Source organism: Streptococcus sp. IsoGale022 (assembly GCF_031142805.1).
Lineage (GTDB): Bacteria > Bacillota > Bacilli > Lactobacillales > Streptococcaceae > Streptococcus > Streptococcus sanguinis_A.
Genome location: NZ_JAKZJI010000010.1, coordinates 1 through 94,723, shown reverse-complemented (window position 1 = coordinate 94,723; position 94,723 = coordinate 1). Strand labels below are relative to the sequence as shown.

Here is a 94,723-nt window from a genome sequence, read left to right as displayed (position 1 = left end):
ATCTCAATATCTCAGCGGTTTCTTTATTTTTCTTCTTGTTTGCGGATTTCTTTGATAATGGAGCCCATCTTGACCGACTCGTCGCTGAAATAGCGGTAAAGCCGGCCATCGCCGTCTCCCATGTAGCTGATAGGAGAAAAGCGGTCACTGCGGAAAGCATCATTCTCATCAATCAAGTCTTCATCAACCACTCGCCGGGTGACACGAGCAATGACATTGGTCAAGGCACCGCATTCGACCATATCCAGCACCTGACACTCAATGGATACAGGGCATTGGTCTACCAGCGGAGCATCCACCGTCTCGCCGATTGTGTAGCTGAGACCGGTCAGGGCAAACTTGTCCTTGCGGCTGTTGAAGCCAGCAATTTCAGACTCTTTGGTCAAATCCTTCTCAGGGACATTGACTGTGAATTGCTGGTGCTTAGTAATCTCTGTAATGGCATTTCCCTTGGTACGCATAGCAATAACCATCATACTGCCCAAGGAATAAACTGAGCTTGAAGTCGAGATATTATAGCCGTGCACATCGTCCTTATAGCCTAAAAAGAAGACTGGAAAGCCGAAGTAAAGTTTTCTTGTTTCAAAAGTACGTTTCATATATGTTCCTTTAATTTTAATTTTAAAATAGATTAGCTGGCTGGGTCATGCATCAACTGAAATGGCCCTTGTCGCCTATCAACTTCTCTGTCACGGGGTGATGAGCTTGGATAGGAAGCTCAAAGTCCTTTATCTCATCAATGATTTCCCCGTCTGCCATGACCAAAATCCGATGGCAGAGAGCGTAGCTCAGTTTGAAGTCGTGCGAGATGAAAAGATAGGTCAGCTGGTATTTCTCCCACAAATCATGTAGGAGGCGCAACAACCTTCCCTGAACAATGGGATCCAGTCCACTTAAAGCCTCATCAAAGATGAGAATATCTGGCTTTAAGAGCAGACCGCGAGCGATGCAAATCCGTTGAAGCTGGCCACCACTGAGCTGGCGCGCCGGCTGACTCAGAAAGCTTTTGTCCAGGCCGACATCTTCTAGAATGGCTTCTATCTCTTCTCTGGCGACATCCTTTGGCAGCGCCTCTGTCAAGACCTGCTCGACTGTAAAGTTCGGATTGACCGAATGAAGAGAGTCCTGAAAGACCAGCAAGATTCTCACGCCAGACTTTTTGACTGAGTAGGGCTGGCCATCCAGCAGGATCTCACCCTGGCTAGGTTTTTCTAGACCAATCAGCAATTTAGCCAGTGTGCTCTTGCCACTGCCGCTCTCGCCCATCAGACCGATAATTTCACCCTTCTGGACGGTGAAATCGCAGTCTTTGACAACTATTTTGCCATCGAATCTTTTAAAAACATGTCTACATTCCAGCATCTTGTCTCACCAACCGTTCGTATGGATTTCCTAAGATAAGGTCTTGGCTATAGGTCTGCGAAGGACTTTCGAGGAGCTTGGATACCGGTCCTTCCTCCATGATAGCCCCCTGATACATGACAAGCATCTTACCTCCCAGCTCCTGCGCCAAATGATAATCATGGGTCACTGTGATGAGAGTCTTTCCTTTAGCCAGCTGCTCCTTTAAGATGAGGATAATCTGCTCGCGATTGTGGATGTCAAGCGCCGAAGTAGGCTCATCCAAAATGATGATCTCTGGCTCTAAGCAAAGCAAGATAGCCAGCATGACCCGCTGCAGCATACCGCCGCTGAGCTCAAAAGGATATTTCTTCAAAAGCTCTTCCGGCTCTCCCAGTCTGACCTCTTTCATAGAGGTTACGGCCTTAGCCAGACAAGCGCTTTTTGAAATCTTGCTATGGCTGCGCAGAGTTTCCCAAAAATGGCTTTGAATGGTCTGAAAGGGATTGAACATAGCCATCGGATTTTGAGACATATAGGCTACTTGACTGCCTCGTAGCTGCTGCCAAGCTTTGAGAGAATTTCGCTCCAAAGCCATGGAACCATAGTGGACTTCTCCTTGCATACTCAAGGATGGAAGCAGCTGGCCAATCAATATCTTGGTCAATAGGGTTTTGCCAGACCCACTTTCCCCGATAATGACCAGAGACTGCCCTGCCTCCACTTCAAAGCTGATGTCCTGCAGAATGGTCTTTTGCTCGATTTGGGCTGTCAGTTTCTTTACTGTTATTTTTTCCATATCTGTTTCCAGCCTTTCTCTTCAAAGCATTCGGCAAATAGATTAAAGGCGACCACCGTCAGAAAGATAGCCAGTCCGGGCGCCAGCATCATCCAAGTTGCCGTTTGAAAATGGCTTCTAGCATCATGCAGCATCATACCCCACTCGGTAATGTTGGGTTGGACACCGATTCCCAGAAAGGAAAAGCCAGAAATCATGAGAATGATATTCCCAATATTCATGAGCACAATAATCAAAATAGGCTTGTAGATAAAGGGCAGGATATGAGTTTTGAGAATATGAATCTGGGAGAGTCCCATGGTCTGGGCAGAAATGACATAGGCTTCCTCCTTGGCACTCTTGACCAGATTGGCCGTCACCCGAGCATAGTAAACCCACTCTATGATGACAATGGCTAAAATCATATTGGTCATTCCCTGTCCCAATATCCCAACGGTAGCTAAAGAGAGCAGGAAGCTAGGAAAGGCGGAAATAACATTTGCAAACCATAAGAAGGTCGCTTCAGCCTTGCCTTGGTACCATCCAATCAGCAAACCGACTGTCACACCGATAACCACTTCCAGCAGACTGATGGTCAGGGATAAGAAAAGGGAGTAGCGGGCTCCGTGAAGCAGACGAGACAAGACGTCTCTGCCCAGCTGATCCGTTCCCAACAGATGAGCAGCATCAGGTGGCATCAGTTTATTTGAAATCTCTACATGCTGGGGATCAAAAGAAGATAGATAGGGTGCAAAGAGAGCGCAAATGAAGAGAGCCAGCAAAATGACACTTGAAAACATAAATCGTTTAGACATTGCTCCTCCTTTTTCTGACTCTAGGGTCGATCCAGAGCGGCAGCTGCTGGGTTAGAATATTATTTCCCAAGAATAATAGGCCAAATAAAAGCATACAGCACTGAATAATCGGCAGATCCACAGCCTGCAGAGCATCTACAAAGAGGGAGCCGACACCATTCCAGGAGAAGACTTCCTCAACAATCAAGGAGCCTGTCAGGAGATAGACCAAGGTCAGACTCAAACCTGTCGCAATGGCTGGCAGGGAATTTCTCAAGAGATGATTCTTGACTAGGAAGAACTTGCTGACCCCACGCAGGAGGGCGTTTTCGACATGGACACTGTTCATCTGCTCCAGCACAGCCTTGCGGATCAAAGCAGTATATTGGCCAATCAAAGACATACTAAGGGTCAGACTAGGAAGAATCAAGCTGCTAAGATCCTGCTTACCCGAAACTGGCAGCCATCTGAGCTGAACAGCAAAAACCACAATCAGCATGTAACCTAGCCAAAAGCTGGGCATGGAAACGCTGGAAAAGGATAGGAAGCGAACGACCTTATCAAAGAGAGAACCCTTGTAGACTGCACTAAAAATTCCCAAAGGAATAGACGTCAGCAAAATGAGGGCAAAGGAAGTCAAGCCCAGAGAAAGGGTTGACTGGAAACGCTCCAGCACCAAGGGCAGGACAGAAACCTTTAATAGATAAGACGTCCCAAAATCTCCACGAAGGGCCTTAATCAGCCAACTTAGATACTGCTGGGGCCAAGGTTGATTGAGTCCCAGATATTCTCTGGCTTTTTCCAAGGATTGAGGAGTCACTTGAATCTTAGATACCCGTAAATAATTTTCTGCTTGATCAGCTGAGGATAGCTTGGTCAAGAGAAAGGTCAATACTGATATCATCAAGAGAGCAGCTAAGAAAGAAACTATTGTTTTAAATAAATCTTTTTTCATAGTCCTTAAAAGAAAAGGGGCGGCTGCTAAGCTTTTCAACTCAGCAGCACTACTCCCTTTATATTAAAATCTGTAGTTATGAAGCCAGTTTTTATTTTTTCTCAATATAGCGCAGAGGGAAAGCATTTTCTTCTGGAGCAAAACGCATGCCATCAAGTTCTCCCTTGCGGTAGACGGAAACAACGGATTGATAAGTAATTGGGATATAGATAGCTTCATCATGGAGCATAGTGAGAACTTTCTTATAGCCTTCATCGACTTTTGCCTCATCTGGTTCGACCAGAGTCGCCTTGATAATGCTATTCATTTCTGACTTAGATGGCAGAGCTTCTAGGGAAACATTTTCTGGGTGACCATGGTCAGCTGGTGAAGTCAGGGCAGTCATCCAAGCATGCGGATCCCAAGGTGCTCCCCAAGAGAAGGTCAGCATCAAATCAAAGTCGCCAGTCTTAATATTTTCCCAGTAGTCATCTTCTTCCATAGCTTTGAGCTGAACATCGATTCCGATTTTCTTCCATTCGCCTTGGAAGTACTCAACCAAGTCCTTGTCTGTCGCCTTAGACGAGATATAAGGAACATTTAGGCTTAATTTCTTGCCGTCTTTTTCGCGGATACCGTCAGAGCCTTTCTTCCAGCCTGCTTGATCCAGCATCTTTTCAGCCAGCTCGATATCATATTCATAGGGAGTCAGGTTGGCGTCAGAGTGCGGTGTAGATTTAGAGAAGATGGTATCAGCTGGTGTTTCTGTTCCGCGGAAAATGTCTTTCGCGATAGACTTCTTATCAACCGCATGGTTCATCGCCTGACGGACAGTCTTGTCTTTGAAGATTTCTTGCTTGGCATTCAAGAGCATGAGGCGGCTGGACATTGGCTGAGATACATCTGTCGTGTACTTATCATCCTTGGCATACTTAGCAAAGTTATCCAGACCGATAACGCCATTTCCATAGATCAAGTCAACATTGCCAGACTCAAACTCAAGAGCACGGGTTTGCGGATCTGGAATAATCTTGACCGTTACTTCTTTCAGTTTAGGCTTTTCACCCCAGTAATTTTCATTCCGGGCAAAGGTGATGTACTCGTTTGGCTTCTTATCTTTGACAACCCATTGACCGGTTCCGATTGGCTTTTTGAGGTTATCCTTAGTCGTGTCATCTCCGTCAGGGAAGGCAGCGTCAGCTACAAAGCGGATCGGACGAATCATGGAGAGATCATAGAGGGTCGCACTGTAGGCTTGTTTGAGCTTGATCTCAAAGGTATGCTCATCAACAACTCGATAGCTTTCCAGCTGGTTGGTGAAGTCAAACCAAGTGTGGTTTTTCTTATTTTCCTCTGAAAAGACAGTATCGAAATTCCGTTTGACATTCTCTGCGTTAAAGTCAGAGTCGTCTGAGAATTTTGCCTTTCTCAGCTTGAAGGTATAGGTTCTACCATCTTCGCTGATATCCCAGCTTTCAGCCAAGGCTGGCTCGATTTTCCCGTTGTCACCGTAGCGGACCAGGCCTTCATAGACCATATCCTGAACGACAAATTGGTCTGGATTGTAGCGGTGAGGATTGACATCCCCAAAGTCTTCGCCCCAGACCATAGTGAGTTTGTCTTTCTCATTGACCTGTTGGGAAGAGTTTGAGTTTTGCTGGCAGGCTACCAAGAATAAAGGCAGCAAGAGGACAACTAATAAAAATAATTTTTTTCTCATTTTTATTGAATCACTTTCTTGTATTCATATTTTTTTATTGCAGTCCCAAGAGATAGGGGCTGCAATTTTTTTAGCTGTTGTTTTTTTGATGATTAACTCATGCGATTGTACTTGCTGTTCAGAGCGTCTCCGAACTTGGTAAAGAGGAGAATGGTCAGAATCAGCAAGATACAAGGGAAGATCACAATCCAAGGGGCTTCCTGAATGTAAATCCGGCCGTCATTAATCATGGCTCCCCACTCAGGCGAGGGTGCCTGAGCTCCCAATCCGACAAAACTGAGACCCGCAATTTCCATGATAATGGTGCTGATGTCAAAGCTCATGGTCGTCAGAATCTGAGGAAAAAGACTGGGGAAATAATAGTTTTTCAGGCTTGTCCAAAAACTATTGCCATACATTTTCGAGGACTGGATATAAGGTTCATTTTTCAGCTGCAAGGTCATGGAGCGCATCAGGTAGGCGTACTTGGTCCAGGCCGTCAGGCAGATAGCGATGAGGGTCTGCTGGAGACCGATGCCCAAGATACTGACGATGGCAATGACCAAAATGATAGATGGGAAAGATTGAAAAGCCGTGATTACCAGCAAGATGAGCTGGTCGAATTTCCCGCCGATGAAGGCGCTGGTCACTCCGATAAAGGAGCCCACCGCCGCAATCAGCATCAGAATCATCAGGGCTGGCAGGACTGTTTCCGCACCCCCGCTCACTGCACGCGCAAAGACAGACCGACCCAGAGCATCTGTCCCGAACCACTCACTGCTGCTCGGTCCTTGCAAGGCTTGACCCAGATTGACCTTGGTCAAACTTTCACCCAAGAGACGAGGAGCCAAGGAAGATAGGACCAAGGCCAGGACAATGAGGCCGCCCAAGACCAGAAGTTTTCGATTGATTTTCTTATCCATACGAACCCTCCTTGCTTGTTTTTAGTCTTTTCATGCGCGGCAGCAGTTTGGGATTTTCCTGAGCCAGTCGGACGCGAGGATTGAGCCAAACCATGAGTAGCTGAAAGACTAGATTTACAGTCAAGACTCCCGCTGTGATAAAGAGGACCGCCCCCTGAACAAGAGGATAATCCCGATTGGCGACGACTCCAATCAGCATCTTACCGATGCCCGGCCAGGAAAAGAGGTGCTCGATAATAGCCACGCCACCCAAGAGCGAACCCAGAGAGAGGCTGACTAGGGTCAGAAGAAAGGGCAGGACATTGTAAATCACATCATGCAGCAGGATATGCCTCTCTCGAATCCCCCGACCTCGCGCACCTTCGACTTCTGGCGAATGCAGTATTTCTATCAAAGCGGTCCGCAGCTGCGGGATATAACGAGTAGACATGATCATGGCCAGCGTCATGACTGGCAGGACTAGGCCCAGCTCATTAGCCGTCGCCTGAATGGGAAACCAGTGAAGCTGAACAGAAAAAATCAGAATCAGGATAATCCCCATAACAAAGCTAGGAATGGCATTCAGGAAGGCCAGACCTGCCATCAGGAAGCGATCAACCGGCTTTCCAGCATGGTAGGATGTGTAGAGAGCTGTCGGCAGGGAAATTCCCAGAGTCGCTAGCAAGGTATAGAAAGCTAGATAGACCGAGTTGGGAAAATAGAAAACCAGCTGCTTCCAGACTGAAGCTCCAGAATGATAGGTCACACCAAAGTCACCATGGACAATCCTGCCCAGCCAGGCCAGATATTGCTCCATAAAACTGCCATTCAGGCCCATTTCCGCCCGCTTGATTTCCAGCAGCTCCTTGGTATAAGGAATGCCCTGGGCGTTGAGAATGCTCTCAGCCGGATCACCCGGTGCTAGATAGACCAGCAAAAAGGAGATGAAACTGACGCAGAGAAGGATGAGGACGAATTGCAGAATTGTTTTGATAATAAATTTAATCATGCGCCTCCCTTTCAGATGTCTGGTAGCTTTCAGGATTCTTGCTGGCAACGGCCAACAGCACTTCGCCTTGGTGGACAACCAGGGTCGCTTTCTGGTAGAGGACCAGACCGTCTTCCTTGGCAGTCACCTTTTCTAAAATATTGCCATAAATATCACAGATTTCGCCGATGACCTGACCAGCCTGTACTGTTTGATTGGGACGGACAAAGCACATCCAGCAGCCTGACCTCTGACAGGTCAGATAATAACTATCGTCAAAAATCAGCGGTGCTTGCTGGTAATAGGGCATAGTCCCTTCAAAAAGATAGCGGGCGACTTGCTTGACCGACTGCTTCATAGCCAGCACATCCTCTGGCAGACAGGTACCGTTTTCCCCCTGCTCCAGTAGGATGCTGGGCAGTCCATAGTCTACTGAGGCGGCGTGGTAGAGATTGCCGCGGTCCTGAGATTGATAGATAATCGGTGTCCCAGAAGCCTGCAGCATCTGATAGGACTTTTCGATCACCTCTGGATTCGCCCGCAGGGAATAGTAACCATGAGGGGTCAGCAGTTCTTCCCGATTGCCACTATGCAGGTCAATGAGGAAGTCACTGACACTAAAGACCTGACTCTCAATCACAGACCGAATCTGATAGCTGAGGCTGGAAACTGGCTCTTGATCCTGAAAAATCCTGTTCAGATTGAGGCCGTCCTCAGGTACAAGCGTCGTCTCCCGAGCCCAGAAGCCACTGACATTGACTGCATGCAGGAGGAGGACAGAGCCCTGAAATTTAAAGTCCCATTCATGCGCCAAGTCCATCAGTGCCTTAACCCCGACATACTCACAGCCATGGACTGCCGCACTGATGGTCAGCAAGGGCTGGGAGGCCTTTCCTTTGAGCAGAGTGTACTGGATAGCCAGCTCATCTGTGATGGGCAGACTGCCTTGATAGCTGCTGCAAGGAGCCATAGAGTCTAGTTCTTGCTTAATCCTCATCTTTATCCTCCCTGTACTGACTGAGCAAGAGCTTGGTATAGTCACTCTTGGGAGCAGAGACGATCTCTCGCATGCTGCCCTTCTCCTGCACGATTCCGTCCTTGAGGACGACCAAATCTTCCGCAAAATTGCTGACCAGTGCGATGTCATGAGAGATGAAGAGAAAGGAGGTCTGCGAGCGCTCCTTGATATCTGCCAGCAGCTGCATGACTTCATACTGAACGGTCACATCCAGAGCACTGGTGATTTCATCGCAGATAAGCACATCAGGATTAATCAGCAGGGCACGGGCAATGGCTGCCCGCTGGCATTCTCCTCCGCTCAGTTGATACGGCAGCCGCTGGGCAAGCTCAGGTGTCAGACCGACCGAGGTCAGCAAGTCATGGATGGCCTGCTTTCTATCTGACGGTTGCTGATAGAGAGAGAAGTTTCGACAGACCTCTTCTAGGCTCTGCTGAATGCTGCGCTTGGGATGAAAGGTCGACTGGGGCTGCTGGGCAATGTATTGGACCCGAGCATAGTAGTCCCTGTCCTTGTAGGCAGAGACTGGCTTGCCCAGTAGAGTAAGCTCCCCTTGGTCTGGTTTTAAAAAGCGGCAGATAAGATTGGCAATGGTACTCTTGCCAGAGCCTGACTCTCCTACCAGCCCCATAGCTCGTCCCTTTTCTAAACGAATATCAATATCAAAGACACCAATTCTCCGACTGCCAATCTGACCGTACTCGTAGGTCAGCTGCTGACCGACCAATACTTGATTCATAGCTGCTCCCCTTCTCTAAACTCAGCCAGTTTTGGCACAGCCTTCAGCAATTTCTGGGTATAGGCCCGCTCAGGATAGCAGAGAACTTGATGGGCTGGACCGCTTTCGACAATCTGTCCTTCCTTCATGACAACTACTTTTTGCGCCAGATGCTCAGCTACGCTGATATCATGTGTGACAAAGAGAATGGCCATCTTTTCTTTCTCATGAAGCTGACTCAAGAGACGGAGCAGCTTCATTTTCGACAGGACATCCAGAGCGCTGGTCGGCTCATCAGCCAGAAGCAGTTTGGGCCTGCTGGCTAGAGCTAGCGCCACACCGACCAGCTGCATCATACCACCGCTGAGCTCGAAAGGATACTTATTGACGACTTTTTCAGGCAGCAGTCCCACCATCTCTAGACATTCCTCCAAGGGACGGAGATTTGCTGCTTGCTGGCCCTGATTTTTCACCAAGTCCTGATAATGCTTTTTGATCTTACGACGGTTATTGAAGCTGAGACTGGCATGCTGACTAATCCAGGCCACTTCTCGGCCTACAAAAGGCAGATAAATGCGATGGTTCTGGGGATGAATTTCCTGCCCCTCAAAGGTAATACTGCCCTCTGTCACTGTCAGCCCCCTAAGAGGGAGGCCCAGCAGCATCTTGAGCAGGGTAGACTTGCCACTGCCGCTCTCGCCCACAATCGAAAGGGTCTCCCCCTCTGCAAGAGAGAGGGAGACCCGATCGAGAATGACTTTATCTGCTGACTGCACCAGCAGATCTTTCATTTCCAGCATGTTTTATTCCTTTGATAGTTTGTTGCTGACATGGTAGTAGTCTGTTGGATGGGATTCCAAACCAGAGACGGACTTGTCCATTACCAGAGCGACCTTGAAGAAGCCGATAATGGTAAAGCCGTAGTCTTTGTCCATGATTTCTTGGATTTCCTTGCTGAGCTGATTACGCTTAGCTGGATCAGTTTCAGTCGCCAACTCTTCGATTTTCTTGTCTGCTTCTGGGTTGCTGTAGTGACCGATATTGGCTGTACCATTGGTCTTGACAGCACTGTTGAAGAAGGCATATGGGTCACCAATCGGAGCTGCTACCACCGCGTAAGGTGTGAAGGCATAGTCCTTTTCACTGGCAACGGCACTGACTTCAACTTTCTTAATAGTCGCTTCGATTCCGACTTCCTTGAGCTGTTGCTGGGTTGCTTCTACAGCCAGCGGCATTTCAGGCAGACGAGTGAAGGACAGCAGCTCAATGCTGACTTTTTGACCGTCTTTTTCACGGTAGCCATCGCCGTCAGTATCCTTGTAGCCAGCCTCATCCAAGAGTTTTTTAGCTTTTTCTACGTTAAATTCATGGACGCTCTTTTGTAGGGCAAAGGCGAAGCCAGTAGGGAAAGGTCCAACAGCTGGCACAGCTGAGCCTTTAAAGAGAGATTCTGAGTAGGTCTTCTTGTCAACCAAGGTATCTAAAGCCTGACGGAACTTATCATCTGCTACGTAAGGATTTTCAAAGTTATAGTAGTAAGCTAGGTAGCGGGAACCTTCTACTTCAGAAATTTTGTAGTTCTTATCGGAAGCATAAGTACTTAGATTTGCATAAGGCAGACCATAGACGGCATCAACTTCCTTAGACTTGAGGGCTGCAGAAATAGCTGTCGGATCAGAGAAGTATTTGATCTTCAGATTAGCAACTTTTGGCTTGCCATCCCAGTAGTCATCATAAGCCTTGAGCTCTGCTCCGCTCTCAGGAGTGTACTTGGTCACCATGTAAGGGCCAGTTCCGACAGGAGCCTTGTCAGATGCACTCTTGCCAGTCGTATCGACAATGGCGGAGTATGGCTCTGCCAAGAGATTCGCCATGATCGGCTGCACAGCCTTTGTCTTGATGGTCACAGTCTGACCCTCCGCAGAAATGCTGTCAATGCCCAAATCGGCTGCTGCCCGCTCACTCTTCTCAACCAGGCGTTCCAGAGAGGCTTTGACTTTTTCACCGGTCATTTTTTCACCGTTTTGGAAGACAACCTTATCCTTGAGGGTGATTTTCCACTCTAGATCTGATACAGCTTCGATTTTCTCAGCCAACCAAGGTTTTACTTCAAGTTTGTCGTCCATCTTAAAGAGGGTTTCTCCCACTCCGTAACGGACCGTGAACCAGCCATTGTATTCCGCTGCTGGGTCAATATTTTCTGGAAATTGGGTGTAACCGATAGTCACAGTCTTACTGTCACCATCGCCAGCAGGCTCGCTGGTTTTGCTAGGATTTACACAGGAGGCTAGGGCTAGGCCTGCCAAGGCTAAAACCATTATTTTTTTAAAATGCTTCATAAAGTATTCAAATTCCTTTTATATTTTGTAAACTAATTTAAGACGGTCTGTCCTAGTCAAATCTAAATACGCTTCTCTCTATCTAAGGTGGTTCAATGTCCTGAAGATGGGAGAGCAAACGAATGAAAAACAGATGCTTGCTCATTATTTGTCCTCCTTCTAGCTGGTATGTCTTAATCTTTTCCTTCCAGATAGCTTCGAGCATCTTCGACAAAGGCAGTTGGCAGAGCCAAGTCAGCCTGCAGCTCATCGCGATAAGCTCGGATGACTTCTGCCTCTCGGCCAGAGACAACCTTTTCTGTCCAGTCTGGGTCTAGGAGCAGAGCCTTGCCGAGGGCAAAGAGCGGAATCCCCGCATCCAATACTCGCTGAGCATCCTGCTTGGTCTCTATCTGACCGACACCAATGAGAGGCACTCTATCATTAATTTTTCTGATAATTTTTTCAATCACTGGCTCCGAGTCCTGAGAGTCTCTGATAGACGAACGCCAGACATCAGAGGTCGAAATATGCAGATAGTCCACCTGATGATAGATAAGCTGCTCCAGCAACTGCAGGGTATCATAAAGCTGGATACCTGGCTCCTCAACTTCTTCTGGAGAAAAGCGGTAGCCAATTAGGAAGGGGCGGTCAGCCTCTTCTTTGACCAGTTGCTTGGCTCTTTTCAGCAAGGTCTTTGGAAAGCGCAGGCGGTTGTTAAGGCTGCCGCCCCACTTGTCCTTACGGACATTTGAATGAGGAGAGACAAACTGCTGGATCAGGTAGGTATTGGCGCCATGAAGCTCGACTCCATCAAAGCCAGCCTGAATCGCCCGTCTGATAGCTGACAGAAAGTCCTCTATGACCTGCTCCACTTCAGCGTTCTTGAGCGCCCTTGGCTCTGCCAAATAATCGCGCGGAGCCTTGACAGCACTGGGAGCTACTGGCTGACCGTCAATCAAATCAGGCAGAACCATACGACCACCATGATAGAGCTGGATAATAGCCAGAGCCCCTTGATCCTTGATGGCCTTGGCCAAACGGCTAAGCCCCTCAATCTTATCGTCCTCGGCGCCGCTGAAGCTCTCCGCAAAGGACTTGCCCAGAGGATGGACATAGGTACTGCCAGTAATGACCATGCCAACCGACCTTGACCGGCGGGCAAAAAAGTCAATATCTGCTTGAGATACATAGCCACCGGGCTCACTAGCGCAGATGGTCATAGGCGCCAAGACAACGCGATTGCGCATGGTCTGCCCATTTTTAAAAGTAAATTTATCCTGAATCTGTGTATTCATCTGGTCACCTCTTTCCCAAGATAAATCATGTTGTTTGTTTTAAATAATAAATCCTTAGAGTAAGGTCGCCAGCCAAGTCTGGTCCCGCTCTTCCAAGAGCAGCACTCGCCCTTGCGGGACATCAATGTTCCAAAAAACTGCCTCTGAGTCAACCAAACGCTGGTAAATCAAGCGCAGCACTCCCAAATGAGCTACTAGAGCCATTGACTCATCAGCACTATCTAGCAGGCGGTCTGTTGCTGCCCAGACTCGGGTCTGAAAGTCGGCGAAAACTTCTGCCTCAGCTGGCGTGACTTCAAAAGGCGCTTCCAGCCAAGCCTGCCAGACTTCTGGAAAAGCCGCTTCAATCTCATCAGCTGTCAAACCTTCCCATTGTCCAAAGCCCCGCTCGTCAAAGTCGCCTATGGGCTGAACTTGCCTGTCTGGAAAAGCTAGCTGGGCTGTTTCCTGCGTCCGCTTGAGACAACTGGTGTAAATCACATCAACTGTGTGTTCCTGCATCAAAAGTCGCAGTTGCTTGGCATCCGCTTGGCCTTGCTCGTTGATAGAGACGTCATGGCTGCCGTAGAAACAGCGCCTACGGTTGTAGTCTGTCTGACCATGCCGCATCAGATACCATCTTTTCATCCTAGCACCACCAATCCTAAGAGATAGAGGAGCTGGGCAATTTCGACATAGGCCCCTAGCGTATCGCCTGTGTGGCCGTCAATTTTATTATAAACGAACCGGCGATAGCCAATTGCTCCCAGAACTACCAAGCCGTAAGCCAGAAGGCCTCTCCAGCTGAAAACCAGGAGTGATAAGAGCAAAGGCAAAAGCTGGGCAAGCAGGATATGACTAGTCTTGCTGCCACTGAAGAAATTCCCCGAGCCGCCGCCTTCTCTAGCATAGGCCATCCGGTAGAGCTGTAGGCTCAGACCGGCCTTGCCAATCATAGTCAGACTAGCCACGATAAACCAGCGAGGCTCTGGCAGATAAGAGTAGAGAACCAGCATCAGAGCATAGTAGAGAATGAGCGCCAGAACGCCATTGCTGCCAATCCGGCTGTCCTTCATAATCTCTAGCATCCGCTCCTTCTTACGAGAGGAGAAGAGCCCATCCGCCGTATCCGCCAAGGCATCTAAGTGAAAACCGCCCGTCAGCAGAACATCGAAAGCAAGGGTCAGAACCCAAGCGACCATCCCTGGCAGAACTAGACTCGTCAGGAAATAAAATCCACCTGAAATCAAACCCAGCAAGAGACCAAAGAGGGTCAGAAAGGGCAGACCTCGTCGCAGGTAGGAGATATCCACTGCCTTTGGAATCACAATCCGGCTAAAAAATTGGGTATAGATAATCAATGCCTTTATCATTTCAACTGCTGAGCGAGGCCGCAGATAACGAGATAAGCCTCACTCGCCTCCTTTGCAATCAGTTGGTTGATCTTGCCCTGCACATCACGAAAGAAGCGGCCTAGTCTGGTCTCTGGGACAATGCCCAGTCCAACCTCGTCCGTTACAATCCAGCACTCAGCATCTGTCTGACGGATTGCAGATAGGAGCTCTTGCCATTCTTCTTCCAAGAGCTGCAGCAGGAAAGACTGCTCCTGCCGACTTAGAAAGTGTTCCTCGGTCAGCTCCAGCTTGTCTGGAAAATGCTGAGCAATCAAATCAAAGAGACGATTGCTGGTCAGAAGGGTGGCACAATCCAGCAGGTAAACCAGATGCGACTGCTCTCGCAACCAATCGGCCAGCCCTGCATACTGTTCCTGAGTTGTCCAGGAAGCCGGCCGGCGTTCTTGGTGCAGCCGAATCCGCTCCTGCCATTCTGGATCTTCTCCTCGGGGAAGACCAGTCGCAATATAGCAAACTCGCTCTCGGTCAGCTAACTGATCCTCCGCAAATGCCGACTTGCCACTTCTGGCACCGCCTGTTACTAACACAATCTTAGCCATTTGCTTCTTCTTTCATTTCTTGAAATGCCCGCTCAAAGGCTTCCAAGGTCTGGTCTAGGTCCTCTCTAGTATGGGCACTGGACATAAAATTGGTTTCATACTGAGATGGTGCCAGATAAATGCCCTCTTCCAGCAAGAGACCGTGCAGTCTTGCAAATTGAGCATGGTCAGCCGCCTTAGAATCCTCAAAATTACGGACCGGCTTCTGACTGAAGAAGAAGCCAAACATGGTTCCCTTGGACACGACTTGCAGATTAATGCTGTACTTATCGGCTAGGCTTCGTAAGCCATCACAGAGGTAGTTCGTTTTCTCTTCAATCTCAGCAAAGAGCTCAGGTGTCAACTGTTTCAGGGTTTCGTAACCGGCCATCATGGCGACTGGATTGCCCGACAGGGTACCAGCCTGATAGATGCTGCCTAGGGGAGCTACCTGATCCATATAGACGGCCTTGCCGCCAAAGGCTGCAACTGGGAAGCCGCCACCGATAACCTTGCCTAAGCAGACCAGATCCGGCTCTGTCTGATAGAGGCCAACTGCCCCCTGATAATGAGCTCGGAAACCACTCATGACCTCATCCACGATGAAGAGAGATCCGTATTCCTGAGTGAGGGAGCGAATAGTACTGATAAAGTCCGCATCCGCTGGAATCAAGCCCATATTACCAGCAACTGCTTCTAAAATGACACAGGCGATGTCATCTCCGTACTTTTCAAAGCAAGTCTTGAGAGCTTCTATGTCATTGTATGGCAAGGCCAGAGTTTCCCCAGCTACCTGAGCAATGACTCCGGCAGAATCAGCAATCCCAAAGCTAGCCAAGCCTGAACCAGCCTGAACCAAAAAGGAATCACTGTGGCCGTGATAGCAGCCGATAAATTTGACGATTTTAGAGCGCTTGGTCACTCCACGTGCTACCCGAATGGCGCTCATGGTCGCTTCCGTTCCCGAATTGACCATCCGCATTCTTTCCATGAAAGGCAGACGCTCCTGCACCAGCTGGCCGAGAGCAATCTCTCTGGGACTCGGAGCACCAAAGCTGGTTCCCTCCCAAATAGCTTCCTCAACTGCCGGCAAAACATCCTTAGGAGCATGCCCCAAAATCATGGGTCCCCAAGACAGGACGTAGTCAATATAGCGGTTGCCATCGACATCATGCAAATAGGCTCCGCTGGCTTTTTCGATAAAAAGCGGATGGCCGCCCACAGCCTTAAAAGCCCGGACAGGACTATTGACCCCGCCTGGAAAGAGCTTTTGAGCCTCTGCGAAATATTGGTTGGAATGTTCTCTCTTCAAGTTCGTCCTCCTTATCTAGAAAACTGCTGATTTTCCGCAGTCTCTATCCTTCTCTCAGATAGCCGGCCGCATCTTTGGCAAAATAAGTGATAATCAAGTCTGCACCAGCCCTCTTCATACTGGTCAAGGTTTCCATGACAATGGATTTTTCATTGATCCAGCCCTGCTGAGCTGCTGCCTTAACCATAGCGTATTCTCCGCTGACATTATAGGTCACCAAAGGCAGCCGGGTTTCCTGGCGCAGCTCTCTGAGGATATCCAGAAAGGCCAGAGCCGGCTTAACCATGAGAAAGTCTGCTCCCTGCTCCTCATCGCTTTTGGCTTCTCTCAAAGCCTCCAAGCGATTGGCCGGATCCATCTGATAGGTCTTGCGGTCGCCAAAGGCCGGAGCACTCTCACCTGCATCTCGGAAAGGTCCATAAAAGCTAGAGGCAAACTTAATCGCATAGGACATAATCGGAATGTCTTCAAAGCCCGCCTCATCAAGTCCCTGACGAATAGCCGCCACAAAACCGTCCATGGCATTGGAAGGCGCAATGACATCTGCTCCAGCCCTGGCTTGGCTGACAGCGACTTCTGTCAGTCTAGTCAGAGACAGATCATTGTCCACTTCCTCCCCTCGCAAAATGCCGCAATGGCCGTGACTGGTAAACTCACAGAGACAGGTGTCTGCAATGACGACCGTCTCAGGGAAATGCTTCTTGATTAGATGGATAGCTTCCTGTACGATGCCATTTTCAGCTGAAGCCTGACTGCCTATTTCGTCCTTTTCTGACGGAATGCCAAAGACGATAAAAGCCCGAATGCCAAAGTCCACACATTCCTGAACTTCTGGCAGTAAATCCTCGAGTGAGAACTGATAAACTCCCGGCATAGAGGCAACTTCTTGCTTTTCAGTTAGTCCTTCCTTGATAAATAAGGGCTGGATAAAGTCATCCACAGACAGCTTGGTTTCTCGAACCAGCTGCCGCAGACCGCTGCTTCTTCTCAGCCTGCGATGTCTATAAAATTCCATGCTTCTTCTCTTCTTTCTTGATTATTTCCTTGACCATTTCCTCAACAGAAGGACTCTGGGGCTGGTAGTCTACCTCATAGCCGGACCCCTTGACTGCCTGAGCCGTTGTTTGGCCAATCACTGCAATCCGATGGCTGGACGCTAGATGGGGCTTAATAGCACAAAAACTCTGCCAAGCCGATGGACTGGCAAAGGTCCAAATCACATCCTCTTGGGACAGATAGTTCTCGAGCTGGTCTTGACAAGCAGGATTTGAGGTCGTTTCATACATAGGCCAAGCCCAGACCTCGTGACCTGCTTCTTTTAACTTCTCAGCCAGACTGGGATTGGATAGGCTGCTCTGAGGAAGCAAGATCTTCTGCGTCGGCAGAGCCAAATCCAGCCACTCCTGAATAAAGTCAAGACCATAGTGGCTGCTGGCCTGAAAATCACAGGCTCGGCCTAGCTTGTCCAGCGCCTGACTGGTCTGCGGCCCAATGGTCGCAATCTGGTAGTCCGCTTTCAGATAGGGACTGAAAGCCTCTACTGCGACAGCACTGGTAAAAAAGACCCAGTCGGCTTCTGACAGAATTGCTTGGACAGTTTCAGGCAAGGGCAGAGACTGACAGCGAATGAGAGGGACATGATGTGTCTCAAATCCAGCCCGTCTGATTCCTTCTAGCCAAGTAGAGTCTGGCGCCTGCTCTCTGGTAAAGATTATTTTTTTAACCATGGCATTCCTACCGCTCCCTTATCGGCTAACTGGCGCACAGCCTGCTCTGCCAATTGCTGGCCATCCTGCCCTTTAAGACTGACAAAGACACATTGACCGTCCTCCTTGGCCAGCATGGCCTCTAATTGGTAGTCCTGACCTTTTTTCTGGGCAAAAGCAGCGATAGGGAAAGTACAGTCTGCATTCATCTGAGCCAAAACTGCCCGTTCAACTGCCACTTCAGCTGCTGTCTTCTCATCCTGAACAGTTGCCAACAGTTGCCGCAATTCCTCATCCTCTTCCCGGCATTCCACCGCCAAAGCGCCCTGAGAAATAGCTGGCAGGCAAAGACTGGTCTCTAAAGGCTGAATGTGAAGTCGGCTTTGCTCCAGCCAGCCCAAGCGTTTAAGACCGGCCATAGCCAAGACAATCGCATCGTATTCACCTTCTTCCAGCTTCTTGATACGTGTATCAATGTTGCCCCGAAGTGGCTTGAAAGCCAAATCCGGTCTCTGAGCCTGCAGCTGAACCTGTCGGCGAATGCTGCTGGTTCCTATAAGAGCGCCCTCAGGAAGATTAGCTAGCGTCTGGCCAGCTTGACGGAAAATCAAGCAATCCCGGACATCTTCTCGCTGACTAATCGCACCGAGCGCACAGCCCTCAGCTAGCTTAGCCGGCATGTCCTTGAGACTGTGAACCGCCATATCGATCTCACCAGCTAAGAGAGCTCGTTCAATTTCCTTGACAAAGACTCCCTTGCCGCCAATTTCCTGGAGGCTGACATGGGTCAGACGATCTCCTTTTGTGGTATAGGGAATGAGGACAAAATCCCGCTCTGGATGGAGCACCTTGAGCTGGTCCACTAACTGTTGGGTCTGGGTCATGGCCAACTTACTCTTGCGGGTTCCTACCTTAATGACCTTCATCTTTTCCCCTTTCTCTGTGCAAACCAAATATCTTGGCAATCAAGGCAATGTCATAGTCTGAATGCTCTCCGACTGACAGCTCTTTGAGCTGCAAGATTGGCTCCTTCAAGACTTGGTTGATAATACTCTTCATGTGCTTAGAAATCTGCTTTTGCTCCCGCTCGGTCAAATCCGGAATCTTGCGATTAAGGCTTTCCATGGCCGAAGCTTGAGCTTCCAAAGCCTTATCCCTGATTTCCTGAATCAGAGGAATAATGCCCAACTGCTGACGCCAGTCAGCAAACTTGACCAGCTCCTCATCAATCTCCAAAGCAATCCGGCCGGCAATCTCCTGCCGCTCTGCTTTGTATTGCTCCAGTTGATTGGTCAGATTTTCGATATTATAGAGCTTGAGAGACGAGCCTGGATGGCAGGAACGAGGCAGACAGAGGTCAAACACGACCGCACCCTCCTTAAGCATGGAGGGAAAGATAATGTATTCTTCCGTTTTAACCGCTGAAAAGACCACATCCGCATCCGCCAGCACCGCTTCCAATTCATCCCAGCCATGGGCAGATACCCTAGCTTCTGTCAGAAATGCTTGGGCCTTGCTGACTGTCCGATTGAGCAGCATGACCGACTTGAAAGGCCGCTGTAAGGCATACTTAGTCACTAGCTGACCAATCTCTCCCAAGCCGATAATAGCTACCTTTTTAGTGCTGTAATCCAGCCCAAGTCGGTCCAATTCTTGGATAGCGGTCAGACCGATAGAAATGGGCCGGTCATTGATCCGATAAGAATCATGCATTCGCTTGGCAAAGGTCAGCGCCTGCTTGAAAGCCTGATTGAGGACAATTCCAGTCGTACCAGCATCTTGCGCCGTCAGGAAAGCCTGCTTGAGCTGACCCAAGACCTGACTTTCACCAATAATCTTTGACTCAAGTCCAATAGAGACCCGCAGCAGATGCCGCAGAGCCTCATCCCCCTCACGAAAGACTAAATACTCTTCCAGTTCCTTGACAGGGATTTGAAACCAGTCTGCCAAAAAATGCTTGGAATAGTAGCGGCCAGTGTGGAGCTGATCCACCACCAGATAGAGCTCGGTCCGATTGCAGGTGGACAGGATGATATTTTCCAAGATACTTTTTTCTCTTTTCAGGAGCTTTAGAGCTTTCAGCCCCTCCTGATCTGAAAAATGCGCTTTTTCCAAAATTGTCAGCGGCGTTTCCCGATGGGTCAAACCCACATATAATAGGTGCATGCTTCTTTCCTTCTTTTAAAGTTGGTCTAAAATTGCTTCTATCTTCTTGCGAATCTCCTTGGAACGGCTAGGCGAGAGGCCGTTGGTCGAGATCATGACAGATACGTCCTTCTTTCGCGCAATGGCTACATTGTAAAAGTCAGAGAAGGTCTTGTCGCCCGTATTGTTTACCAGCTGACTGGGTGCCGCCTCCTCCATAATCTGACGGTTGATTTCCTCCTGATCGGTACAGGCAAAGACTAGCTTCGCGCCTTTCAAATCGCCTGTCTGATAGGGTCTAGCTAGCCACTGGACCTCCGCCTGCGGAATGTCAGCATGCAGAGTCGGACTGACCACCGTCACAGCAGCCTGCTCAGCCAGCAGAGTCTTAATCTTCCGCGCTGCGACCTTGCCGCCTCCCACTACCACGACTTTCTTCTCTCTGATATTAATCATGACTGGATACATGCTAGCTTCTCCTATTTCTTTTCCCGAAAGATTTTCGCGCTGCGTTTGTAGACTGTATCCGGCTCCTCTAGACGGTCATTGACCAAGCGAGCCAGTACAAAAAAAGTAATCCGACAGACGGTTGATGTAGATTAAGCCTATCTCATTGACCGCTTCATCTGCCTCTATAACAGCTACCATACGGCGCTCCAGACGTCTGGTCATGGTGCGGGCCACATGTAGAAGACTGGCAATCCGATGGCCGCCCGGAATGATAAAGCGGTCGATTTTCGGAGGGATATGCATATACTCATCCATCCGCTCCTCCAGCCAGCTGACATTGGCTGGCTCTTGCTTGTAGGGGCGCAACTCCCTCGGTGTCGCCAAGTCGCTACCACAGTCAAAGAGATGCTGCTGGATTTCCTCGCATTCCAGACGCAGGTCGTCCAAGATAGGATAGTCGCGCATCTCAGATACGACATAGCCTAGATGAGAGCATAGCTCATCCATCGTTCCATAAGCTTCGACCCGAATATGGGTCTTGGATACTCGATCCCCACCGTAGAGCCGAGTAAACCCTTTGTCTCCGTATTTCGTATAAATTCTCATTTTTCTTCTCTATTGATGATTTGATAGATCTGCTCCATGTCCAAAGACTGGCGCAGGACGTCTGCCAATTTATCATACTCTCTGTCTTTAAAGTCTTTGATACTGATAAGCTGGTCCTCTAGCGGCTCTAAGCCCTTAGCCAGGCGAAGTTCATTCAGGTACTGGCGAGTCCATTCTAGATTGTCAAAGACCCCATGAAGGTAGGTTCCTTGCACCTGCCCGCCATAAGCCACTGCCCCATCTGGACGCTCAGTTTCCTCACCATTTTGCTCCTTAATGACGGAGAATGGCTCAAGACCATCTGCCAGCTGGGTTTCCCCCATGTGAATCTCGTAGCCCTCTAGCTCTTGCCCCTCATGCAGGGCTCTGACCTGAGTCGTCCGCTTGACCGGCTGAAGCACCGTCTCTGTCTCTAAAATCCCTAGACCGCTAATCTCTTCTAAGTCAGACTCTAGGTGCAGCGGGTCACTAATCTTCTGCCCCAGCAGCTGATAGCCGCCGCAGATACCAAAGATTCGCACGCCCTGCTCCAGACACTCGAGAATCTCGGCTTCGAGACCAGACTCTCGCAGATAGTTCATGTCTTCGATGGTATTTTTACTGCCCGGCAGAATCAAGAGATCCGGCCGACCAATCGCATCACCAGGCTGGACATAACGGACAGAAACATCCGGCTGGATTTCTAAACTATGAAAATCCGTAAAGTTGGACAGGCGCTTGAGGCTGACAACTGCGATATCCAGACTCTTTCTGCTATCAAAGCGCCGACTTTTCTGTACCAGGGCCACACTGTCTTCGCTGTCAATATCCAGCTGAGCATAAGGCACGACTCCGATAACCGGCACCTGAGTCAGCTCTTCAATCATGTCAATACCAGACTGCAGCAGGGCTACATCGCCGCGGAATTTATTGATAATAACCCCCTTGATCCGCTTGCGGTCCTCAGGCGGCATGAGCTCAATCGTTCCGTAGATAGAGGCAAAGACGCCTCCCTTATCAATATCCGCCACTAAAATCACTGGCGCATCAACCAGCTTGGCCATGCCCATATTGACAATGTCTCGGTCATTGAGATTGATTTCAGCTGGACTTCCTGCGCCCTCGATGACGATGATATCATTTTCAGTACCTAACTCCTCATAGACTTCCTTAATCTTAGGCAGGAGCTGCTGCTTGTATTCATGGTATTCGACAGCATCCATATCCCGCAGTACCCGACCTAGAAAAACAACCTGGGACTTGCGGTCAGAGGTGGGTTTGAGTAGGACTGGATTCATGCGGACATCCGGCTCCTTGCCAGCCGCTTCGGCCTGAACGACCTGAGCCCGGCCCATTTCATCTCCTTTTTTGGTGATAAAGGAATTGAGCGCCATATTCTGCGACTTAAAAGGCACCACTTCCATGCCATCCTGCTTGAAAATCCGGCAGAGACCTGCCGCAATAATGCTTTTCCCAGCATCTGAGGCAGTCCCCTGTACCATCAATGATTTGACCATGTTCCATTTCCTCCTAGCTGCTCAAAGAAAGCAGCTTCATTTTCTGCCAGTGGCGTCTGGATAGTCTGATGAAGCTTGACAATCCAAGGTACAGCCAAGCCTGCTTCTACTAGCAGATCTCCCTGCTGGAAGAAATCAAACTTGCTGCCCTCCGCAATCAAATGCCCTTTCTGCAGCAGGTAGGCATAGTCACAGCAGTCATACATCAGATCCATGTCATGGCTAGATACGATGATGTTGGTTCCAGCTTGGACTAGCTTTTTCATAGTCGCAGCCATCTGGTCCCGCCCTTTGGGATCCAGTCCAGCTGTTGGCTCATCAAGCAGCAAATACTTGGGCTGCAGGGCCAGCATGCCGGCAATAGCCACCCGCTTTTTCTGGCCGTAGCTCAGATACTGCAAGGGTCTGTCTTGCAGATGGGAAATGTCCATCATCTCTAGAGCCGTCGTTACTCTGCTTGCTATCTCGTTTTCTTCATAGCCTAAGTTTTCCAAGGCCATGCCAATATCGTCCTTCACAATGGTATAAAAGAGCTGCTGCTCTGGATTCTGAAAGACCATATTGACATGCTGCCGATACTGAAACAAAGCCTTCTTAAAGTCGCCTACAGGCTGACCATCATATAAAATGCTGCCCTTCTGAGGTTTGAGCAGGCGGGTGATGATTTTCATGATGGTAGACTTACCTGAGCCGTTAACTCCTAGAATGCCGGTAATCCGGCCCTCTTCGAAGTCCATAGAAATATCGTGCAGCGTTGGATTTTCGTCATACGCAAAAGAAATATTCTTCACTTGTAACATCTGAGTTTCCTATCTACTTTCCATTATAGTATAAAAACTGTCTTCTTGTAAATGCGCTTTCATTACTCACTATGCTCTGCATCAAATCTTAGCGTCAGCACCTCATTTAAATGCTGATTATCATCCAGCAGTTTGACAAAGAGAGTATTGGCTAATCTGCCCCAAGCCTGGTGTTGCTTCCTTTTATTGTAAAAGGAGAATTTCAAGTCCAAGGTATCCCGAATGGTCACAAACTCATAGAAGACCAGGAAAATAAAGCGATACATGAGGACGATTAAGTCTAGCAGTACCCGCGGTACGTGCATGGCTTTAAAAAGCCGCAGCATCTGAGCAAAAGGCACTGTCAGGACAAAGAAATAAGTCGAAACCAAGGATGAATAGATGCGCAAGAGGATAAAAATAGTCTGCTGAACAGAGGATTGGCTGATGCCCAGATAACCTTGACCTAAAGGAAAGGCCAGCAAGAGCTGTTCCTGACTATTCTGATAGGTCAAGACAAAGGTCAAGAGACTAATCAGGATAAAGATACTTGCGTGCAGATGCCACTTCAGATAGCGCAACCAAGGAAGCCGAGCCACATAGCAAGTCAAAGGCGCCACCAAGATAATGAGTCCTAGCTGCAGACTCCTGACACCAGAAAAGCTAACAGCTAACAAGAGCACATAAATGACAAATTTATAAGCAACCGGCAGATTTTTCAGCCGATTTTGATAGGCATATTTATCAATCGCAAACATGAGGAGACCCTCCTTTCTAGCTATGTTTCACGAAGCTTACAGCACAGAGCAACTCCGGTTCCAGACAACTTAATCGCTATCAAGAACCAGAGCTCGCTCTTACTGTTGAAGACTTTTATTTATGTTCAGAGCTTTCCTTTTGTTGGCCTTGTTTTTTCCCTTTGTGGTAGCCAATAACATAGAAGATGATCCCCGCTCCGATACTGCCTTGCAGGGTAAAGAGCAGACTTTCTACTTCTGGACCAGCTGGCTCAAAAATCGGTGAAAACCAAGGCTCGTAGTCCTTTTGGATAGAACTAATAGTTTTTTCAGCAGCGTCATCTGTTCCACTGTATTCCACACCCTTAGGGGCAAAGATAAAGGCAGCTAGAGTGACTGCTACTGCAGCCAAGATTAAGATGAGATTCTTGTGTTTTTTCATTTGAACAGACCTGCTCTTTCTTTGACATTTTCTGAGATTAAGTTATAGAGGACAACTGTCAGCAATCCTTCTACGATAGCAATCGGGATTTGAGTGGTCAAGAAGACACCCATGAACTTCAGTGCAGAACCAACAAAGCCACTGTTAGCATCTGGGAAGACCAAACCGAGCTGGATAGAAGTTGTCGCATAAGTCGCCAAGTCCGCAATCACAGCACAGATAAAGATAGATACCGGCGTAGACAGCTTGATGGATTTAGCAAACTTGTAGACGAAATAACCGACAAACGGACCAACCACTGCCATTGAGAATGCATTGGCACCCAGAGTAGTCAAGCCGCCGTGAGCCAAGAGGAGGGCTTGGAAGAGCAAGCAGATGGTACCCAAAACACTGATAACAGATGGACCAAACATAGCAGTTCCCAGACCAACCCCTGTCGGATGCGAGCTAGATCCTGTAACAGATGGAATCTTCAAAGAAGACAGGATAAAGATAAAGGCACCGGACAAGGCCAGCATGGTCTTGGAATTTGGATCCTCTGCAACGATTTTCTTGATGCGCATCAAGCCTACCACAAAGAAAGGCAGGAAAACGGCGAACCAGAAGATACACCAAAAGAGTGGAAGATAGCCTTCCATGATATGCATAGCTGACACAGACTGGGTACTCAGTACCGCTAAAATAGCCAGCAAGGCAACAAAAGTTACTTTTTTATTTTTCAATAGTTTCATGTTTTTTTCCTTTACTAAGAACCTAAGCTCAAAAGGATGAATGCCTATCCATGAACATGGGTTCTGATATTAAAAATCTTCTTTTTCACGAGGAAGGTAGTAAAATAAGGCAGCTTGGTTTCTGGTGTGATTCCTTCGAGCCCCAGCAGAGTCTGCTGCTTATCCGTCGAAGAATTACTAACCAAAAAAGTCTGCTGCAAGAGACCGAGCTTTTCTAGCAGGGGCAGGACGGTATCCAGGTGATTGGCCACTTTCATCAGCACAATCGAGTCATGCAGCTCAAGCGCCGCCTCAATCTTCTCGGCAGAAGCCGTAGCCGGCATGACCGCCAGAGACTCCTCATCCATAGTCAGGGGCTGACCTAGCTCAGAAGCCATGCTGCAGAAAGAGGTGATACCAGGGATGGTCTGACAGTCGATTTCCTTTTCCAGCAGGGCCAGCAGATAGCTATAAGTGCTGTAGACCATTGGGTCACCCAGTGTGATAAAGCCTACATTCTTGCCAGACTTGACATCCTCTGCGATTTCAGCAGAGATGGCCTGCCACTGGACTTCTTTGGTCGAATTGGAACGGACCATAGGGAAATGCCGCTGCTTGATTTCCAGATGCTCTTTCAGGTAGGGCTCTGCAATGCCTAATGCAAAGCTCTTGCTCCCCTTCTTAGCCTCTGGTGTATAGAGAATATCTAAGTCTTCCAAAAGCCGACTGGCCTTGATAGTGACTAGCTCGCTATCACCCGGTCCCACACCAATTCCGTAAAATTTTGCCATTCCTTCCTCCTATTCGATGATTTCTTCTAAATGCTGGATGTAGAGCTGCTGAACCTCGGGGTATTCGCCCAGACCAACCAGATGGGCTTTGACCTCATATCCCTGCTCCTTAAAGAAGTGATACCAAGACCCTTCCTCATCCGAGCTCATATCATTGGTCGCATGGTCGCCCGCTACCAGCATAAAAGGTGCCAGATGTACTTCCCGGACGTCCTCTTTCTTCAGTTCCTGCTCAATCAGCTCAACCGGAGGATAGCTTTCTACACATCCGATATAGACTGAGCTTCCCTTCATCATATGATCCAAGGCTGCATAAGCTGTAAAGGCATAATGCTGACTACCGTGGCCCATCAGAACTGTTGCTGCATCCTGATCTTCATGGCCATATCGTTCCAGCAGAATATCCTTGACAGCCTCATAGTCTTCCTGACTATTGAGCAGAGGCTTGGCAACGACTAGCTTTTTAAAAGCTGATTCAAACTCTTTGGCTTGGACGAGAATTTTTTCGTACTCGCTGCCCAAAATGACATGGAGAGGTTGGATATAGACCTCTTCAGTGCCCGCTTCTAAGAGCTGCTCCAAAACCTCTTTGACCGTAGGAATGTCAAGCCCTTCCTGCTTCTTAATCCGCCGTCTAACGACATTGGATGTAAAAGCTCGGTGTACCGGATAGTCTGGAAAATGTTCCTGAATAGCCTGCTCACAAGCCTCAATTGTTTTGCGTCTGGTCTCGGGATAGGTCGTTCCGAAACTGACTACTACTATAGCTTTACTCATGACCTTTATCCTTTCAGAGAATTTCCCGACATTTATCGATGATAGAAGCGATAGTCGCTTCGTCTGTCTCAACAATCTTGCTAAAGCCAGCTTCCTCTAAGACAGCCCTCGTGCTAGCACCCATGACAACGATAGGGACATCTGTCCAGTCAAATCCAGCTTCCTGATTAGCTGCTACAAAGTTCATGGCCGCAGCAGAGTTCGGGAGACAGACAACTTCAATCTCTGACCAATTGTCACTGCTAATCTGACTGTCAAAGGCCAGCCTATGGCTAGCAATAATCGGCAGAGAATAGAGTTCTGCCAGACTGGCTTTCTTATGCTCAGCTGTTAGAATATACCAGTTGCCGCCTTCTTTTTCAAGAGCAGCTGCAAAATCCGCATCCGACTGCTGAGGCGTCATCCGATCCAGCACAATCCCGCTCGCTTCGATAGACTTAGCCGTATGATGACCAATAGCCGCTAAGCGGATATGCGGCAGACTGCGCAAGTCTCTGCCTGCCTTGCGGAGGGCTTTCAAGAAGAGCGGCCAGCTCTGCATATCTGCAAAGAGAAGTCCTTCTACCTGCTCCAAGTCCGGCAGCTGCAAGTCTAACTCTTCAACCAAATCTCGAGCAGGGAAAGTGGTCAGCGCAGCTCCAGCATCCCTGAGCAAGCGAGGAAGTCTGCCAGTCTCTGACTGCTGGATGAGGATTTTCCGGCCGAAAAGCGGCAGATTCTCATGGAAATTTAGCTGCTGTCTATAGGCCACGACATCACCTACCACGATGACACTCGGTGCCTTAAAGTCCTCAGCTTCTGCTAGTTCTACTATGTTACCCAAGGTTCCGTCCACCGATCGCTGCTGAGGATGGGTTCCCCATTCAACGATGGCGGCTGGCTTGTCCTTGCCATAGCCTCTAGCCGTCAGCTCTTGGACGATGGAAGGCAGATTTTTCATGCCCATAAGAAAGACCAAGGTTCCTTTGAGCTCAGAAATTGCTTCCCAGTTGAGCATTTCTGTCTCATCCTTGAGATGGGCTGTAAAGACATGGAAGCTAGTCGCTACATCTCGATAAGTCATAGGAATGCCTGCATAGGTCAGACCAGCCACAGCAGAGGTGATGCCTGGCACCACTTCAAAGTCCACACCGGCTTCCACCAGCTTGACTCCTTCTTCTCCGCCTCGGCCAAAGATATAGGGATCGCCACTCTTAAGGCGGACTACCCGCTTGCCCTGACGGGCCTTTTCGATGAGAATCTTTTCAATCTCTTCCTGTCGGATGCAGGGCTGGCCTGGCTTTTTACCGACATCTATCTTTTCGCAGTCAGACTTTAGATGCTGAAAGAGCTCTTGATTGACCAAGCGGTCAAAGACCAAGACATCTGCTTCTTGAAGCCGTCTCTTGCCTTTGAGGGTCAACAACTCCGCATCACCTGGACCTGCTCCCAGTAATGTTACTAAACCGGACATTTTTTCTCCTTTTATTCACTATTTTGTCAGATAAGCTTCTAACTCTTCCAAGTTAGAAACCATCTGCGGATAGGCCACAATTGGCCGAGAGATGATAATGCAGTCCATCCCCAGCTCTTGGCAGCCATCAATCTTTTCACGAATACCACCGACTGTACCGCTCTCCTTGGAAATAAAGACATCTGCTCCTGAGCGCAGTAAGAGCTCTTTATTACACTCTTTGGAAAATGGAGCCTTGATCGCATCAATCTGATCCGCTACCAGTCCCAGACTTTCGCAGGCCAGAAGCACTTCTGAAGTCGGCAGAACGCGAACGACAATCCGCTGCTCTGGCAAGCCCTTGACAAAGAGTGGCAGAGTCTTGCTGCCTGTTCCCAGATAGACTGTCTTGTAGCCGCGCTTGGCAATCTCATCAATGGCTTCTTGGGTCGAGTGGACCACGATGGCTCCGCTCAAATCCAAGGTCGCCTGACGCTCAAAGCGCAGGTAAGATACACCGGCCATCTCTGCTGCCCGAATGGCTTCCTTGGAAACGATATCCGCAAAAGGATGGGTGGCATCGATGATTTCATCCACATCATTCTCTTTGATGAAGGCAACCATATCCTCGGCTGTCAGCCGGCCCTGAATGACCGGCTGGCCATATTTGGAAGCCAAGTGCCGGCCGTAGTCTGTGACAACAGAGCTGGTCACATCAATTTTCAAACGGTCAAGCACTTCTAAAATAGCGGTGCTGTCGGATGTCCCTCCCAGCAGTAATTTCATCATAAAGTATATCCTCGAGGTGTGATCATGCGTCCGTTTTTAACATAAGTTTCTTTGTTACCAACGATAACGATTGTCGTCATATCTACCAAAGTCTCATCTAGGTCTTTGATAGTCGTCAAGATGATTTCCTCATCCTTACGGCCAATGTCCTTACCGATACCGACAATAGTATCCTCTGACTTGTACTCAGACATGATAGAAAGTGCTTTTGCCAAATGGTCTGGACGTCCCTTACTCCGAGGGTTGTAGAGACAGACAACAAAGTCACCTTGAGCTGCGGCATGCAGACGCTTCTCAATCATTTCCCAAGGCGTCATCAAGTCACTCAGACTGATATGACAGAAGTCGTTCATGAGGGGAGCTCCCATAGCAGCAGCGGCACCCAGACTAGCTGTGATACCTGGAACCACCTTAACTTCTACATCACTGGCATCTCCCAGCAATTCTAAAATCAAGCCAGCCATTCCATAGACTCCGGCATCTCCACTGGAAACAACTCCGACATTTTTGCCAGTCTCTCTAGCCAAATCAATAGCCTTTTGACAACGGTCGATTTCCTGACGCATACCATTCGCTACGAGCTCCTTGTCCTTGACCAAATCAAGAATCAATCGCATATAAGTCGAGTAGCCGACGATAATTTCACAATCGGCTATAGCAGCCAATGCTTCTTGTGACATCAATTCTTCTTTACCTGGGCCTAATCCGATAACGTATAACATATATTTTTTCTCCTTTATGGGTATGATAAAATTTTATAAGGGCAGTTGGTTCATAGGACCATCTGCTTTTTCTTTTGATTTACTTTTTGGTTATTGCTTTTGCAAGCGCATAGGTACAGCCGTTCTTGGCAAAGCGCTCAGTCAGGACTTGACCCTGACTGGCCAGATCTGCGCTGGCCAAGGCGACACTGCCGACTCCGACTGTCTTTTTGACAAATTCTGACTGAGGATAGCGGTCTGCTACGACAGACAGCTCCTCCTTACTAAAGGTCTCAAAGGGACAGCCCAATTCCTCAGCCAAGGCCAGAATAGCTGCTTCATCCTTCTTGACATCAATGCTGACGATTTTGGAAATCTCACTGGCAGAAATTCCCTGCCGCTGACAAAATTCCTCAAAGCCTTCTCGGAAGACGGCTGGAGCCACATCCTTTCTCGCGCCAACTCCTAAGATATAGGATTGAGGATAGATGAGAGCCAGATTTTCTCTTTGAATGTCCTTTTCTTCTGTAGTCAGCAGAATCAGCGGTTCCGTTCCTTTGAGAACAGCCGCCAATTCTTCTTCACTCACAAGAGTTAGGCCACGAAGGTCAGTGACCCAATCCTTTTCCTGATAGAAATAGACTGTTCGGCCGCTGCCTAGATAGCTGTTGAAAGGTTTGATGAATTCTCTCAATTCCGGCCGCCAGCCATTGACTGATTGGGCCAGATTGTCCAAGGCTGTCACATTCTGCACATCTGTCGCTGTCGTGATAACAGGATTGGAGCCGAGCAATTCTGCGATGTCTAGCGTCACTTGATTGGCTCCGCCTAGATGTCCGCTCAGCAGGCTGATGACATTGGTCGCTTTCTCATCCATGACAACCACTGCTGGGTCAGTCGCCTTGTCTTTCAAGACTGGTGCAATAGCTCGCACAACTGCACCGATAGCCATGATACAAATGAGAACATCCACTTCCTGAAAGAGCTGACCAAGCGCCTCAATCACACGTCCTTCGATGGCAATGACCCTGTCATCTGCCAAGCGAGGCGTCGTATAGATAGGTATTTCCTTGCCCAGTTTCTCCCGCAGAGTCAGAGCCAAGTCCTTGCCGACCGCTGTCACTGTTGCGATTGCGTAGCGAGGTTGAGAATTACTTGGCATGGCTGCTCTTCCCCCGTCTAAACTCATGCTGGAAATCCGCATGGTAGAGCTTGGAATAGTAGAATTCCTGACCTAAAAAGTCACCGACCAAAATCAAAGCTGTCTTTCTAATCTTAGCTTCCTTGACCTTCTCAGCAATATTTGTCAAATCGCCAAAGACCTTCTTTTCATCCGGCCAAGTAGCCTTGTAAATGACAGCCACAGGCGTTTCCGGAGGATAGCCACCCTCGATCAGCTCGCTGACCACCTTTTCAATACCTTGAACCGACAGGAAGATGGCCATAGAGGTCCGATGCCGAGCATAACTTTTCAGGGATTCCCGATCTGGCACAGGCGTCCGGCCGGCCATCCGAGTGATGATGAGGCTTTGAGAAACCTCTGGCACGGTATACTCTGCCCCGATACTGGAAGCAGCTCCCAGAAAAGAGCTGACGCCCGGCGTACAGTCAAACTCTATATCCCGCTTCTTCATCTCTTCGATCTGCTCTCGAATGGAACCGTAGATGGAGAAATCTCCCGTCTGCAAGCGAACCACATCTTTACCAGCCTTGACTCCAGCCTCCATGACATCAATGATTTCCATCAAGTGCATGCTGGCGCTATCGTGAATCTCAGCCCCTTCTTTGCAGTAGTTCAGCAGGTCTGGATTGACCAAGGAGCCTGCGTAAATGACCACATCAGCCTCAGATAACTGCTTATAACCTTTGAGCGTAATCAGCTCCACATCACCTGGGCCAGCTCCAACAAAATGTACTTTGGACATCAATTAGCCTCTCTTTCTTTTTTCTTACAGGAAACGATAATAGTCGGATTCTGAGGCTTGAAGTAGTGCCCCTTGCCTATAGCTGTCCAGCGACTAGCCTGAACTGAGACAATCTCTAAATCCTCCCAGTCCATCTGCTCTGCTATTTGAGCCGCTTCTAGAGCATTCTCCAGCAGGATAAAGTTCAAGACCAGCCGACCACCTGGCTCCATGAGCTGAGCACACCAGTCAAAAATCTCCTGCATATTGCCCCCGGTTCCTCCGACAAAAATGGCATCAAAGCTGCCTTCCAGCTCAATCGGAGCCAGTCCTTGATGGAGACAGACATTGTGGCAGCCAAAGTGCTGGATATTCTCCTGCGTCAAGGCCACCGCGTCTTCATTGCGCTCCACTGCTACCACTTCCAGTTCTGGATAGGTTCGGGCTGCCTGAATCGTGACACTGCCAGTGCCAGAGCCGACATCCAGCATGCGCTTGGCCCGATGCAGCTCCAACTTATCCAAACTGATGGCTCTGACTTCTTCCTTAGTCATAGGGACTTTAGCCCTGATAAATTCCGAATCCCTCATCTAACACCACCACCACATTCATTTCATATTCTCTATCTTCCACCTCATTCGCAGGCAGAATGGTAATACGCTCGTCTTCATAACTCAGCTGCTCGCCGATGACTAGCACCTTATCTAAACCTCTTTTAACAGCCTCTTGAGCAATCTCGTAGGGGCCAACTTTCTGATCGGTCACCATAAAGACTTTTGACAGACTCATAATCAAGTCAAAGTTAGGCATCTTAGCATGACTGCTCGTCAGATAAGCGTCGTTCATAGGCAGGGCAATTCTGCTGGCCAGATACTGCATGGCGCTGATACCCGGTGAGATGACCACGCGCCCCTTGAACTTCTCTGATAGCCATTTGCCCAAGCCATAAATCAGCGGGTCGCCTGAGGCCAGATATAGAATTTCTTCATCCTCACCAAAGCTCGCCAGCAACTCCGCCAGCGCAGCTAATTTTTTAGGAGGGACCAGACCCTTATCCTTATAAGCCGGTGGCAAAATTTCTAAATGCCGCTCGCTGCCTAAAATGCGGTCAGCCTTTTCAAAATAGGCTTCCTGTCCCAGAAGACCATAGCTCGGATCTCCCGGACCAATTCCGATAACATAAATCATGTCCATTCCTCCTTTATCTGCTCTAAAGGCTGAGTTGATGCCAGATAGCCTTCCTCAGTCCCAAAGACGACCACTTCAATATTGACTTCTGGCTTACGATAGCGGAGCAGACGCTCACTTCTAGCCTTAATCTTATCCGCCAAGACCTGATAGACACCCTCATAAGAAAATTCTTTAATGGCTGTCCCAGCTGCCTCGGTCGTCAAGCACTTGTCAACCTTTTCCAACAGCTCCATGGGCGCCCCCATCAGGGCTAGATTAGCCACCAGCGTTTCCATACGGGCATCCGAGTCCTTACTGTGGGTAGAGAAAATCCCAGCCGCCACTTTGACAAACTTGCCCATGTGACCGATCATCAAAACCTTGGTAAATCCGATTCGCTGCACTTCTTTGAGGACATGGCCGACAAAGTTACTCATATTGACAATGCGCCCAGCTGGAATCCCCACAGTATTAGTAGCAAAATCTTCACCGTAATTCCCTGGCACCAAGACGACTGAGCGATGTCCTTGGTTATAGAGCATGGTTAACTCGATCGTTATGGACGCCTTCCAGCTATCCTCGGACATAGGATTGACAATCCCTGTCGTTCCCAAGATTGAAATGCCGCCGACAATGCCTAGTCTGGAGTTGTAGGTCAGTTTGGCCGTTTCTTCCCCACCAGGAACGGAAATGATAACCCGTGCTCCACAGTTGGGACCGATAATCTCACGGACATGCTGCTCAATCATCCGTCTAGGAGTCGGATTGATGGCTGCCATGCCGACATCGCAGGCCAGTCCTTTCTCGGTTACACGCCCGACGCCCTGACCACCGTCAATCTCGATTTCCGTCTGATCTGGCAGAAGGGTCACGGTCGAATAAATCAAGAGGCCATGCGTCGCATCCGCATCATCGCCGCCATCTTTTTCAATGGCCGCTGTCGCTTCTTCTGGTCCAAAGGAAGGATTGTGAACATCCATGGTCACTTCCACACCTGAAGCCGTATGCACAGTGACCTTTTCTTCTCTTTCCTGATTTAAAATCATGCTCAAGGCTGCAACAGTCGCTGCCGTCGCACAAGTACCAGTTGTAAAACCTTTTCTTAATTTCTTACCGTTGACATAAGCGTATTCATCCATCATCAGCCCTCTCCTTTCTCCGGAGCCTGCTTTTTATCTGAAACACTGTAACGCTCATAGTCTGTAGTGCCGAGCTTAAGCTGGTAGAGGATGGCATTGATGACCGCTGCTGCGATGGTACTGCCACCTTTTTGCCCCAGTGCCGCGATAGAAGGCACAGAACTTTCATGCAGTTTGAGCTTGGATTCTGCCGCTCCGACAAAGCCGACTGGAACTCCGACAACCGCATCCGGCTGCAAGCTTCCCTCTTCAACCATATCCAAAACCTTAAAGATAGAAGTTGGAGCATTCCCAAAGACAAAGAGCTTTGGACCGTCCACTTTGGCTGAATATTCCACAGCAGCCATGGAACGAGTAATTCCCTTTTCCTTAGCTTCCTTAAAGATTGCTGGCTCATTGACCAGACAGCGATAGGAAACACCTAGGTCATCCAGCAATTTTTTATTGAAACCGCCCAAGACCATGGTCGTATCCGTAAAAATCGTGCCCTTGTTTCGGAGGACGTAGAGGATTTTCTCAATCACCTGATTGGAAAACTTGATATTGTAGAGGTAGTCAAAGTCTGCACTGGTAAAGACCACCCGCTTGAGCACTGCCTCTTCAAAAGGATCTGAAAAATGAATATCTGGATGCTCTTGGTCAATAATTTCCTGAATCTTGCTGAAACTAGCTTCTTCAATCTTGTGCGCTGCTTTTAGATAGGACATCTAGTTCTTTCCTCCTTCTTTACTGGATGGTGTAGAGTAGCGGACATAGTCATCCGTCACCACTTCTCTCAGCTGGTAGATAATGGCATTGATAATGGCTACTACAATCGTGCTGCCACCTTTTCTGCCGAGATTGACAAGGGCCGGAAGACCTGACTGAAGCAGTTCCTCTTTGGATTCTTCAACATTGATAAAGCCGACCGGAACCCCAATCACAGCGTCCGCTTCTACCAGTCCCTGCTCTGCCAGCTCAATCAGATAAGACAAAGCCGTCGGAGCACCACCAAAGGCAAATACTTTAGGGCCTTCAATCTTGGCTGCTATCTCAACAGCCGCCATAGCTCTGGTAATCTGCTTTTTCTTAGCCAGCGCAACCACTTCTTCATCGCTAATCAAACAGCGGTAGCTCACACCTAGCTGGTCAAGAACCCGCTTATTAATCCCATTGAGAGAGATATTAGAGTCCAAGAGAATAGTCCCCTTAGCTCTGATTACTTCTTCTATTTTTTTAAGGACATCATGCTCAAAGCGCATGGTATAGAGATAATCGAAATCTCCCGTCGTATGGATAGCCCTCTTGATAATGGACTCTTCCATTTCCGAATGGAAGACGTAGTCAGGATCTTTTTCAGTAATCGTAGACTGAATAATCTGAAAGCTTTTTTCCTCGATAGAGGAAGGATTTTGGATATAGGTCATAGTATACTCCTAGAAATATGCTTGCTTTACTAAATAAAAAAGAGTGAACAAGATTAAACCTGTCATGGTGCTTGTATAAAGGAGAGAGATAGCTGTCTGAATATCATCCGCCTCAACCGCTCTGGCAGCCTCTCCAATGGTCGGCTTCTCAATCAGCTCTCCGTGATAGACGTGCGGTCCGCCCAGCTGAATGCCCAAAGCCCCAGCCACAACTGCCTCCGAAAAAGCACTATTGGGACTGGCATGCTGATAGCGATCCCGCCAGCCAATCCGCAGAGCCCCCTTGAAATCTAGCAGTAAAATCTGACTGCTGAGAATCAAGAAAAGCCAAGTCAAACGCGCAGGAATCAGATTGGCCAGGTCATCCATCTTGGCAGATATGAGACCGATTTTGCGGTATTTCTCCGTCTTATAACCCACCATAGAGTCCAAGGTGTTGATGGCCTTATAGGTCATGGCTAGGATTGGTCCGCCTAGAAAGAGGCAGAGCAGTGGACCGATAACCCCGTCACTGGTATTTTCAGCCACCGTCTCAATTGTCGCCTTGCTGATTTCCTCTGGTGCCAGCTGGGAAGTTTCACGGCCGACAATCATGCCAACTTGCTTTCTAGCTTCTTCCAAAGTACCAAACTTGAGCGTATGGTAAACCTTCTGGGCCTCGAAAGCCAGACTCTTAGTCGCCAGACTGGCATAGGCCAGATAGATCCAGACGATCCAGTAGAGGACGGGATGAACCAGACCAGCCAACCAAAGCAGCCCATAGCTAACTCCCAGCGCCAATCCAACTGTTGTCAACCAGAGGAAAAAGCCAAATAGATAGGGCGAAAACTGCCTTTTCTCCTGCAAGTGCATACATAAATAAATATAGGAACCTATCCACTTGACCGGATGAGGCCAGCTATAGGGGTCGCCAATCAGCCAGTCCAGTAAGACGGCTAAAAAAATTGCAATGAGTGTCATATCAATTCGCCTCTTTGATATAGTTCAGCCAGTTGGCCAACAGCTGCTCGTCCTGATAAAAATGAACATGCAGGTAGCTGGCAAAGGTTCGGCCCTTTTGATAACCGCCTGTCCAGGCAGCTACGACCTGACCGTCTCTGACCTTCTCGAGCTTGAGGACCGTATCTTCCTCCGTCTCAAAGACCGAATGGTGAAATTCATGTCCCCTGACAGCTGTACCTTTAGGACCAAAAAGACTGTCTATCTGCGTTTCTGCTTGACAGTAGCCAAAGCTTTTCAGACCGGGGGTCATCAGGCTCTTGCCCTTGAAAATGCCGACCATCTCATAGACCTGACCCTCTACTTCCAGCAACTCTCCCAGATACATGAGTCCGCCGCATTCTGCGTAGATTGGCCGGCCCTGCTCGTGCGCTTTCTTAACTGAAGCACGAAAGTCAGCATTTGCCATCAGCTCCTGAGCGTAGACTTCTGGAAAACCACCGCCAAAATAATAAGCATCTGCAGCTGGGAGTTCCTTATCTTTCAGAGGGCTGAAAGGCACTAGCTGGACATTGAGCTCTCTTAAAAAGTCTAGATTATCTTCGTAGTAAAAGTGGAAAGCATCATCCAAAGCATAAGCCAGAGTCAAGGGCTGATCATTGTGGATATGAAAAGGATTTGTCATCTGCTTATCGGGCAGTTCTGCCTTCTCCAGCAGCCTGTCTAGATTTATATGCTTGGCTGCTGCCGCTCCCAATTCCTCAAATCGACGGTCCAAATCATCCATTTCTACGTCAGGGATTAGACCCAGATGACGCGATGGCAGCTCTGCTGTTGCATTCTTAGGCAGATAACCCAGAACTTCAACATCCGTATACCGCTCTATGGCACCCTTGATGAGTTCATAGTGGTTCTGTGAAGCCACCCGATTGATAATGACCCCAGCAATATCCAAATCCGGATCAAAAGTCGCAAAGCCATGGACCATAGCCGCTGCCGAGGTAGATGTTGCCTTCCCATCGATAATCAAGACGACCGGAATGCCCAACTTCTTAGCAACAGAAGCAGAAGACGCACAGTCCTTGTCCGTTCCCAGACCATCAAAGAGCCCCATGACGCCTTCAACCACTGCCACATCTGCATCTCCATGCCATTTGTAGTAGGACCAAGCCAGACTCTGATCGTCCGGTATCATAAAGCTGTCCACATTCCGCGACGGTCGCTTGGTAATCCGACTATGGTAAGCCGTATCAATGTAATCTGGTCCAACCTTATAAGGCTGGACCTGATAGCCTCTGTCTGCCAGAGCTTTCAAAATCCCTAGGGTAACTGTTGTCTTTCCGACACCGCTGGAAACACCAGCCAGCATAAATTGCTTCATTACTTTACTCCAGATTTGCTGATAAAAAAGGTACTACAAAAAATAAAGAAGTTTTATTTCTTGTAGCACCGTTGCTCACATATATGTCGTCCAAACACGCCGTTGTGTTCGCTTTCAGTTCGTATATTAAATTTATTTTAATATAAACAAGAAAAGCTGTCAAGTTTTTCCTAGAGCACCTCTGAAAAAAGTCAAGATTCTAGAGCGTCCTTACTGAAAACTGAGCATTTTTTAAAATTCTGTTAAATTTAAAAAAACATCAGGAAAAGGAACATTCCTGATGTTTTATTTGAGCATCAACCTGCATCTTCCTCTACAAATTGACTATTATAGAGGTCCGCATAGAAGCCGTTCTGATCCATGAGTTCATCGTGGTTGCCCTGCTCGATGATATTTCCATCGCGCATGACCAAGATAAGATCCGCATTACGGATAGTGGACAGGCGGTGGGCAATGACAAAGGAAGTCCGTCCTTCCATGAGTTTGTCCATAGCCTTTTGAATCAGCTCCTCCGTCCGCGTATCGACTGATGAAGTTGCCTCATCCAAGATCAAGAGCGGCGCATCTTTCAGCAGAGCACGAGCAATTGTCAATAGCTGCTTTTGACCGACCGATAAGTTGACCGTGTCATCCAGCACTGTATCATAGCCCTGGGGCAGAGTCATGATAAAGTGATGAACACCGACCGCCTTCGCTGCAGCGATAACCGCTTCATCTGTCACATGCTCCTGATTATAAATCAAGTTCTCTCGGATAGTTCCCTCAAAGAGCCAGGTATCCTGCAAGACCATTGAAAAGGCATCGTGAACCTCGGAGCGTTTCATATCCTTAATATCTATACCATCAATGCTGATACGTCCTTTATCAATTTCATAGAACTTCATAAGGAGATTAACGATAGTCGTCTTCCCAGCCCCCGTCGGACCGACAATGGCAATCTTCTGTCCAGCCTTGGCCTGAGCTGAGAAATCATGGATGATGGTCTGGTCCGGCTTGTAGCCAAAGAAGACCTCTTCAAAGGCAACATCTCCCTTGACAGCAGTAAGCTGCTGCTCTTTATGCTGGTCGTCTTCCATATCAGGCTCAGCTAGAAATTCAAAGACACGAACCAGTGCTGCACCAGCCTGCTGCAAGACAGCGATACCTTGGGCAATCTGTGAAAGGGGCTGAGAGAAGGTACGCACATAAACCATAAAGGCAACAATAATTCCGATACTAATAGAGCCATTAATTGCCAGAGCAGCACCGACCAAAATAACCAGCACATAAGAAAAATTCCCCGTAAAGAACATGAGCGGCATCATCATGCTAGAGATAAATTGAGACTTCCAAATACTGTTATAGAGATTGTGATTGAGAACTGCAAAGCGCTCCTTAGACTTCTCAATGGCATTATAGCTGGTAACAACATTATGACCAGAGTACATCTCCTCCACATAACCGTTTACCGCAGCCAGATCGTTTTGCTGGGCGGTGAAATAGCCCTGAGACTTGCCCATGATGAGGCCGACAAAGACAAAGCCGACTACAGTAGCCAAGATGGTTACCAAGGCCAAGATCCAGTTCATGAAGAACATGGTCAAGACCACAGCCACCAAGAGCAAGCTGGCAGAGATAACATTCCCCAGACTCTGGTTGAGGGATTGGCCGACCGTATCTACGTCATTGGTCACGCGCGACAGAGTATCCCCCTGAGAATGACTATCGAAATAGCCCAGCGGCAGCTTGTTAATCTTCTCTGCAATAGCCGTCCGCAGCCGCTTAGAGAAATACTGAATAACCGTGCTGATGATAAAGGACTGACCGTAGTTGAGCAGGGCTCCAACTGCATAGAGCACGGTCAGCAGAAGGGCAATCTGAGACACAGCTTTTAAATCAATATTGGTAGCCAAACCTTCAGAGATGAGATTGGTAATTTCTTTTAATTTATTTGGCCCATAGACCGTAATAATGTTTGACAAGACAGCTCCCACAAATGCCAAAGCAAGAGGAAGCTGGAAGCCTTTGAGATAAGGCCGTATCTGGCTAAATAATGAAGGCTTCTTATTTTCCATTTTCTAATTCCTCCTTGGATAATTGTGAGTAGGCAATTTCTTGATAGACTTCGTTGCTGGCCAAAAGCTCTCTGTAAGTACCTTGACCAACCACCTTACCAGCATCCAAGACCAAGATTTGATCCGCATCCATGATAGTAGAAATCCGCTGCGCCACAATCAGCTTGGTCATATCCCGCGTCCGCTCAGCCAGTTCCTTGCGCAAAATGCGGTCTGTCTTATAGTCCAGCGCTGAGAAGGAGTCGTCAAAGATGAGGATTTCTGGCTTACGAGCCAAAGCTCTGGCAATGGCCAAACGCTGACGCTGGCCACCAGAGAAGTTGGTTCCGCTTTGAGCCACTTCAGCTTTCAGCCCCTTTTCCTTCTCTTGGACAAAGGGCTTAGCCTGTGCTAGGTCAAGAGCCTCCCACATTTTCTGCTCATCCAGCGGGCTTTCTTTGCTTTGACCCAAGTCCAGATTGCTTTCAATATCGCCAGAGAAAAGCACCGCCTTTTGCGGGATGTAGCCGACCTTATTATGCAGGTCTTCCAACTGGTAATCTTGAACATTGACACCATCTACCAGAATCTCACCTTCAGTCACATCATAGAAACGAGGAATGAGATTGACTAGCGTGGATTTCCCTGAGCCAGTTGAACCGATAAAGGCCACGGTATCACCAGCCTGCGCTGTAAAGCTGACATGCTCAATGACCGCTTCTGAATTCTTGGAATAGCGGAAGGACACATCTCGAAAGACCACTTCTCCCTTGCTATCCGCTACTGCCTTAGGATGTTCTGGACTGGTGATAGAAGAATGCAGGTCCAGTACTTCATTAATCCGGCCAGCCGATACAATGGTCCGAGGCAGAACGATGAAGAGGGCACCCATGAGCAAGAACCCAATCACAATCTGCATAGCATAGGACATAAAGACGACCATATCACTGAAGAGTGGGAGACGCTCCTGCAGTCCAGCCTCCTGAATCAAATAAGCACCAATCCAGTAAATAGCCAGTGTCAAGCCGCTGGAAATCCCCATCATAACTGGATTCATCATGGCCATCAGACGACCGATAAAAAGATTGAGCCGAGTTACTTCATCATTGGCCGCCGCAAACTTCTCATCCTGATAATCCTCAGCATTGTAAGCCCGGACCACGCGAATCCCAGTCAGACTCTCTCTAGTGACGCTGTTTAGCTTATCGACCAAGCGCTGCGCAACTGACTGCTTGGGAAAGGCCAATGTCACCAAAACTACTGTCAGCAGGATATTGACTATAACAGCAATAAGAACTGCTGTCAGCCAGTTCTCGGACTTACCGATAATCTTAGTCATAGCCCAAATCGCCATAATCGGTCCCCTGGTCACCACCTGCAGCCCCATGGTAATTAAGGTCTGTACCTGGGTAATATCATTCGTCGTCCGAGTCAACAGACTAGGAATCGAAAATTTCTTAATTTCCGTCTGCGAATAGTCTAGCACACGGTTGAAAATATCGCTCCGCAAACTCTGAGTAAAGCTAGCTGCTATACGAGCGGCAAAAAAGCCAACCACAATAGCTGACAGCAAGCTGGCAAAAGACAGGCCAATCATTTTCAGACCTGGCTCCCACAGATCCGCCAAACCAGTCCCCGGCGTTTGCAATAGCTCTGTAATCGTCGAAATATAGGTTGGAACTTCTAATTCCAAATATACTGTTAGGAAGGTGAAGAGCACACTGAGAACAATCATGCTCACTTCCCTTGCCGTCAGCCGTTTAAATAACTTAAACATCTTTGCCTCCATTTTCTAAACTTTCGATATTCTGATAAAACTTGGCCATGACTTGAGAAAAAATCAGCAGTTCCTGCTCAGAAACACCATTCAAAATAGAACGGTTCATTTCATCAAAAAAGTCACGGATTTTCTTCATCCTTTCCTGCGCCTGCGGAGTAAGACGGATATACTTGGCCCGCTTGTCTGTCTTGCTCATTTCCAGCTGGATAAAGCCATTCTTCTCCATCCTTTTCATTAAGTTAGAGGCCACCGATTTGGAAATACCCAACTCCTGCTCAATATCCTTGATAAGAGTGTCCTTCCCCTCTTCCGTACGACAGGCAACAATATGCAAGACCTGCCCCTGCGGGCCAGCCATGGACTCAATCCCTTGCTCCTTGGCAAGCTTTTCCGCTATGAGATGAATCTTTCGTCCAAAACGCTTCAATTCCAGTAAAGGCTTATCCATACCTGTATCCTTTGTAAAAATAGTTTTCGTGAGAACTATTTTAACACAAGAAAAAAGAAAGTCAAGAAAAAAGTTTCCATGAGAACTATTTTTTCAACAAGAAAAAAAGCGAAGAAAATTTCTTCACCCTTCCTTTCAAACTGACAAACAGCCTAAAAATTGATTGGTCCCGCATTAAAATTTTGAAGAAGAAGCGAGGAATAGAGCCCCTCCAATGATAAGGAGAATGCCTGCAATCCAGCCTATAAATGGAATGGGCGCGATGTTGCTGCTTCCGACGATAAGGAGGACGCCCGCTGCGACACTGAAACGCATTTGACCTTTGTAATAAGCCAAGGAAGTAATTCCCAAGCCCAGAGCTGCCAATTTAATCACCGCTCCCAGTAAATTCAGGCCAGAATCACCTAGTAGGGCTGAAAAAGGAACAAAAAAGATATTCGAGAGCAGCAAAATAGTCCCTCCAATCAAACCAACCAGACCGCTTATCAGTGCTAAAGTTTTTGTTTTCATTTACATCTTGCCTCCTTCAATATTATTCTGCTAATTATCTCTAATTTTAGACATTTTTTGCAATTTTGTCAAATTTTTCTAAATGATAATCCCTTCCAAATGATCCAATTCATGCTGGCAGATTTGGGCAGGCAGGCCTTTCAAGGTCATGGTCTGCTGCTGCCAATTTTTATCCAGATAATCAACTGTAATTTCCTGATAGCGTTGGGTAGGACGACTTCCAACCAAGGACAGACAGCCCTCTTCTGTCTGATAAGGCCCTGACTTAGAGCGCAGTACTGGGTTAAACATGACTACCGGCACCATACCATACAAAAAGATAATGACTCGCTTAGGCACACCAATCATATTGGCTGCGAGCCCCAAACAGTTTTCTCGATTAGCCTGCAGAGTATCTTGCAAGTCTTGAGCCAGATAAAGGGCTTCTCTACTAGCTTGCTCTGATGGTTGCTGTAGGAAGAAAATATCTTTGACAATTGCTTTTTCCATTATTTTTCCTCATAGAGAAGGGCCTGATAAATCAGACCCTATAAGCTTATTTTGCGTGGCGCTCACTAACTTCTTTAGCCAGTACAAAGTTGCCTAGCGTTGCGGAGCCATTTCCAGCTACAGCCGGTGTTACGATATAGTCACGAACATTGGGAACTGGCAAATAGCCATTCAGCAGAACTGTGAATTTCTCACGAACCCGATCCAGCATGTGCTGCTGAGCCATAACACCGCCACCAAAGACGATGACATCTGGACGGAAAGTCACTGTCGCCTGAATAGCCGCCTGAGCGATATAGTAAGCTTGAATATCCCAGACAGAACTATTGAGTTTAATATTTTCCCCACGAACTCCGGTCCGCGCCTCTAAGCTTGGTCCAGCCGCCAATCCTTCCAAACAGCCATTGTGGAAAGGACAAACGCCATTGAACTCTTTTTCCACATCCATAGGGTGCTTAGCTACATAATAGTGTCCCATCTCTGGGTGACCTGTCCCACCTACAAATTCGCCCCGCTGGATAGCACCGGCACCGATTCCTGTCCCAATCGTATAATAGACCAAATTTTCAATACGGCCGCCAGCATTGTTGCGGGCTACTACTTCACCATAAGCTGAGCTATTGACATCCGTCGTAAAGTAAATGGGCACATTGAGGGCCCGGCGCAAAGCTCCGACAATATCCACATTAGCCCAATGTGGCTTAGGAGTAGTCGTAATAAAGCCGTAAGTCTTTGAGTTGGGATCAATATCAATTGGCCCGAAAGATCCAACAGCCAGACCAGCTAGATTGTCGAAACGAGAAAAGAACTCAATCGTCTTGTCTAGCGTTTCAATAGGCGTGGTCGTTGGAAACTGTGTCTTTTCAACAACTTCAAACCGTTCATCGCCTACAGCACAGATAAACTTAGTGCCGCCCGCTTCCAAACTTCCATACAATTTTGTCATTATAAATCCTCTTTTAAAATTTGATTTCTACTCTATTCATTATAGCATATCTCTTGCAGACTTCTTGTTAAAAATAGTCTTTTTAAAGCTTTTTCAACAAGACTGTACTTATGACATAAAAAACGAACAAATCAATTTTTGTTCGTTTTCTAAATTCCATTAAGCTTTCACTTCAATAATTGCGTCGCCTTTAGCAAGAGCTCCTTCTGCTACTGGAGTCACAGAAGCGTAGTCAGCTGTGTTGGTAACGATGACCATAGTCGTATCATCCAGACCAGCGGCTGCAATTTTCTCAGCTTCAAATGTTCCCAGAACATCACCAGCTTTGACCTTGTCGCCTTGAGCAACTTTTTGTTCAAAACCTTCGCCGCCCATAGATACTGTATCAATTCCGACGTGAATCAGAATTTCAGCACCATTAGCTGTCTTCAAACCATAGGCATGGCCTGTCGCAAAAGCGATCGTCACTTCTGCATCAGCTGGGGCGTAAACAACACCCTCACTAGGTTTGATGGCAATTCCTTGCCCCATCGCTCCGCTAGAGAAAACAGGATCATCGACATCGCTCAAAGCTACTGCCTGACCAACAATTGGAGAAATAATCGTTTCGTCTTGGAGGGCAGCTGGCACATTACCAGTTGTTTCTTCTTCAACTAGTTTTTCAGTTACAGCTGTTTCAGTTACAGTTTCTTCGTCTTCAAAACCAAACATATAAGTCAATGCAAATCCAAGCGCAAATGATACAGCTACCATGAGGAGATATTGTAAGAGTTGTCCATTACCGATGTAAAGCATTGTACCAGGGATGATAGTGATACCATTACCAGTACCAGCAAGTCCAAGGAGAGATGCTAAGCCACCACCAATTGCACCAGCAATCAATGAAAGGAAGAATGGTTTGCGGTAACGTAAGTTAACCCCGAAGATAGCGGGCTCTGTAATACCGAGGAAAGCAGAAAGTGCAGCTGGGAAAGCAAGAGTTTTAAGTTTAGGATTTTTAGTTTTGACACCAACAGCAACGGTTGCAGCACCTTGAGCTGTCATAGCCGCAGTGATGATAGCATTGAATGGGTTAACGTGGTCCGCAGCAAGCAATTGCACTTCAAGCAAGTTGAAGATATGGTGAACACCTGATACGACAATCAATTGGTGAACTCCACCAATCACCAAACCACCTAAACCAAATGGTAAAGCAAGAATTGCTTTTGTTCCAAACAAAATGTAGTTTTCAACAACGTGGAATACTGGTCCGATGACGAAAAGTCCAAGGATAGACATTACCAAAAGTGTAACGAATGGTGTTACCAAGAGATCCAAGACATCTGGCACAACCTTGCGGAGAGCTTTTTCAAACTTAGCTCCAACAACCCCGATGATGAAAGCTGGAAGAACGGAACCTTGCAAACCAACAACTGGGATGAAACCAAAGAATTTCATAGCAGTCACTTCACCACCAGAAGCAACAGCCCAAGCGTTCGGAAGTGAGCCAGACACTAGCATCATACCAAGAACGATACCAACGGCTGGATTTCCACCGAATACACGGAAGGTTGACCAAACTACCAGACCTGGTAGGATAATGAAGGCAGTATCTGTTAAGATTTGAGTATAGGTAGTCACATCTTCTGGAAGTGTCATACCAAGGGCTGTCAAGAGTCCGCGGACACCCATGAAGAGACCTGTTGCTACGATAACTGGGATGATTGGCACAAATACATCACCAAATGTACGGATGGCGCGTTGGAACCAATTCCCTTGCTTAGCAGCTTCTGCTTTCATGTCATCTTTTGATGAAGTTGGCAATCCTAAGGCAACAACTTCGTCATAGATTTTATTAACTGTACCGGTACCAAAGATAATCTGGTATTGGCCTGAATTAAAGAAGGCACCCTGAACTTTTTCCAAATTTTCGACAGTATTTTTGTCGATTTTACCTTCATCTTTTACCATTACGCGCAAGCGAGTCGCACAGTGAGCCACACTGTTGACATTCTCACGTCCGCCAAGGGCTTCGATGACTTTTTTTGCAATTTCAGTATTATTCATTTGCAAAAATCTCCTTATAAATATTTTTAACTTTTTGAAAGCGATTTTATCACCTTTACGAATATTATTTTACCATGATTCAAAAATATGTCAAGCGTTTTGCAGAAAAAATATTTTTTTACTGTTAAATGTTGATTTTTCAGCAGAAAACGTTTACTATAGTAATAAGAAATAATATGATTCGGAGGACAAAAGATTGGCTTGGACGACTGAAAAACGCTACAAACGCTATGAAGACTGGACTCAGGAAGAGCTACAGCAGATCAAAGAAAACATCGCTAAATCTCCTTGGCGGGCTAACTACCATGTGGAGCCTCAGACAGGTCTGCTCAATGACCCCAATGGCTTTTCTTATTTTGACGGCAAGTGGGTGGTTTTCTACCAAAACTTTCCTTTCGGAGCAGCTCACGGTCTCAAGTGCTGGGTCCAGATGGAAAGCGATGACCTAGTTCACTTCACGGAAACTGGCCTTCGGGTACTGCCAGATACTCCTCTGGACAGCCACGGCGCCTACTCTGGCTCTGCCATGCAGTTTGACGACAAGCTCTTTCTCTTCTACACTGGCAATGTTCGTGATGAGAACTGGGTGCGTCACCCCTATCAGATTGGTGCCTTGTTAGATAAATCAGGTAAGCTGAAAAAAATTGACAAGGTCTTGATTGAACAGCCTGCTGAAGCGACCGACCACTTCCGTGATCCGCAGATTTTCAATTACAAAGGGCAATTCTATGCCATTGTCGGTGGGCAAAACCTAGACAAACAAGGCTATGTCAAGCTGTACAAGGCTGTTGATAACGACTATACCAACTGGGAAGTCGTCAGCAATTTGGACTTCGCCAATGACAAGACAGCCTATATGATGGAGTGCCCTAATCTAGTCTTTATCAATGACCAACCAGTCCTGCTCTATTGCCCTCAAGGTTTGTCTAAGGACGTACTGGATTATGGCAACATTTATCCAAATATGTATAAAATAGGTCAATCGTTTGACACAAGCAAAGCTGCTATGATTGATCCTAGCCCTATTCAAAATCTGGACTACGGTTTTGAGTGCTACGCGACCCAAGCCTTTAACGCACCTGACAGTCGTGCACTGGCTGTAAGCTGGCTAGGATTGCCTGATGTGGAATACCCATCTGACCGCTTCGACCATCAAGGAACCTTCTCCCTCGTAAAGGAATTGACCCTGAAAGACGGCAAGCTCTACCAGTACCCAGTGCCTGCTATCAAGAACTTGCGAGCAGAAGAACAGCCTTTCGCTGCTTTGGCAGAAAGCAAGAACAGCTACGAACTGGAACTGAATCTCGCTGCGGACACAGAGCACGAAATCGTCCTCTTTGCAGACAAGGATGGCAAGGGGTTACGCATCAATTTTGATCTTAAGAAAGGTCAAGTGACCGTTGACCGCAGTCAAGCGGGTGAGCCATTTGCTCTAGACTTTGGAACCAGCCGAAGCTGCAATATTGACAAAGAAACTACAAATGCTAGTATATTTATAGATAAATCAATTTTTGAAATTTTCATCAATAAAGGAGAGAAAGTATTTTCCGGCCGTGTCTTCCCGAGAGAAGACCAAACAGGTATTGCTATTACTAAGGGCAATCCAACCGGTACTTACTATGAATTAGAATATGGTCGCAAAGCTAACTGATGTAGCAAAACTTGCAGGAGTCAGCCCCACAACTGTTTCCCGCGTCATCAACAGAAAAGGCTACTTGTCTGACAAAACGATTTCCAAGGTTGAGGCAGCCATGCGAGAATTGGCCTACAAGCCTAACAATCTGGCGCGCAGTCTCCAAGGAAAATCAGCCAAGCTAATTGGACTTATTTTCCCCAATATCAGCAATGTCTTTTATGCAGAATTGATTGGTAAGCTGGAGCATGAGCTCTTTAAACAAGGCTATAAAACCATCATCTGCAATAGTGAGCATGACTCTGACAAGGAGCGTGAATACCTTGAGATGCTGGAAGCCAATCAGGTGGACGGCATTATTTCCGGCAGCCACAATCTAGGCATCGAGGACTATAATCGTGTGACCGCACCAATCATTGCCTTTGACCGCAACCTTTCACCGGATATCCCAGTTGTCTCCTCAGACAACTATGGCGGCGGAGTGCTGGCGGCTCAGACCTTGGTCAAGGCTGGAGCGCGAAACATCATCATGATTACTGGCAATGACAATTCCAACTCACCAACCGGCCTGCGCCATGCTGGCTTTGCTTCCGTCCTGCCAGACGCACCGATTATCAATGTATCCAGTGATTTTTCTCCGATTCGAAAGGAAATGGAGATCAAGCAAATTCTCAGTCAAACGAAGCCCGATGCTATTTTTGCTTCAGATGATTTGACAGCCATCTTAATTATGAAAGTCGCTCAGGAGCTAGACATCCAGATTCCCAAAGATTTGAAAATCATCGGCTACGATGGCACTTACTTTGTGGAGAACTACTACCCACAGCTGGCAACAATCAAGCAACCACTGAAAGATATCGCCTGCCTCTCTGTGGACCTGCTCCTCAAAAAAATTGCTGGCCAAGAAGTTCAGACAACTGGCTATTTCCTGCCAGTCAGTCTCTTACCTGGTAAGAGTGTTTAACACAGATATAAACAAGCAAAGACGACCTCCATTATTGGAAGTCGTCTTTATTTAGCCATAGTCTAAAAAATTTCTCACAGGGCATTCATCAAATTATTACTCTTTCTTTCTAAAGGTTAACAGACCAGCCAGGAAAGCAAGGAAGCCGCCTAAAAGTGCCAGTAGGGAAGTGCTTGTTCCCGTTTTTGGCAAGGCTTGTTCTGTTTGGCTAGCCGCTTCTTTTACTGCTGAATCCTGAGGTTTTTGCCCATCCAAGGATAAAGCCTGAGGCTGAGTACTGGATACAGAAGGGACAGACCGCTGCTCTTCTTGGGCTACTGGAGCTTGAGATTTTTCTTCCTGAGTTGGGATACTTTTTCTAATTCTCAAAATAGTCGCTGTTAGCGGAGCCAGGGCTAAACCATTGCTGTTTCTGGTGACACCTGCCGGATCAGAAATGGCTGTCACTCCTGCCGTATTGCCATCTGCCACAATCTCTGCACCTGCTAGATGCTTGTAAGCTTCACCAAAGTTAAATTGTCGTTCCTTGGTGTCCGCATTGACAAAGACTGCATAAATATCGCCATTTGACGCAACCACTTGGTAGCCGAGAACAAGGTCTTCTTTCTCAACACCATCCTTGCCAGGTTGGGTGATGAGGGTTACATTTTGATCCACTTCTGCTTTGGAACTGCGAGTGAAGGCATCCGTTGATTTCCGCAGGGCAATTAAGCCCTTCATATAGGCACGACTCTTGGCATTTTCAGGGAACTTCTCCGAATCAGTCGCCTTAGTCCAGTCAAAGTGGTTGACCGCGTCGCTCGAATCATAAGAATCATGAATGAAATACGGATAGTCAAACGGAGTGCCGTCCTCATTGGTCAACAAATGCGCTTTATTAGGAACCTTGTCTTCTGAGACCGGATATTTATAGGCAGGATCACGGAATTGCTTGGTCCGGCCGTACTCTTGACCAGAGTGGATAAATGGTGTCCCTTGCGAAGTCAGAATCATCAGATTTCCCAGACGCAGGCGGCGATGAATCTCCTGATAATTGGCAGCTAGTGCCGGATCTTTCTTGATCGACTGGGCAATGATGTCAAAGAGCGTCAGATTATCATGGGCTGCGATGTACTGAATCACATCCCCTGGGCTATCCGCCTCAAAATTAGTTGGCTGCGCCTTGATGTTTTTGAAGACATTTTCTACACTGCGCTTGCCACCAGTGATAAAGGCTGGCGTTCCCTCATTTGGATAACCCGATTTCAAGGTGTTGCGAATGTCATCTGAGAAGACCGCTACCGTGTCTGTTGACTTCATCCAAGATTGGTCAGCAGGCTGGACAGCTTTATTTTCATCACCTGCATAAGTCTTCCAACCCTCACCCAGCATAATGAGATTTGGGTTAAGCTTCTTGGCTTCTTCAAAGGCTTTTTGGATGGACTCAGCATCGTGGTCTCCCATCATATCAAAGCGGAAACCATCTACCTTGTACTGCTCTGTCAGGTACTTGATCGAATCCACCAAGACCCGTCTGCTCATATAGTGAGTAGTACCCAAGCGGCCACCACCAAAGCTGGATCTCGGTGTCCCATCCGCATCCATAAAGTGGTAGTAATTGGGCTCCAAATCTTCAAAGATAGAGGTCTTAGCCGTATGATTATAGACCACATCCAGGATAACGCCCATTCCACGCTTATGAATTTCGTTGACAAGATTTTTGAATTCCTCAATGCGCTTGGCTGGATCTGTCGGCGCGCTGGAGTACATACCTGTCAGCGAGAAGTAGTTTTGCGGGTCATAGCCCCAGTTGTAGTTGCTGTTGCTGGAAGCATACTTGTCCATGCGCTCAGCATTTTTCAGCTCATTTACAAAGTAATAACTTAGAACTGGCAGGAGCTGAACGTGGGTCACCCCCAAGTCTTTCAAATAATCCAATTTCTCAATGAAAGCTGAGAAGGTTCCAAATTGAGATTTCAAATCTTTTGAAATAGCTGGATCTGAAGTAAAATCACGAACGTGCGCCTCATAAATCAAGGCATCTTCCCGCTTCTTAAAGTTCGGTATAGTAGCATAGGTTAAGTCTTTCGGTCCATATTCACTTGGATCTACAAAGGCTGCCTTGGCAATCTTGTAGGCATCCCCCTTGTCCGCATCTTCACTGTTCCAAGCAGCTAAAGACTTGGCATAAGGATCCAGCACAAGAACCTTTTTGCCGCCACGAGTAATTTCATAATGATAGAAATATCCACGATAGTCAGAAATTCCTAGACCGCTCTCAGGTGTCAAACTGCTGGTCCATGTACCCGACTCACCTTTCTGCATAGCCAGGCGTCCAATGACCTTGTTCTGATCTTCCTTGTCATAGACCACCAAATCAACTTGGTCTGCACTTGGTGACCAGAAAGTTAGGTCCACTTGTTTGCCCGCTTGAGAAACACGCGCTCCCAAATCACCATCATACTTGTAAATACTATCCTTCAGTTGCCAGTTCATGCTAGTTTTGAATTGATCATTGCCATATTTGATAAGATAAGGTGACTGAGCTTGGTTAAAATCACCAATGAATTTGGCACTTTTGGCCTTAGGATCCAGAACTACATCTTTAACAACGACTTCATTGCCATCTTTGTCTGTAATCTTTAAGTTCTTTAAAATGTCCTCTTTTTTAGCATTTTCTAAGGTAGAAAAGCTGGCTTCAATCTCGGTCAAGCCAATATGCTGGGCTCCCGTCATACGAATATCATTGACAAAATAAGGGTTAGTATAAACTGTCGGATCCGCATCACGCAAGAAAATCTGGCTGTTTTTCTCCAAATTAGCGAAATTATAATCCTGATTTTGAATCTTCACATCATCTCCTGATTTGCTCTCGTCTAAAAGCAAAAAGCCAATCATCTTAGCAGCATCTTTCAAAGAGACATCTACATAGCGACCGTATTTGCCAGTATTTTCAAAATCCACTCCGTCAGGCCAATTCTTGCTTGGGTTTTGGACATCTCCCCAGAGCCAGAGCGACTTCTTATCATACTGGCCATCTGTACGATAGTAGTTGATCCGTACCACCCCTTTTTTCAAAGGTTCATAAGTATGAGGGTTATAGTCCGTGTCAAACCAAACCTCATTCATCTGAGGACTGAGCAGTTCAACTGTCTTGTCACCCGTAATATTTTGACCTGCTGTATTATTGATTAGAAGGCTGATCTTGCTTCGTTTTTCGGCCATCTTGACATCAAGATAATAGCCGTAGTCGTCTTCTTTAGCAGTCGCAAAACTAGTCGCTCCAGTCGGCCAACCTCCCTTTTGGCTAGAAGGCGTCTCAACATCATCCCAAGTCCACAAGCCCAAACTGTCTAGATTTTGTGACGGCAAGGTTTTGAAATGAAAGCGAATATTGCCTTCTTCGATAGCATCTTTCGCGGAAGTATCTGATACGGCTGGTTGGTTACTTGCTTCTTGCTTCTCTTTTTCAGCGGGAGTAGCGGTTTCCTTTGCACCTTGACCAGCTGCTTCCGAACCTGCACTAGCTGGAGCTTGATCTGCTTGAACACCAGTTGGAGCCGCCTGCTCTGAAGCCCCCGCTCCTGAACTATCTGCCTCTCCAGTTTTTTCTTCATCTGCTGACTTAGGTTGGGCTGCTGCATTTGCATCAGAGACTGCTTCTGTTGCTGGGCTGGTAGCTGTGCTCGCCTCATCCGCTTGGACTAGCTGGGCATTTCCCAGTAGGAATCCTGATGCAATGACAACAGAGGCTACTCCTACTTTTAAGCGACGGATGCCGAAATAATGACGCTTTTCGCCCATCCGAGACTGTAGGTGATAGTTATTTTTCATAAACAGAAAACTCCTTTATTTTTTTCTTATAGAGAACATCTATGCAAACGTTTTCTGTATTTATTATACCGATTCTTTTTAAACTTGTAAAGGCTTTCAAGAAGAGTTTTTTTCACTCAGATATTTCATGCTCTTTGTGCGGATTTTGATGATTCGATAAGCTATTTGCGATTCAAACGACAATTGACAAGCAAAAAGGCCAAGACACTTGTCTCGACCTTCATTTTATTCAACGATAAATTGACTCAAAATCCCATTAATGAACTTACTGGACTTTTCGTCAGAGAATTGCTTGGAAAGCTCAATGGCTTCGTTGACCGCTACCAGCTGCGGGGTGTCAAACTCTGTAATCTCAAAGATACCCAGACGCAGGATGTTTTTTTCGACCAGCGTCAGACGATCCACTGTCCAGCCCTTTTTGAGGTGCTGGGCAATTTTCTTGTCCAAGTCGTCCTTGGACTGGACTACCCCAGAGACCAGATTGAGCAAGAAGGCTGGAATATCAGCTTCCGCCGCTTTGTCTGCCTCTTCGTCCTTATCATACGAATAGGCAAATCTGCAAGCCTCCACAAGATCCCCCTCATACTCTAGGCTCATCAGGGCCTGAAAAGCCCGCTGGCGCAGACCTCTTCTGGATTCCAACAGTATATCAGTCATTGAGGAAGTCCTCATCAAATAGATCTTTCAAGTCTGGCTTCGGTGCCTTTTCTGGAACAATACCTGCCACATGGATATTGACAGCAGATAGTTCTACCTCAGCCATATCAAAAACAGCGCTTTTTACAGCCTTCTGAATCGCTACTGCAACAGTCGGAACGCTGACACCGTATTCCAAATACAGATAGATGTCTACAGTCACATCACCTGTCTCATCTGTATGGAGCGATACTCCCCGACCGAGTGAGCGCATAGAAAGACTGTCTGACATACTCTTATTTGCGAAGGAATAAACACCTTCTACCTTTGCCGTTGCAATGGCAATGATTTTTTCCAAAACACGTGGCGCAATGACGATTTCACCTAATTGTTCAGCTGCCATAGTTATTACCTCTTCTATATTATGCGCGAGAAACGTAAGTTCCTTCTGCAGTGTTGATGATTAATTTTTGTCCAACTTCGATGAAGTCTGGTACGTTGACAACAAGACCTGTCTCAAGTGTTGCTGGCTTACCAGATCCGGTAACAGTAGCTCCCTTGATAGACGGCTGAGTATCTGTCACGACCAATTCAACTGTTGTCGGTACTGTCACACCAATCACTTCTGTTCCGTAGAACTGGATTTTCACATCAGAGTTTTCAAGGATAAATTTCAATTCTTCTTCTACATTGACTACTGGAATTTCATATTGGTCATAAGTCTCAGTATTCATGAAATAAGCAGTGTCATCCATTTGGTACAAGTATTGAGCTGGAACAGTTTCAATAATGGCTTGTTCAAATTTTTCTTCTGGACGGTAGCTGGTATCAAAGGTAGAGCCAGTACGAACATCGCGCAGCTTCATACGCATAATCGTATTTCCCTTACCTGGTTTGTGGTGACTCGCTTCCAAAACGCGGATGAGTTTCCCATCAGCTGTTTCGAAAGTCATTCCAGCTTTCAGCTTACTTGCTTCAATCATTCTATATTACCTCTTTTTAAAATTATATTTCTACTTATTCTATCATAAAGCCTGATAATTCTCAAATAACAATCAACTCTTTCGGCGCAAGAGTTAGGACTTCGCAGCCTGTTTCTGTGATGAGGAGATCGTCTTCGATGCGGACGCCGTATTTGCCGTCCAGATAAATACCCGGCTCATCAGTCAAGACCATGCCCGCCTCAATCGGCTCTTCTGACTTGCCGAAGTAAGGAATCTCATGGATGTCCAGGCCGATACCGTGACCAATCCCATGGCTAAAGTAAGGACCGTAGCCAGCATCGTTAATAATCTGGCGCGGAATCCGGTCAAAATCAATTTGGCTAAGCCCAGCCTTGGCTGCTTCTATCAGGGCTTGATTGCTGCGCAGAACAATATCATAAATCTCCCGCTCCTCGTCCGTCACCTGTCCCACATGAACAGTCCGCGTCATATCACTGACATAGTGATTGTAGTAGCAGCCAAAGTCCATGGTCAGGGTTTCCCCTTTTTGAATGACCTTGTCACTAGCCACGCCATGTGGCATAGCAGAGCGGTAGCCCGAAGCAATGATGAAGTCAAAAGAGGCTCCTGAAGCACCTAGCTGCCGCATACGGGCATCTAAAAAGTTCATAACAGCCAGCTCTGTCGTCTCACCAGGCTTGATAAAATCCAGTACATCTAGGAAGGCTTGATCCGAAATCTGACAGGCCTTGCGAATGGTCGCGATTTCTTGCTCATCTTTAATCATGCGCAGATTTTCAATAAAGGCTGTCATGGGAACCAGCTCGTAGGCCGAGAAGACACTTTCCAGCATCTTGAAGTAGGCATAGGAAATCTCGTCATCAAAACCGATTTTTTGCAACTTGTCATCTGCAATAATCTTGACAATCTCCCCAATCGCGTCGCGTGTTTCGACAATATCAAAACCTTGGACTACTCCCTTGGCAATCAGCGTATAGCGCGCATCCGTCAGGAAAATCCGACGATTCTTGCTGATGAAAACTGTCGCTTCCGTCCCGCTGAAACCAGTCAGATAGTAAATATTTTTCAGATTGGTTACTAAAACAGCGTCGCATTCTGTCTGAGCCAATGCTGCTTCAAACTTTTCAACTCTTGATAACATGAGCCACCTCCATGAAATAACTAAGCTTATTATATCAAAAAACCAGTCAAATAGGATATTTTTTTACAAGCCCTATCTAAGACTTAAATCTGACCAGCATTCTCCGACACGAAAAATCCCTGTTTTTAATATCTAACAGGGATTTGATGTATTATTTCACATGCAGCTTGCCTTTCAAATATTGGCCGGTATAGCTGGCTGGATTAGCTGCGACTTCTTCAGGCGTACCCGTCGCAATAATCGTACCACCACCGACACCGCCTTCTGGTCCTAAGTCGATGATATGGTCAGCTGTCTTGATAACATCCAGATTGTGCTCGATAACGAGTACTGTATTGCCATCGTCCACAAATCGTGATAGCACTTGAAGGAGCTTGGCAATGTCTTCAGAATGCAGACCCGTGGTCGGCTCATCCAGGATATAGAAGGACTTTCCAGTCGAGCGCTTGTGAAGTTCGCTGGCTAGCTTCATCCGCTGGGCTTCACCACCTGACAAAGTGGTGGCTGGCTGCCCCAGAGTCACATAGCCCAGCCCTACGTCCTTGATAGTCTGGAGTTTGCGGGCAATCTTGGGAATATGCTGGAAGAATTCTACCGCATCATTGACCGTCATGTCCAGAACCTGAGCGATATTCTTCTCCTTGTAATGAACCTCTAAAGTCTCGCTATTATAGCGAGTCCCGTGGCAGACCTCGCAGGCCACATAGACGTCAGGTAGGAAGTGCATTTCAATCTTGATAATTCCATCACCCGAGCAGGCCTCACAGCGACCGCCCTTGACATTAAAGCTGAAACGGCCCTTCTTGTAGCCGCGAATCTTGGCTTCATTGGTCTTGGCAAAGAGATCGCGAATATCGTCAAAGACTCCAGTATAAGTAGCCGGATTAGAGCGCGGTGTCCTACCAATCGGACTTTGGTCAATATCAATCAGTCGATCCACATGCTCAATGCCGCTGATTTTCTTGAACTTACCTGGCTTGGCAGAATTGCGGTTGAGTTTTTGGGCGATGGCCTTTTTAAGGATAGAGTTGACCAGCGTTGACTTACCAGACCCAGAAACTCCTGTCACAGCAATGAATTTACCCAAGGGGAATCTAGCTGTGATATTCTGCAGATTATTTTCCTGAGCCCCTGTCACTTCAATAAAGCGGCCATTGCCTACACGGCGTTCCAATGGTACTGGGATTTCCCGCTTACCTGACAAGTATTGGCCTGTGATAGATTTCTTACTCTTAGCTACTTGCGAAGGAGTGCCGGCTGCGACGATTTCACCGCCGAAAACACCGGCTCCTGGTCCCACATCAATCAGCCAGTCAGCCTCCCGCATGGTGTCCTCATCGTGCTCAACTACGATGAGGGTATTCCCCAGGTCACGCATCTTCTTAAGGCTGGCAATCAGGCGGTCATTGTCACGCTGGTGCAAGCCAATAGAGGGCTCGTCCAGGATATAGAGGACTCCGCTAAGGTTTGAACCAATCTGGGTCGCCAAGCGAATCCGCTGGCTTTCTCCTCCTGATAGAGTCCCAGCCGAGCGAGACAAAGTCAGGTAATTAAGGCCAACGTTATTAAGGAAGGTCAGGCGATCATGAATTTCTTTGAGAATAGGGCGTGCGATAGTAGCTTCATTATCAGTCAAGTTTAGCTTGTCCAACTGAAGCAAATGATCTGCAATGGACAAGTCTGAAATCTCACCGATATGCAAGCCATCTTCGCCGCCAACCTTGACAGAAAGAGCCTGAGGACTGAGTCGATAGCCCTGACAAGCTGCACAGGTCAGCTCGTTCATATAAGCCCGCATCTGCGTCCGAGTAAAATCACTATTAGTCTCGTGGTAGCGGCGGTTGATATTGGTGACAACCCCCTCAAAAGGAATGTCGATATCGCGCACGCCGCCAAACTCATTTTCATAGTGGAAATGGAACTCCCGCCCATCTGAGCCAAAGAAAATCAGCTGTTTTTCTTCCTCAGTCAGCTCCTCGAAAGGCTTGTCCATATCAATACCAAAGGCTGCCATCGCCTGCTCTAGCATCTGCGGATAGTAGTTGGAGGAGATGGGATTCCAAGGCGCTAGCGCTCCTTCGCGCAAGGTCTTGCCAGCTTCTGGCACAACCACATCTAGATCCACCTCCAGCTTAACCCCCAGACCATCACAGTCCGGACAGGAGCCAAAAGGCGCATTGAAAGAAAAGAGGCGTGGCTCCAGTTCTGGGACTGTAAAACCACAAACTGGACAGGCATAATGCTCAGAAAAGAGCAGCTCTTGACCGTCCATGGTGTCAATAATCACATAGCCCTCAGCAATCCGCAAAGCTGCTTCGACCGAGTCAAAGAGACGGCTACGCACCCCTTCCTTGATGACAATTCTGTCCACTACAACTTCAATATCATGCTGCTTGCTCTTGGATAGCTCTGGCACTTCCGTCACATCGTAAATGTCACCATCCACGCGCACACGGACATAACCGTCCTTCTGAATCTTATCAAAAACGGTCTTATGCTGACCCTTTTTCTTGCGGATGACTGGTGCTAAAATCTGCAACCGCTGACGCTCTGGCAATTCCAAGACCTTGTCAACAATCTGCTCAACAGATGAAGCCGTAATAGCGCCGTGACCGTTGATACAGTATGGCGTCCCAACACGAGCATAGAGCAGGCGCAGGTAGTCGTTGATTTCAGTAGCAGTTCCCACTGTTGAGCGCGGATTTTTACTAGTCGTTTTCTGGTCGATGGAAATAGCTGGGCTGAGACCATCAATCGAGTCCACATCCGGCTTTTCCATATTGCCCAAAAACTGCCGGGCATAGGCCGACAGACTCTCCACATAGCGGCGCTGCCCTTCAGCATAGAGGGTATCAAAAGCCAAACTGGACTTGCCCGAACCCGACAGACCGGTCACCACGACTAGCTTGTCCCGCGGAATTTCTACATCAATATTTTTTAAATTATGAGCTCGCGCTCCATGAATCACAATTTTATCTTGCATTTTGACCTCGTTTCACTTATAAACCTTCTCCATTATAACAAATTTTTCTGCAAACTTTTGCCCCAAAAACCCGAATTTGTAGTATAATAGTACGGTATGCAAAAAACACTCTGGAAAGGAAAATGATTATGAAGCAAGTCTTTTTATCAACTACGACAGAATTCAAAGAGATTGATTCGCTCGAATCAGGCACTTGGATTAATCTTGTCAATCCTTCCCAGAGTGAATCAATCGAAATCGCCAACGCCTTTGGTATTGACATCGCAGACCTGCGAGCACCGCTCGATGCGGAAGAAATGTCCCGGGTTACGATCGAGGATGAGTACACGCTGATCATCGTTGACGTGCCCATCACAGAGGAGCGGAATAACCAGACATACTATGTCACGATTCCCCTTGGTATTATCATCACGGAAGAGGCTATTATCACCACTTGTTTGGAGAAATTGCCTCTGCTAGATGTCTTCATTCACCGGCGCTTGCGCAACTTCTATACTTTTATGAAGTCACGTTTTATCTTTCAGATTCTCTACCGCAATGCTGAGCTATATCTGACAGCCCTGCGCTCCATTGAACGCAAGAGTGAGCAGATTGAAAACCAGCTGCACAAGTCCACGCGAAATGAAGAACTGATTGAGCTTATGGAGTTGGAAAAGACCATCGTCTATTTCAAGGCCTCCCTTAAGACAAATGAGCGCGTGATTAAGAAGTTGACCAGCTCCACCAGCAATATCAAGAAATATCTGGAAGACGAGGACTTGCTGGAAGATACCTTGATTGAGACCCAGCAGGCCATTGAGATGGCTGATATCTACGGCAACATCCTCCACAGTATGACAGAGACCTTTGCCTCCATCATTTCTAATAACCAGAACAATATCATGAAAGCCTTGGCTCTGGTGACCATCGTCATGTCGATTCCGACCATGATTTTCTCGGCCTATGGGATGAACTTCAAAAATAACGAATTGCCTCTCAACGGTGAACCACATGCCTTCTGGATTATCATGTTCATCGCCTTTGCCATGAGTGCTTCGGTCATGGCCTATCTCATGCACAAAAAACTATTTTAACCTTTAGAAAGAAGACCTATGTCACAAGTATCCCTCGACAAACTCAGCAAAAAAAACAAAGAATTTATCCATATCGCGACTAACCAGCTCTTACAAGACGGCAAATCCGATCAGGAAATCCAGACTATCTTAGAAGGCATTCTGCCAGAAATCCTGGAAAACCAAACCAAGGGTATCACAGCCCGCGGCCTCTACGGAGCCCCAACTACTTGGGCAGCTTCTCTGACTGCAAAAGATCGCTATGATGCCGAACATCCAAAAGAAAATGACGATCCTAAATGGATGATGCTGGACTCCGTCCTCTTTATCTTTGGTTTCTTTACCCTCCTGACCTCTATCGTCAATCTGGCTTCCTCTCAGCCATCTGTCTATGGACTGACGACTCTCGTACTCGGAAGCATCGTCGGCGGCCTTTCTTTCTATGCTCTCTACCACTTTATCTACCGTTTCTACGGACCAGATAAGGACCGTAGCCAGCGCCCTAAACTGCTCAAGTCTATCCTTACCATGGCAGCGGCTATTCTCCTCTGGAGCATGTCCATCGTCCTGACTAGTCTCCTACCTGAATTCCTCAATCCCCGCCTGTCCAATATCGTAGTTGCTATTGTCGGCGCTATTACCCTAACCCTGCGCTTCTATCTCAAAAAACGCTTCAACATCAAGAGCGCGACTATGGGGCCTACGAGATAAGAAATCTTTAAATTTAATAAATTATAAAAAAGACAGTCCTGATGAACTGTCTTTTTAGTTTTCTATTCTTCTATTATCTATCTAAAAAACCCTGCCAAGGCAGGGAACCTAATTAGTCTTCATTTACGAAAGGCATCAAAGCCATTACGCGAGCGCGTTTGACAGCTGTTGTTACTTTACGTTGGTTTTTAGCTGAAGTTCCTGTTACGCGACGAGGAAGAATTTTCCCACGTTCTGAAACGAAACGGCTAAGAAGCTCAGTATCTTTGTAATCAACATATTCAATTTTGTTCGCTGCGATGTAATCAACTTTTTTACGGCGTTTGAATCCGCCACGACGTTGTTGAGCCATGTGTTTTCTCCTTTATATTATAGTTAGATTCGATCCTTAGAAAGGTAGATCGTCGTCTGAGATATCCATTGGGTTTGAATTGCCAAATGGACTCTCATCACGAGAAAAGTTCGGTACTTGGTTAGACGAGTCTGCACTGCCATAACTTGGAGCAGAGCTGCCGCCAAAGCTGTTCCCACCGTATCCGCCAGATGACTGACCTTCACGATTAGAGCGGCTTTCCAAGAGTTGGAAATTGTCCGCAACAACTTCTGTGACATAGACACGCTGGCCTTGCTGATTCTCATAGTTACGCGTTTGAATACGACCTGTAATTCCGATTAGGGCTCCTTTTTTAGCCCAGTTTGCAAGATTTTCTGCCTGCTGGCGCCAGATGACAACATTGATAAAGTCTGCTTCTCGCTCGCCACTTTGATTTTTAAAGTTGCGATTGACAGCCAGAGTAAATGTTGCGACCGCTTGATTCTGCGGAGTATAGCGAAGCTCGGCATCACGGGTCATGCGACCCACCAGTACAACGTTATTAATCATAGTCTACCTTCTTAAGCGTCAAGTTTGACGATCATGTGACGAAGAATGTCAGCGTTGATTTTTGAAAGACGGTCAAACTCTTTAAGAGCTGCATCGTCATTTGCTTCAACGTTAACGATGTGGTAAAGTCCTTCACGGAAATCTTGGATTTCGTATGCAAGACGACGTTTTTCCCAGTCTTTTGATTCAACAACAGTTGCACCATTGTCAGTCAAGATAGAGTCAAAGCGTGCTACCAAAGCGTTTTTAGCTTCTTCTTCAATGTTTGGACGAATAATATAAAGAATTTCGTATTTAGCCATTGATTTTTCCTCCTTTTGGTCTAATGACCCCGAGACTTTGCAAGGGGTAAGTGAGGTTTGCTCACAAATAACTATTATAGCAGACTTGCGGCAGAATGGCAAGGGAAAGTTTTGATATAAAGAAAACTCTCCCTGTCACCAGAGAGAGTCCGAAAAATACGATTCGTTTTTAGAGAACCTAGACAATTCTTCCTTGATCAACGACTAGTTTTCCAGCCTTGTAAACCTGATAGGTCAGGTTGGTCGCAAAGAAATAAAGTGGATAGTCAATATTCTTAGCGTCTAGGATGGTAATGTCAGCCTGCTTGCCAGTGTCAAAGCTGCCAATCTTATCTTGACGGTTAACTGAGTAGGCCGCATTGATGGTTACAGCGTTAAGAACTTCCACTGGCGTCAGACGCATCATAAAGCAGCCCAGCTGCATAACGAACTGCAGGTTAGCAGTTGGACAAGAGCCTGGATTGCTGTCAGTAGTCAGAGTGATAGCCATACCAGCTTCCAGCATCTTGCGGGCTGGTGCATAGGTATCTTCCATCAGACTGAAGGTAGTTGCTGGCAGGAGATTGCCGATAACCTTGGCTTCTGCCATCTTGCGAATGCCCTCATCGGTCGCTACCATCAAGTGCTCTGCACTAGTTGCTCCTAGTTCAGCTGCTACATCTACTCCACCGATAGACTCGATTTCATCAGCATGGATACGAAGCATGAAGCCCATTTCCTTAGCCTTAGAAAGCAGGTAGCGCGACTCGTCAGCTGTAAAGACGCCTTTTTCACAGAAAATATCACAGAATTCAGCTAGATTCTCTGCCTTTACCCGAGGCAGCATTTCCTCGACGATGAGCTCCAGATATTCCTGAGAGCGTCCCTTGTATTCTGGTGGAACGGCGTGGGCAGCCATAAAGGTAGAAACGAGGTCAATCTCGTGGTCACGGTCCAGAGCTCCAACGACATCCAGCTGACGCTTCTCCGTTTCCCAGTCCAGACCATAGCCACTCTTGGCCTCAACAGTCGTCACCCCATGTAGCAGCATATAGTCCAGCAGTCTCTTAGACTTATCATAGAGAGTGTCAAAAGAAGCTTCTCGCGTCGCGCGAACTGTACTGAGAATACCGCCACCTTGGGCAAGAATTTCCAGATAAGGGACACCTGCTAATTTCTTAGCAAATTCATGCTCCCGACTGCCGCCGTAGACCAAGTGAGTATGGCAGTCGATCAAGCCAGGCGTAGCAATCTTGCCCTCATAAGACTGAATCTTAGTATCTGGTCCAATCAGACTGGCGTCCGGCTCTCCGCTGCCAACCGCTAGGATTTTACCGTCTTTGACTGCAATGTAGCCGTCTTCCAAAACCTGAGCTTCCTTCATCTCCTCACCAAAAAGTGGATGACCGAGATCCTTGGGACAGAAGACTTGATTAAAGTGAGTTAATAGTAAATCAGCAGTCATGCTTGTTCCTCCATTTCATTTTCCGACATATTTGCTTTTCATCATAATACACTATCGTCAAATTATAGTCAAAAGCTTGTAAAAGATAGGAGTCCCGCTTTTTTTACTGTTTTTGTCATTTTCTTGACTCTTTATGGACGGGAGTCTTATAGAATGTAGGAGAAAGATATTTTACACTTGACTAAAAGGAGGATTTTTCATGTCATACTTTAGCGAAAATGAAATTGCAGCAGCAATGACCGTCAAATTAGACGATGTACTACCTGAAAAAACAATTTTCCAAGAAGGCATCCGTCGAGCACCTGACCGGGGCTTCCGTTTGACTCAAGCTCAAACCGAAATTGCTCTTAAAAATGCCCTTCGCTATATTCCAAAGAGATTCCATGAGGAAGTGATTCCAGAATTTCTGGAAGAACTGAAAACTCGCGGACGGATTTATGGCTACCGCTGGCGTCCAAAAGAACGCATCTACGGCAAACCAATTGACGAGTACAAAGGGAACTGTACTGCAGCCAAAGCTATGCAGGTCATGATCGACAACAACCTGAGCTTTGAAATCGCTCTTTATCCTTATGAATTGGTTACTTATGGGGAAACTGGATCTGTCTGCGCCAACTGGATGCAGTACAACCTCATCAAGAAATACTTGGAAATCATGACCGACCATCAAACCTTGGTCGTGGAATCTGGCCATCCACTTGGACTTTTCAAATCTAAACCAGAAGCACCTCGTGTTATCATCACCAATGGCCTCTTGGTCGGTGAATATGACAATATGAAGGACTGGGAAATTGCGGAAGAAATGGGCGTGACCAACTATGGTCAAATGACAGCCGGCGGCTGGATGTACATTGGCCCTCAAGGTATCGTCCATGGTACTTTCAACACCCTCCTCAATGCTGGACGCTTGAAACTGGGTGTAGCTGATGATGGCGATCTGACTAGCAAACTCTTCATCTCTTCTGGTCTGGGCGGCATGAGTGGAGCTCAAGGGAAAGCAGCCGAAATTGCTAAAGCTGTAGCAATCGTGGCAGAAGTAGACTATTCTCGGATTGAAACTCGTCACTCCCAAGGCTGGATTAGCCAATTAGCCGAAAGTCCAAAAGAAGCAATTGACTTAGCTCAAAAAGCTCTGGAAGCTGGCGAATCAACTTCTATCGCCTATCATGGTAACATCGTAGATCTCCTAGAATATGTCAACGAGAACAATATCCATGTTGATTTGCTGTCTGACCAAACTTCTTGCCACAATGTCTATGACGGCGGCTACTGTCCAGCTGGCATCAGCTTTGAAGAGCGTACTCGCCTCCTGGCTGAAGACAAAGAAACCTTTGCTAAGTTGGTTGACGAAACCTTGGAACGTCACTTCAAGGCAATCAAGACCTTGACTAACAATGGCACCTACTTCTTTGACTACGGAAATGCCTTTATGAAGGCAGTCTATGACTCTGGCATCAAGGAAATTTCTAAGAACGGCTTTGACGACAAAGACGGCTTCATCTGGCCATCTTATGTAGAAGATATCATGGGGCCTATGCTCTTTGACTATGGTTATGGTCCTTTCCGTTGGGTATGTCTGAGCGGTAAGCACGAAGACCTAGTCGCTACTGACCACGCAGCTATGGAAGTAATAGACCCTAACCGCCGCTATCAAGACCGCGACAACTACAACTGGATTCGCGATGCAGAAAAGAACCAGTTGGTTGTTGGAACGCAGGCTCGAATCCTCTACCAAGACTGTATGGGCCGTGTCAATATTGCTCTCAAGTTCAATGAATTAGTACGCGAAGGCAAGATTGGTCCTGTCATGATCGGCCGTGACCACCACGACGTATCTGGTACGGACTCTCCATTCCGTGAAACTTCTAATATCAAGGACGGTTCTAATGTAACCTGCGACATGGCTGTGCAATGTTACGCTGGTAACGCAGCTCGTGGTATGAGTCTGGTAGCTCTCCACAACGGTGGCGGAACTGGTATCGGTAAAGCAATCAACGGTGGCTTTGACTTAGTATTAGACGGTAGTGAACGTATTGATGAAATCATCAAATCTGCTATCGCTTGGGATACAATCGGCGGAGTTGCACGTCGTAACTGGGCTCGCAATGAGCATGCTATTGAGACAGCTATCGAGTACAACCGCCTCCACCAAGGCACAGACCACATTACCATTCCATACTTAACTGACGAAGATTTGGTCAAAGAATCTGTTAAAAAGTTGTTCGAATAGGAAAAAATTCCCCCAACTTCTGACCTGAGCTGGGTATCAACCTGGCTCAGGAGGAGGTTCTGCTTTATTAAGTTCATATTATAAATTAAAATTATTGATATCACGAGGTAATATCTTATGGCAAAAATTGTTGAATGTATTCCTAACTTTTCTGAAGGCCGCAACCAAGCGGTCATTGACGGTCTAGTGGAAACAGCTAAGAGCGTGCCAGGCGTAACACTTTTGGACCACTCTTCTGATGCCAGCCACAACCGCAGCGTCTTTACCTTGGTAGGTGATGATCAAAATATTCAGGAAGTTGCCTTTCGTTTGGTCAAATACGCTTCTGAAAATATTGACTTGACCAAGCACCAGGGCGAACACCCTCGTATGGGCGCAACTGATGTCCTGCCTTTTGTACCGATTAAGGACATCACAAGTGAGGAATGCGTAGAAATTGCGAAGACAGTATCTGAGCGAATCAACCGTGAGCTCGGTATCCCTATCTTCCTCTATGAAGATGCAGCAACTCGTCCAGAGCGTAAAAATTTGGCTAAGGTTCGTAAAGGTCAGTTTGAAGGCATGCCTGAAAAACTCTTGGAAGCTGACTGGGCGCCTGACTACGGTGAAAGAAAGATTCACCCAACTGCTGGTGTCACTGCTGTTGGTGCTAGAATGCCGCTCATCGCCTACAACATCAACTTGGATACAGACAATCTGGAAATTGCCAACAATATTGCCAAAATAATCCGTGGATCAAGCGGTGGCTACAAGTACTGTAAAGCTATTGGCGTGATGCTGGAAGACCGCAACATTGCTCAGGTTTCTATCAACATGGTCAATCTGGAAAAATTCCCACTCTATCGTGTCTTTGAAACAGTTCGCTTTGAAGCCAAACGCTACGGAGTTGGAATCCTCGGCTCAGAAGTCATCGGTTTGGCTCCAGCCAAGGCTTTGATTGACGCAGCAGAATACTATCTGCAAATCGAAGACTTTGACTATGGCAAGCAAGTTCTGGAAAACCATTTGCTGGGCTAGGAGGACAGAAACCTATGAAATTAGTAGATTTAAGTTTGACAGAATTCGCCCAAGTCCTAGGCTCAGATGCTCCTGCACCTGGAGGTGGCTCTGCCGCTGCTCTTTCCGCAGCGAACGGTATTTCCCTGACTAAGATGGTCTGTGAATTGACCCTTGGCAAGAAAAAATACGCAGAATTTGAAGCAGAAATTGCTCAAGTGCACGCAGAAAGCGCCCGCCTGCAAGAAAGCTTGCTCACAGCTATTGACAAGGACACCGAAGCCTTCAATCTAGTCTCTGCTGTCTTTGATATGCCTAAGGAGACAGAGGAAGACAAAGCTGCCCGTCGGGAAGCTATGCAACAAGCCCTCAAGGAAGCGACCAAGTCACCTTATGGCATGATGGAAGACATCTTGGCTGCCCTGCAAACAACCCAAAAGGCTGTCGGCAAGTCCAATACCAACGCTGCCAGCGACCTGGGAGTAGCAGCTCTCAACCTTAAGGCTGGTTTGCAAGGGGCTTGGCTCAATGTCCTCATCAACCTGTCAGGTGTCAAGGATGAAGCATTCGTCGCAGGCTACCGCAGCAAGGGTGAAGAGCTACTGCAAAAAGGCTGCTCTCTAGCAGATGATATTTATCAAGAAATTTTGAAAGTTGTCTAATGGATAAACGGAAGAGAAGTCCACTCTTTCCCATGAATGGACTTTCTTTTCTCAAGAGGTAACAATATGGTTTTATCAGATATTGAAATTGCGAATTCGGTTCAAATGAAGCCCATCAAAGAGGTGGCAGAAAAGCTAGGAATTGCTGAAGACGCCTTGTCTCTTTATGGAAATTACAAGGCAAAAATCAGTGCCGGCCAGCTGGAAGCCCTCAAAGACAAACCAGACGGCAAACTGATTCTCGTGACCGCTATTTCTCCAACACCAGCCGGAGAAGGCAAGACCACGACTTCTGTCGGATTGGTCGATGCACTAGCTGCTATCGGCAAAAAAGCCGTTATCGCTCTACGGGAACCTTCACTCGGACCTGTCTTTGGTATCAAGGGCGGTGCTGCTGGCGGTGGGCACGCTCAAGTTGTGCCGATGGAGGATATCAACCTCCACTTCACTGGTGACTTTCATGCCATCGGTGTTGCCAACAATCTGCTGGCGGCCCTCATTGATAACCACATCCACCATGGCAATGCCTTAGGCATCGACTCTCGCCGCATCACTTGGAAGCGGGCAGTAGATATGAATGACCGGCAACTGCGCCACATTGTAGACGGCTTGCAGGGCAAGGTCAATGGTGTTCCGCGTGAAGACGGTTTTGACATTACAGTTGCTTCTGAGGTTATGGCTATTCTCTGTCTGTCAGAAAATATTACCGATCTCAAGAACCGTTTGGAAAAAATCATCATTGGCTACAGCTTTGAAGGTAAGCCAGTAACTGCCAAGGACTTGAAAGCTGGTGGCGCTATGGCTGCTGTGCTCAAAGACGCTATCCATCCAAACCTGGTTCAAACTCTGGAACACACGCCAGCCTTGATTCACGGTGGACCTTTTGCCAACATTGCTCATGGCTGTAACAGTGTCCTAGCTACCAAGCTGGCTCTCAAATATGCCGACTATGCAGTTACAGAAGCTGGTTTCGGTGCTGACCTGGGTGCTGAAAAATTCATTGATATCATGTGTCGTACATCTGGACTTCGTCCAGCAGCTGTAGTTCTAGTTGCTACCATCCGTGCTCTCAAGATGCACGGCGGTGTGGCTAAGAGCGACCTGGCTGAAGAAAATGTCCAAGCCGTTGTAGATGGTCTGCCAAACTTGGAAAAACATCTGGAAAACATTCAAGATGTTTATGGATTGCCAGCAGTCGTTGCCATCAATAAATTCCCTCTGGATACCGAAGCAGAATTGCAAGCAGTTTATGACTCCTGCCAAAAACGCGGAGTTGACGTAGTGATTTCTGACGTCTGGGCGAATGGCGGAGCTGGCGGTAAAGAGTTGGCTGAAAAAGTCGTTGAACTGGCCGAAGGAGACAATCACTTCCAATTTGTATATAATGAAGAGGACTCCATTGAAACCAAGCTGAACAAAATTGTTACCAAGGTTTATGGAGGTAAGGGCGTTCGCCTGACTCCTGCTGCTAAACGCGAACTCAAACAACTGGAAGAGCTGGGCTTCTCCAACTATCCTATCTGTATGGCTAAGACTCAGTACTCCTTCTCAGACGATGCTAAAAAGCTAGGCGCACCTAAAGACTTTGTCGTGACTATCAGCCAGCTCAAAGTTTCTGCCGGTGCAGGCTTCATCGTTGCTTTGACTGGTGCGATCATGACCATGCCAGGGCTGCCTAAAGTGCCAGCCAGCGAAAAGATTGATGTTGACAAAGACGGCAATATCAGCGGTTTGTTCTAAATAAATACCAAAAATGACACATGTAACCCTTCTAAGAGCAAATGATTTTCAAGTTTCCGATTGGTCGGGGGGAAAGACAAAACAGCTTTATCTTTCCCCGTCAACTGGCCACTATGGCAAGCGGGACTTTGACTATCGCCTCTCAACAGCGACTGTGGAGTTGGCTGAAAGTCAGTTTTCTGACCTCAGCGGCTTTCACCGCATTCTCATGAGCCTGGACCATACACTTCATCTCCACAATGCCAGCCGGCAGGAGGAAACGGTTCTAGCTCCCTTTACTCCCTATATCTTTGAAGGGAGTGATTCTATCACAAGTCGGGGGACTTGTACCGACTTTAACTTAATCTACAGCGACCATTATCAGGGACAGATGATTGCCATCTCGAATGGGCAAGAGCTTAGCCGAGATGACGAAATTCAATTTATCTATGCCTTAGGTGATCTGATGTTGACGGGAACAAACCTGCCAGCACTTAACCTAGAGGCAGAGCAGCTTCTGATAGTGGAAAAAGAGACTCAGGAAACTGAGCTGCAAATAATGTTTTCGAGTAACCAGCCAAAGGGAACGCCCCTTGCTATTTGGGCTGGTTTGACCCACATCCCTACTAAGTAAAGATACCATGATGCCTTGTCACCATTCTATCTTTACTTGGAAAGGATCCCATATCTCTAAAGGAGAAACATTATTATGGATGCAACTAAACTCACTGCACAAGAACAAGAACAGGAAAAAGCGAAATTCAGCTTTTCCGGTGCAACTCTCTACGGTATCAATGCCGTTATCGGTTCAGGGATTTTCCTCCTACCGCAAAAGATTTATAAAGGACTTGGTCCTGCCTCTCTAGCTGTCATGCTTGGAACTGCCCTCCTCGTTATTCTCTTAGCTGTCTGCTTGGCAGAAACTGCTGGTTATTTTAACAAGAATGGCGGAGCTTTCCAATATTCCAAAGCGGCTTTTGGAGACTTCATTGGATTTAACGTTGGTTTTCTAGGCTGGGTCGTAACCATCATCGCTTGGTCAGCAATGGCTGCCGGCTTTGCCCGACTCTTCGTCATTACCTTCCCGGCTTTTACTCCTTACGAATTGGTCCTTAGTATCACTTTGATTGTCTTGCTTAGCTTGATGAATATTGCTGGTTTGAAGACCTCTAAATTTTTCACACTGGCTACAACTGTAGCGAAGTTGATTCCAATCATTGCCTTTGCAGCATGTGCCATCTTCTTTATCAAAGGTGGAATAGACAAAGGAAACTTCACTCCTTTCCTACAGCTTGAACCTGGAACCAATGTCATGACTGCTATTGCCAACACAGCCGTTTATATCTTCTATGGCTTCATTGGCTTTGAAACCATGTCTATCGTTGCCGGTGAAATGCGCAACCCAGAAAAGAACGTGCCTCGGGCTATCCTAGGCTCCATTAGTATCGTTTCTGTCCTTTATATGCTCATCATCGCTGGAACCATCGCTATGCTGGGTAACCATATTATGCAGACGGATGCTTCTGTACAAGATGCCTTCGTAGCAATGATCGGCCCTGCTGGTACTTGGATTGTCTCTATTGGTGCCCTTATCTCAATCGCCGGTCTTAATATCGGGGAATCCATCATGGTACCGCGTTATGGTGCAGCCATCGCAGATGAAGGCTTGCTCCCTAAGAAAATTTCAGAAACCAACTCTAAAAACGCTCCTGTTGTAGCAATTATCATTTCTGGAGCATGTGCCATCGCCCTACTCTTCTCTGGTAAATTTGAAGAATTGGCAACCCTCAGCGTGGTCTTCCGTTTCTTCCAATACATTCCAACTGCTTTGGCGGTCTTGAAACTCAGAAAAATGTATCCAGAAAAGAAGGTTGTCTTCCGTGTACCATTCGGCCCTATCATCCCAGTCTTAGCTGTTGTTGTCAGCTTGATTATGATTGTAGCTGATAATCCGATGAACGTAGTCTACGGTGTCATTGGAGCTGCCGTTGCCAGCTTAGTCTACTACTTCATGCACGGTCGAAAACAGGTTCCTACTAATCCTGACTAACTCAAAGCATTATATCCCATAATGGAGGATTCTATATGTCAAAATTGATTCACTTAGACGGAAACAGTCTAACACTTGAAGATGTTATCGCAGTAGCCCGACATGGAGCCACCTGCGAAATTGTCCAAGAAGCAAAGGAAGCTGTCGAAGCTTCCCGTAAAATCGTAGATGACATCGTCCGCGAAAAGCGGGTGGTCTACGGTGTTACAACTGGATTTGGCTCTCTCTGCAATGTCAGCATCTCACCAGAAGATACGACGCAGCTGCAAGAAAACCTCATCCGTACGCACTCTTCAGGCTTTGGTGATCCCCTGCCAGAAGATGCAGTCCGCGCGATTATGTTAATTCGGATTAATTCCTTGGTCAAGGGCTATTCTGGTATTCGTCTCTCTACTGTCGAAAAGCTATTGGAATTGCTCAATAAAGGCGTTGTACCTTACATTCCAGAAAAAGGCTCTCTAGGAGCTTCTGGAGATTTAGCACCGCTAGCTCACATGGTTCTACCTATGCTAGGACTGGGTCGCGCTTACTATCAAGGCCAATTACTCTCTGGACAAGAAGCTTTGGACAAGGCCGGTATCGAGAAAATTGCTCTAGCAGCCAAGGAAGGGCTGGCGCTGATTAACGGTACGACTGTTCTGACAGGTATCGGAGCTCTGGCTACCTACGATGCCATCCAGCTGCTTAAATTATCAGATGTCGCTGGCGCTCTTTCCATGGAAGTCCACAATGGTATTACCAGTCCTTTCGAAGAAGACCTGCATACCATCCGTCCTCAAAGCGGACAGCTGGCTACAGCCCGCAATATCCGCAATCTTCTAGAAGGCAGTGGAAATACGACCGTAGCCACTCAACAACGGGTCCAAGACCCATATACCCTGCGTTGTATTCCGCAGATTCATGGTGCCAGCAAGGACTCTATCGCTTATGTCAAGGCCAAGGTTGAGATTGAAATCAACTCAGTGACAGACAACCCTATCATCACCAAGGAAGGTCATGTCATCTCAGGTGGTAACTTCCACGGAGAACCAATGGCACAGCCATTCGACTTCCTCGGTATCGCTATTTCTGAAATCGGTAATGTATCCGAGCGTCGTGTAGAACGTCTGGTCAACAGCCAACTGAGCAAGCTGCCATCATTCTTGGTCAAACACCCAGGACTCAACTCTGGCTTTATGATTACCCAGTATGCTTGTGCTTCGCTTGCTTCTGAGAACAAGGTCTTGTCTCATCCAGCCAGCGTAGACTCTATCCCATCTTGTGAAAACCAAGAAGATTTTGTCAGCATGGGAACAACCGCAGCACGCAAGGCAGCTGAAATTCTCAAGAATTCTCGCCGCATCGTAGCAACAGAAATCATGGCAGCCTGCCAAGCTCTGGATCTGAAACCAGAAAACCATGAACTTGGTAAAGGAACCAAGCCAGCCTACGACCTCTTCCGCCAGCATGTCCGCTTTATCGAGTTTGATAAGGACATCGAAATCTACGAAGAGCTCAACAAGGCTTCTGAGCTGATTGAAAACGAAGAATTCCTAGCAGCCGTTGAAAAGGCTGTGGACTTGAGCATTCAGTTCTAAAGCAGATCCCTCTGTAAAAAAGCTAACATAAGAAGCCCGCTCTCATGCAGCTGGGCTTCTTTTCCCGCCAAAAGCCATTGACAGGCTTTGTGGAAACTCTTATAATAAAGTCGCAAGTATCGTTATGGAAAAGGACAAAATCATGTTAGAAGATTACTATCAGCTAGATAACAGCTACTATCATAAGAGACTGGATGATGATTTATATGCTGCCAAATGGGGGATGGTTATTGAGTTTTTGGACTTAAATGACCCTAACTTAAAACCCTTTGACGGGGTCAACTTTGCCCTAATTGGCTTCAAGAGTGACAAAGGGGTTTATATCAACCACGGCCGAGTGGGGGCTGTCGAAGGACCACAAGCTATCCGAACTCAGCTGGCCAAACTTCCTTGGCATCTGGGCAGAAACGTTCGCGTCTTTGATGTTGGCGATATTGACGGCCCTAACCGCTCTCTAGAGCAGCTGCAGCAAAGCTTGGCTCGAGCAGTCAAACGCCTGCGAGAGCTCAATCTCCGACCTATTGTCCTAGGGGGTGGCCACGAAACAGCCTACGGCCACTATCTGGGCCTCAAGTCGTCACTAGCACCTGACCAAGACTTGGCCGTTATCAATATGGATGCCCACTTTGATTTGCGTCCCTATGACCAGACTGGTCCCAACTCCGGTACCGGCTTTCGCCAGATGTTCGATGACACTCTGGCTCAAAAGAAGACCTTTAACTACCTCATCCTAGGGATTCAGGAGCACAATAACAATCTCTTTCTCTTTGACTTTGTGGCAAAATCCAAGGCCATCCAGTTTCTGACTGGAATGGATATGTACCAAATGGGTTACAAGGAAGTCTGCAAGGCGGTTGATACCTTTCTGGCCGGCAAGGAGCAGGTCTATTTGACCATTGATATTGACTGCTTCTCAGCTGGCGCCGCTCCTGGTGTCAGTGCTATTCAGTCGCTCGGTGTGGACCCCAATCTAGCTGTTCTGGTCTTCCAGCACATCGCTGCCTCAGGCAAGCTGATCGGCTTTGACATTGTCGAAGTCTCTCCACCTCACGATATAGACAACCATACGGCCAATCTGGCTGCCAGCTTTGTCTTTTACCTGACCCAAGTCTGGGCACAAGCACATGACTAAAATGGGCATTTAAAAACTTCATTACAAACATCAAAAGAGGATGAACTCTATGTTCATCCTCTTTTATTTTGCGTTTAATGCCTGAGATAGCCCTTGGCGTAAGTTTTCTAATTCCTTTAGTTGGTGCCGATCTCGGTAGGGATTGAGCTGGCTTTTGGCCGTTTCATAGTAGGTCTCAAAGTCCTGATCCAGCAAGTCTTCAAAGCCTGCTTGCTGCAAGCTGCCAGTCAGCAGGCGATGCTTAATCACAGCCATCAGATAGTAGATCAGCCCCTTGTCCCGCGGATTGCCATAGCGACTAATGAGGCTATCCTTTTTCCGCAGCAGATCAAGCACAGGCTGGTAATCTCCCTTCTCGCAACCAATCAAGGCCAAATAAACTTCCAACTGGGTCTCTTTCCAAGGGAAGCTGAGAGATTTCAAGGCTGTTTTAGCTTTGAGGAAAATTCGCTCCGCCTGCTCATAATCTTTCAGCTGATAATAGGTCATACCCAAGCCGATGTAGAAAGCAAAAATCGAAGGCTCTGCTGTTTTATTTTCCGTCAGCTTAATGGCCTCCTTCTGATGGGTCAGCGCAGTCGTGAAATTTCCGCGAATCTGCTCAATCTCTGCCAGATAGTCTAGAGCCGCCGCAATCTGAATCGAGTACTTGGAACGCAGCGAAGCCGTCAAGCTGAAACAATCAATAGACTGATAGAGATGGTGAAGCGACTGCTCCTCATCCCCAATCATGAGATGATATAGCCCCTTGAGCCGGAGATTGATAGCAATAGCCTCGTGATTGTTGGCCTGGACAGAAGCATCCAGAGCCAGCTCCGTATAGTAGCGCATCTCAGGGATATTCTCCGTCTGGATGCAGTAGTAAATCATCTGCCGATAGCCTTCTAGGAGAAAATCCATCTGCTGCAGCTCCTTGGCCGAAATAATCACCTGCTGGATATTGTCCATTCCCTGCTGGTAATTCCCCGTCCGGATAGCATAGCGCCCTTCTAGATAGAGAAAGCGAAGAAGCAAAAGCTGAAAATCCTTGTGATTCTGGTGTTTTCTCTCTAAGCCCTCTATCTCCCGACGGATACGGTCAAACTGGTCTAAAACCGCTGACTGATTGCTATCATCCGTCTTTTCGATAAAACCAAACTCCCGCGAATAAATTGGAAATAGCTCGTGATGAAACTGCAGGGTAGCCTCGAGATAATGCAGCTCATACTCCAGAGACTTAATCGGCTGCTTGGACATCTTGTAGTGATAGGCGATTTCATTGAGCAGCTGAGCATGATAGAGAGAGTCTCCCAGCTGGTCTTCCATTCCTTGGGCAATCTGGTGATGCAGCATTCGCTTCTTAGCGAGTGACAAGCGCTCATAGGCGTAAATTCTCAAAAGCTCCTGGCTGAATCGCACTACCAAGTCCTCGCCCTGCTCTTCTTCCACCAACAGCTGCTTCCATCCAAACTCCTCAGTGATTTCGACTACTTCTTCCATCGGCAAACCTAGTAGCCTAGCCAAGAGCGAAACCGATGCAGGAGCCCTAAAGCAGGCCAGATAGTCCACCAACTCCTCCTCTTGGCTGCTCAAATAATCCAGCTTCAAGGATAGCTTGGCCTTGATGGCCGGAGTCAGCGGATGAAACTTCTCTCCTCGCAGAAGCTGCTCAGCATACTCCGACAGGAAGAAAGGGATACCTTGACTGACCCGATAAATATCCTCAAGGCCTTCTTCAGATATGGCTATCTGACCTGTCTGGGCTTGCAAGTAAGCTGCACTATCCTTAAAATTCAGCGGCTGCAGCTCAATAAAGTCCAGCTTATTGCGAACCAGCAGGTGATTGAAAAAATGTTCCAAATAAGAAGGGGTGCTCAAATGCTTGGTCAGCACAAAGGCCACAGGATAGCCGGTCAAATGATTCATGACCTGCTCCAAGACAGCAACGCTAGCCTCATCCATCCAGTGACAGTCCTCAATCAAGACAATCAAAGCCTTTTTCTTAGAAATCTTCTGCAGAATATCTACCACAAACTGAGCCAGCTTGTCCGCATCCAACTGAAGATCTGAAGCGCCTCCTGTCAAAATGGGAAAATAACTCTCCAAAATGACCTGCCACTGGCTGATAGAAAGAATCTGGTGCTGAATAACCAAGTCGCCCAGGCCGTCCAGCAAACCGCGCCAAGGCTGGAGTTCTGTCTTCATCTCTTCCTTGAAGCACTCAGCCATGACAATCTGGAAATACTTGGTCCGATTGGCCAGTACTTGACGAGTCACTGTCCGCTTTCCGATACCAGTACCACCGACTAGGACCAGAGCACGCGCCTCCTGAGTCTCTATCACCTTAGAAAAGTAAGATTCCAAACGCTTGATTTCATCGACCCGCCCGAAAAAGTGATCCGTATTGCGCAGAAACTGCTTGGTCTTACGCTCGCTACGGTCCTTGGCAAGCACCTCATGATATAGTTGCTGGATAGGTTCTGTAGGACTGATACCCAGTTCCTTATCCAAAATATTGAGCAATTTGTAATAGGTCTCAATGACCTTTCCAGGCCGATCATTATCCTGATAGAGCTTCATGAGCAGATGGTAGTTCTTCTCATCAAACTCATCAATGCTGATCAAACGGCGCAAATTCCGCTCAGCCTCTTTCAAATCCAGATGGTCTTTTTCTGTTTCCATCTGTTGGTAGCAGGCCTGGATATAAAGCTGCTCATATCGCGTCCGTATCTTAGACACCCAGTAATCAAAGGCCTCGCTGTCCTTGAGATAGAAGCCCTGCAGAAAATCACCCTGATAAAGAGACAGATGCTCCGCAGGATGGTTCGTAAAAAATTCTACATCACTTTCAATCGCACACTCGGGATTAAGTGACAGCACAGTTCGGTTGGGAGCGACAATCCATTCCCCACCTAGTAACTTGTTAGCTTGATAAATCGTGTTGCGCAGATTCTTTTTGGCGGTCTGATTATCCTTATTTTCCCAGAGGATTCCTGCAATCTCCTCCCGATTGACTGCTCCATTGATGTGAAGATAGTAAAGCAGAGCATTGATTTTGGCAAAAGGAAAAAAGACTTCCTCCTGATTGAGAAAGACACTCGGACTTCCCAGCAATTTCAACCTCAACAGATCTTTCGTCATGCAAACGCCTCCAAGAAACCTTATAGAACTAATATAAACAAAAAGAGACAGTTTGGCAAGTAAAGTATTATACCAGCCCTTAATTTCCAGTTTTTAAATTGGTTTTATTTAGGATTTTTTTGTTATACTAGGATGAAAATAAAATTTTAGAAAGTTACTTATGAAGAAAAATATTGTTCTTTTCATTTTTCTCCTTCTGAGCGCGATTGGCTTAGAATACGAGACACAAGCCTATACTACTGGCAGTATGTCAGGTACTTCCTATGGGATTGTCGGACTATCAGCCCTCTTGGCCCTGCTCTATATCATTCCTTCCCTGCTCTTGATTCGTCAACTGGGAAAAAATGGCAGACGCCTGCACTTAGTCTTGGGGTAGCTCTGCTAGGTGGCCTTTTCATTTCTGGCTGGACCTCTGGCTTGGCCAACACCTATATCCACGAGTGGGTCAGCACGAGCTTCCCAAATACTCTGCTCAGCGACCTAGAAAATGCTATCGCAGCTCCGCTGGTTGAAGAACCCCTCAAGCTGTTGGCAGTTGCCTTCGCTGTCTATCTAGTCCAAGTCAAAAAGCTCAAATCCTTCTTGATGCTGGGGATTACGGCTGGCATGGGCTTTCAGATTAGCGAGGACTTCTCTTACATCCTCTCTGACCTGCCCGAAGGCTTCTCCTTCACTATCTCTGGTATCCTAGGCCGCATCACTGGCGGCGTTGCCTCTCACTGGCTCTACACCGCCCTAACCACTCTCGGTCTAGCTCTCATGCTGCGCTATGCCAAGACTCAGAAAAACCACTTCCGAGCAGGGCTCTTCTACTTCCTAGCAGCCTTCGTCCTCCACTTCTTCTGGAACTCACCGCTGACTGCCATCGAAACAGATATCCCAATCATTGTACCGGCTATGACGGCTCTGGCTGTCTTTATCTTTTACCAAGCCTACCGAACAGCCCATAAAATCGACCAAGAAGAATTGGAAGTGGAGTAATGCAAAAAAACGACCGTTATGGTCGTTTTTTTGATCTGAATGGCTATCTGATTAGATATATGTTTATGCTAAGATTTATTTATAATGCTCGCTTTCGTACCATAAAGCATAAAGAGGATTAATTTTTTGCAGTAGCTCCTTTCCGTATCTATACCTCTTCCCCTGTATCTCCCCAACTAATTGACTAACTTTATCAAATTCGTTTCTTTTAATTAATCTTTCTATTACATCCACATTTTTTTCAACAATCGCTTGTGAAGAAACAATCTCAATGATAATTTTTAAAATTTGATAAGCCACTTCGTCATCAGTTAGATTAGAAATCTCAGATGTAATTTTACCTCTTTCTGTAAAAATTAGATTATATTTTTCATTTCTATTTTCTATTATATTGATTCCTTCTGGAAAGTAAGGCGGCTTGTTTGAAAAATAAATTCCAAATTCTTCTAATTTTATATTTCCAATTTCGGAAACTCCATCTTCAATTTTGTTTTTTAATTTTGTTAACATAAAATCATTCCTTTTTTGTTTTATGTAAGTAACCACCTTTTTCTAGTTCTCTCATCGGCAAATATGTATAATATTGAATACCCATACCAGGTTCATCAAACCAAGGTGCGACTAATCCTTCTCTTATTGGTATCTCTTTTAGAGAAATATAGTCTGAATCCGGTTGTAATTTCATAAAAGGAGGCAAAGCCTTTTCACCAAATGTTGCTCCTGCAGGAGAGAAATACCTTCCTGTTGGATTAGAACCAATCCTATTTATTCTGGTTCCTGGTAATATAACGGATTCTTTGTATTCACCATTCAAAAATCCATCTTTATGTATACTTCCATCAACTCTGCCCAAAGCACTTTCGGGAGTTCCTGGATAAATGGCGTTTCCGGTTAGCTGATTAAAATAATCTGGATTATCAAATACTTTTTTGTTCTCAAGATAGAATTCAGGTTCAAGTAGTTGAGACCATTGGGTCAGCTTTGCTCTATCAGATGGCTCCAATCCTTCATTCACATAACGATTCCATAAATCATAACGATGCGTATCAATCCTCTTTTCCTTGCCAATGTGAGGATAAAAATTAGAAGCTCTTCGAGCATTTGCGCTATCTGCTATATTATTTAGTATTCTTTCAGTTCTAGCGTGAGTAGAGAAGTTAGAAGCATCTCGAGCCCTTGCGCTATCTGCTATGTTGTTTAAAACTTTTTCTGTTAAAGCAGACTGATGGCCTTTTTGCTCAAGTTTAGCAACTTCTGCAAATGGAGATTTCCTAGTTACCTCTGTAACCGATAAATCTTTAGCTGCCCTAACACCCGAAGTCATTTTAGTAACTCCTAGAGCAGAAGCTCCTTTAGTTAATAATTTAGCCCCCTTGGCTAGCGCACCTGGACTAAATATACTATAATCTTCCTCAGCCTTACTACTATACTCAAGAGGTCTAGGAAAATTATATGGTGTGCTATCACGGAAACTTTGCAAAGCTCCTCGCTGTATGAATGGTAACTCTTCAGCTATTAAAGTCCAACCATCAATTATTGTTTTTCCAAGATTTATGGCCCCATTTGGTACATCTGCTACTAAGTTGACAGCGCCTTTAAAGATGCCAGAGGGAGCTGCACTAGGGTTATCAGCCATCCTTTTAATAGCCGCTGAAACACTACCTATGCCCTCTCCTAAAGCGACACTTCCTCTCCCAACAATATATTTATCAAATCTCTTTTCGCTCGCACCACTATCCATAAGCTTCTCACCAAGCTCATTAGCCTCATCAGAAAGACTTTTAGAAACACGGGGAAGATTGTTCACTAAATTATTAATCCTATCAGTTAGCCCCTTTCTATTTTGAAAGTCACTAACTCCCCCTGATGCAGGCGAACTACTCTTTGGAATATAGTTCTTTGCCCCTATCTTATATGGAATGACGGTTTGAACCTTATTCCCCTTATTGAGATTGAACAATGGACTAATGTAAAGAGGACTATAATTAGATGCTTGACTTTTCTGTGTTGCTTGTTGGGTCAGCTGCGTGTGATTTTGTTTCGCTTGGTCTTGGGCAAGATTTCTAGCTTCGGTTCGAGTTTGTCTTACTTGAGCTCGCGCCAAGGCCTTAGCTTCTTCTTGAGCCTGACGGAAAGTATCAATTTTATTTTCTGCCGACTGGATTTTGTTAAATTCTTTGGCTAACGCACTGATTTCTTCTGATGTATAGTTAGATAAATCTACATTGACCTTATCACCAGGTGTCAGATTAATACGGTTTTGTTTATTATTGATGTTCAGCTTATTCTGCCCATGCAAATCTTGAAGAGCCAGCATAGAAGCTGCTGCAGCTTTTTCTTTATCATCTGGATAATGGAGATTACCGATTTTGGCTAAGCTATCACCCTTCTTGATTTGATAGTCATTGCTTGCAGATTGATTAAATAGAGGCTGACTTTCTTTACTATTTGCAAGATCCAGCAAGTCTTGATAAGCCGATGTAGGCTGACCTTGGCTATTAGTAAGAGTAGACTGACCATAAGGAGTAAAATCTAACTTTCCCTTGTTACTTGAGGAAGTTGAGCTTAAACTATACTCTGGAGTTGTGGTAGCTGATGTTTCAGAATTATTCAGACCATAACCATAGTCTTTCAACGCTTTAATAAACTGATTTCTATGTTCTTCTGACAAGGAATCTAAAGCTGTTTCAACTTCCGGTGAGACAGCTAAGTTATAGCGACTACTGCCTGTGCTTGCTTTTTGAGTTCCAGCATTGGCAGATTCCAAGGCCTTTTCGGTAAAGTCTACTGCACCCAAAGCGTCTGTTGCAGATTGATCCACTTTAGAATCAGCCATTTTCAAGGCATCATCTTTACCTTTTTTAGCAAGACTGCCTGTCGTTACAGTATCATCTTTACCAGCAATCGCCTTATAATCAACAGAATCCGCCAAGTTGCCCGAAGCACTTACAGATGAATCGCTGATTGGTTTGTAATCGCTAGGCTTGATATTGCTAGCGTCCTCGCTTACCGACGGTGTGCTAATCGGACGATAGTCGCTCGAACTAACGTTGCTGACACTTTCGCTTACCGATGGTGTACTAATTGGCTGATAGTCGTTCGAACTAACATTGCTGACACTTTCGTTTACTGATGGTGTGCTAATCGGACGATAGTCGCTCGAACTAACATCGCTAGCACTTTCGCTTACCGACGGTGTACTAATTGGCTGATAGTCGCTCGAACTAACGTTGTTGACACTTTCGCTTACCGATGGTGTACTAATCGGACGATAGTCGCTCGAACTAACACTGCTAACACTTTCACTTACCGACGGTGTGCTAATCGGACGGTAGTCGCTCGAACTAACGTTGCTGACACTTTCACTTACCGATGGTGTACTAATCGGACGGTAGTCGCTCGAACTAACACTGCTTACACTTTCACTTACCGATGGTGTGCTAATCGGACGGTAGTCGCTTGTGCTGATGTTGCTTAAGCTTGAACTAGAATTAGAACTGATTGGCGCATAATCAGAGGCTGAAAAAGAACTTCCAAAACCTCCGCCAAAATCGAAAGCTTTTACCTCATGAGGTTGAAAAGCCATCGCACTCAGTATGACAGCCGAAGCTATAACAACTTTACGAAATGATTTTTTCATAAGACAACCTTTCTATAATGTAATACCGTTAATATTATAACGCATATTTCTTATACCGTTAATATTTTTGGTACAATGTTATAGTTTTTTAATAAAAAGTTGGAGTATCTTCATATTTATTTTCCTAATTTTTAAGACTCATTTAAGATAGTTATGCATCATCCAACTCTATCCCCACCAGCCTTTCTCCCCTCTTCTTTCTCTGCTCTTTCCTTAAAGAAATATTAATATTTTCTTAAAACTAACTTATATTAGGAATTTTTAAGCCACAGTCTGTATACTTTCTACAAATCATCTAAGAAAGAGGTATGGATATGGATTATCTAGTGATTCCGGCCTATGAGCCTGATTATAATCTTATTAAGCTGATAAAAAAAATTCACCATAAGAGTGATTTTCATATCATTGTTATTGATGACGGCAGCTCATCTAAATGCCAGATAGTCTTTGAGCAGGCGGAGCAGTACGCGACTGTGCTTCGTCATCAGGTCAATCAAGGCAAGGGGCAAGCGCTGAAAACTGCTTTTACCTTTATCCAAGCACTGAAGATCTATGGAACGGTGGTAACAGCAGATGCGGATGGCCAGCACAAGGTCTGGGATATTTTCCGTGTAGCGAGCAAGGCTTCTGAGAATCCCAATCGGCTGATTCTGGGAGCACGCGCCTTTACCGGCAAGGTGCCTCTGCGCAGCCGCTTCGGTAACAGTCTGACTCGGGCTCTCTTCAAGCTTCAGACTGGCGTGGGTGTCTCAGATACTCAGACAGGCTTGCGAGCCTTTACGACCAACATGATTCCATTTATGCTAAAGGTAGAGGGCCAGCGCTATGAGTATGAAATGAACATGCTCTTAGAAGCCAGCAAGGAATATCCCATTTTGGAAGTGCCCATTGAGACGGTCTATATCAATGATAATCAAGGCTCGCACTTCCGGCCGATTCGGGATGGGCTCATGATTTATAAAAATATATTCAAATTCGCCCTGACTTCTCTCAGCAGTTTCATCATGGACTACATTGTCTACGCACTAGCTCTCTTGTTTTTAGCCGCTGTGCCGACCAGCCTGAGAATTCTTCTCGCAAACGGGATTGCTCGAGTGACCAGCTCAATCTTTAACTATTCGACCAATAAAAGACTGGTCTTTAAGAACGACGACAGTATACTCAAGACAGGAACTGGCTATTTCAGCCTAGCTGTAGTGCTCTTTATCCTAGACACACTGCTGATTCGCCTCTTCTATGCTGTCTTTGGCCTCAATCTTCTGATTGTCAAAATTATCGTCGGAATTTTACTCTTCACCGTCTCCTGGATGGTCCAAAAGAGATTTATTTTTAAGGAAAGGACACACACCGCATCATGAAATTTTTAAAGAAACGCTATGCCTACGCCTCCATTTTTGGGCTGCTTCTGACAGCTTCCTTCAGCTACTCCATGCTGAAAACCTTTGTCATCGCAGAGACCATTTCCACGGTTTCAAGCGCAAGTTCGTCGTCCAATGCCGAGGCTGCCAGCAAGGCTGCTGAGACAGCAAAAGTGACGGACAACAGCTATTCAGATGACAACATCTCGGTCACATTGACTGAAAAGACCGTCAGCAACACCCAAGTCTACATCGCCGATGTGACCGTTAGCTCATCAGAATACCTGAAAACGGCCTTTGCCCAAAACACCTACGGAAACAATGTCACTGCCAAAACCTCGGAAACAGCTGCCAACAACAATGCTATCCTAGCGGTTAACGGCGACTACTACGGAGCCAATACAACCGGCTATGTCATCCGCAATGGCGTCGTCTACCGCGATACTGTCCGAGAAGACTCTAGCAATGGTGATTTGGCTATTTACAAAGACGGCTCCTTCAAGATTATCTATGAAGACCAAGTCTCTGCTGATCAACTGGTCAAAGACGGTGTGGTCAATCTCTTGGCCTTCGGCCCATCTCTTGTAGAAAATGGTGAGATTGTCGTTGATACCAACTCTGAAGTCGGCCAGTCCATGTCTTCCAATCCACGAACAGCTATCGGTATCATTGATGAAAACCACTACATCATCATCGTATCAGACGGACGCACCTCAGAAAGCGAGGGACTTTCCCTCTACCAGATGGCAGAAATCATGAAATCTTACGGTGTCAAGACCGCCTATAACCTCGACGGCGGCGGCTCCTCTACACTTTACTTTAACGGTCAGGTCATTAACAAACCTACGACCAACGGAAATACTATCTCAGAAAGGTCGGTGAGTGATATTGTCTACATCGGTTACTAATCCCAGCAAAAAACGTTTTAGAAAAACAGCCCTTATCTACGCACTATTAACGATTTTCTTCTTTGCTTTCAGCAGAATCTATGAATCCTTCAGTTTCGGCGAAACATCTAGCCACATGCACTATCTCTTTACCATTCCTCTAACGGGCGGCATCCTACTCCTGCTCTTTATGAAGGTCATCCCTAATCTCTCTCGGCTCAGCCTCAACCTTTGGAACTCAGCTGTAGCCATCATGACAGCCGGCATGCTCTTCCGTGGCATCGTCAACCTATCTGGCCGCTCCACGACGCTGGATATGCCTTATTGGTACGTAGGAACGGCCTTTGCAGCTCTGGCACTACTCTCCATGGTCTTTACTCGAAGTGAATGGAAGGCAGAAGAGCAAGCTCAACCAATACCTAACAAAAAAGAAGACGCAAAACTAAGTCGCCGTGAAACCTACAGTCAAGTATAAACCAAAAAGAGGCTGGGACAAAAGTCCTAGCCTCTCAATTGTCTTAGGATTGTCGAGCAAGACGCAGTGGTTGAGTGGGCTCTACTACGCTGATTTCATCAGCTTTTACAGCCCTACTCAACTGTGCGGAGGTGGGACGACGAAATCGAATTCTAACGAATTCCCGATTTCTGTCCCACTCTCTTTTATTCTAGTGATAATCTTTCTGATTCTTCATTACTATGAGCCGTTAAAAAATTTGCTTTTTCATTCACACACATATACACTACCCGTCAGCGGGTCAATGACTTCTGCCAGCCTAAAATGCCCCTGCTCATAATGGTAATGGCAGATGGCGCAGTTGCCAAAGCGCACCTTGGGATCCAGAGTTTGAGCTGCAATTTTGAGATAGAAGGCCCACATGGCACCGCCGTGGCTAACAGCCAATACTGGTTCTGCTCCTGCCTGCTCCATAACCTCAGTCAGAGTGACTAGCACGCGCTCACCGACTTGGTCCACACCTTCTCCGCTATAGGGGACGAAGAGGTCTTCAAAAGAGGTAGCTCCCGGTCGGAATTTCGGCTGCAGACGTTCAGGCTGGGCCTCAAAAAGACCAAAGTTCCATTCTTTAATGCCCTTAAGGCGAGTATAGTCGGTCCGGCCAGAGACAAGTTCCAGAGTATCAGAAGCTCGCTCCTGAGTGGACGAGTAGAGAGGACCAAAACGAATGCCCCGCCCTTGCAAATAAGCCCCTGCCTGCCGGGCCTGTTCCTGCCCCAGTTCAGTCAAAGGGGAGTCGCTAGTTCCCTGCACCAAGCCTTCTTGGTTGAAAAAAGTCTGACCGTGCCGCATCAAATATAAATCTTTCATTTTCCCTCCCAGTCGCTAAAATCGTGACCAATCACTTCTTCTAGGTAAAATTGGTCCTGTTCAAAAGTAAACTTCAAAATCCCACAGTTGGTCATGTGACCTAGAGCATCCAGACGCCAGTTTTTCTGCCAAGCTCTGGCAAAATTGGCCATGGCCCCGCCATGGGAGACCATGAGCACGGACTGGCCATCTGTCTCTTGCATGAGCTGAAGAATGGTCGTTGCCATACGCTCCTGGACCTGATTCTGTGATTCACCGCCATAGGTCACAAAGAAATCTCCATAAGGCAAGGGCGGATTAAGGGCTTCGCTTTCCCCTTCAAAGGTGCCGAAGTTCCACTCCTTGAGTCCCTTGATACGCTTATAGGGAAGCTTCCCGTCTGTTACCAATTCCAAGGTATCACATGCCCGCTCTTGAGTAGAGCTATAAGCATCGTCAAACGTAATACCGGCATCCTTAAAATACTGGCCTGCAACCTGGGCTTGATAGATGCCAAAATCGGTCAAAGGTGCATCACACCACCCCTGCACCTTGTGGCGCAGGTTGAAAAGCGTTTGGCCATGCCGCATCAGATAAAGAGTTTTTGCCATCATTCATCTCTCCTTTAGATGAGTTCTAACTTTTCAAAAGCCTTGTAGAGACCGTCTTGGCTGACCGAGACTGTCAACAGATCGGCCATGGCCTTGATTTCTGCTCCGCCATTTCCCATAGCGACCCCGACCTGACAATAGTCCAGCATAGGAATATCAACCTTGGCATCGCCAAAAGCCAGAGTATCTGCCCTGTCAGCATCCAGATGCTTCAGCAGAACCTCAATAGCATGCGCCTTGGTAATATCTTTGACGCCCAAATCACCAAAGAGTGCATGCTCGCCCTTGCCGCCCCAAGTACCTGCTTTGAGTTCAGGAAAAGCTGACTTAGAATCCAGATGGTCTTGGTAACTCTTTAGGATAAAGCTGACTTTGTTCAGGTCGTCCCGATAGAGCTCCCCACCATAAACCAGACCGTGAAAAGCTTCTTCTGCCTCCATATTTACTACTTTTTCTGGATTAACACCTTTTCCAAGAACATAGGTCTGAAACACTGGTCGAACTGCTTCGCGAAAGCCCCTGCTTGCAAATAGACCGTTATTACTCTCTAGGTAAAACTCTAGCCCCGCTCTTGAAGCCAGTCGACTAGCCTTTTAGCGATATCTCCTGGAATCAGCTGGTGCAGAACAACCTCTCCTTCATGCTCCACATAAGAACCGTTGCCACCAATCATACCATCAAAGCCAATATCCCAAATTTCCGGCGGCATCTCAGCCTTGCTGCGACCTGTGCAGACATAAACTAAATGGCCCTTTTCCCGTGCCTTGCGAATGGCGACAACAGCAGACTCCGGTATATGATTATCATAGTCGATGATGGTCCCATCCACGTCCAGAAAGATGATTTTTCTCGTCATAAAACTTCCTCTTCCTCATGTTCTTCCTCGCATTTGCCGAATGATTTCTACTAATAATCCAATCTGGCAAATGCTTTCTTCATTTTTATAAATTCTCTCATTTTTGGCCAATATTATTTTACGAACTCTTCATCCTATTATATACCTTTTCGAAAGCTTTTTCCTATAGAATTATCAGAGATAATGGTACTATCCTTTTTTTCTCAGAGAAAAAAAGCAAGAAGGACAGCTTTTAATCAGCTTGTTCCTTCTGCTTTTTTTATTTCCCATCTTATCTACTCATCCTCTGCTTCAAACAGCCAGAGCTTGGAATCAAAGTCATAGCTCGGCTTTTGCTCAGAATCCTCCAGAAGCTGACCGCTGGAAGCGTCCGTGGTGACCAGCCCAACTCTCATAAGCTCAACCCCCATATAGGCACGCCCCTCTAGCCGATAGACCTTATCCAAAGCCAGCCCTTTCAATTGCAAGCGCTGATGAGAGCGATTGACTTGATTGAGGACCTTGAAAGTGCCTAAAAGTGCCGTGTTCTGATCCTGACTGACAACCATCCAAGCTGTCTGCCCATCTCCCTTAAAGGGCGACTGCAGTCGATAAAAAGTTCCATTATGAATTAGCTCTCGATGGCGCTTGTAAAAAGCTATCTGTTCCCTGACTTCAGCCAATTCTTCTGGGCTTAGCTGATTAAGATCCAGCTCATAGCCAAAGGAACCGAAAAAGGCAACATTGCCCCGCGTCTTCAACGGAGTCAGACGATTGGTCTGGTGATTGGGCACGATGGAGACATGGGCTCCCATGGACGAAAGCGGATAGAGAAGGCTGGTCCCATACTGGATTTTCAAGCGCTCGATGGCATCCGAATCATCACTGGTCCAAGCCTGCGGAGCATAATAGAGCATACCTGGATCAAAACGGCCTCCACCTGAAGAGCAGGACTCAAATAACAATTTCGGATAGCGATTGATTAAACGCTCATACAAGTCATAAACACCCAAGACATAGCGGTGGAAAATCTCTCCTTGCTGTTCAGCTGGCCAGGCAGCTGAGAAGACATCCGTCAGAGGGCGATTCATATCCCATTTGATATAATCAAGCTGCGCTTCCTCGATAACCGCTGACAGACGCTCAAAAATCTCGTCCACTACTTCCGGCCGAGAATAGTCCAAAACGAACTGGTTCCGACCATGGTGGGGCTGTCTATCTGGCACTGCCAGCAGCCAGTCAGGATGAGCTCGATAGAGTTGGCTGTCCTTATTGACCATTTCCGGCTCAAACCAAAGACCGAACTTCATGCCTAAACCGTGAATTCGCTCTGCTAGCGAGCCCAGCCCCTGCGGCAGCCTTTCTGGATTGACAAACCAATCACCCAGCCCAGCGCGGTCATTAGTCCGCTGGCCAAACCAGCCGTCATCTAGCACAAAGAGTTCCACTCCTACTTCCTGAGCCTTTTCAGCAAGATCCAGAAGCTGATTCTCACTAAAGTCAAAATAGGTAGCTTCCCAGTTATTGATGAGCACAGGACGCGCTCGCTCGCGCCAGTATCCCCTTGCTAGACGTTGACGAAATAGCTGATGAAAAACTTGACTCATGCCGTTGAGGCCCTGCTCAGAATATACCAGCAGAGCTTCTGGACTGGTAAAGGATTGGCCCGCAGCCAGCTTCCACTCAAAACCGAAAGGATTGATGCCTAGCTGCAACCGGGTCACATCATAGGTGTCCACCTCAGCCTGAATGAGAAAATTACTTGAGTACACCAAGGCCACTCCTAGCACTGGACCTGAAAACTCAGTCGTTTCCGAGCGCTTAAGAGCTACAAAGGGATTGTGGTGAGGACTGGAAATACCGCGAGTTGACTCAATGGACTGAGTCCCCTGCTGAAGCGGACGCTCCTTGATATGGCGTTCCCGGGCCCATGCTCCTGATAGCTGCAGCAAGTCATAGTCAGCATCTGGCAGATCCAGCGACAGACTAGCTAGGGATTCCAAGTAGCAAGTTTCCCTGCCTTGATTAATCACTTTGCTGGAACGAGCGATAACCGGCCAATCAGTAAAAATCGTATAAAACAGCTGAACTTCTACTTTTGTCAACTCATCTCGGAGGGTTAGAATAAGAGTCTTAGCCTCCGTTTGAGTCTCTGTATAAGTAGCGGGCAGCCCCTCTAAAGCTGGCTTACCATCTACCATCTGATGACTGACATAGACAAAGTCAGTAATGCGCGATCCATTTCCCTGCCGCAGACAGATAGCGGGATGGCGAAAGTCTGTCGTGCCGTATTCTGGAAATTCCTGCCGCACATGCTCCAAAGAATAACGTAAATCTCCTTCTTTCCGATAGGTCGTCATGGGCCGATGCTGCAGCTCCACCAGATAAGAATAATCCCGCTCCGGCACCGCCGCTCCGTAGTAAAGCTGCAAGAGTTTACCATCCTCAGAAACTCGAAAGATATAAGAAATCTCACCATTAGTCAGATGAAATTGTCTGTACTCTTCGTTAAACGAAATACTCGCCTTATTCATGACCTTCTCCTTTCGTAGTCCGCAATCATGCTTCTCCTTTCATTATAAAAAAGGCCACCCCTTTTGGTAAGCCTTTCTTTCTAGTATTATTTGTCCAAATGTGACTTTTTACAGCTCCTGCCCCAGATGAGAGCTAGACTTGCGAAAATTCAAGGGCGACTGGCCACGCGCCTTTTTGAAGGCTTTTGAAAAGCTCTGTGTTCCGGAAAAGCCTGTCTTACTGGCAATCTCTTCCACCGAAAGCTGGCTGCTCGTCAGCAAATCAGCTGCCATATTGAGCCGCAAATCATTACTGTACTCCTTAATCCCCTTGCCTACTTCATCCTTGAAAAGCCGAGATAGGTAGGAAGGATGCAGCGCCAATTTCTGTGCCAACTCCTGTACAGATAAACTTTCTGGCAGATGACTGCTCAGCAGTTCCAAGACCTGCTGGACATAAGGATTGACCTGACGGCTTTCCACGATTAAGGATGTCTGCTTGAGACGCTGGGACAAGAGCTCTAGAAAGCGATAAACTTGCCTTTGCAGAGCTAGTTCAGCTGTTATTCCGCTACCCTCATAGGCCAGACTTTCAAAGACCAAGGCCTTAAATTCCTGGAAAGAAGTCAGCTCAAAAGACCATTGGCCTGACTGTAGTCCCAGAGCCTGCAGATAACGAGGCAAGAGGTGCCCACCCAGTCCCATCCAGACATAAGACCATGGCTCTTCTCCATCAGCCTGATAAAAGACCGACTGACCCGGTGGCACCACAAAGCCCTGCCCTTCCTGTAAATCATAGCGCTGATTGCCAACGGAGTAAGTCCCCCGCCCCTCCAGTACGATATGAATGACATAAACATCCCGAACAGCCGGCCCAAAGCTATGATGGGCTTCCGTTTTTGAATAACCACAGAAAGCAAAAAAACAATCTTCTTGGCCAAACTGCATAGACTTAACCAAGGTCAGCGAATGTTCCATCAGCTCCTCCTTAGATTTGGATAAGTTTTTTATCCTTATTATAAAACAAAAACCACTAAACAGCAAATGAAACTGATCAGTGGTTTCTTCATTCATCTTAAAAAGATTGGACAGATGGGTGATGATTAAAGAGAGCATGGGTAGCCTTATAGATATGGTAGGCTGTTGCAGCGTTATTCATAGTGTAAAGGTGTATGCCCGCCACGTCCTGGGTCACCAAGTCAACGATTTGATCCACAGCATAAGCTAGACCAGCTGCTCTCAGAGACTCTGGGTCATGTTCGTACTTATCCAGAATAGCCCGGAATTTTCTTGGCAGCTTGATATTCTCGCATGTCTTGAGCAAGCGCAGAGCCTGATTGCGGTTGAGAATCGGCATAATCCCAGCATGGATGGGCACTTCAATACCCGCTAAAATACACTTGTCCTGAAAATCATAAAAGCGCTCATTGTCAAAGAAAAGCTGGGTCACCAGACTAGAACAGCCCGCATCCACCTTTTTCTTGAGATTTTGAATATCTGAAATCTGATTTGGCGAATCTGGATGCCCCTCTGGATAGCAAGCTCCGATGATGTTAAAGTGCGGCGCTTCTGTCTTGATGTACTCGATCAAGTCAGTCGCATAGGTAAAATCATCCTTAGGCGCTGTATCTGGAAAAATATCCCCTCGCAAAGCCAGAATCTGATGGACACCAACCCGATCCAAAGACTGCAAGATATTAGACACCATGTCCTTGGTCAGATAGACCGCAGGCAGGTGAGCAATGGTCGGAATCTTGAGATCATTGGCGATGAACTCAGTCAAACGAACCGTCGTCTCCTCAATGTCAAACTTATTATTGCTGGCTGTCACACTGATAAAGTGAGGAGCCAAATCTTGCATCTCTCTCAATGCCTGAAAAATCTTATCATTGCCTATTGCCGGATTGGGAGGAAATACTTCAAATGAGAGACTAGGTGTATGACGACGAACCATATAACAAAAAGTTCCTTTCAATGATGGTAGTAATAGCTGAGGACAATCCTAGAAGAACAGCTCCTGCAGGATTGTCAGCTCCGCTTTAATTTTGGTATGTTCCTCCATCAAGATCAACTTTTGAGGTTCCAGGAGGATTATTGCAAATGTTGTCTAGCTGCTTTAGCTGCTTCTACTAAGCGCACCAAGCTAGCCTTGGTTTCTGGGATACCACGAGTTTTAAGACCACAGTCAGGGTTAATCCAGACCTTGCTGCTTGGCACCTTAGCCAAGATAGCTTCGATCGTATGGTCAATTTCCCCTTCATTTGGCACGCGCGGTGAGTGGATATCGTAAACTCCAGGCCCCACTTCTGTTTGGAAGTTTTTCGCTTTGAGTTCGTCCAGGATTTCCAAGTTAGAGCGACTCGCTTCAAAGGATATCACGTCCGCATCCATATTATCGATAGCAGGGATGATATCGGTAAATTCTGAGTAACACATGTGAGTGTGGATTTGCGTATCTGGTGCTACTGTTGAGTGTACCAAGCGGAAGGCTGGAATTGCCCAGTCAAGGTAATCTTCGTACCAGTCACTACGACGGAGTGGCAATTTCTCACGAAGAGCAGCCTCGTCGATTTGGATAATCTTCACGCCTGCAGCTTCAAGGTCAAGAACTTCATCCTTAATAGCAAGAGCGATTTGAAGGGTAGAATCCTTGATAGAGATGTCTTCCCGTGGGAATGACCAGTTGAGGATGGTTACAGGTCCAGTCAGCATGCCCTTAACAGGTTTGTCTGTACGGCTTTGTGCATAGCTAGACCATTTAACAGTGATTGGGTTGAGACGAGTCACATCACCCCAGATGATTGGTGGTTTCACTCCACGCATACCGTATGATTGTACCCAACCATTCTTAGAGAAGAGGTAACCTGACAGGTTTTGACCGAAGTACTCAACCATGTCATTACGCTCGAACTCACCGTGCACCAGCACGTCAAAGCCAACTTCTTCTTGCCATTTAATCCATTCATCGATCTGCTCAGCCAAGAACTTGTCATAGTCCTCTGCTGACAACTCACCCTTACGGAAGGCCAAGCGTTTGGCACGAACTTCCTTGGTTTGAGGGAAGGAACCAATTGTCGTAGTTGGCAATGGTGGCAGATTGAGCGCCTTGTGCTGAATTTCCTCACGCTCTGCAAAGACCGGCAGGCGAGTGTAGTCCGCATCCGTCAAGCCAGCGATGCGAGCAGCCAGCTCTGCATTTTGCCCAACACGCTCTGCTGCAAAGAGAGCTTTGTTAGCAGCAAGTGCTTCTGCACCACCGCCATTGCGGATAGCATCCAAGTCACGGATTTCATCCAATTTTTCTACCGCAAAGGCAAAGTGGTTCAAGATTGCTGGTTCAAATTCTTCATTAGCCGTTGTAAATGGCACATGAAGCAGTGAACATGAGCTTGTCAAAACAAGATTTTCAGCTGGGATTTGCTCAAGCACCGCCAAGCTCTTTTCGTAGTTGTTGCGCCAGATGTTCTTACCGTTGACAATCCCTGCATAAAGTGTCTTATCAGCTGGGAAACCGCCTTTTACAAGTTCAAGTGTTTTCTTGCCTTCGACAAAGTCCAAACCAATCGCATCTACTGGCAGCTCTACAAGGTCCGCATAGATGTCACGAACGTCACCAAAGTAGGTTTGAATCAAGACTTCCAAGCCTTTCTTGTCTGCTAGAAGTTTCTTATAAAGGTCCAAGAAGAGAGCTTTTTCTTCTGCTGACAGGTCTTTGACCAGACTTGGCTCATCCAGCTGGATACGCTCTGCACCCAGCTCTGCTAATTTGGCAAAAACTTCTTGATAGGCTACTGCTAAGGCATCTACAAAGTCAGCTGGCGCTACACCGTCTTCAAAGTCAGATACTTGCAGGAGAGTGAATGGACCAACTACAACTGGACGGGTTACCAAGCCTAGCTCTTTCGCTTCCGCAAATTCATCAAAAATCTTGTGACCAGCCAATTTGACTTGGGTTTCTTTTTCAAATTTAGGAACGATATAGTGGTAGTTAGTGTTGAACCATTTTTTCATCGGAAGGGCACGGACATCCCCTTTTTCGCCCTGATAGCCACGAGCCAAGGCAAAATACCGCTCCAAGTCAGTCAACTCCAACTCTTGCACAGATGACGGCACCACGTTAAAGAGAAAGGCCGCATCCAGCACATTGTCATAGTGAGAAAAGTCATTTGACGGAATCTCTGAAATCCCCTTTTCCTTGACAATATTCCAGTGTTTAGCACGCAACTCTTTGGCCGCAGCCAGAAGCTCTTCTGCTGAGATTTCATGTCTAAAGTATTTTTCAGTTGTAAATTTCAATTCGCGGAATTCACCCAAACGTGGGAAACCAATAATAGTCGTTGACATAAACGTCCTCCAAAATTTTTCTTGATTTTATCTTATCAGAAAATCCCCCCTCTGTATAATTGGAATTTCCCAGAGTTTGATATAGCCTAAAACTATAACCTATCTTGTCAATCAGTCCAAAATCCCCATTTTAGAAGCACCATTGACTGTAATTATTGTTAGCTATAGGTATAAGTTATGACCTTGGAAAAAGAAAAACCAGCGATTTTTATTCTCGCTGGTTTTTTCTGATTTTCTTACTTAATTTTTCTGTAGCGCTGGATGCTGCTCCAACCATGCTTTTGCTTCTTGACTATTATGAATCTGAGTATCAGATACAGATGAATTATCATTGTAGCCATAAACTGGCAAAACATCCTCTCCCTTGGTCGCAAACCAATAAAGAAGAGTATCAAACCACTCATCTGGTGTAACCTTATCCGTCCTAACATAAAGCGCCCAATCCTCTTTAATCAGCTTAGACTCTAAATCTGGGTACAGGCTGTAAAGATTAATGTTCACATCTTGAACCCTCCCGTCAAGTGTGAATTTTGCTATTTGATTCGAAGGATTCATATAGCCCTTAGGATCTATAACTTCCGACAAATTTGTTGCTTTTGCCGTATTATAGATATCAGAATCCATGGTAAACTTTGTATTTTCTGATGCATCTTCTATTTGTTCTGTCTCCAAATTTAAGTACACATCTTTTAAAGTTGGTCGTTCTTCTGAAAGGTTCTCTATAGTCAATCTAAAGTAATGCTCCCCCCCAAGATAATAACATCCAATTAGTTCAAGAGGAACACTTTTCTTATCGTAACTTCGAACAGCTTGATAGAGATCAATCTTTCGTTCTGGCAAGCCTTCTTCCTCTAAATTATAAAGAATAAGGTTCCAATACTCTCCTTTTTGCTGAAGATGCTCCTTCGAAGATGTTTGTTCTTTCTCTGGAAGGATTGCCCATCTTTTTTCTGAATCTATGGCGTACTTTTTACCAACAATCAAAGAACTTGGCGCTAGAACATATTGCTTTTTTTCTCCAAAGATTTGAATATCTGAACGTCTCACTTTTGAGTGCGAATTACTCTTATATGTTATCTTCTGAGATTCATTCTCCGTTGATTTTCTATAAATAGTGAAATAAAAACTAACAAGCAAGATAGCCAATAGAAGCGAGCTGAGAATAATTATTTTTTTCTTCATCTACTTGCACTCCCTTCAGCTTTTTTCTCCTCCTTCTCCACAACAAACTCTCTAACCAAGCGGTAGATAACTGCGAATATAGGCGTGAAGAAAATCATGCCGACCAAGCCAAAGAGGTTACCTCCAATCAAGGCTGCGGCTAGGGTAAAGAGAGTTGGGAGACCGACGGACTGGCCTACCACGCGCGGATAGATGACATTGCCCTCAATCAGCTGCACCACCTGAAAGACTGCGATTGAAAGAAGGGCTTTCCAAGGGCTATCGGTAAAGATAAAGATAGCTCCCAGAGCACAAGCTGAGAATGGCCCGATGTAGGGAATGAAAGAGAGCACTCCAGCCAGAACTCCTGTCAAGGCCGCATAAGGCAAGCCTGTCAGAGAGTAGGCGATAAAGACTAAAATCCCAACAATGACGGCCTCTATCATCTGCCCCATCAGAAACTTATCATAGGTCTCAACAATGACAGAACCGACATAGGATAGGCGTTTGACAGCTTTCTCAGGAAGCAGGACCTGCAAGAGACGGCTAGTGATTGTCTGCAAATGCTCCTTGCTGCTCAAGAAGGCAAACATGAGAAAGATAGACATGATGACCGAGAAGAAATTGCCAAAGATGGCAGAGATATTGCCTGTCAGACTGCCCAGAAGAGAGATAGCTCGGTTGACAATGTCACTGTTTTGCAGCTGCTTAGTCAAATCTTTCAGCTGGCTAGAGGAAAGCAAGCCAGACTGCTGCAGCCACTTGGCTACCTGAGGCGCTACCTTGCCGATTGTTGCGCTCAGCTGATTGACCGCTGTGGTCAAGGTCGGTACGACGATGGAAACAATCCCTGTCATAATGAGAGCTAAAATCAGCACCTCTAAAACTAAGGCCAAACCGCGCTGCAACTTCTGAGGGACTCTGCATTTGTCCAAGAAGTCTTCCAGCTTTTTCATAGGCACATTAAAGATAAAGGCTAGGACTCCACCCAGTATAATAGGCGAAAAAACCGAAGTCAGACTCTGCAGACCAGACCAGATGTTCCCGATATAGAGAACCAAAGCCAGAGCGAGCGCCGCAAAGACGATCAGTTTATAAGATTCATTTATTTTTTTCATAAGGTGTCCTTTTAAGGTTTTGTCTTTTCCTTATTTTATCATAATTTTCGAGGGCTTTCGAGCAGGAGAAAGCATGGCAACACATAGCTCAGTCAGCTTTGTCATCGCTCTTGAATTTGGGTACATCTTGAAGCTTGAATTGTCAAAATAAGTGCACATTTTCTTCATAGAAAACTTCATAAGGTGTTTTCCAGT

84 protein-coding genes and 3 pseudogenes are annotated in these 94,723 nt (G+C 46.7%); 16 read left to right on the top strand and 71 right to left on the bottom strand.

Annotated elements, in window-relative coordinates:
- Positions 1-23: 23 nt before the first annotated feature.
- The 49 genes and pseudogenes from RG608_RS06790 to RG608_RS06550 all read right to left on the bottom strand — a co-directional run bounded on the left by RG608_RS06790 (position 24) and on the right by RG608_RS06550 (position 45,764).
- Positions 24-599, bottom strand: a complete 576-nt coding sequence (locus RG608_RS06790) for a flavin reductase family protein (protein WP_002901082.1) — start codon at positions 597-599, stop codon at positions 24-26.
- 52 nt (positions 600-651) lie between these two features.
- Positions 652-1,362: an ABC transporter ATP-binding protein gene (locus tag RG608_RS06785; RefSeq protein WP_268686940.1), complete on the bottom strand. Its 711-nt coding sequence runs from the start codon at positions 1,360-1,362 to the stop codon at positions 652-654.
- Positions 1,349-2,140: an ABC transporter ATP-binding protein gene (locus RG608_RS06780; RefSeq protein ID WP_268686939.1), complete on the bottom strand. Its 792-nt coding sequence runs from the start codon at positions 2,138-2,140 to the stop codon at positions 1,349-1,351. Before RG608_RS06780 ends, RG608_RS06785 begins: the two co-directional genes overlap by 14 nt.
- A complete protein-coding gene (locus RG608_RS06775) occupies positions 2,128-2,934 on the bottom strand; it encodes an ABC transporter permease (RefSeq protein WP_268686938.1) in 807 nt (268 codons plus the stop codon). The genes RG608_RS06780 and RG608_RS06775 overlap by 13 nt, the downstream gene beginning before the upstream one ends.
- Positions 2,927-3,868 (bottom strand): ABC transporter permease, encoded by a 942-nt coding sequence (locus RG608_RS06770; protein ID WP_268686937.1) that lies wholly within the window; start codon positions 3,866-3,868, stop codon positions 2,927-2,929. Before RG608_RS06770 ends, RG608_RS06775 begins: the two co-directional genes overlap by 8 nt.
- A 91-nt stretch (positions 3,869-3,959) precedes the next feature.
- Positions 3,960-5,567 carry a nickel ABC transporter substrate-binding protein gene (nikA, locus tag RG608_RS06765; RefSeq protein ID WP_308946762.1) on the bottom strand — a complete coding sequence of 536 codons (1,608 nt, stop codon included), beginning with the start codon at positions 5,565-5,567 and terminating at the stop codon, positions 3,960-3,962.
- 92 nt (positions 5,568-5,659) lie between these two features.
- Positions 5,660-6,469, bottom strand: coding sequence for an ABC transporter permease (locus RG608_RS06760; protein ID WP_268686935.1), 810 nt, complete (start codon positions 6,467-6,469; stop codon positions 5,660-5,662).
- Positions 6,462-7,457, bottom strand: a complete 996-nt coding sequence (locus RG608_RS06755) for an ABC transporter permease (RefSeq protein WP_268686934.1) — start codon at positions 7,455-7,457, stop codon at positions 6,462-6,464. The genes RG608_RS06760 and RG608_RS06755 overlap by 8 nt, the downstream gene beginning before the upstream one ends.
- The gene (locus RG608_RS06750) at positions 7,450-8,433 is read right to left on the bottom strand and encodes a M14 family metallopeptidase (protein ID WP_268686933.1); all 984 of its coding nucleotides are present in this window, start codon (positions 8,431-8,433) and stop codon (positions 7,450-7,452) included. The genes RG608_RS06755 and RG608_RS06750 overlap by 8 nt, the downstream gene beginning before the upstream one ends.
- Positions 8,423-9,193 (bottom strand): ABC transporter ATP-binding protein, encoded by a 771-nt coding sequence (locus tag RG608_RS06745; protein ID WP_268686932.1) that lies wholly within the window; start codon positions 9,191-9,193, stop codon positions 8,423-8,425. Before RG608_RS06745 ends, RG608_RS06750 begins: the two co-directional genes overlap by 11 nt.
- Positions 9,190-9,972 carry an ABC transporter ATP-binding protein gene (locus tag RG608_RS06740; protein ID WP_268686931.1) on the bottom strand — a complete coding sequence of 261 codons (783 nt, stop codon included), beginning with the start codon at positions 9,970-9,972 and terminating at the stop codon, positions 9,190-9,192. Before RG608_RS06740 ends, RG608_RS06745 begins: the two co-directional genes overlap by 4 nt.
- Positions 9,973-9,975: 3 nt before the next feature.
- Complete coding sequence (locus RG608_RS06735) at positions 9,976-11,511, bottom strand: ABC transporter substrate-binding protein (protein ID WP_268686930.1); 1,536 nt, start codon at positions 11,509-11,511, stop codon at positions 9,976-9,978.
- Between the two features lie 173 nt (positions 11,512-11,684).
- Complete coding sequence (locus tag RG608_RS06730) at positions 11,685-12,788, bottom strand: NADH-dependent flavin oxidoreductase (protein ID WP_268686929.1); 1,104 nt, start codon at positions 12,786-12,788, stop codon at positions 11,685-11,687.
- A 54-nt stretch (positions 12,789-12,842) separates the two neighbouring features.
- Complete coding sequence (locus RG608_RS06725; protein ID WP_268686928.1) at positions 12,843-13,415, bottom strand: histidine phosphatase family protein; 573 nt, start codon at positions 13,413-13,415, stop codon at positions 12,843-12,845.
- Positions 13,412-14,140 (bottom strand): adenosylcobinamide-GDP ribazoletransferase, encoded by a 729-nt coding sequence (gene cobS / locus RG608_RS06720; protein ID WP_268686927.1) that lies wholly within the window; start codon positions 14,138-14,140, stop codon positions 13,412-13,414. Before cobS ends, RG608_RS06725 begins: the two co-directional genes overlap by 4 nt.
- Positions 14,137-14,721 (bottom strand): bifunctional adenosylcobinamide kinase/adenosylcobinamide-phosphate guanylyltransferase, encoded by a 585-nt coding sequence (gene cobU, locus RG608_RS06715; protein WP_268686926.1) that lies wholly within the window; start codon positions 14,719-14,721, stop codon positions 14,137-14,139. The genes cobS and cobU overlap by 4 nt, the downstream gene beginning before the upstream one ends.
- Complete coding sequence (hemL, locus tag RG608_RS06710) at positions 14,714-16,012, bottom strand: glutamate-1-semialdehyde 2,1-aminomutase (protein WP_268686925.1); 1,299 nt, start codon at positions 16,010-16,012, stop codon at positions 14,714-14,716. Before hemL ends, cobU begins: the two co-directional genes overlap by 8 nt.
- A gap of 43 nt (positions 16,013-16,055) precedes the next feature.
- The gene (gene hemB, locus RG608_RS06705) at positions 16,056-17,027 is read right to left on the bottom strand and encodes a porphobilinogen synthase (protein WP_268686924.1); all 972 of its coding nucleotides are present in this window, start codon (positions 17,025-17,027) and stop codon (positions 16,056-16,058) included.
- Positions 17,014-17,739 (bottom strand): uroporphyrinogen-III synthase, encoded by a 726-nt coding sequence (locus tag RG608_RS06700; protein ID WP_268686923.1) that lies wholly within the window; start codon positions 17,737-17,739, stop codon positions 17,014-17,016. The genes hemB and RG608_RS06700 overlap by 14 nt, the downstream gene beginning before the upstream one ends.
- Entirely contained in the window at positions 17,724-18,644 is a 921-nt protein-coding gene (hemC, locus tag RG608_RS06695; protein ID WP_268686922.1) for a hydroxymethylbilane synthase, read from the bottom strand. The genes RG608_RS06700 and hemC overlap by 16 nt, the downstream gene beginning before the upstream one ends.
- Positions 18,631-19,884 carry a glutamyl-tRNA reductase gene (gene hemA / locus RG608_RS06690; protein ID WP_268686921.1) on the bottom strand — a complete coding sequence of 418 codons (1,254 nt, stop codon included), beginning with the start codon at positions 19,882-19,884 and terminating at the stop codon, positions 18,631-18,633. Before hemA ends, hemC begins: the two co-directional genes overlap by 14 nt.
- Before the next feature lie 15 nt (positions 19,885-19,899).
- Entirely contained in the window at positions 19,900-20,331 is a 432-nt protein-coding gene (locus tag RG608_RS06685; protein WP_308946761.1) for an NAD(P)-dependent oxidoreductase, read from the bottom strand.
- 11 nt (positions 20,332-20,342) lie between these two features.
- Positions 20,343-20,919, bottom strand: a pseudogene (locus RG608_RS06680) (cob(I)yrinic acid a,c-diamide adenosyltransferase).
- Positions 20,916-22,415: a cobyric acid synthase gene (locus RG608_RS06675; protein ID WP_268686920.1), complete on the bottom strand. Its 1,500-nt coding sequence runs from the start codon at positions 22,413-22,415 to the stop codon at positions 20,916-20,918. Before RG608_RS06675 ends, RG608_RS06680 begins: the two are co-directional and overlap by 4 nt.
- On the bottom strand, positions 22,400-23,215 hold the full coding sequence (locus RG608_RS06670) for an energy-coupling factor ABC transporter ATP-binding protein (RefSeq protein ID WP_268686919.1): 816 nt from the start codon (positions 23,213-23,215) through the stop codon (positions 22,400-22,402). Before RG608_RS06670 ends, RG608_RS06675 begins: the two co-directional genes overlap by 16 nt.
- 62 nt (positions 23,216-23,277) lie before the next feature.
- Positions 23,278-23,952 (bottom strand): CbiQ family ECF transporter T component, encoded by a 675-nt coding sequence (locus tag RG608_RS06665; protein ID WP_268686918.1) that lies wholly within the window; start codon positions 23,950-23,952, stop codon positions 23,278-23,280.
- A 115-nt stretch (positions 23,953-24,067) separates the two neighbouring features.
- Positions 24,068-24,373 (bottom strand): energy-coupling factor ABC transporter substrate-binding protein, encoded by a 306-nt coding sequence (locus RG608_RS06660; RefSeq protein ID WP_268686917.1) that lies wholly within the window; start codon positions 24,371-24,373, stop codon positions 24,068-24,070.
- Positions 24,370-25,104 carry an energy-coupling factor ABC transporter permease gene (locus RG608_RS06655; protein ID WP_002901131.1) on the bottom strand — a complete coding sequence of 245 codons (735 nt, stop codon included), beginning with the start codon at positions 25,102-25,104 and terminating at the stop codon, positions 24,370-24,372. Before RG608_RS06655 ends, RG608_RS06660 begins: the two co-directional genes overlap by 4 nt.
- A 44-nt stretch (positions 25,105-25,148) precedes the next feature.
- Positions 25,149-25,874, bottom strand: a complete 726-nt coding sequence (locus RG608_RS06650; RefSeq protein WP_268686916.1) for a cobalt-factor II C(20)-methyltransferase — start codon at positions 25,872-25,874, stop codon at positions 25,149-25,151.
- A 9-nt stretch (positions 25,875-25,883) separates the two neighbouring features.
- Positions 25,884-26,651: a sirohydrochlorin cobaltochelatase gene (locus RG608_RS06645; RefSeq protein WP_308946760.1), complete on the bottom strand. Its 768-nt coding sequence runs from the start codon at positions 26,649-26,651 to the stop codon at positions 25,884-25,886.
- Positions 26,652-26,664: 13 nt separating this feature from the next.
- Entirely contained in the window at positions 26,665-28,104 is a 1,440-nt protein-coding gene (gene cobA, locus RG608_RS06640) for a uroporphyrinogen-III C-methyltransferase (protein WP_308946759.1), read from the bottom strand.
- A gap of 18 nt (positions 28,105-28,122) precedes the next feature.
- Positions 28,123-28,872 carry a precorrin-6A reductase gene (gene cobK / locus RG608_RS06635; RefSeq protein WP_002929337.1) on the bottom strand — a complete coding sequence of 250 codons (750 nt, stop codon included), beginning with the start codon at positions 28,870-28,872 and terminating at the stop codon, positions 28,123-28,125.
- On the bottom strand, positions 28,869-29,594 hold the full coding sequence (gene cobJ / locus RG608_RS06630; protein ID WP_002910545.1) for a precorrin-3B C(17)-methyltransferase: 726 nt from the start codon (positions 29,592-29,594) through the stop codon (positions 28,869-28,871). Before cobJ ends, cobK begins: the two co-directional genes overlap by 4 nt.
- A gap of 79 nt (positions 29,595-29,673) precedes the next feature.
- A complete protein-coding gene (gene cbiG / locus RG608_RS06625) occupies positions 29,674-30,735 on the bottom strand; it encodes a cobalt-precorrin 5A hydrolase (RefSeq protein WP_308946758.1) in 1,062 nt (353 codons plus the stop codon).
- The gene (locus tag RG608_RS06620; protein ID WP_308946757.1) at positions 30,725-31,498 is read right to left on the bottom strand and encodes a cobalt-precorrin-4 methyltransferase; all 774 of its coding nucleotides are present in this window, start codon (positions 31,496-31,498) and stop codon (positions 30,725-30,727) included. The genes cbiG and RG608_RS06620 overlap by 11 nt, the downstream gene beginning before the upstream one ends.
- The gene (locus RG608_RS06615; RefSeq protein ID WP_308946756.1) at positions 31,498-32,067 is read right to left on the bottom strand and encodes a decarboxylating cobalt-precorrin-6B (C(15))-methyltransferase; all 570 of its coding nucleotides are present in this window, start codon (positions 32,065-32,067) and stop codon (positions 31,498-31,500) included. The genes RG608_RS06620 and RG608_RS06615 overlap by 1 nt, the downstream gene beginning before the upstream one ends.
- The gene (locus RG608_RS06610) at positions 32,039-32,671 is read right to left on the bottom strand and encodes a cobalt-precorrin-7 (C(5))-methyltransferase (protein WP_308946754.1); all 633 of its coding nucleotides are present in this window, start codon (positions 32,669-32,671) and stop codon (positions 32,039-32,041) included. Before RG608_RS06610 ends, RG608_RS06615 begins: the two co-directional genes overlap by 29 nt.
- Positions 32,662-33,789 carry a cobalt-precorrin-5B (C(1))-methyltransferase CbiD gene (gene cbiD, locus RG608_RS06605; protein ID WP_002911808.1) on the bottom strand — a complete coding sequence of 376 codons (1,128 nt, stop codon included), beginning with the start codon at positions 33,787-33,789 and terminating at the stop codon, positions 32,662-32,664. The genes RG608_RS06610 and cbiD overlap by 10 nt, the downstream gene beginning before the upstream one ends.
- Positions 33,789-34,493 (bottom strand): cobalt-precorrin-8 methylmutase, encoded by a 705-nt coding sequence (locus tag RG608_RS06600; RefSeq protein ID WP_268686910.1) that lies wholly within the window; start codon positions 34,491-34,493, stop codon positions 33,789-33,791. Before RG608_RS06600 ends, cbiD begins: the two co-directional genes overlap by 1 nt.
- On the bottom strand, positions 34,494-35,192 hold the full coding sequence (locus RG608_RS06595; RefSeq protein WP_268686909.1) for a cobalt-precorrin-8 methylmutase: 699 nt from the start codon (positions 35,190-35,192) through the stop codon (positions 34,494-34,496). It lies immediately after the preceding gene.
- A gap of 9 nt (positions 35,193-35,201) precedes the next feature.
- Positions 35,202-36,152: an adenosylcobinamide-phosphate synthase CbiB gene (cbiB, locus tag RG608_RS06590; protein ID WP_308946753.1), complete on the bottom strand. Its 951-nt coding sequence runs from the start codon at positions 36,150-36,152 to the stop codon at positions 35,202-35,204.
- 1 nt (position 36,153) lies between these two features.
- Positions 36,154-37,512, bottom strand: a complete 1,359-nt coding sequence (locus RG608_RS06585) for a cobyrinate a,c-diamide synthase (RefSeq protein WP_268686907.1) — start codon at positions 37,510-37,512, stop codon at positions 36,154-36,156.
- A gap of 296 nt (positions 37,513-37,808) precedes the next feature.
- A complete protein-coding gene (locus RG608_RS06580; protein ID WP_308946752.1) occupies positions 37,809-39,566 on the bottom strand; it encodes an ABC transporter ATP-binding protein in 1,758 nt (585 codons plus the stop codon).
- Complete coding sequence (locus tag RG608_RS06575) at positions 39,556-41,322, bottom strand: ABC transporter ATP-binding protein (RefSeq protein ID WP_308946751.1); 1,767 nt, start codon at positions 41,320-41,322, stop codon at positions 39,556-39,558. Before RG608_RS06575 ends, RG608_RS06580 begins: the two co-directional genes overlap by 11 nt.
- Positions 41,315-41,773: a MarR family winged helix-turn-helix transcriptional regulator gene (locus tag RG608_RS06570; protein WP_308946750.1), complete on the bottom strand. Its 459-nt coding sequence runs from the start codon at positions 41,771-41,773 to the stop codon at positions 41,315-41,317. The genes RG608_RS06575 and RG608_RS06570 overlap by 8 nt, the downstream gene beginning before the upstream one ends.
- 174 nt (positions 41,774-41,947) lie before the next feature.
- Complete coding sequence (locus RG608_RS06565) at positions 41,948-42,283, bottom strand: hypothetical protein (protein WP_002903845.1); 336 nt, start codon at positions 42,281-42,283, stop codon at positions 41,948-41,950.
- Between the two features lie 78 nt (positions 42,284-42,361).
- On the bottom strand, positions 42,362-42,772 hold the full coding sequence (locus RG608_RS06560; RefSeq protein ID WP_308946749.1) for a peptide deformylase: 411 nt from the start codon (positions 42,770-42,772) through the stop codon (positions 42,362-42,364).
- Positions 42,773-42,818: 46 nt separating this feature from the next.
- On the bottom strand, positions 42,819-43,718 hold the full coding sequence (gene scrK / locus RG608_RS06555) for a fructokinase ScrK (protein WP_308946748.1): 900 nt from the start codon (positions 43,716-43,718) through the stop codon (positions 42,819-42,821).
- Between the two features lie 159 nt (positions 43,719-43,877).
- On the bottom strand, positions 43,878-45,764 hold the full coding sequence (locus RG608_RS06550; RefSeq protein WP_308946747.1) for a sucrose-specific PTS transporter subunit IIBC: 1,887 nt from the start codon (positions 45,762-45,764) through the stop codon (positions 43,878-43,880).
- 196 nt (positions 45,765-45,960) lie between these two features.
- On the opposite strand from RG608_RS06550, the gene RG608_RS06545 reads away from it, so the two are divergent.
- Together RG608_RS06545 and RG608_RS06540 are read left to right on the top strand one after the other, a co-directional pair.
- A complete protein-coding gene (locus RG608_RS06545; protein WP_308946746.1) occupies positions 45,961-47,415 on the top strand; it encodes a sucrose-6-phosphate hydrolase in 1,455 nt (484 codons plus the stop codon).
- A complete protein-coding gene (locus RG608_RS06540) occupies positions 47,396-48,361 on the top strand; it encodes a LacI family DNA-binding transcriptional regulator (RefSeq protein ID WP_308946745.1) in 966 nt (321 codons plus the stop codon). Before RG608_RS06545 ends, RG608_RS06540 begins: the two co-directional genes overlap by 20 nt.
- Before the next feature lie 96 nt (positions 48,362-48,457).
- Here the strand turns inward: RG608_RS06540 and RG608_RS06535 are convergent, their stop codons facing one another.
- The 6 genes from RG608_RS06535 to uvrA all read right to left on the bottom strand — a co-directional run bounded on the left by RG608_RS06535 (position 48,458) and on the right by uvrA (position 57,899).
- Positions 48,458-52,174 (bottom strand): pullulanase, encoded by a 3,717-nt coding sequence (locus RG608_RS06535; RefSeq protein WP_308946744.1) that lies wholly within the window; start codon positions 52,172-52,174, stop codon positions 48,458-48,460.
- A gap of 225 nt (positions 52,175-52,399) precedes the next feature.
- Positions 52,400-52,831 carry a transcription antitermination factor NusB gene (nusB, locus tag RG608_RS06530; protein WP_002915907.1) on the bottom strand — a complete coding sequence of 144 codons (432 nt, stop codon included), beginning with the start codon at positions 52,829-52,831 and terminating at the stop codon, positions 52,400-52,402.
- Positions 52,824-53,213: an Asp23/Gls24 family envelope stress response protein gene (locus RG608_RS06525; RefSeq protein ID WP_002896484.1), complete on the bottom strand. Its 390-nt coding sequence runs from the start codon at positions 53,211-53,213 to the stop codon at positions 52,824-52,826. Before RG608_RS06525 ends, nusB begins: the two co-directional genes overlap by 8 nt.
- A gap of 19 nt (positions 53,214-53,232) precedes the next feature.
- Entirely contained in the window at positions 53,233-53,793 is a 561-nt protein-coding gene (gene efp / locus RG608_RS06520; protein WP_002896485.1) for an elongation factor P, read from the bottom strand.
- A gap of 61 nt (positions 53,794-53,854) precedes the next feature.
- Entirely contained in the window at positions 53,855-54,916 is a 1,062-nt protein-coding gene (locus RG608_RS06515; protein WP_268686898.1) for a Xaa-Pro peptidase family protein, read from the bottom strand.
- Positions 54,917-55,067: 151 nt separating this feature from the next.
- Positions 55,068-57,899: an excinuclease ABC subunit UvrA gene (gene uvrA, locus RG608_RS06510; RefSeq protein WP_268686897.1), complete on the bottom strand. Its 2,832-nt coding sequence runs from the start codon at positions 57,897-57,899 to the stop codon at positions 55,068-55,070.
- 128 nt (positions 57,900-58,027) lie between these two features.
- On the opposite strand from uvrA, the gene RG608_RS06505 reads away from it, so the two are divergent.
- Positions 58,028-58,972: a magnesium transporter CorA family protein gene (locus tag RG608_RS06505; protein WP_268686896.1), complete on the top strand. Its 945-nt coding sequence runs from the start codon at positions 58,028-58,030 to the stop codon at positions 58,970-58,972.
- A gap of 18 nt (positions 58,973-58,990) precedes the next feature.
- Positions 58,991-59,662, top strand: coding sequence for a DUF1129 family protein (locus RG608_RS06500; RefSeq protein WP_308946742.1), 672 nt, complete (start codon positions 58,991-58,993; stop codon positions 59,660-59,662).
- 112 nt (positions 59,663-59,774) lie between these two features.
- Here RG608_RS06500 and rpsR read toward each other — a convergent pair whose 3' ends face one another.
- The 4 genes from rpsR to hutI form a co-directional block, all read right to left on the bottom strand.
- Positions 59,775-60,014 (bottom strand): 30S ribosomal protein S18, encoded by a 240-nt coding sequence (gene rpsR / locus RG608_RS06495; RefSeq protein ID WP_268686894.1) that lies wholly within the window; start codon positions 60,012-60,014, stop codon positions 59,775-59,777.
- Between the two features lie 36 nt (positions 60,015-60,050).
- Entirely contained in the window at positions 60,051-60,545 is a 495-nt protein-coding gene (locus tag RG608_RS06490; protein ID WP_002896496.1) for a single-stranded DNA-binding protein, read from the bottom strand.
- Between the two features lie 11 nt (positions 60,546-60,556).
- Positions 60,557-60,847: a 30S ribosomal protein S6 gene (gene rpsF / locus RG608_RS06485; protein WP_002896497.1), complete on the bottom strand. Its 291-nt coding sequence runs from the start codon at positions 60,845-60,847 to the stop codon at positions 60,557-60,559.
- 178 nt (positions 60,848-61,025) lie between these two features.
- Positions 61,026-62,291, bottom strand: coding sequence for an imidazolonepropionase (hutI, locus tag RG608_RS06480; protein ID WP_268686893.1), 1,266 nt, complete (start codon positions 62,289-62,291; stop codon positions 61,026-61,028).
- A 199-nt stretch (positions 62,292-62,490) separates the two neighbouring features.
- Between hutI and RG608_RS06475 the strand changes: the two genes are divergently transcribed.
- The 8 genes from RG608_RS06475 (at position 62,491) to hutG (ending at position 72,657) form a co-directional block, all read left to right on the top strand.
- The gene (locus RG608_RS06475; protein ID WP_308946740.1) at positions 62,491-64,521 is read left to right on the top strand and encodes a urocanate hydratase; all 2,031 of its coding nucleotides are present in this window, start codon (positions 62,491-62,493) and stop codon (positions 64,519-64,521) included.
- Positions 64,522-64,638: 117 nt separating this feature from the next.
- Positions 64,639-65,538 carry a glutamate formimidoyltransferase gene (gene ftcD / locus RG608_RS06470; protein ID WP_101771756.1) on the top strand — a complete coding sequence of 300 codons (900 nt, stop codon included), beginning with the start codon at positions 64,639-64,641 and terminating at the stop codon, positions 65,536-65,538.
- Between the two features lie 14 nt (positions 65,539-65,552).
- Positions 65,553-66,179, top strand: coding sequence for a cyclodeaminase/cyclohydrolase family protein (locus RG608_RS06465; protein ID WP_268686891.1), 627 nt, complete (start codon positions 65,553-65,555; stop codon positions 66,177-66,179).
- A gap of 66 nt (positions 66,180-66,245) precedes the next feature.
- Positions 66,246-67,919: a formate--tetrahydrofolate ligase gene (locus RG608_RS06460; protein WP_268686890.1), complete on the top strand. Its 1,674-nt coding sequence runs from the start codon at positions 66,246-66,248 to the stop codon at positions 67,917-67,919.
- A gap of 13 nt (positions 67,920-67,932) precedes the next feature.
- Entirely contained in the window at positions 67,933-68,532 is a 600-nt protein-coding gene (locus RG608_RS06455; protein ID WP_308946739.1) for a HutD family protein, read from the top strand.
- A gap of 75 nt (positions 68,533-68,607) precedes the next feature.
- Positions 68,608-69,948 (top strand): APC family permease, encoded by a 1,341-nt coding sequence (locus tag RG608_RS06450; RefSeq protein WP_308946737.1) that lies wholly within the window; start codon positions 68,608-68,610, stop codon positions 69,946-69,948.
- A 35-nt stretch (positions 69,949-69,983) separates the two neighbouring features.
- Positions 69,984-71,525, top strand: a complete 1,542-nt coding sequence (gene hutH, locus RG608_RS06445) for a histidine ammonia-lyase (protein WP_308946736.1) — start codon at positions 69,984-69,986, stop codon at positions 71,523-71,525.
- Between the two features lie 142 nt (positions 71,526-71,667).
- The gene (hutG, locus tag RG608_RS06440) at positions 71,668-72,657 is read left to right on the top strand and encodes a formimidoylglutamase (RefSeq protein ID WP_308946735.1); all 990 of its coding nucleotides are present in this window, start codon (positions 71,668-71,670) and stop codon (positions 72,655-72,657) included.
- Between the two features lie 63 nt (positions 72,658-72,720).
- Here hutG and RG608_RS06435 read toward each other — a convergent pair whose 3' ends face one another.
- On the bottom strand, positions 72,721-75,777 hold the full coding sequence (locus tag RG608_RS06435) for an AAA family ATPase (RefSeq protein ID WP_308946734.1): 3,057 nt from the start codon (positions 75,775-75,777) through the stop codon (positions 72,721-72,723).
- Positions 75,778-75,937: 160 nt separating this feature from the next.
- Here RG608_RS06435 and RG608_RS06430 point away from each other — a divergent pair.
- A pseudogene (locus tag RG608_RS06430) lies at positions 75,938-76,758 on the top strand (PrsW family intramembrane metalloprotease).
- Between the two features lie 75 nt (positions 76,759-76,833).
- On the opposite strand, the gene RG608_RS06425 reads toward RG608_RS06430, so the two are convergent.
- Positions 76,834-77,268 (bottom strand): Imm63 family immunity protein, encoded by a 435-nt coding sequence (locus RG608_RS06425; RefSeq protein WP_308946733.1) that lies wholly within the window; start codon positions 77,266-77,268, stop codon positions 76,834-76,836.
- 4 nt (positions 77,269-77,272) lie between these two features.
- Positions 77,273-79,690, bottom strand: coding sequence for a TNT domain-containing protein (locus tag RG608_RS06420; protein ID WP_308946764.1), 2,418 nt, complete (start codon positions 79,688-79,690; stop codon positions 77,273-77,275).
- Between the two features lie 1,016 nt (positions 79,691-80,706).
- Here RG608_RS06420 and RG608_RS06415 point away from each other — a divergent pair.
- The 3 genes from RG608_RS06415 to RG608_RS06405 are packed head-to-tail and all read left to right on the top strand — an operon-like array spanning position 80,707 to position 83,118.
- Positions 80,707-81,756, top strand: a complete 1,050-nt coding sequence (locus RG608_RS06415) for a bifunctional glycosyltransferase family 2/GtrA family protein (RefSeq protein WP_308946732.1) — start codon at positions 80,707-80,709, stop codon at positions 81,754-81,756.
- Positions 81,753-82,664, top strand: a complete 912-nt coding sequence (locus RG608_RS06410; RefSeq protein ID WP_308946731.1) for a phosphodiester glycosidase family protein — start codon at positions 81,753-81,755, stop codon at positions 82,662-82,664. Before RG608_RS06415 ends, RG608_RS06410 begins: the two co-directional genes overlap by 4 nt.
- The gene (locus RG608_RS06405; RefSeq protein ID WP_308946730.1) at positions 82,645-83,118 is read left to right on the top strand and encodes a hypothetical protein; all 474 of its coding nucleotides are present in this window, start codon (positions 82,645-82,647) and stop codon (positions 83,116-83,118) included. The genes RG608_RS06410 and RG608_RS06405 overlap by 20 nt, the downstream gene beginning before the upstream one ends.
- Positions 83,119-83,364: 246 nt before the next feature.
- On the opposite strand, the gene RG608_RS06400 is transcribed toward RG608_RS06405, so the two are convergent.
- From RG608_RS06400 to RG608_RS06360, 9 genes and pseudogenes are all read right to left on the bottom strand, one after another.
- Complete coding sequence (locus RG608_RS06400; RefSeq protein WP_308946729.1) at positions 83,365-83,967, bottom strand: histidine phosphatase family protein; 603 nt, start codon at positions 83,965-83,967, stop codon at positions 83,365-83,367.
- Positions 83,964-84,560, bottom strand: a complete 597-nt coding sequence (locus RG608_RS06395) for a histidine phosphatase family protein (RefSeq protein WP_308946728.1) — start codon at positions 84,558-84,560, stop codon at positions 83,964-83,966. The genes RG608_RS06400 and RG608_RS06395 overlap by 4 nt, the downstream gene beginning before the upstream one ends.
- A gap of 11 nt (positions 84,561-84,571) precedes the next feature.
- Positions 84,572-85,413 (bottom strand): annotated as a pseudogene (locus tag RG608_RS06390) (HAD family hydrolase).
- Positions 85,414-85,688: 275 nt separating this feature from the next.
- Entirely contained in the window at positions 85,689-87,926 is a 2,238-nt protein-coding gene (locus RG608_RS06385) for an alpha-galactosidase (protein ID WP_308946727.1), read from the bottom strand.
- Positions 87,927-88,034: 108 nt separating this feature from the next.
- Positions 88,035-88,979: an AraC family transcriptional regulator gene (locus RG608_RS06380; RefSeq protein ID WP_308946763.1), complete on the bottom strand. Its 945-nt coding sequence runs from the start codon at positions 88,977-88,979 to the stop codon at positions 88,035-88,037.
- Position 88,980: 1 nt separating this feature from the next.
- The gene (gene metF / locus RG608_RS06375) at positions 88,981-89,859 is read right to left on the bottom strand and encodes a methylenetetrahydrofolate reductase [NAD(P)H] (RefSeq protein ID WP_308946726.1); all 879 of its coding nucleotides are present in this window, start codon (positions 89,857-89,859) and stop codon (positions 88,981-88,983) included.
- A 137-nt stretch (positions 89,860-89,996) separates the two neighbouring features.
- On the bottom strand, positions 89,997-92,249 hold the full coding sequence (gene metE / locus RG608_RS06370; protein WP_308946725.1) for a 5-methyltetrahydropteroyltriglutamate--homocysteine S-methyltransferase: 2,253 nt from the start codon (positions 92,247-92,249) through the stop codon (positions 89,997-89,999).
- Positions 92,250-92,489: 240 nt separating this feature from the next.
- Positions 92,490-93,431: a hypothetical protein gene (locus tag RG608_RS06365; RefSeq protein ID WP_308946724.1), complete on the bottom strand. Its 942-nt coding sequence runs from the start codon at positions 93,429-93,431 to the stop codon at positions 92,490-92,492.
- The gene (locus RG608_RS06360; RefSeq protein ID WP_308946723.1) at positions 93,428-94,528 is read right to left on the bottom strand and encodes an AI-2E family transporter; all 1,101 of its coding nucleotides are present in this window, start codon (positions 94,526-94,528) and stop codon (positions 93,428-93,430) included. Before RG608_RS06360 ends, RG608_RS06365 begins: the two co-directional genes overlap by 4 nt.
- Positions 94,529-94,723: the final 195 nt, after the last annotated feature.

Coding starts and splice junctions, on each gene's coding strand:
- RG608_RS06790 (WP_002901082.1), bottom strand. CDS start 599: ATGAAACGTACTTTTGAAACAAGAAAACTTTACTTCGGCTTTCCAGTC.
- RG608_RS06785 (WP_268686940.1), bottom strand. CDS start 1,362: ATGCTGGAATGTAGACATGTTTTTAAAAGATTCGATGGCAAAATAGTT.
- RG608_RS06780 (WP_268686939.1), bottom strand. CDS start 2,140: ATGGAAAAAATAACAGTAAAGAAACTGACAGCCCAAATCGAGCAAAAG.
- RG608_RS06775 (WP_268686938.1), bottom strand. CDS start 2,934: ATGTCTAAACGATTTATGTTTTCAAGTGTCATTTTGCTGGCTCTCTTC.
- RG608_RS06770 (WP_268686937.1), bottom strand. CDS start 3,868: ATGAAAAAAGATTTATTTAAAACAATAGTTTCTTTCTTAGCTGCTCTC.
- nikA (WP_308946762.1), bottom strand. CDS start 5,567: ATGAGAAAAAAATTATTTTTATTAGTTGTCCTCTTGCTGCCTTTATTC.
- RG608_RS06760 (WP_268686935.1), bottom strand. CDS start 6,469: ATGGATAAGAAAATCAATCGAAAACTTCTGGTCTTGGGCGGCCTCATT.
- RG608_RS06755 (WP_268686934.1), bottom strand. CDS start 7,457: ATGATTAAATTTATTATCAAAACAATTCTGCAATTCGTCCTCATCCTT.
- RG608_RS06750 (WP_268686933.1), bottom strand. CDS start 8,433: ATGAGGATTAAGCAAGAACTAGACTCTATGGCTCCTTGCAGCAGCTAT.
- RG608_RS06745 (WP_268686932.1), bottom strand. CDS start 9,193: ATGAATCAAGTATTGGTCGGTCAGCAGCTGACCTACGAGTACGGTCAG.
- RG608_RS06740 (WP_268686931.1), bottom strand. CDS start 9,972: ATGCTGGAAATGAAAGATCTGCTGGTGCAGTCAGCAGATAAAGTCATT.
- RG608_RS06735 (WP_268686930.1), bottom strand. CDS start 11,511: ATGAAGCATTTTAAAAAAATAATGGTTTTAGCCTTGGCAGGCCTAGCC.
- RG608_RS06730 (WP_268686929.1), bottom strand. CDS start 12,788: ATGAATACACAGATTCAGGATAAATTTACTTTTAAAAATGGGCAGACC.
- RG608_RS06725 (WP_268686928.1), bottom strand. CDS start 13,415: ATGAAAAGATGGTATCTGATGCGGCATGGTCAGACAGACTACAACCGT.
- cobS (WP_268686927.1), bottom strand. CDS start 14,140: ATGATAAAGGCATTGATTATCTATACCCAATTTTTTAGCCGGATTGTG.
- cobU (WP_268686926.1), bottom strand. CDS start 14,721: ATGGCTAAGATTGTGTTAGTAACAGGCGGTGCCAGAAGTGGCAAGTCG.
- hemB (WP_268686924.1), bottom strand. CDS start 17,027: ATGGAATTTTATAGACATCGCAGGCTGAGAAGAAGCAGCGGTCTGCGG.
- RG608_RS06700 (WP_268686923.1), bottom strand. CDS start 17,739: ATGGTTAAAAAAATAATCTTTACCAGAGAGCAGGCGCCAGACTCTACT.
- hemC (WP_268686922.1), bottom strand. CDS start 18,644: ATGAAGGTCATTAAGGTAGGAACCCGCAAGAGTAAGTTGGCCATGACC.
- hemA (WP_268686921.1), bottom strand. CDS start 19,884: ATGCACCTATTATATGTGGGTTTGACCCATCGGGAAACGCCGCTGACA.
- RG608_RS06685 (WP_308946761.1), bottom strand. CDS start 20,331: ATGTATCCAGTCATGATTAATATCAGAGAGAAGAAAGTCGTGGTAGTG.
- RG608_RS06675 (WP_268686920.1), bottom strand. CDS start 22,415: ATGGTCAAATCATTGATGGTACAGGGGACTGCCTCAGATGCTGGGAAA.
- RG608_RS06670 (WP_268686919.1), bottom strand. CDS start 23,215: ATGTTACAAGTGAAGAATATTTCTTTTGCGTATGACGAAAATCCAACG.
- RG608_RS06665 (WP_268686918.1), bottom strand. CDS start 23,952: ATGTTTGCGATTGATAAATATGCCTATCAAAATCGGCTGAAAAATCTG.
- RG608_RS06660 (WP_268686917.1), bottom strand. CDS start 24,373: ATGAAAAAACACAAGAATCTCATCTTAATCTTGGCTGCAGTAGCAGTC.
- RG608_RS06655 (WP_002901131.1), bottom strand. CDS start 25,104: ATGAAACTATTGAAAAATAAAAAAGTAACTTTTGTTGCCTTGCTGGCT.
- RG608_RS06650 (WP_268686916.1), bottom strand. CDS start 25,874: ATGGCAAAATTTTACGGAATTGGTGTGGGACCGGGTGATAGCGAGCTA.
- RG608_RS06645 (WP_308946760.1), bottom strand. CDS start 26,651: ATGAGTAAAGCTATAGTAGTAGTCAGTTTCGGAACGACCTATCCCGAG.
- cobA (WP_308946759.1), bottom strand. CDS start 28,104: ATGTCCGGTTTAGTAACATTACTGGGAGCAGGTCCAGGTGATGCGGAG.
- cobK (WP_002929337.1), bottom strand. CDS start 28,872: ATGATGAAATTACTGCTGGGAGGGACATCCGACAGCACCGCTATTTTA.
- cobJ (WP_002910545.1), bottom strand. CDS start 29,594: ATGTTATACGTTATCGGATTAGGCCCAGGTAAAGAAGAATTGATGTCA.
- cbiG (WP_308946758.1), bottom strand. CDS start 30,735: ATGCCAAGTAATTCTCAACCTCGCTACGCAATCGCAACAGTGACAGCG.
- RG608_RS06620 (WP_308946757.1), bottom strand. CDS start 31,498: ATGTCCAAAGTACATTTTGTTGGAGCTGGCCCAGGTGATGTGGAGCTG.
- RG608_RS06615 (WP_308946756.1), bottom strand. CDS start 32,067: ATGAGGGATTCGGAATTTATCAGGGCTAAAGTCCCTATGACTAAGGAA.
- RG608_RS06610 (WP_308946754.1), bottom strand. CDS start 32,671: ATGGACATGATTTATGTTATCGGAATTGGTCCGGGAGATCCGAGCTAT.
- cbiD (WP_002911808.1), bottom strand. CDS start 33,789: ATGATGGATGAATACGCTTATGTCAACGGTAAGAAATTAAGAAAAGGT.
- RG608_RS06600 (WP_268686910.1), bottom strand. CDS start 34,493: ATGTCCTATCTAAAAGCAGCGCACAAGATTGAAGAAGCTAGTTTCAGC.
- RG608_RS06595 (WP_268686909.1), bottom strand. CDS start 35,192: ATGACCTATATCCAAAATCCTTCCTCTATCGAGGAAAAAAGCTTTCAG.
- cbiB (WP_308946753.1), bottom strand. CDS start 36,152: ATGACACTCATTGCAATTTTTTTAGCCGTCTTACTGGACTGGCTGATT.
- RG608_RS06585 (WP_268686907.1), bottom strand. CDS start 37,512: ATGAAGCAATTTATGCTGGCTGGTGTTTCCAGCGGTGTCGGAAAGACA.
- RG608_RS06580 (WP_308946752.1), bottom strand. CDS start 39,566: ATGGAAAATAAGAAGCCTTCATTATTTAGCCAGATACGGCCTTATCTC.
- RG608_RS06575 (WP_308946751.1), bottom strand. CDS start 41,322: ATGTTTAAGTTATTTAAACGGCTGACGGCAAGGGAAGTGAGCATGATT.
- RG608_RS06570 (WP_308946750.1), bottom strand. CDS start 41,773: ATGGATAAGCCTTTACTGGAATTGAAGCGTTTTGGACGAAAGATTCAT.
- RG608_RS06565 (WP_002903845.1), bottom strand. CDS start 42,283: ATGAAAACAAAAACTTTAGCACTGATAAGCGGTCTGGTTGGTTTGATT.
- RG608_RS06560 (WP_308946749.1), bottom strand. CDS start 42,772: ATGGAAAAAGCAATTGTCAAAGATATTTTCTTCCTACAGCAACCATCA.
- scrK (WP_308946748.1), bottom strand. CDS start 43,718: ATGACAAAATTGTATGGAAGTTTGGAAGCGGGCGGCACTAAGTTTATC.
- RG608_RS06550 (WP_308946747.1), bottom strand. CDS start 45,764: ATGAATAATACTGAAATTGCAAAAAAAGTCATCGAAGCCCTTGGCGGA.
- RG608_RS06540 (WP_308946745.1), top strand. CDS start 47,396: ATGGTCGCAAAGCTAACTGATGTAGCAAAACTTGCAGGAGTCAGCCCC.
- RG608_RS06535 (WP_308946744.1), bottom strand. CDS start 52,174: ATGAAAAATAACTATCACCTACAGTCTCGGATGGGCGAAAAGCGTCAT.
- nusB (WP_002915907.1), bottom strand. CDS start 52,831: ATGACTGATATACTGTTGGAATCCAGAAGAGGTCTGCGCCAGCGGGCT.
- RG608_RS06525 (WP_002896484.1), bottom strand. CDS start 53,213: ATGGCAGCTGAACAATTAGGTGAAATCGTCATTGCGCCACGTGTTTTG.
- efp (WP_002896485.1), bottom strand. CDS start 53,793: ATGATTGAAGCAAGTAAGCTGAAAGCTGGAATGACTTTCGAAACAGCT.
- RG608_RS06515 (WP_268686898.1), bottom strand. CDS start 54,916: ATGTTATCAAGAGTTGAAAAGTTTGAAGCAGCATTGGCTCAGACAGAA.
- uvrA (WP_268686897.1), bottom strand. CDS start 57,899: ATGCAAGATAAAATTGTGATTCATGGAGCGCGAGCTCATAATTTAAAA.
- RG608_RS06505 (WP_268686896.1), top strand. CDS start 58,028: ATGAAGCAAGTCTTTTTATCAACTACGACAGAATTCAAAGAGATTGAT.
- RG608_RS06500 (WP_308946742.1), top strand. CDS start 58,991: ATGTCACAAGTATCCCTCGACAAACTCAGCAAAAAAAACAAAGAATTT.
- rpsR (WP_268686894.1), bottom strand. CDS start 60,014: ATGGCTCAACAACGTCGTGGCGGATTCAAACGCCGTAAAAAAGTTGAT.
- RG608_RS06490 (WP_002896496.1), bottom strand. CDS start 60,545: ATGATTAATAACGTTGTACTGGTGGGTCGCATGACCCGTGATGCCGAG.
- rpsF (WP_002896497.1), bottom strand. CDS start 60,847: ATGGCTAAATACGAAATTCTTTATATTATTCGTCCAAACATTGAAGAA.
- hutI (WP_268686893.1), bottom strand. CDS start 62,291: ATGACTGCTGATTTACTATTAACTCACTTTAATCAAGTCTTCTGTCCC.
- RG608_RS06475 (WP_308946740.1), top strand. CDS start 62,491: ATGTCATACTTTAGCGAAAATGAAATTGCAGCAGCAATGACCGTCAAA.
- ftcD (WP_101771756.1), top strand. CDS start 64,639: ATGGCAAAAATTGTTGAATGTATTCCTAACTTTTCTGAAGGCCGCAAC.
- RG608_RS06465 (WP_268686891.1), top strand. CDS start 65,553: ATGAAATTAGTAGATTTAAGTTTGACAGAATTCGCCCAAGTCCTAGGC.
- RG608_RS06460 (WP_268686890.1), top strand. CDS start 66,246: ATGGTTTTATCAGATATTGAAATTGCGAATTCGGTTCAAATGAAGCCC.
- RG608_RS06455 (WP_308946739.1), top strand. CDS start 67,933: ATGACACATGTAACCCTTCTAAGAGCAAATGATTTTCAAGTTTCCGAT.
- RG608_RS06450 (WP_308946737.1), top strand. CDS start 68,608: ATGGATGCAACTAAACTCACTGCACAAGAACAAGAACAGGAAAAAGCG.
- hutH (WP_308946736.1), top strand. CDS start 69,984: ATGTCAAAATTGATTCACTTAGACGGAAACAGTCTAACACTTGAAGAT.
- hutG (WP_308946735.1), top strand. CDS start 71,668: ATGTTAGAAGATTACTATCAGCTAGATAACAGCTACTATCATAAGAGA.
- RG608_RS06435 (WP_308946734.1), bottom strand. CDS start 75,777: ATGACGAAAGATCTGTTGAGGTTGAAATTGCTGGGAAGTCCGAGTGTC.
- RG608_RS06425 (WP_308946733.1), bottom strand. CDS start 77,268: ATGTTAACAAAATTAAAAAACAAAATTGAAGATGGAGTTTCCGAAATT.
- RG608_RS06415 (WP_308946732.1), top strand. CDS start 80,707: ATGGATATGGATTATCTAGTGATTCCGGCCTATGAGCCTGATTATAAT.
- RG608_RS06410 (WP_308946731.1), top strand. CDS start 81,753: ATGAAATTTTTAAAGAAACGCTATGCCTACGCCTCCATTTTTGGGCTG.
- RG608_RS06400 (WP_308946729.1), bottom strand. CDS start 83,967: ATGAAAGATTTATATTTGATGCGGCACGGTCAGACTTTTTTCAACCAA.
- RG608_RS06395 (WP_308946728.1), bottom strand. CDS start 84,560: ATGATGGCAAAAACTCTTTATCTGATGCGGCATGGCCAAACGCTTTTC.
- RG608_RS06385 (WP_308946727.1), bottom strand. CDS start 87,926: ATGAATAAGGCGAGTATTTCGTTTAACGAAGAGTACAGACAATTTCAT.
- RG608_RS06380 (WP_308946763.1), bottom strand. CDS start 88,979: ATGAATGAAGAAACCACTGATCAGTTTCATTTGCTGTTTAGTGGTTTT.
- metF (WP_308946726.1), bottom strand. CDS start 89,859: ATGGTTCGTCGTCATACACCTAGTCTCTCATTTGAAGTATTTCCTCCC.
- metE (WP_308946725.1), bottom strand. CDS start 92,249: ATGTCAACGACTATTATTGGTTTCCCACGTTTGGGTGAATTCCGCGAA.
- RG608_RS06365 (WP_308946724.1), bottom strand. CDS start 93,431: ATGAAGAAAAAAATAATTATTCTCAGCTCGCTTCTATTGGCTATCTTG.
- RG608_RS06360 (WP_308946723.1), bottom strand. CDS start 94,528: ATGAAAAAAATAAATGAATCTTATAAACTGATCGTCTTTGCGGCGCTC.